108 protein-coding genes and 1 pseudogene (2 of these 109 only partly in view) are annotated in these 114,040 nt (G+C 59.2%); 46 read left to right on the forward strand and 63 right to left on the reverse strand.

Going from position 1 to position 114,040, the window contains the following annotated elements:
• The 3 genes from clpB to rluD all read right to left on the reverse strand — a co-directional run.
• Positions 1-600, reverse strand: the 5' end (the start) of a protein-coding gene (gene clpB / locus AB4N74_RS19445; RefSeq protein WP_016986222.1) for an ATP-dependent chaperone ClpB. It extends 1,965 nt beyond the left edge of the window; the window shows 600 of its 2,565 coding nt (coding positions 1-600); the start codon lies at positions 598-600; its stop codon lies beyond the left edge, outside the window.
• Positions 601-730: 130 nt separating this feature from the next.
• A complete protein-coding gene (gene pgeF, locus AB4N74_RS19450; protein ID WP_460096956.1) occupies positions 731-1,453 on the reverse strand; it encodes a peptidoglycan editing factor PgeF in 723 nt (240 codons plus the stop codon).
• Complete coding sequence (gene rluD, locus AB4N74_RS19455; RefSeq protein WP_034153865.1) at positions 1,450-2,412, reverse strand: 23S rRNA pseudouridine(1911/1915/1917) synthase RluD; 963 nt, start codon at positions 2,410-2,412, stop codon at positions 1,450-1,452. Before rluD ends, pgeF begins: the two co-directional genes overlap by 4 nt.
• 151 nt (positions 2,413-2,563) lie before the next feature.
• Between rluD and AB4N74_RS19460 the strand changes: the two genes are divergently transcribed.
• The 4 genes from AB4N74_RS19460 to AB4N74_RS19475 all read left to right on the forward strand — a co-directional run bounded on the left by AB4N74_RS19460 (position 2,564) and on the right by AB4N74_RS19475 (position 6,870).
• Positions 2,564-3,580: an outer membrane protein assembly factor BamD gene (locus AB4N74_RS19460; RefSeq protein ID WP_093434846.1), complete on the forward strand. Its 1,017-nt coding sequence runs from the start codon at positions 2,564-2,566 to the stop codon at positions 3,578-3,580.
• A 125-nt stretch (positions 3,581-3,705) separates the two neighbouring features.
• A complete protein-coding gene (locus tag AB4N74_RS19465) occupies positions 3,706-3,948 on the forward strand; it encodes a PP0621 family protein (RefSeq protein ID WP_093434843.1) in 243 nt (80 codons plus the stop codon).
• Complete coding sequence (locus tag AB4N74_RS19470) at positions 3,938-5,527, forward strand: sensor histidine kinase (protein WP_116255863.1); 1,590 nt, start codon at positions 3,938-3,940, stop codon at positions 5,525-5,527. Before AB4N74_RS19465 ends, AB4N74_RS19470 begins: the two co-directional genes overlap by 11 nt.
• Complete coding sequence (locus AB4N74_RS19475; protein WP_460096959.1) at positions 5,524-6,870, forward strand: sigma-54-dependent transcriptional regulator; 1,347 nt, start codon at positions 5,524-5,526, stop codon at positions 6,868-6,870. Before AB4N74_RS19470 ends, AB4N74_RS19475 begins: the two co-directional genes overlap by 4 nt.
• 131 nt (positions 6,871-7,001) lie before the next feature.
• Here AB4N74_RS19475 and thiO read toward each other — a convergent pair whose 3' ends face one another.
• Genes thiO through AB4N74_RS19510 form a run of 7 tightly spaced genes read right to left on the reverse strand, consistent with a single transcriptional unit; the run spans position 7,002 to position 13,772 of the window.
• Positions 7,002-8,102, reverse strand: a complete 1,101-nt coding sequence (gene thiO / locus AB4N74_RS19480; protein ID WP_460096961.1) for a glycine oxidase ThiO — start codon at positions 8,100-8,102, stop codon at positions 7,002-7,004.
• 57 nt (positions 8,103-8,159) lie between these two features.
• A complete protein-coding gene (locus tag AB4N74_RS19485; protein ID WP_093434831.1) occupies positions 8,160-8,561 on the reverse strand; it encodes a type IV pilin protein in 402 nt (133 codons plus the stop codon).
• Positions 8,562-8,576: 15 nt separating this feature from the next.
• Entirely contained in the window at positions 8,577-11,666 is a 3,090-nt protein-coding gene (locus tag AB4N74_RS19490) for a pilus assembly protein (RefSeq protein ID WP_460096963.1), read from the reverse strand.
• Positions 11,653-12,132, reverse strand: a complete 480-nt coding sequence (locus AB4N74_RS19495; RefSeq protein WP_093434826.1) for a pilus assembly PilX family protein — start codon at positions 12,130-12,132, stop codon at positions 11,653-11,655. Before AB4N74_RS19495 ends, AB4N74_RS19490 begins: the two co-directional genes overlap by 14 nt.
• A gap of 10 nt (positions 12,133-12,142) precedes the next feature.
• Entirely contained in the window at positions 12,143-12,856 is a 714-nt protein-coding gene (locus AB4N74_RS19500) for a PilW family protein (protein ID WP_093434824.1), read from the reverse strand.
• Positions 12,853-13,302: a type IV pilus modification protein PilV gene (gene pilV, locus AB4N74_RS19505; RefSeq protein ID WP_093434821.1), complete on the reverse strand. Its 450-nt coding sequence runs from the start codon at positions 13,300-13,302 to the stop codon at positions 12,853-12,855. Before pilV ends, AB4N74_RS19500 begins: the two co-directional genes overlap by 4 nt.
• Entirely contained in the window at positions 13,299-13,772 is a 474-nt protein-coding gene (locus AB4N74_RS19510; RefSeq protein ID WP_460096965.1) for a GspH/FimT family pseudopilin, read from the reverse strand. Before AB4N74_RS19510 ends, pilV begins: the two co-directional genes overlap by 4 nt.
• 130 nt (positions 13,773-13,902) lie before the next feature.
• Here AB4N74_RS19510 and AB4N74_RS19515 point away from each other — a divergent pair, with 130 nt between their 5' ends.
• Positions 13,903-14,457 (forward strand): GspH/FimT family pseudopilin, encoded by a 555-nt coding sequence (locus AB4N74_RS19515; RefSeq protein WP_093434817.1) that lies wholly within the window; start codon positions 13,903-13,905, stop codon positions 14,455-14,457.
• Here the strand turns inward: AB4N74_RS19515 and ispH are convergent.
• The 6 genes from ispH to murJ all read right to left on the reverse strand — a co-directional run bounded on the left by ispH (position 14,429) and on the right by murJ (position 21,926).
• The gene (ispH, locus tag AB4N74_RS19520; RefSeq protein ID WP_093434814.1) at positions 14,429-15,373 is read right to left on the reverse strand and encodes a 4-hydroxy-3-methylbut-2-enyl diphosphate reductase; all 945 of its coding nucleotides are present in this window, start codon (positions 15,371-15,373) and stop codon (positions 14,429-14,431) included. The two genes, AB4N74_RS19515 and ispH, sit on opposite strands and share 29 nt — an antisense overlap.
• A gap of 151 nt (positions 15,374-15,524) precedes the next feature.
• On the reverse strand, positions 15,525-15,962 hold the full coding sequence (fkpB, locus tag AB4N74_RS19525; RefSeq protein WP_175559621.1) for an FKBP-type peptidyl-prolyl cis-trans isomerase: 438 nt from the start codon (positions 15,960-15,962) through the stop codon (positions 15,525-15,527).
• A 7-nt stretch (positions 15,963-15,969) separates the two neighbouring features.
• Entirely contained in the window at positions 15,970-16,482 is a 513-nt protein-coding gene (gene lspA, locus AB4N74_RS19530; RefSeq protein WP_007909836.1) for a signal peptidase II, read from the reverse strand.
• On the reverse strand, positions 16,475-19,306 hold the full coding sequence (ileS, locus tag AB4N74_RS19535) for an isoleucine--tRNA ligase (protein WP_257356145.1): 2,832 nt from the start codon (positions 19,304-19,306) through the stop codon (positions 16,475-16,477). The genes lspA and ileS overlap by 8 nt, the downstream gene beginning before the upstream one ends.
• 13 nt (positions 19,307-19,319) lie before the next feature.
• Positions 19,320-20,258: a bifunctional riboflavin kinase/FAD synthetase gene (gene ribF, locus AB4N74_RS19540; RefSeq protein ID WP_174244482.1), complete on the reverse strand. Its 939-nt coding sequence runs from the start codon at positions 20,256-20,258 to the stop codon at positions 19,320-19,322.
• Positions 20,259-20,387: 129 nt separating this feature from the next.
• Positions 20,388-21,926 carry a murein biosynthesis integral membrane protein MurJ gene (gene murJ / locus AB4N74_RS19545; protein ID WP_093434803.1) on the reverse strand — a complete coding sequence of 513 codons (1,539 nt, stop codon included), beginning with the start codon at positions 21,924-21,926 and terminating at the stop codon, positions 20,388-20,390.
• A 253-nt stretch (positions 21,927-22,179) separates the two neighbouring features.
• Between murJ and rpsT the strand changes: the two genes are divergently transcribed.
• Positions 22,180-22,452, forward strand: a complete 273-nt coding sequence (rpsT, locus tag AB4N74_RS19550; protein ID WP_003228351.1) for a 30S ribosomal protein S20 — start codon at positions 22,180-22,182, stop codon at positions 22,450-22,452.
• Between the two features lie 208 nt (positions 22,453-22,660).
• On the opposite strand, the gene AB4N74_RS19555 is transcribed toward rpsT, so the two are convergent.
• The 5 genes from AB4N74_RS19555 to rplU form a co-directional block, all read right to left on the reverse strand.
• On the reverse strand, positions 22,661-23,128 hold the full coding sequence (locus AB4N74_RS19555) for a CreA family protein (protein ID WP_007909822.1): 468 nt from the start codon (positions 23,126-23,128) through the stop codon (positions 22,661-22,663).
• A gap of 10 nt (positions 23,129-23,138) precedes the next feature.
• Positions 23,139-24,257, reverse strand: coding sequence for a glutamate 5-kinase (proB, locus tag AB4N74_RS19560; protein ID WP_042704923.1), 1,119 nt, complete (start codon positions 24,255-24,257; stop codon positions 23,139-23,141).
• Between the two features lie 123 nt (positions 24,258-24,380).
• Positions 24,381-25,604, reverse strand: a complete 1,224-nt coding sequence (cgtA, locus tag AB4N74_RS19565) for an Obg family GTPase CgtA (protein ID WP_093434800.1) — start codon at positions 25,602-25,604, stop codon at positions 24,381-24,383.
• A 193-nt stretch (positions 25,605-25,797) separates the two neighbouring features.
• Entirely contained in the window at positions 25,798-26,055 is a 258-nt protein-coding gene (rpmA, locus tag AB4N74_RS19570) for a 50S ribosomal protein L27 (protein ID WP_003176049.1), read from the reverse strand.
• Positions 26,056-26,089: 34 nt separating this feature from the next.
• Entirely contained in the window at positions 26,090-26,404 is a 315-nt protein-coding gene (gene rplU / locus AB4N74_RS19575; RefSeq protein ID WP_003176051.1) for a 50S ribosomal protein L21, read from the reverse strand.
• Between the two features lie 239 nt (positions 26,405-26,643).
• Here rplU and AB4N74_RS19580 point away from each other — a divergent pair, with 239 nt between their 5' ends.
• The 3 genes from AB4N74_RS19580 (at position 26,644) to AB4N74_RS19590 (ending at position 28,598) form a co-directional block, all read left to right on the forward strand.
• Positions 26,644-27,612, forward strand: coding sequence for a polyprenyl synthetase family protein (locus AB4N74_RS19580; protein ID WP_093434797.1), 969 nt, complete (start codon positions 26,644-26,646; stop codon positions 27,610-27,612).
• A gap of 181 nt (positions 27,613-27,793) precedes the next feature.
• Positions 27,794-28,135 (forward strand): zinc ribbon domain-containing protein YjdM, encoded by a 342-nt coding sequence (locus AB4N74_RS19585; protein ID WP_016986200.1) that lies wholly within the window; start codon positions 27,794-27,796, stop codon positions 28,133-28,135.
• A 205-nt stretch (positions 28,136-28,340) separates the two neighbouring features.
• Positions 28,341-28,598: a PA4570 family protein gene (locus tag AB4N74_RS19590; protein ID WP_034153845.1), complete on the forward strand. Its 258-nt coding sequence runs from the start codon at positions 28,341-28,343 to the stop codon at positions 28,596-28,598.
• Positions 28,599-28,708: 110 nt separating this feature from the next.
• Here the strand turns inward: AB4N74_RS19590 and AB4N74_RS19595 are convergent, their stop codons facing one another.
• The 3 genes from AB4N74_RS19595 to AB4N74_RS19605 form a co-directional block, all read right to left on the reverse strand.
• Positions 28,709-29,326 (reverse strand): FKBP-type peptidyl-prolyl cis-trans isomerase, encoded by a 618-nt coding sequence (locus tag AB4N74_RS19595; RefSeq protein ID WP_008078561.1) that lies wholly within the window; start codon positions 29,324-29,326, stop codon positions 28,709-28,711.
• Positions 29,327-29,447: 121 nt separating this feature from the next.
• Positions 29,448-29,753: a DUF6482 family protein gene (locus AB4N74_RS19600; RefSeq protein WP_460096971.1), complete on the reverse strand. Its 306-nt coding sequence runs from the start codon at positions 29,751-29,753 to the stop codon at positions 29,448-29,450.
• 137 nt (positions 29,754-29,890) lie between these two features.
• Positions 29,891-30,379, reverse strand: coding sequence for a TIGR00645 family protein (locus AB4N74_RS19605; RefSeq protein WP_007909801.1), 489 nt, complete (start codon positions 30,377-30,379; stop codon positions 29,891-29,893).
• Between the two features lie 159 nt (positions 30,380-30,538).
• Between AB4N74_RS19605 and AB4N74_RS19610 the strand changes: the two genes are divergently transcribed.
• Positions 30,539-32,368 carry a hypothetical protein gene (locus AB4N74_RS19610; protein WP_460096972.1) on the forward strand — a complete coding sequence of 610 codons (1,830 nt, stop codon included), beginning with the start codon at positions 30,539-30,541 and terminating at the stop codon, positions 32,366-32,368.
• Positions 32,369-32,404: 36 nt separating this feature from the next.
• Here AB4N74_RS19610 and AB4N74_RS19615 read toward each other — a convergent pair whose 3' ends face one another.
• Both AB4N74_RS19615 and AB4N74_RS19620 read right to left on the reverse strand, forming a co-directional pair.
• Positions 32,405-32,719: a PA4575 family protein gene (locus AB4N74_RS19615; protein ID WP_007909799.1), complete on the reverse strand. Its 315-nt coding sequence runs from the start codon at positions 32,717-32,719 to the stop codon at positions 32,405-32,407.
• 325 nt (positions 32,720-33,044) lie between these two features.
• Positions 33,045-35,483: a Lon protease family protein gene (locus AB4N74_RS19620; RefSeq protein ID WP_016986197.1), complete on the reverse strand. Its 2,439-nt coding sequence runs from the start codon at positions 35,481-35,483 to the stop codon at positions 33,045-33,047.
• Between the two features lie 301 nt (positions 35,484-35,784).
• On the opposite strand from AB4N74_RS19620, the gene AB4N74_RS19625 reads away from it, so the two are divergent.
• The 4 genes from AB4N74_RS19625 (at position 35,785) to AB4N74_RS19640 (ending at position 39,362) form a co-directional block, all read left to right on the forward strand.
• Positions 35,785-36,273, forward strand: a complete 489-nt coding sequence (locus tag AB4N74_RS19625) for a DUF3015 domain-containing protein (protein WP_007909797.1) — start codon at positions 35,785-35,787, stop codon at positions 36,271-36,273.
• 94 nt (positions 36,274-36,367) lie between these two features.
• The gene (locus tag AB4N74_RS19630) at positions 36,368-38,221 is read left to right on the forward strand and encodes an Lnb N-terminal periplasmic domain-containing protein (RefSeq protein ID WP_099757227.1); all 1,854 of its coding nucleotides are present in this window, start codon (positions 36,368-36,370) and stop codon (positions 38,219-38,221) included.
• Between the two features lie 219 nt (positions 38,222-38,440).
• Entirely contained in the window at positions 38,441-38,797 is a 357-nt protein-coding gene (locus AB4N74_RS19635; RefSeq protein ID WP_093434789.1) for a hypothetical protein, read from the forward strand.
• 70 nt (positions 38,798-38,867) lie between these two features.
• Positions 38,868-39,362, forward strand: a complete 495-nt coding sequence (locus AB4N74_RS19640) for a GreA/GreB family elongation factor (protein WP_460096974.1) — start codon at positions 38,868-38,870, stop codon at positions 39,360-39,362.
• Here the strand turns inward: AB4N74_RS19640 and gdhA are convergent.
• Together gdhA and ettA are read right to left on the reverse strand one after the other, a co-directional pair.
• Entirely contained in the window at positions 39,359-40,705 is a 1,347-nt protein-coding gene (gene gdhA, locus AB4N74_RS19645) for an NADP-specific glutamate dehydrogenase (protein ID WP_460096976.1), read from the reverse strand. The two genes, AB4N74_RS19640 and gdhA, sit on opposite strands and share 4 nt — an antisense overlap.
• A 347-nt stretch (positions 40,706-41,052) precedes the next feature.
• Positions 41,053-42,717, reverse strand: coding sequence for an energy-dependent translational throttle protein EttA (gene ettA, locus AB4N74_RS19650; RefSeq protein WP_099757230.1), 1,665 nt, complete (start codon positions 42,715-42,717; stop codon positions 41,053-41,055).
• Between the two features lie 285 nt (positions 42,718-43,002).
• On the opposite strand from ettA, the gene morA reads away from it, so the two are divergent.
• The 5 genes from morA (at position 43,003) to AB4N74_RS19675 (ending at position 51,513) form a co-directional block, all read left to right on the forward strand.
• Positions 43,003-46,851, forward strand: a complete 3,849-nt coding sequence (morA, locus tag AB4N74_RS19655) for a cyclic di-GMP receptor MorA (RefSeq protein WP_093434777.1) — start codon at positions 43,003-43,005, stop codon at positions 46,849-46,851.
• A 240-nt stretch (positions 46,852-47,091) separates the two neighbouring features.
• A complete protein-coding gene (gene glyA, locus AB4N74_RS19660; protein WP_093434775.1) occupies positions 47,092-48,345 on the forward strand; it encodes a serine hydroxymethyltransferase in 1,254 nt (417 codons plus the stop codon).
• 337 nt (positions 48,346-48,682) lie between these two features.
• Complete coding sequence (locus AB4N74_RS19665; protein ID WP_460096979.1) at positions 48,683-49,996, forward strand: C4-dicarboxylate transporter DctA; 1,314 nt, start codon at positions 48,683-48,685, stop codon at positions 49,994-49,996.
• An 83-nt stretch (positions 49,997-50,079) separates the two neighbouring features.
• Positions 50,080-50,784, forward strand: coding sequence for a FadR/GntR family transcriptional regulator (locus AB4N74_RS19670; protein ID WP_034153832.1), 705 nt, complete (start codon positions 50,080-50,082; stop codon positions 50,782-50,784).
• 18 nt (positions 50,785-50,802) lie between these two features.
• Positions 50,803-51,513 (forward strand): GntR family transcriptional regulator, encoded by a 711-nt coding sequence (locus tag AB4N74_RS19675; RefSeq protein WP_460096981.1) that lies wholly within the window; start codon positions 50,803-50,805, stop codon positions 51,511-51,513.
• Between the two features lie 98 nt (positions 51,514-51,611).
• On the opposite strand, the gene yjiA is transcribed toward AB4N74_RS19675, so the two are convergent.
• The 3 genes from yjiA to AB4N74_RS19690 all read right to left on the reverse strand — a co-directional run bounded on the left by yjiA (position 51,612) and on the right by AB4N74_RS19690 (position 55,022).
• Positions 51,612-52,583 (reverse strand): GTPase, encoded by a 972-nt coding sequence (gene yjiA / locus AB4N74_RS19680; RefSeq protein WP_186623973.1) that lies wholly within the window; start codon positions 52,581-52,583, stop codon positions 51,612-51,614.
• Positions 52,584-52,742: 159 nt separating this feature from the next.
• Positions 52,743-52,940 carry a YbdD/YjiX family protein gene (locus AB4N74_RS19685; RefSeq protein WP_003228401.1) on the reverse strand — a complete coding sequence of 66 codons (198 nt, stop codon included), beginning with the start codon at positions 52,938-52,940 and terminating at the stop codon, positions 52,743-52,745.
• A 15-nt stretch (positions 52,941-52,955) separates the two neighbouring features.
• Positions 52,956-55,022, reverse strand: a complete 2,067-nt coding sequence (locus AB4N74_RS19690; protein ID WP_093434763.1) for a carbon starvation CstA family protein — start codon at positions 55,020-55,022, stop codon at positions 52,956-52,958.
• A 159-nt stretch (positions 55,023-55,181) separates the two neighbouring features.
• On the opposite strand from AB4N74_RS19690, the gene AB4N74_RS19695 reads away from it, so the two are divergent.
• Positions 55,182-55,550: a PilZ domain-containing protein gene (locus tag AB4N74_RS19695; protein WP_093434760.1), complete on the forward strand. Its 369-nt coding sequence runs from the start codon at positions 55,182-55,184 to the stop codon at positions 55,548-55,550.
• 118 nt (positions 55,551-55,668) lie between these two features.
• On the opposite strand, the gene radA is transcribed toward AB4N74_RS19695, so the two are convergent.
• The 3 genes from radA to katB are packed head-to-tail and all read right to left on the reverse strand — an operon-like array spanning position 55,669 to position 59,228.
• The gene (radA, locus tag AB4N74_RS19700; protein ID WP_007909773.1) at positions 55,669-57,036 is read right to left on the reverse strand and encodes a DNA repair protein RadA; all 1,368 of its coding nucleotides are present in this window, start codon (positions 57,034-57,036) and stop codon (positions 55,669-55,671) included.
• A 45-nt stretch (positions 57,037-57,081) separates the two neighbouring features.
• On the reverse strand, positions 57,082-57,627 hold the full coding sequence (locus tag AB4N74_RS19705) for an ankyrin repeat domain-containing protein (protein WP_093434757.1): 546 nt from the start codon (positions 57,625-57,627) through the stop codon (positions 57,082-57,084).
• Positions 57,628-57,686: 59 nt separating this feature from the next.
• Positions 57,687-59,228, reverse strand: a complete 1,542-nt coding sequence (gene katB / locus AB4N74_RS19710) for a catalase KatB (RefSeq protein ID WP_093434754.1) — start codon at positions 59,226-59,228, stop codon at positions 57,687-57,689.
• A gap of 286 nt (positions 59,229-59,514) precedes the next feature.
• Between katB and mscL the strand changes: the two genes are divergently transcribed.
• Entirely contained in the window at positions 59,515-59,928 is a 414-nt protein-coding gene (mscL, locus tag AB4N74_RS19715) for a large-conductance mechanosensitive channel protein MscL (RefSeq protein WP_093434751.1), read from the forward strand.
• 46 nt (positions 59,929-59,974) lie between these two features.
• Here the strand turns inward: mscL and AB4N74_RS19720 are convergent, their stop codons facing one another.
• Positions 59,975-60,751: a ferredoxin--NADP reductase gene (locus tag AB4N74_RS19720; RefSeq protein WP_093434748.1), complete on the reverse strand. Its 777-nt coding sequence runs from the start codon at positions 60,749-60,751 to the stop codon at positions 59,975-59,977.
• Between the two features lie 322 nt (positions 60,752-61,073).
• On the opposite strand from AB4N74_RS19720, the gene AB4N74_RS19725 reads away from it, so the two are divergent.
• Positions 61,074-61,787, forward strand: a complete 714-nt coding sequence (locus AB4N74_RS19725) for an autoinducer binding domain-containing protein (RefSeq protein WP_460096983.1) — start codon at positions 61,074-61,076, stop codon at positions 61,785-61,787.
• A gap of 177 nt (positions 61,788-61,964) precedes the next feature.
• Positions 61,965-63,089, forward strand: a complete 1,125-nt coding sequence (locus tag AB4N74_RS19730) for a methyltransferase (RefSeq protein WP_460096984.1) — start codon at positions 61,965-61,967, stop codon at positions 63,087-63,089.
• A 72-nt stretch (positions 63,090-63,161) separates the two neighbouring features.
• Here AB4N74_RS19730 and AB4N74_RS19735 read toward each other — a convergent pair whose 3' ends face one another.
• The 3 genes from AB4N74_RS19735 to AB4N74_RS19745 form a co-directional block, all read right to left on the reverse strand.
• A complete protein-coding gene (locus AB4N74_RS19735; RefSeq protein ID WP_095048725.1) occupies positions 63,162-63,329 on the reverse strand; it encodes a DUF2474 domain-containing protein in 168 nt (55 codons plus the stop codon).
• A gap of 79 nt (positions 63,330-63,408) precedes the next feature.
• Positions 63,409-64,416, reverse strand: coding sequence for a cytochrome d ubiquinol oxidase subunit II (gene cydB, locus AB4N74_RS19740; RefSeq protein WP_093434736.1), 1,008 nt, complete (start codon positions 64,414-64,416; stop codon positions 63,409-63,411).
• A gap of 3 nt (positions 64,417-64,419) precedes the next feature.
• Positions 64,420-65,862, reverse strand: a complete 1,443-nt coding sequence (locus AB4N74_RS19745; protein WP_093434734.1) for a cytochrome ubiquinol oxidase subunit I — start codon at positions 65,860-65,862, stop codon at positions 64,420-64,422.
• A 395-nt stretch (positions 65,863-66,257) separates the two neighbouring features.
• Between AB4N74_RS19745 and AB4N74_RS19750 the strand changes: the two genes are divergently transcribed.
• On the forward strand, positions 66,258-67,496 hold the full coding sequence (locus AB4N74_RS19750) for an MFS transporter (protein WP_007909739.1): 1,239 nt from the start codon (positions 66,258-66,260) through the stop codon (positions 67,494-67,496).
• A gap of 118 nt (positions 67,497-67,614) precedes the next feature.
• The gene (locus AB4N74_RS19755) at positions 67,615-67,902 is read left to right on the forward strand and encodes a HigA family addiction module antitoxin (RefSeq protein WP_460089024.1); all 288 of its coding nucleotides are present in this window, start codon (positions 67,615-67,617) and stop codon (positions 67,900-67,902) included.
• A gap of 12 nt (positions 67,903-67,914) precedes the next feature.
• On the opposite strand, the gene AB4N74_RS19760 is transcribed toward AB4N74_RS19755, so the two are convergent.
• Positions 67,915-68,460 carry a DJ-1 family glyoxalase III gene (locus tag AB4N74_RS19760; protein WP_460089025.1) on the reverse strand — a complete coding sequence of 182 codons (546 nt, stop codon included), beginning with the start codon at positions 68,458-68,460 and terminating at the stop codon, positions 67,915-67,917.
• Positions 68,461-68,527: 67 nt separating this feature from the next.
• The gene (locus tag AB4N74_RS19765) at positions 68,528-68,962 is read right to left on the reverse strand and encodes a DUF4879 domain-containing protein (protein ID WP_371748320.1); all 435 of its coding nucleotides are present in this window, start codon (positions 68,960-68,962) and stop codon (positions 68,528-68,530) included.
• Between the two features lie 237 nt (positions 68,963-69,199).
• On the opposite strand from AB4N74_RS19765, the gene AB4N74_RS19770 reads away from it, so the two are divergent.
• Complete coding sequence (locus tag AB4N74_RS19770; protein WP_099757237.1) at positions 69,200-70,495, forward strand: NCS2 family permease; 1,296 nt, start codon at positions 69,200-69,202, stop codon at positions 70,493-70,495.
• Positions 70,492-71,571, forward strand: coding sequence for a tRNA (uridine(54)-C5)-methyltransferase TrmA (gene trmA, locus AB4N74_RS19775; RefSeq protein ID WP_460096987.1), 1,080 nt, complete (start codon positions 70,492-70,494; stop codon positions 71,569-71,571). The genes AB4N74_RS19770 and trmA overlap by 4 nt, the downstream gene beginning before the upstream one ends.
• 58 nt (positions 71,572-71,629) lie before the next feature.
• On the opposite strand, the gene AB4N74_RS19780 is transcribed toward trmA, so the two are convergent.
• Together AB4N74_RS19780 and AB4N74_RS19785 are read right to left on the reverse strand one after the other, a co-directional pair.
• Positions 71,630-72,073: a DUF2442 domain-containing protein gene (locus tag AB4N74_RS19780; protein WP_460096989.1), complete on the reverse strand. Its 444-nt coding sequence runs from the start codon at positions 72,071-72,073 to the stop codon at positions 71,630-71,632.
• Positions 72,070-72,498, reverse strand: a complete 429-nt coding sequence (locus tag AB4N74_RS19785) for a DUF4160 domain-containing protein (protein WP_460096990.1) — start codon at positions 72,496-72,498, stop codon at positions 72,070-72,072. Before AB4N74_RS19785 ends, AB4N74_RS19780 begins: the two co-directional genes overlap by 4 nt.
• A 314-nt stretch (positions 72,499-72,812) precedes the next feature.
• Here AB4N74_RS19785 and aroQ point away from each other — a divergent pair, with 314 nt between their 5' ends.
• On the forward strand, positions 72,813-73,253 hold the full coding sequence (gene aroQ, locus AB4N74_RS19790; RefSeq protein WP_460096992.1) for a type II 3-dehydroquinate dehydratase: 441 nt from the start codon (positions 72,813-72,815) through the stop codon (positions 73,251-73,253).
• A 5-nt stretch (positions 73,254-73,258) separates the two neighbouring features.
• Positions 73,259-74,113: a shikimate dehydrogenase gene (locus AB4N74_RS19795; protein ID WP_460096994.1), complete on the forward strand. Its 855-nt coding sequence runs from the start codon at positions 73,259-73,261 to the stop codon at positions 74,111-74,113.
• 99 nt (positions 74,114-74,212) lie between these two features.
• On the opposite strand, the gene AB4N74_RS19800 is transcribed toward AB4N74_RS19795, so the two are convergent.
• Together AB4N74_RS19800 and quiC are read right to left on the reverse strand one after the other, a co-directional pair.
• Positions 74,213-74,890: a TetR family transcriptional regulator gene (locus AB4N74_RS19800; RefSeq protein WP_093434710.1), complete on the reverse strand. Its 678-nt coding sequence runs from the start codon at positions 74,888-74,890 to the stop codon at positions 74,213-74,215.
• A 101-nt stretch (positions 74,891-74,991) separates the two neighbouring features.
• A complete protein-coding gene (gene quiC, locus AB4N74_RS19805) occupies positions 74,992-76,893 on the reverse strand; it encodes a 3-dehydroshikimate dehydratase QuiC (RefSeq protein ID WP_099757239.1) in 1,902 nt (633 codons plus the stop codon).
• Positions 76,894-77,251: 358 nt separating this feature from the next.
• On the opposite strand from quiC, the gene AB4N74_RS19810 reads away from it, so the two are divergent.
• Positions 77,252-78,589, forward strand: a complete 1,338-nt coding sequence (locus AB4N74_RS19810; protein ID WP_099757240.1) for an MFS transporter — start codon at positions 77,252-77,254, stop codon at positions 78,587-78,589.
• A 128-nt stretch (positions 78,590-78,717) separates the two neighbouring features.
• Here AB4N74_RS19810 and AB4N74_RS19815 read toward each other — a convergent pair whose 3' ends face one another.
• From AB4N74_RS19815 to AB4N74_RS19830, 4 genes are all read right to left on the reverse strand, one after another.
• Positions 78,718-79,596 carry a DMT family transporter gene (locus AB4N74_RS19815; protein WP_034153813.1) on the reverse strand — a complete coding sequence of 293 codons (879 nt, stop codon included), beginning with the start codon at positions 79,594-79,596 and terminating at the stop codon, positions 78,718-78,720.
• 113 nt (positions 79,597-79,709) lie between these two features.
• On the reverse strand, positions 79,710-80,525 hold the full coding sequence (locus tag AB4N74_RS19820; RefSeq protein ID WP_460096997.1) for a sugar phosphate isomerase/epimerase family protein: 816 nt from the start codon (positions 80,523-80,525) through the stop codon (positions 79,710-79,712).
• Between the two features lie 2 nt (positions 80,526-80,527).
• A complete protein-coding gene (locus tag AB4N74_RS19825; RefSeq protein WP_460096999.1) occupies positions 80,528-81,589 on the reverse strand; it encodes a Gfo/Idh/MocA family protein in 1,062 nt (353 codons plus the stop codon).
• A gap of 243 nt (positions 81,590-81,832) precedes the next feature.
• Positions 81,833-82,609, reverse strand: a complete 777-nt coding sequence (locus AB4N74_RS19830) for an IclR family transcriptional regulator (RefSeq protein ID WP_093434699.1) — start codon at positions 82,607-82,609, stop codon at positions 81,833-81,835.
• A gap of 175 nt (positions 82,610-82,784) precedes the next feature.
• Here AB4N74_RS19830 and AB4N74_RS19835 point away from each other — a divergent pair, with 175 nt between their 5' ends.
• The 4 genes from AB4N74_RS19835 to AB4N74_RS19850 all read left to right on the forward strand — a co-directional run bounded on the left by AB4N74_RS19835 (position 82,785) and on the right by AB4N74_RS19850 (position 87,375).
• Positions 82,785-84,524 carry an FAD-dependent oxidoreductase gene (locus AB4N74_RS19835; RefSeq protein WP_460097001.1) on the forward strand — a complete coding sequence of 580 codons (1,740 nt, stop codon included), beginning with the start codon at positions 82,785-82,787 and terminating at the stop codon, positions 84,522-84,524.
• Positions 84,508-85,341 (forward strand): aldo/keto reductase, encoded by an 834-nt coding sequence (locus AB4N74_RS19840; RefSeq protein ID WP_460097002.1) that lies wholly within the window; start codon positions 84,508-84,510, stop codon positions 85,339-85,341. The genes AB4N74_RS19835 and AB4N74_RS19840 overlap by 17 nt, the downstream gene beginning before the upstream one ends.
• A gap of 192 nt (positions 85,342-85,533) precedes the next feature.
• Positions 85,534-86,421 carry a KPN_02809 family neutral zinc metallopeptidase gene (gene ypfJ / locus AB4N74_RS19845; RefSeq protein ID WP_093434690.1) on the forward strand — a complete coding sequence of 296 codons (888 nt, stop codon included), beginning with the start codon at positions 85,534-85,536 and terminating at the stop codon, positions 86,419-86,421.
• The gene (locus AB4N74_RS19850; RefSeq protein WP_460097003.1) at positions 86,422-87,375 is read left to right on the forward strand and encodes an alpha/beta hydrolase family protein; all 954 of its coding nucleotides are present in this window, start codon (positions 86,422-86,424) and stop codon (positions 87,373-87,375) included.
• Positions 87,376-87,490: 115 nt separating this feature from the next.
• On the opposite strand, the gene AB4N74_RS19855 is transcribed toward AB4N74_RS19850, so the two are convergent.
• The 3 genes from AB4N74_RS19855 to AB4N74_RS19865 form a co-directional block, all read right to left on the reverse strand.
• Positions 87,491-88,084 (reverse strand): HAD family hydrolase, encoded by a 594-nt coding sequence (locus AB4N74_RS19855; RefSeq protein WP_099757247.1) that lies wholly within the window; start codon positions 88,082-88,084, stop codon positions 87,491-87,493.
• The gene (gene tesB / locus AB4N74_RS19860) at positions 88,081-88,950 is read right to left on the reverse strand and encodes an acyl-CoA thioesterase II (RefSeq protein WP_003228466.1); all 870 of its coding nucleotides are present in this window, start codon (positions 88,948-88,950) and stop codon (positions 88,081-88,083) included. The genes AB4N74_RS19855 and tesB overlap by 4 nt, the downstream gene beginning before the upstream one ends.
• A 111-nt stretch (positions 88,951-89,061) precedes the next feature.
• Entirely contained in the window at positions 89,062-89,631 is a 570-nt protein-coding gene (locus tag AB4N74_RS19865; protein ID WP_093434681.1) for a GNAT family N-acetyltransferase, read from the reverse strand.
• An 82-nt stretch (positions 89,632-89,713) separates the two neighbouring features.
• Between AB4N74_RS19865 and AB4N74_RS19870 the strand changes: the two genes are divergently transcribed.
• Both AB4N74_RS19870 and AB4N74_RS19875 read left to right on the forward strand, forming a co-directional pair.
• The gene (locus AB4N74_RS19870; protein ID WP_460097006.1) at positions 89,714-90,634 is read left to right on the forward strand and encodes a histone deacetylase family protein; all 921 of its coding nucleotides are present in this window, start codon (positions 89,714-89,716) and stop codon (positions 90,632-90,634) included.
• A 281-nt stretch (positions 90,635-90,915) separates the two neighbouring features.
• Entirely contained in the window at positions 90,916-92,151 is a 1,236-nt protein-coding gene (locus AB4N74_RS19875) for a TIGR03862 family flavoprotein (protein ID WP_460097008.1), read from the forward strand.
• Positions 92,152-92,385: 234 nt separating this feature from the next.
• Here the strand turns inward: AB4N74_RS19875 and AB4N74_RS19880 are convergent, their stop codons facing one another.
• Both AB4N74_RS19880 and yedA read right to left on the reverse strand, forming a co-directional pair.
• Entirely contained in the window at positions 92,386-93,723 is a 1,338-nt protein-coding gene (locus tag AB4N74_RS19880) for a DEAD/DEAH box helicase (protein ID WP_093434676.1), read from the reverse strand.
• A gap of 52 nt (positions 93,724-93,775) precedes the next feature.
• Positions 93,776-94,711, reverse strand: a complete 936-nt coding sequence (gene yedA / locus AB4N74_RS19885; RefSeq protein ID WP_460097010.1) for a drug/metabolite exporter YedA — start codon at positions 94,709-94,711, stop codon at positions 93,776-93,778.
• A 163-nt stretch (positions 94,712-94,874) separates the two neighbouring features.
• Here yedA and AB4N74_RS19890 point away from each other — a divergent pair, with 163 nt between their 5' ends.
• Positions 94,875-95,330, forward strand: a complete 456-nt coding sequence (locus AB4N74_RS19890) for an Lrp/AsnC family transcriptional regulator (protein WP_099757250.1) — start codon at positions 94,875-94,877, stop codon at positions 95,328-95,330.
• A gap of 153 nt (positions 95,331-95,483) precedes the next feature.
• Here the strand turns inward: AB4N74_RS19890 and AB4N74_RS19895 are convergent, their stop codons facing one another.
• Positions 95,484-95,996, reverse strand: a complete 513-nt coding sequence (locus AB4N74_RS19895) for a BRO-N domain-containing protein (RefSeq protein ID WP_460097012.1) — start codon at positions 95,994-95,996, stop codon at positions 95,484-95,486.
• A gap of 450 nt (positions 95,997-96,446) precedes the next feature.
• Between AB4N74_RS19895 and AB4N74_RS19900 the strand changes: the two genes are divergently transcribed.
• Both AB4N74_RS19900 and AB4N74_RS19905 read left to right on the forward strand, forming a co-directional pair.
• Complete coding sequence (locus AB4N74_RS19900; protein WP_212620987.1) at positions 96,447-97,451, forward strand: hypothetical protein; 1,005 nt, start codon at positions 96,447-96,449, stop codon at positions 97,449-97,451.
• A 33-nt stretch (positions 97,452-97,484) separates the two neighbouring features.
• Positions 97,485-97,559, forward strand: a pseudogene (locus tag AB4N74_RS19905) (Lrp/AsnC family transcriptional regulator); the annotation flags it as partial.
• 129 nt (positions 97,560-97,688) lie between these two features.
• Here the strand turns inward: AB4N74_RS19905 and AB4N74_RS19910 are convergent.
• The 3 genes from AB4N74_RS19910 to AB4N74_RS19920 all read right to left on the reverse strand — a co-directional run bounded on the left by AB4N74_RS19910 (position 97,689) and on the right by AB4N74_RS19920 (position 99,709).
• Complete coding sequence (locus AB4N74_RS19910; RefSeq protein WP_077574644.1) at positions 97,689-98,294, reverse strand: 3'-5' exonuclease; 606 nt, start codon at positions 98,292-98,294, stop codon at positions 97,689-97,691.
• A gap of 41 nt (positions 98,295-98,335) precedes the next feature.
• A complete protein-coding gene (locus tag AB4N74_RS19915) occupies positions 98,336-98,815 on the reverse strand; it encodes a LabA-like NYN domain-containing protein (RefSeq protein WP_003228475.1) in 480 nt (159 codons plus the stop codon).
• A 138-nt stretch (positions 98,816-98,953) separates the two neighbouring features.
• Complete coding sequence (locus tag AB4N74_RS19920) at positions 98,954-99,709, reverse strand: DUF2076 domain-containing protein (RefSeq protein ID WP_460101196.1); 756 nt, start codon at positions 99,707-99,709, stop codon at positions 98,954-98,956.
• Positions 99,710-99,887: 178 nt separating this feature from the next.
• Between AB4N74_RS19920 and AB4N74_RS19925 the strand changes: the two genes are divergently transcribed.
• The 3 genes from AB4N74_RS19925 (at position 99,888) to AB4N74_RS19935 (ending at position 102,689) form a co-directional block, all read left to right on the forward strand.
• On the forward strand, positions 99,888-100,562 hold the full coding sequence (locus AB4N74_RS19925) for a YciC family protein (RefSeq protein ID WP_093434664.1): 675 nt from the start codon (positions 99,888-99,890) through the stop codon (positions 100,560-100,562).
• A 75-nt stretch (positions 100,563-100,637) separates the two neighbouring features.
• Complete coding sequence (locus AB4N74_RS19930) at positions 100,638-101,717, forward strand: endonuclease/exonuclease/phosphatase family protein (RefSeq protein WP_460097014.1); 1,080 nt, start codon at positions 100,638-100,640, stop codon at positions 101,715-101,717.
• Between the two features lie 51 nt (positions 101,718-101,768).
• Positions 101,769-102,689 (forward strand): hypothetical protein, encoded by a 921-nt coding sequence (locus tag AB4N74_RS19935; RefSeq protein ID WP_460097016.1) that lies wholly within the window; start codon positions 101,769-101,771, stop codon positions 102,687-102,689.
• Positions 102,690-102,756: 67 nt separating this feature from the next.
• On the opposite strand, the gene hrpB is transcribed toward AB4N74_RS19935, so the two are convergent.
• On the reverse strand, positions 102,757-105,276 hold the full coding sequence (hrpB, locus tag AB4N74_RS19940) for an ATP-dependent helicase HrpB (protein ID WP_460097017.1): 2,520 nt from the start codon (positions 105,274-105,276) through the stop codon (positions 102,757-102,759).
• A 364-nt stretch (positions 105,277-105,640) separates the two neighbouring features.
• Here hrpB and AB4N74_RS19945 point away from each other — a divergent pair, with 364 nt between their 5' ends.
• Together AB4N74_RS19945 and AB4N74_RS19950 are read left to right on the forward strand one after the other, a co-directional pair.
• Positions 105,641-106,060, forward strand: coding sequence for a hypothetical protein (locus AB4N74_RS19945; protein ID WP_016986146.1), 420 nt, complete (start codon positions 105,641-105,643; stop codon positions 106,058-106,060).
• Between the two features lie 12 nt (positions 106,061-106,072).
• A complete protein-coding gene (locus AB4N74_RS19950; protein ID WP_093434645.1) occupies positions 106,073-106,981 on the forward strand; it encodes a cation diffusion facilitator family transporter in 909 nt (302 codons plus the stop codon).
• On the opposite strand, the gene AB4N74_RS19955 is transcribed toward AB4N74_RS19950, so the two are convergent.
• Complete coding sequence (locus AB4N74_RS19955) at positions 106,975-108,036, reverse strand: DUF6515 family protein (RefSeq protein ID WP_460097019.1); 1,062 nt, start codon at positions 108,034-108,036, stop codon at positions 106,975-106,977. The genes AB4N74_RS19950 and AB4N74_RS19955 overlap by 7 nt on opposite strands.
• Before the next feature lie 451 nt (positions 108,037-108,487).
• On the opposite strand from AB4N74_RS19955, the gene AB4N74_RS19960 reads away from it, so the two are divergent.
• Both AB4N74_RS19960 and AB4N74_RS19965 read left to right on the forward strand, forming a co-directional pair.
• Positions 108,488-108,967, forward strand: a complete 480-nt coding sequence (locus AB4N74_RS19960) for an Lrp/AsnC family transcriptional regulator (protein WP_008081091.1) — start codon at positions 108,488-108,490, stop codon at positions 108,965-108,967.
• Between the two features lie 279 nt (positions 108,968-109,246).
• Positions 109,247-109,456 carry a DUF2788 domain-containing protein gene (locus AB4N74_RS19965; protein WP_129395647.1) on the forward strand — a complete coding sequence of 70 codons (210 nt, stop codon included), beginning with the start codon at positions 109,247-109,249 and terminating at the stop codon, positions 109,454-109,456.
• Here the strand turns inward: AB4N74_RS19965 and AB4N74_RS19970 are convergent.
• The 4 genes from AB4N74_RS19970 to AB4N74_RS19985 form a co-directional block, all read right to left on the reverse strand.
• Entirely contained in the window at positions 109,451-110,086 is a 636-nt protein-coding gene (locus tag AB4N74_RS19970) for a pseudouridine synthase (RefSeq protein ID WP_093434639.1), read from the reverse strand. The two genes, AB4N74_RS19965 and AB4N74_RS19970, sit on opposite strands and share 6 nt — an antisense overlap.
• A 72-nt stretch (positions 110,087-110,158) precedes the next feature.
• Positions 110,159-111,658: an AMP nucleosidase gene (gene amn, locus AB4N74_RS19975; protein ID WP_016986142.1), complete on the reverse strand. Its 1,500-nt coding sequence runs from the start codon at positions 111,656-111,658 to the stop codon at positions 110,159-110,161.
• A 183-nt stretch (positions 111,659-111,841) separates the two neighbouring features.
• Complete coding sequence (locus tag AB4N74_RS19980) at positions 111,842-113,491, reverse strand: acyl-CoA dehydrogenase family protein (protein ID WP_460097021.1); 1,650 nt, start codon at positions 113,489-113,491, stop codon at positions 111,842-111,844.
• Between the two features lie 96 nt (positions 113,492-113,587).
• Positions 113,588-114,040: the end of a 7TM diverse intracellular signaling domain-containing protein gene (locus AB4N74_RS19985; protein WP_460097022.1), read on the reverse strand. It continues 1,902 nt past the right edge of the window; the window shows 453 of its 2,355 coding nt (coding positions 1,903-2,355); its start codon lies beyond the right edge, outside the window; the stop codon is at positions 113,588-113,590.

Consider the following 114,040-nt stretch of genomic DNA (forward strand, 5'->3'; position numbering starts at 1 on the left):
GTTTTTGGTGCGGCGTTGCAGAACCTGAATGGTGCGGCGAATTTCGTCGTCACGACCGATCACCGGATCGAGCTTGCCATCTTCGGCGCGCTTGGTCAGGTCAACGGTGTATTTATCCAGCGCCTGCCGCGACTCTTCGTGGTTGGCGTCGTTTACCGCTTCGCCGCCACGCAGGTTGTTGATCGCGTTTTCCAGGGCTTTCTTGCTCACGCCCTGGCCGAGCAGCAACTTGCCGAGCTTGCTGTTCTCGTCCATCGCAGCGAGCAGCACCAGTTCGCTGGAAATGAACTGGTCGCCCTTCTGCTGGGCCAGACGGTCAGCCTGATTGAGCAGGCGCGCCAGATCCTGCGACATGTTGACGTCGCCGGTCGGGTTCTGGATTTTCGGTAATTGGTCGAGCTCTTTGGTCAGCTCTTTGCGCAAGCTGTTGACGTCGAAGCCCACCTGCATCAGCAGAGGTTTGATCGAACCACCCTGCTGTTCAAGCATGGCTTGCATCAAGTGCGCCGGCTCAATCGCCGGATGATCGTGGCCGACAGCCAACGACTGGGCGTCGGACAAGGCCAACTGTAACTTGCTGGTTAAACGGTCTATTCGCATAAGTCACCTTCCTTTTGAGCAGGCCGGACCTAAAAACCATCCTGAATAAAGAAACCTGCCAGATACCGCTATAGATGCGGTCGATTCTGCAAGATTCAAGCGTCAGAGCGTTGATTCAGGTCAGGCAAGTCTAGCGGGTGAGCCAGATAAGGGAGGCAAAGCGACCAGTGCGCGAAGCGCGACGGTAGGAGAAGAAGCGCGGATCAGTCACGGTGCAGAAACCGCCACCATAAACAGCGGTGACACCACGTTCAGCCAGACGCAGGCGCGCCAGCAAATAGATGTCAGCCATGAATTTGCCGGCATTGTCGCTCGGCACGAAGGCTTGTGCCGCTTCCGGCAATTGATTGATGAAGACTTCCCGCACTTCCGGGCCAACTTCAAAGGCTTTCGGGCCAATAGCAGGACCGAGCCAGACCAGCACCTCTTCAGCCGGAACATCGAGGCTGTCGAGAGTAGCTTCCAGCACGCCCGCCGCCAGACCGCGCCAACCGGCGTGAGCCGCCGCGACACGGGTGCCGGCGCGATCGCAGAACAATGCCGGCAGACAGTCCGCCGTCATCGCCGCGCAGGCGATGCCCGGCGTTGCTGTCCAGCTGGCGTCTGCGGTCGCAACAATGCCCGGATCCGCATGCGCCACGGCAATTCCGTGCACTTGCTGCAACCAGGCAGGCTTTATAGAGAAGTGATCGGTCAGGCGTCGACGGTTCTCGGCAACGGCCTCAGGACGATCATCAACATGATCGCCCAGATTGAGGCTGTCGAACGGCGCCTCGCTGACACCACCCTCGCGGGTGGTGACGCAGGCTTTGACGCTGGCCGGCGCAGGCCAGTCCGGCGTCAGCCAGTTCATCCGATGAAGGCCTCGCGATCCTGCTTGAGCAGGGTCAGCAGCCAGACGAAATCTTCCGGCAGCGGTGACTCCCAGCTCATGCGCTCACCGGTCGTCGGATGATCCAGCTCAAGGAAGCGCGCGTGCAGGGCCTGACGCGGGAAATGCTTGAGGGATTCAACCATCGTCGGGTTCGCGGCTGGCGGAATGCGGAAACGGCCGCCATACGCCGGATCGCCGACCAACGGGAAGTTGATGTGCGACATGTGTACGCGAATCTGGTGAGTACGACCGGTTTCCAGCTTCACCCGTACGTGGGTGTGCGAGCGGAAGCGCTCCAGCACGCGATAGTGGCTGACGGCAGGCTTGCCGCCTTCCATCACCGCCATGCGCTGGCGCTGCTGGCCGTGGCGACCGATCGGGGCGTTGATCTTGCCCCCGGCAGTGACCACACCGATCACGATGCACTCGTAGATGCGGCTGACGCTGCGACTCTGCAGTTGCGTCACCAGCTTGGTCTGCGCCTGAATGGTCTTGGCCACCACCATCAGACCGGTGGTGTCCTTGTCCAGACGATGCACGATACCGGCGCGCGGGACATTGATGATGTCCGGCACGTGGTGCAGCAAGGCGTTGAGCAAGGTGCCATCGGCGTGACCGGCAGCCGGGTGCACCACCAGGCCCGCAGGCTTGTTGATCACCAGAATGTCGTCGTCTTCATAGACGATGTCGAGTTCGATGTCCTGGGCGATCCATTCGCCCTGGGCTTCCTGCTCGGCAGTCAGCTCAAGGATGGCACCGCCGTGCACGATGTCGCGAGGGCGGATGACCGCCCCGTCCACAGTCAGGCGACCTTCTTTGATCCAGGCGGAAAGGCGCGAGCGAGAGTGCTCAGCGAAGAGTTGGGCAGCGACTTGATCGAGGCGTTGGCCGCCCAATTCGGACGGCACCTCTGCGCGAAGTTCAATTTTATCGGACATGCTCTGACTGTGCGTCGGCACAGCTTTTGGTTTCGGCTGCGCGCTTGTGGTTAAATACGGCGTCTTTTGCCCCGAGGCTTTTCAACGGGGCGCTCATCATAACAGGACGGCCCCGCCCAAGACAGCGGCCGTCATAGGGACGCAAGCCGCCATGCAAGTGAAACACCTGCTGCTGATCGCCATCCTCGCATTGACCGCTGCTTGCTCATCGAAGGAAGTCGTAGACGAAAACCTCAGCGAAGCCGAGCTGTATCAGCAGGCTCAGACTGACCTGGACAACAACAGCTACACCAGCGCCACAGCCAAGCTGAAGGCTCTGGAGTCGCGTTATCCGTTCGGTCGCTACGCCGATCAGGCACAGCTGGAGCTGATCTACGCCAACTATAAGAACGCCGAGCCGGAAGCTGCAAAATCCGCTGCCGAGCGTTTCATTCGTTTGCACCCGCAGCATCCGAACGTGGATTACGCGTACTACTTGAAAGGTCTGACCTCGTTCGACCAGGACGTCGGCCTGCTGGCGCGCTTCCTGCCGCTGGACATGACCAAGCGTGACCCGGGCGCCGCGCGCGACTCGTACAACGAGTTCGCCCAGCTGACCAGCCGCTACCCGAACAGCCGCTACGCGCCGGACGCCAAGCAGCGCATGATTTATCTGCGCAACCTGCTGGCCGCCTACGAAATCCACGTGGCCGACTACTACCTGACCCGTCAGGCTTACGTAGCCGCTGCCAACCGTGGTCGCTATGTCGTGGAAAACTTCCAGGAAACCCCATCGGTCGGCGACGGCCTGGCGGTGATGACTGAAGCCTACCAGCGTCTGCATCTGGACGACCTGGCAGCCACCAGTCTGGAAACCCTGAAGCTCAACTACCCGAATCACCCGAGCCTGCAAGACGGCCAGTTCGTGCCACGGGTTGCCGAAGCCGACAACCGTTCGTTCCTGAGCAAGGCGACTTTGGGTCTGATCGAGTCGCGTCCACCGCTGCCGCCGGGAGAAACCCGTGCCAACCAGGACGTGCAGAAGCAGTTCCAGGACGCGAAAGACGCAATTCCGAACGAGCTCAAGCCTAAAGACGAAAACGGCGACGTGATCGAAGAGCCAGAGCCTGAGTCGAGCAACACCGACCGCTCGTGGTTCAGCTACATGACTTTCGGCGTGTTCGACTGATCACACCGGATGTACAAAAAGGGAGATCTGCGGATCTCCCTTTTTCATTTCTGCGCTTTAATCCGCTGTGCGCTTGTCGGGAGCTTGGCTAAACTGCCGGATCATCAGTCGGAAAGCCGCTCATCATGCTTCGTTTATTGTTCTGGATCGTCGTGATTTTTGCCGCGATATGGTTGTGGCGTAAATTCAAGGCGCCTGCCGCGTCCAATCAATCCAACCGTGCCCCTCGCGAACAGGACGCCCCACCAATGGTGCGTTGCGCCCATTGCGGCGTGCATCTGCCGCGCGACCGCGCGCTGAGCGTGCAACAACAGTGGTATTGCAGCCAGGCTCACCTTGAGCAAGGCCCGGGTACCCGTGATCGCTGAGGCCACCCACGCCGACAGCAAACAGGCGCAGCGCCTGCTGCGCCTTTATCATCTCTACCGCTTGAGTATCGGCATCACGCTGGTGCTGCTGATCTCCAGCAACATGGACAACCGCCTGCTGACGTCGGCCAACGACGAATTGCTGCGCGGTGGCAGTTGGCTGTATCTGATCCTCAACATTCTGTTGGTGGTGTTCCTTGAGAACACCCGACGGCCAGCGCAGCTGTTCAGTCTGGCCCTCGTCGATGTCCTGCTTTTATGCGGTTTGTTCTTTGCTGCGGGCGGCGTCGGTAGTGCGCTGGGCAATTTGCTGATTGTCTCGGTGGCAATCAGCAACACCCTGCTACGGCGGCGCATCGGGCTATTGATCGCCGCCATCGGTGCGCTGGGCATCGTCGGCTCGAGCTTCCTGCTCGGCTTCAACCATGCCCTTAGCGCCAATGAATACTTGCAGGCCGGCACCCTTGGTGCGCTGTGCTTTGCCGCGTCGTTGCTGGTGCAGGGACTGATCCGCCGCCTCGAAGTCAGCGAAACCCTTGCCGAGCAGCGTGCCAGTGAAGTGGTCAGCCTCGAAGCCCTCAACGCGCTGATCCTGCAACGCATGCGCACCGGCATTCTGGTGCTCGACGAGGCGCGGCGAGTGCAACTGGCCAATCACAGCGCGCAAACCCTGCTCGCGCAGTCGCACCTTCAGGGGCATTTGATCGATGACTATTCCACGGCGCTGGTCGATCGCCTGCAACTGTGGCTGAACAACCCGACCTTGCGCCCGCAGAGCCTGAAAATCCCCGGCAACGGCCTGGAACTGCAACCGAGCTTCATTGCCCTCGAACAAAGCCCCCACCAACAAACCCTGGTATTTCTCGAAGACCTCGCGCAAATCGCCCAGCAAGCCCAGCAACTTAAGCTCGCCGCACTCGGGCGCTTGACCGCCGGCATCGCCCACGAGATCCGCAATCCGTTGGGCGCCATCAGTCACGCCGCGCAGCTATTGGCTGAGTCCGAGGAACTCGATAGCGCGGATCGGCGTCTGACGCAGATCATTCAAGACCACTCCCAGCGCATGAACCGAGTCATCGAAAACGTCCTGCAACTGTCCCGCCGCCAGCAAAGCGCGCCGCAACGCCTGGATCTCAAGCCATGGCTGGAAAACTTCGTTGTCGAGAGTCGTGAACAGGCCAGCGAACGCCAGCAGATTCACCTGCGGATCAATTCGGGAGACTTCACCACGCTGATGGACCCGAACCAGCTCACGCAAATTCTCGACAATCTGTTACGCAACGGCTGGCGCCACAGCGCCCTGCTGCATGATCAGGCCGAAGTCTGGCTGTCGTTGTTCAGTGATCCCGACAGCCAGTTGGCGGTCCTCGAAGTGCAGGACAACGGCCCCGGCGTCCCGCTCGATCAACAGACGCATCTGTTCGAACCGTTCTTCACCACCAGCAGCCAGGGCACCGGCCTTGGGCTTTATCTGTCCCGTGAGCTGTGCGAAAGCAACCAAGCGCGCCTAGACTTTCAATCACGCCAAGGCGGCGGCTGCTTTCGCATCACCTTTGCTCACGGACGGAAACAAAGTTGAATACGAGCCCACGGCAAAAAATCCTCATCGTCGACGATGAACCGGATATCCGCGAACTCCTGGAAATCACCTTGGGACGGATGAAACTCGACACCTACAGCGCGCGTAATCTGGCTGAAGCCCAAGCGCTGCTGGACCGCGAGAAATTCGATCTGTGCCTGACAGACATGCGCCTGCCCGATGGTACCGGGCTAGAGTTGGTGCAGCACATCCAGCAACGCTATTCACAACTGCCGGTGGCAATGATCACCGCCTATGGCAGCCTGGAAACGGCCATCAACGCTTTGAAAGCAGGTGCTTTCGACTTCCTCACCAAACCGGTGGACCTCACTCGCTTGCGCGAACTGGTCGGTACAGCCCTGCGCATGCCGGCGGCGGGAGGCAGCTTTACCTCCATCGATCGGCGCTTGCTCGGCGATTCGCCACCGATGCGCATTCTGCGCAAGCAAATCGACAAACTCGCTCGCAGTCAGGCGCCGGTGTACATCAGTGGCGAATCGGGCAGTGGCAAGGAACTGGTTGCGCGGCTGATCCATGAACAAGGGCCGCGCGCCGGCCAGCCGTTCGTGCCGGTGAACTGCGGGGCGATTCCGTCAGAGCTGATGGAAAGCGAGTTTTTTGGCCATCGCAAAGGCAGTTTTACCGGCGCCGTCGAGGACAAACCCGGACTGTTTCAAGCCGCCCATGGCGGCACGTTGTTTCTTGATGAGGTGGCGGACTTGCCGCTGTCGATGCAGGTAAAACTGCTGCGCGCGATCCAGGAAAAAGCCGTGCGCAGTGTCGGCGGCCAGCAGGAAAGCGTGGTCGATGTGCGGATTCTCTGCGCCACGCACAAGGATCTCGATGCAGAGGTCGCGGCCGAACGCTTTCGTCAGGACCTTTATTACCGCTTGAACGTGATCGAACTGCGCGTGCCGTCCCTGCGCGAAAGACGTGATGATATTGAAGTGCTGGCGGCCAGTATGCTCAAGCGTTTGGCCAAGGACACCGGCCAGCCGGCAGCACGCTTGCATCCACAGGCGTTGGCAGCGCTGAAGAATTACCGGTTTCCGGGGAATGTGCGGGAGTTGGAAAACGTGCTTGAGCGGGCACACACCTTGTGTGAAAACCGCACGATCGAGGCTGAAGATTTACGTCTGAGCGAAGGCAACTGCGCGGCGGACGGCGGGATTGCCGATCTGACGCAGATCGACAATCTGGAAGATTATCTGGAGAACGTCGAGAGGAAGCTGATCTTGCAGGCGCTGGAAGAAACACGCTGGAATCGCACGGCGGCGGCGCAGCGGTTGAGTCTTTCGTTTCGTTCGATGCGCTATCGGCTGAAGAAACTGGGCCTGGATTGAGGGCCCCTTCGCGAGCAGGCTCGCTCCCACAGGGATCTAGGGTGTTCACAAAATGTGAGTTAACCGGAGATCCATTGTAGGAGTGAGCCTGCTCGCGATGACGGCCATCCGATCGCTGAAGAAATATCAGACTAGATCCGGCCCTCGGGCGCATACGGCGCCGGATCAATAATCGGCGTCCTTCCCAGCATCACATCGGCAAACAACTGACACGACGCCGGCGCCAGCACCAGTCCATTGCGGTAATGCCCGCAGTTCAACCACAACCCGTCAAACCCCGGCACCCGACCAATGTAAGGAATGCCCTCCGGCGAGCCCGGACGCAGCCCTGCCCAGTGCCCGATCACTTCGGCATCGGCCAACGCTGGCAATAACTCCACTGCCGAAGCCTTGAGACTTTCCAGCGCCACATCGGTCGGCGTCTTGTCGTAGCCTTCGTGCTCCAGCGTGCTGCCAATCAGAATGTGGCCGTCGCGACGCGGGATCGCATAACGGCCCTTGGCCAAGACCATGCTCGGCAGAAAATCCGCCGCGCACTTGTAGAGAATCATCTGCCCTTTGACCGGTTCGACCGGCAGCGTCAGGTCCAGCGTCTTGAGCAAATCACCGCTCCACGCACCGGCCGTCAACACGATCTGATCACCTTTGATCACGCCGTTGGAGGTTTCGACGCCGACGACCTGCGCGCCCTCACGGACGAACCCGCTGACCTCGCACTGTTCGTGAATCGTCACGTTCGGCAGTGCCTGTAGGGCCGCCTTCAACGACTTCACCAGACGCGGATTGCGCACGTTGGCGACATCGGCCATGTAGATCGCCCGCGAGAAACCGCCACCGAGGACCGGCACCGCATCATGCGCCGCCGAGATATCCACAGCCCGCAGCGGACGGTTTTCCCGCTCGGCCCAAGCCAGTGCTTCGGCTTCGTCGTCCAGATCCAGCCAGTACAGGCCGGTGGTGTGCACTTCAGGATCAACGCCAGTGTCGGCAAACAAACGCTCGCCGAGCTGTGGATAAAAGTCCTGCGACCAGTGCGCTAGCGCCGTGACCGCCGGGCTGTAACGCCACGGATACAACGGCGAAACGATACCGCCGCCCGCCCAGGACGACTCCTGGCCGAGGTTGGAACGATCGAGCAGCACCACGCTGCTTACTTCGGAGGCGAGGTTGTAGGCGGTCAGCAGGCCAATCACCCCGCCACCGACAATCACCACTTGCTGTTGCCTGGTCATGTTTGTTCCAACCGTAAAAAAGACAGTGGGCGCAAAAGGCACCCGAAAGAAAGCGCCTCAGCGGCCCCAGCAATCCTTGGTGGTCAGCCCGGTAGTCGCGTTGTTCATGCTTCTGACCCCGGTGTTGGTCAGGGTGAAATCCCCGCACTTGTCGGTGGCCATGGACGTACCCGTTTTGCGGGTAGCGGTCAGCAGGAAGGTCTGGTCAGCGATGGTCGGGGTGATGGTGTAGAAATCATTGCCCGTGCTCAGACCAGTGATGCCGGTATAGACATTGTTCTTGGTGTAGAAACGCTCGAGGGTTTGCGCCTGCTCCGAGAGCAGTGACACCACTTCGGCGCGACGGCCTTTTTTCAGGTACTCGGTATAGCTCGGTGCGGCGATGGTGATGACGATACCGATGATCGCAATCACGATCATGATTTCGATCAGGGTGAAGCCTCGGTTGAATCTGCGCATGCCTCAAACTCTCACTTACTGTATTTGTCGCCACATGATACGACGGCTGCCACCGCCGCCCTTTTCATTGATTATCGTGAGCTTTCCACTGGTGTCATTCACTCCCTTTTTCGTAGCGTTCGGGTTTATAAACGCCACGTTGGGAATGCCGTCAGCGAAACTCACGCCGCTGGAGATTGAGTCATTGTTGTCGACCAAACTATCGCCACCAGTATCAATCACCGCATAGTTGAGCATCTTACCGCTGAACGCCTCGAGTTCGACCAACTTGCCCGTACCAAAACTCGCACAAGGATCGGTGGTATCGACAATGGCCGTGGTGAAGACGATACGGCCAAGCACGATATTCGCTTGATTGATCACCCGTTCGCCGGTCAACACGTTGTTGTACACCAATGGCAGGAACCAGCCCTTCTCCCCCGGATATGTCGTGTCATTTTGCGTCGTGGTCAGAAACTGCCCGGAGCTGCCAGTAAATGATCCGGTAATCGCCTGTGCCTGCAAACTGCTGACAGTGATGTTTCCGGAGCCGCCATCGGCATCCCATACCGAATAGAACGCCTGCAAATCCTTGTTGGTCTTGTCGGCCGTTTCATTGAATTTGCCAGTGCCGACAAAGATCTGTTTGCCGCCCAATGCGTTATCCGTCAGCAGCGGCTGCGCGGTAATCGGCTGTGTCGCCCCGCCCGCCGTGGTGAACAGTGGTTTACCGGAAAACGCCACGCCCCAGCTGTCCGTCGATGTCGCGCTCAGATCAAATTTCCACAGGCGCCCTTTCAAATCACCGCCATAAGCGGCCTGGACGACATTTGAAGAGTTGACCTTGAGTTTCACCGAAGACAAACCGTTAGTGGTTTCCGTGCTGTCGATGACGATTTTCTTGATCAGCGAACCATCGCGCACATCCAGCACATACATCGCGGCCACACCGGAGTTGCTGCCGTAACCATTCGAGATGAACGCCGCCCAACGACCATCGGCCAAGCGTGCCACTTCCGGGCGGGCATAAGCGTAACCCAGATCATTAAATACATTGGCGGTGTTGGCCGTGGTCGGCGCACTGACCTCCCACAACGCCTTGATCACATTGCCCGCAGAAGCATCAAACAGCTGCAGCCCGTAGAACGTTTTACCCCCGGCACCGACGCCACCAATGGCCAGGGTTTTCCAGGCCGTGCCGGACTGCGCGTCGAACACCCCGACCTGACCGTCGACGAGAAACTTGTGGCTGACACCGTTGATATAGGTCGGATCAGCAATCAGCCGTAGCGATGGCAACACACTGGATGGCATGTAGGCATAGCGTCGGGTGCCGTTGGCCGAGTTGATGACGTTGACGAAACCGTCGTTGGCATTCACCACCAGGCTGGAGTTCATGTTGGCAGCTTTGGTGGTCAGGTATGAGGTGTAAGTGGTGTCGCCGGACAAGTCAGCAGCGGTCTTGTCCGTGGGGGCCGCCAGCACCAACGGCGAGTTGATGATGTCACCGAGCAACACACTGCGAACCTTTAGCCCGGTTTTGTTGGTGCCTTTGCTCCACTCCACCAGGTCATTGCCGGTAATACCCGTGGGCAGACTCTGGCTGAGCGTCGCCTGCTGCGCAGGGGAAAAGTTGCCGTAAGCCAGCGTCACGGCGGCGCTGCTCGTGGTGTTCCATGATTGATACGTCGGCGCCGTCGCCCCCGGCACGATGGTTGTGTCAGTCGTCCAGAGTGCGGTCGAAGTATTCACAACCCCGGCCGACGTAAAACCGAAAGACTTGATGGTGCCTCGCCAATCCTTGGGATCATAAGTGGTTTGGTAAAAACTGCTGCCACTGGTGAGCGTGCCGACGCTGGCAACAGCTGCGCCGCCGGAACCGGCCTTGGAGGTGATATCACTCAGGGCCGACGACAACGCGGCGTTGAGGCCGGTGCTGTCAGTCGCCTGGTAATACCTGCCCTGTCCGTAACTGGCCGCGTCCGACAGCATGTCGTTATCGGCGGTGAAGCCCACAGTGTAGGTATTCATGTTCTGCTTGGGAAAATCCACCGCGTTCCAACTCTTGCCCGCCGCGTCGGTACCGGTCGAGCGCATGTCGATATCGAAGGCGAACTTGGCGATGTCATCCAGATACAGCGTGTCCCCTTCGTTGTCACCATTGAGATTGTTGCCGTCATTGTTGACGCCGTCCCAGTTCGGCAAACGGCTGCCGCCCAATGGGTCGTTAGTCGGGAAGGTTCGGTCGAAAGTGGGTAGACCGTCGGTAATCACGACGCCGTAGTTTTTCTGGCAGCGATACTGAATCGGGCTCGTGTAGGTAGTCGGCGTGCTGTTGTAGTACGGCGCCATACCGCGCATGTAGCGGGTGATTTCGTAATAGGCTTCCGCCAACGGCGTGTTGGCCACGGCGCTCAAGCCGTTTATGGAAGAGATCAGTGCGTTGTAATTGGTGTCGGCCTGGGCTTGAGTCACGCTGCCGGACACCGGCGACAAATCGGTGATCGATCGGGCGATGAAACCACCATTGCCCGAGTTGGTACTGGTGGCCGGGTTGAAGGTCGATAGGCCCATACGCAGGGTGCGGTTGCTGCTGACCAGTGCTGTGGAAACGCTTCGCGCAACGTTCATTCGATAATCGTTGGGGATCGCTCCTGTGGTGAAGTCACGGGTGCCATTGCTCGTGGCCAGGCCGACGATATAGGAAATGTAATCGGCGGAATATCGGGTGTTCTCATTGCCTACGGGGTCGGGCAGCTTCAGGCATAACGGCGCCACGCTGTTGTTGTAGAACGCATAGGCGCCGCCCGAGCACCCGGAGGTCGGCAGGCTCGATAGAAACACCGTGTCGCCGGTGATCTGCGGAGCATTGAGCGCAGAGCACAATCCCAGGAAGGCATTGCACTGCCGGGCGGGTGCACGGTTGATGTTCGGATCAAATCCGGCGGCGTAAATGATGCTGTTCATACTCCCCGAATCATCGATCAGCAGCATCACATTCGGTGGCACCGCTGCAGCACTCAACAGCGGCGAATCGGAGGGCGTGAATGCATAGACGGGCGTCGCCAGATACAAGCTCAGCAGCAGGCCGAGCAGCAGCGATGTGCAGCGTTCAATACTTCGCATAGACACTCTCCACCACACTGCGCGAGCTGCCGGCAATGCCGACAGCAGTGACGCGATACAACGTCGCCGAGGTGTTGCTCGGCACGTTGACGGCGGTCAGTGTGGTGCCAATGTTCTGCACACCATAGAAACCATTACCGGTCGCAATCCAGGTCACACCCGAGGTCGAGTTGAACCCCGCCGCACTGACCACCGACGACTCCGCCGGCGGTGCGCATTGGGTGGTGCCGCTGCACACGGCGAGCGAATAACTGTCCAGTTGCACAGCGCTCTCCCCAACACGCAGAGTCGCCTCGGCCGTTTGAAACGACTGATTACGCAGACTCACGCTGCCGGCCATTTTTTCCTGCAGGTTGGCGCTTTGCATCGACGACAAACCAATCAGGGTCAACAACAGCAGGAATACCAGACTGACCAGCAACACCATGCCGTGCTGAGTCTGACGGGTGTGAAGAGAAATCCTCATCAGCGCGCCCTCACTGCAAGCGGTTGCGCAAAGCGGCAACCACGTTGAAGGTTTGACTGCGCACCCGGTTGTTCGGGTCGGTTAGGGTCAGGCTCAGGCGCACACTGCGGATACGCGCCGGGTCGCTGGGGTTGGCGTTGTAAGTCGAGGCCGCCACATCCGTCGCGGAACTGGCCAGACCGAAGGTGACGTTGAATGCACTGACATTGTTCACCAACACCTGCTGGGTCGGCGTTCCGCTGCCGGTGCCCATGAGAATCTGATTGTTGCTGAAGCTGTAGATCAGACGCCGGATCGGGAACGCGATCTGCCCGCTCGCCGGTGACCGCAAGCCGGTATAGGCCGTTGCGCTATTGCGACAGTCGGAGAGCACTGTCCAGGTTGGCGTGCCCCCGCCGCTGCCGATATCGGCGGTGACCAGCGTCAGTTTAAGGTTCGCATTATCCCAACTGATCGGGAGGACCTGTGCGGCGTTGAAATCCCCCGCCGAACTGGAATCCGTGATGGTGCCGAGACAACCGAACATCCCCACCATACGAATTTCCTGAATCATTTTGCTCAACACAAAACGCGCGTCTTCCTGCATCGCTGCGGCACTGTTCTGGCTGACATAGGTATTTTTTGCTGCAATGAAAATCTGCACCACACCCAGCACCACGATGAGGCCCAGTGCCAGGGCGATGAGCAATTCGATCAGGCCGAAACCACGTTGATGGCGCCTCATGGTGTGGCCACCGGATCGACTGCGGCGCGACTGCTCAGGACAAAACTGCGTTGAGCGCTGGCGGTGTTGGCTGCCCGCGCATCGCTCCAGTTGATGGTGATGGTGTAAACGCGCTGATTGAGGCTGATGCTACCGGTGGCCGTCGGCCCGCCGAAATTGCTGATATTGGTGGAGAAGTCGTAGAGGTCTTGATCGCGGGCAACGCTCAGATTGCCCGAGGTCGGCGGTGTGACAGTGTAGTCAGCGCCGGAGTTGGCGCGGATGCGGTCCATCATGTCGTAGGCGATGAAACTGGCCTGACTGGTCATCCGTGAGCTGTCGGTGTACTTCAGCGCATTCAGTTGCACGGCCGCCGCGCCCAGCAACCCGACCGTCAGTATCAGCAACGCGACCAGCACCTCGATCAGCGTCATGCCCTGCTGTGCGTGTTGACTCCCTACCCTCATCCGCAAGTTCCACCCAATTGAATTCGTCCGTTCAAACACACGTTCAGCGTCCTGCTTTGCGTTCCCAACGTGTAACTGATGGTCACCGCCGTCGACGGCGCTGCCAGACCACCGAGGTTATTGAAATCCAGTGCGGTCACTCCTGAGGGTAGCGTCAGAGTTGCGCCACTGCTAATCGCGGGAACAACCCGCAACACATTGGCCGAAGTGCCAGTACTGTCGTAAACCGACAACTCACTGGTCCAGACGCTGCCACCGGCGGTCGGGCGCAGACGCAGGGTAGTGCCTCGGTCGATGGCTTCGAGCCTGGCGAAATTGATCGCCCGCTGCAGGTCGCCCATTTCGGTGTCGGCCTTGCTGCCCTGAACCGAACGGGTGAATGCCGGCACCGCCAGGGTGATCAGAATCACGAAGATCGCGATCGCAACCAACAACTCGATCAGCGTGAAACCTTTTGTACGAAGATCCATCGATGCCCTCCGTTGCCGTCGGCTATACCTGCTTCTACACGCTAGAACATTCAACCGGCCCGCGTCGGTTGATTTGCCATGCCCGGCGCACGGAGCGCGCCGTTCATCACACTCCACGGAGGGATTTTTCATGCCGCAACAGGGTTTCAGCCTGATAGAACTGCTTATGGGACTGGCGATTGGCGCAATTGTTCTGCTGCTGGTCAGTCCGGCGTTTGCCGCGCTCAAAGAATCGAACCATCGGGATCAAGCGGCGCAATCGCTGCTCGATGGCCTTCGCAACGCCCGCACACTGGCCATCACGCGCAATCAGGGCGTGGTGATTCATGGCATCAACGGCGACTGGAGTCAGGGCTGGCGGATCATTCTGGATATCAGCGGCAAGGGGCAGAAAGACAGCAACAATCCACTGCTACAAGAAAGTGTGAGCGACACGCAGGTGCCAATTGTCGGCAATTGGTCGGTGAGTCGTTACGTACGTTTCAGCAGTCTGGGGCAACCGCTGATGCCCGGGCGGGCATTTCAGGCAGGGACATTACATGTCTGCTCGGCTCGCGAGCCGGTCAGCCAGCGTCAGATAGTACTGGCGGCGACCGGCCGTGTACGCCTGAACAGCCAAGAGACTGAGCAGGCGCTGTGCCACAAAAACCAGCGTGTCAGATCGAACGCACGCGCAGCTCTTTAGGCATCGAGAACGTGATGTTCTCTTCGCGACCGGCCAGCTCATCGGCACCGGTGGCACCCCAAGCCTGCAGTTGCTGAATCACACCACGCACCAGTACTTCCGGCGCGGAGGCACCGGCGGTGATGCCGATACGCTCAACGCCATCGAACCAGCTCTTTTGCAGGTCTTCCGCGCCGTCAATCAGGTAGGCCGGTGTGGCCATGCGCTCAGCAAGCTCACGCAGACGGTTGGAGTTGGAGCTGTTCGGGCTGCCAACTACCAGCACCACGTCGCACTCGTCGGCCAGTTGCTTGACCGCGTCCTGACGGTTTTGCGTGGCGTAGCAGATGTCGTCCTTGCGCGGACCGCCGATGGCCGGGAAGCGCGTGCGCAATGCATCGATGACGCGACTGGTGTCGTCCATCGACAGCGTGGTCTGGGTCACGAAAGCCAGTTTATCCGGGTTCTGCACCTGCAACTCGGCGACGTCATTCTCGTCTTCGACGAGGTAAATCGCGCCGCCATTGCTGCCGTCGTACTGACCCATGGTGCCTTCGACTTCCGGGTGACCGGCGTGGCCGATCAGGATGCACTCGCGACCGTCGCGGCTGTATTTCGCCACTTCGATGTGCACCTTGGTCACCAGAGGGCAGGTGGCGTCGAACACTTTCAGGCCACGGCCGGCGGCTTCGGTGCGTACGGCCTGGGATACGCCGTGAGCACTGAAGATCACGATAACGTCGTCCGGCACCTGATCCAGCTCTTCGACGAAGATCGCCCCGCGGCTGCGCAGGTCTTCCACGACGAACTTGTTGTGCACTACTTCGTGACGCACGTAGATCGGCGGCCCGAAGACTTCCAGGGCGCGGTTGACGATTTCGATCGCCCGGTCCACGCCAGCGCAGAAGCCACGGGGGTTGGCGAGTTTGATTTGCATGCTGTGCCTCGTGTCTTGCGCGCGAAAACAATGAAAAACCACTGTAGGAGCGAGCTTACTCGCGAAGGGGGCGTCACCTTCAACATCTCTGTTAGCTGACACACCGGTTTCGCGAGCAAGCTCGCTCCCACATTTGACCTTATACAGTCAGTTACAGCGCTTTAACGTTGATGATTTCCACGTCAAAGGTCAGCGTCTTGCCCGACAGCGGGTGGTTGAAGTCGATGGTCACTTGCGTGTCGTCGAACTCTTTCACCACACCCGGCAGCTCAGTATTGGCCGCGTCATTGAAGATCACCAGCAAACCCGGTGACAACTCCATATCGACGAACTGCGAACGCGGAATGATCTGTACGTTCTGCGGGTTCGGCTGACCGAAGGCGTTTTCCGGCTCGACGGTCAGCGTGCGCTTGTCGCCGGCCTTGAAGCCGAACAGCGCCGCTTCGAAACCCGGCAGCAGGTTGCCGTCGCCGACCTTGAAGGTCGCCGGGGCTTTGTCGAACGTACTGTCGACGGTGTCGCCGTTTTCCAGGCGCAATGCAAAGTGCAAGGTGACTTCCGTGTTCTGGCCGATGCGTTGCTCAGCCAATACCTGTTCAGTCATGAACGGCTTCTCCGGTCTTTTTACTTTTGAACATATCCAGTGCCAGCATCACCGCACCAACAGTGATGGCGCTGTCGGCGAAGTTGAACGCCGGGAAGTACCAGCGGTTCTGCCAGTGCACCAGAATGAAATCGATCACATGGCCCAAGGCAATGCGGTCATACAGATTGCCCAGCGCGCCACCCAATACCAGCGCCAAAGCGACGGCCAGCCAGGTTTCGTTGCGGCCCAGGCGCTTGAGCCAGACCACCAGCACCGCACTGACCACAATCGCGATCAGGGCGAACAACCAGCGCTGCCAGCCGGAGCTGTCCGCCAGGAAGCTGAACGCCGCGCCGGTGTTGTAAGCCAGGGTCCAGCTGAAGTAATCAGGAATGATCACGATCTGCTGGAACATTTCGAGCTTGCCTTCGAAGTAGAACTTGCTGGCCTGGTCGATGACCAGAACCAGCAAACTCAACCACAGCCAGCTCAACCGTCCAAAACGGCCAACGGCATTAGGCATAGTGACGAACCTCGCCAGCGCCGCTGATGTTGTCGACGCAACGACCGCAGATTTCCGGATGCTCCGGGTTCACACCGACGTCTTCACGGCAGTGCCAGCAACGGGCGCATTTCGGGAAGGCCGATTTGACGATCTTCAGCTTCAGGCCGCTGACTTCAGTCACTACTGCATCGGCCGGAGCCTGTACGAACGGCGCAACGCTGGCTGTCGAAGTGATCAATACAAAGCGCAGTTCGTTGCTCAGCTTGGCCAGATCGGCGCTCAGGGCGTCTTCGGCGTACAGCGTCACTTCGGCTTGCAGGTTGCCACCGACAGCTTTCGCTGCGCGCTGGATTTCCATTTCTTTGTTGACCGCTACTTTGACCGCCATCACGCGTTCCCAGTAGTCGCGGCCCAGTTCAACGTCGGCCGGCAGTTCGGTCAGACCTTCGTACCAGGTGTTGAGCATGACCGATTCGTTACGCTCGCCCGGCAGGTATTCCCACAGTTCGTCGGCGGTGAAGGCGAGGATCGGCGCGATCCAGCGCACCAGCGCTTCGGAGATGTGGAACAGCGCGGTTTGCGCCGAGCGGCGGGCCTTGCTGTTGGCGCCAGTGGTGTACTGACGGTCCTTGATGATGTCGAGGTAGAAACCGCCCAGCTCCTGCACGCAGAAGTTGTGGATCTTCGAGTAAACGTTCCAGAAACGGTATTCGCCGTAGTGCTCTTGCAGCTCACGTTGCAGCAGCAAGGTGCGGTCGACCGCCCAACGATCCAGCGCGAGCATTTCTTCAGCCGGCAGGATGTCGGTAGCCGGGTTGAAACCGCTCAGGTTCGAAAGCAGGAAGCGCGCGGTGTTTCGGATACGACGATAAGCGTCCGCACTGCGTTGCAGGATCTGATCGGAAACCGCCATTTCACCGGAGTAGTCAGTCGAAGCAACCCACAGACGCATGATGTCGGCGCCCAGAGTGTCGTTGACTTTCTGCGGCGCGATCACGTTACCCAGCGACTTGGACATCTTGCGGCCGGCTTCGTCGACGGTGAAACCGTGGGTCAGCAATTCGCGGTACGGCGCGTGGTTGTCGATGGCGCAACCGGTCAGCAGCGACGAGTGGAACCAGCCACGGTGTTGGTCGGAACCTTCCAGGTACAGGTCGGCACGCGGGCCGGTTTCGTGACCCATCGGGTGCGAACCGCGCAGGACGTGCCAGTGCGTGGTGCCCGAATCGAACCAGACGTCGAGGGTGTCGCTGATCTTGTCGTACAGCGGCGCTTCGTCGCCGAGCAACTCGGCAGCGTCCATCTTGAACCAGGCTTCGATACCTTCGACTTCAACGCGCTTGGCCACTTCTTCCATCAGCTCGACGGTGCGTGGGTGCAGTTCGCCGCTTTCCTTGTTGAGGAAGAACGGGATCGGCACGCCCCAGTTGCGCTGACGCGAGATGCACCAGTCCGGACGGTTGGCGATCATCGAGTGCAGACGCGCCTGGCCCCAGGCCGGAACGAATTTGGTGTCTTCGATGGCTTTGAGCGAGCGCACACGCAGGGTGTCACCGCTGGTTGGCTCTTTGTCCATGCCGATGAACCACTGCGCGGTGGCGCGGTAGATCAGCGGGGTCTTGTGGCGCCAGCAGTGCATGTAGCTGTGTTCGATGACGGTGGTGTGCAGCAGCGCACCGACTTCGGTCAGTTTGTCGACGATGGCCGGGTTGGCCTTCCAGATGAACTGGCCGCCGAAGAATTCCAGCGACGGCACGTACACGCCGTTGCTCTGCACCGGGTTGAGGATGTCGTCGTTGACCATGCCATATTTCTTGCAAGTCACGAAGTCGTCCACGCCGTAGGCCGGAGCGGAGTGAACCACGCCGGTGCCAGCACCCAGTTCGACGTAGTCAGCCAGATACACCGGCGACAGACGGTCATAGAACGGATGACGGAAGTTGATCAGTTCCAGCTGTTTACCGGTGGTGGTGGCGATGACCGAGCCTTCGACGCCATAGCGCGTCAGGCAGGCTTCGACCAGCTCTTCAGCCAGTACCAGCAGCTTGTCGCCGATGTCGACCAACGCGTAGTTGAATTCCGGGTGAACGTTGAGCGCCTGGTTGGCCGGGATGGTCCACGGGGTGGTGGTCCAGATCACGATCGAGGCAGGTTTGCCCAGCGACGGCAGACCGAACGCGGCAGCCAGTTGGGCTTCGTCAGCGATCGGGAAGGCGACGTCGATGGTCGAGGACTTTTTGGTCTCGTACTCGACTTCCGCTTCAGCCAGGGCCGAACCGCAGTCGAAGCACCAGTTCACAGGCTTGAGGCCCTTGAACACGAAACCGCCCTTGACGATTTCAGCGAGGGCGCGGATTTCACCGGCCTCGTTCTTGAAATCCATGGTCTTGTACGGGTTGGCCCAATCGCCCAGCACGCCGAGACGGATGAATTCGGACTTCTGCCCTTCGATCTGCTCGGTGGCGTAGGCACGGCACAGTTCGCGAGTCTTGTCCGCGCCCAGATTCTTGCCGTGGGTCACTTCAACCTTGTGCTCGATCGGCAGGCCGTGGCAGTCCCAACCCGGAACGTACGGCGCGTCGAAGCCCGACAGGGTCTTCGAGCGGATGATCATGTCCTTGAGAATCTTGTTCAGTGCGTGACCGATGTGGATCGTGCCGTTGGCATACGGAGGACCGTCGTGCAGAACGAACTTCGGACGATCCTTGCCAATCTCGCGCAACTTTCCGTACAGGCCAATACTGTCCCAGCGCTGCAGGATCTGCGGTTCGCGCTGTGGCAGGCCGGCCTTCATTGGGAAGGCGGTGTCCGGAAGGTTAAGCGTGGCTTTATAGTCGGTCATTTAAGGCTCTTCATTAGCGATGGGCGCTAGGTGCGGCTAGTGCACGGGCGGTGGCGACATCCGCATTGATCGCCGTTTTCAATGCCTCCAGGGAGGCGAAGCGCTGCTCTTCACGCAGCTTTTGGTGGAAAACCACCGTCAAACGCCGGTCATACAGATCGCCGGCAAAATCTAGAAGATGGACTTCAAGGTGGGCCTTGCCATCACCTTGTACCGTGGGTCGTACGCCGATATTGGCGACACCGGGCCAGGTCTTGCCGTCGATATCGACATTCACCAGGTACACACCTGTGAACGGCACGCGACGACGTTTGAGTTGAATGTTGGCAGTGGGCGTACCCAGTTGCCGGGCCAGTTTCTGGCCATGCAGCACGCGACCGGCAATGCGGTACGGGCGACCGAGCAAACGTTCGGCCAGGGCAAAATCGGCGGCAGCCAATGCATTACGCACCTGCGTACTGCTGACGCGAATGCCGTCCAGCTCGACGGTTTGCGCGGCTTCGACGGTAAAACCGTGCATCTGCCCGGCCTGCAGCAGGAAGTCGAAATCGCCGAGGCGGTCGCAACCGAAGCGGAAGTCGTCACCGACTTCCAGATGCTGCACGCCGAGACCATCAACGAGGATGGTGTCGACGAACTCGCTGGCGCTGAGCTTGCTCAAGCGCTGGTTGAACGCCAGGCACAACACCCGGTCGACGCCTTCGGCAGCCAGCAATTGCAGCTTGTCGCGCAAGCGGGCCAGACGCGCCGGCGCGGTCTCGGGGGCAAAGAATTCCCGTGGCTGCGGCTCGAAAATCACCACGCAGCTGGGTACGCCCAACTCGAGCGCACGCTCACGCAGTCGGGCCAGGATAGCCTGGTGACCACGGTGAACACCGTCAAAGTTGCCAATAGTGGCGACGCAGCCCCGATGCTGGGGGCGCAAGTTGTGGAGGCCTCGAACCAGCTGCATAACGCGCTTCTTGCTCATAAAGTGGTCGATTATAACCACACCCGACGGTCGACGACAGGCAACACCGTAACGCAAAGTGAACGAGCCGACAAAACTGCCGGCCCGCGCCTGTTTATAAAGGGTAAAACCTTAACTCAAGGCCTTGCGATTGAAGTCGCGCAAACGGAAACCAAGCAGCAGCAACATACCGAAATAGGCGACCACGCCCGCCGCGACCAATGCGCCCAGACGCAGGAAGCGCTCAAGCATGTGCCCTTGGTCCCACGCCGGCATGAAATGCATGCCAACCAGTAACACCGCCGACATCACCGCCACCGCGACCACAAGCTTGAAGGCGAACTTGGCCCAACCCGGTTGCGGCTGATACATCTGCTGCTTGCGCAGTTGATAGAACAGCAACCCGGCATTCAGGCAGGCACCGGCGCTGATCGCCAAGGCCAGACCGGCATGAGCCAGCGGGCCGATCAACATCAAGTTGAACAACTGCGTGCACACCAGAGTGAATATTGCGATTTTCACCGGGGTACGGATGTTCTGCTGCGCATAGAAGCCCGGCGCCAACACTTTGATCACGATAATCCCGAGCAGACCGACAGAATAAGCAATCAGCGCACGCTGAGTCATTTCAGCGTCGAAACCACTGAACTGACCGTACTGGAACAGCGAAACGGTCAGCGGCTCAGCAAGAATCCCCAGCGCCAGCGAGCAAGGCAGCACCAACACGAAGCACAGACGCAGGCCCCAATCGAGAATCCGCGAATATTCGTGGCGATCCTTGCTCGCGTAGGTTTTTGCCAGCGTCGGCAGCAAAATTGTCCCCAATGCCACGCCAAGCACACCGGATGGCAATTCCATCAAGCGGTCGGCGTAATACATCCACGACACCGAACCCGCGACCAGAAATGAGGCGAAAATCGTGTTGATGATCAGCGAAATCTGGCTGACCGAGACACCGAGAATCGCCGGCAGCATCTGCTTCATCACGCGCCAGACACCGGTATCACGCAGATTCAGACGCGGCAGCACCAGCATGCCGATCTTTTTCAGGTGCGGCAGTTGATAGAGCAACTGCGCCAGACCGCCGACCAAGACCGCCCAACCCAATGCCATGACCGGCGGATCGAAGTACGGCGTGAGGAACAGCGAAAACACAATCATGCTGACGTTGAGCAACGTTGGCACAAAGGCCGGCACTGAGAAACGGTTCCAGGTATTGAGGATCGCCCCGGCCAGCGATGACAGGGATATCAGCAATATATACGGGAAGGTCACCCGCAACAGATCGGAGGTGAGCTGGAATTTTTCCGGCGTATCGGTAAAACCGGGCGCGGTGGCCCAGATCACCCAAGGCGCGGCGATCATGCCCAGCGCAGTGACAACCGCCAGCACCAACGTCAGCAAGCCCGATACGTAGGCAATGAACGTGCGCGTCGCCTCTTCGCCCTGCTGGCTTTTGTATTCGGCCAGAATCGGCACGAATGCCTGCGAGAAAGCGCCCTCGGCGAAGATCCGCCGCAGCAGATTGGGCAGTTTGAAGGCAATAAAGAAGGCATCCGTCGCCATCCCGGCGCCGAATGTACGGGCAATCAGCGTGTCACGAACAAAGCCCAGAATCCGGGAAAGCATCGTGATAGAGCTGACGGCGGCCAACGATTTGAGCAGATTCATTGAGGGAATTTGTGCCTGTCGATAAACAGCAGGCGAACAAAGCGCCTACTTGTGCGATACTCCGCGCCGCAGCAGCACAGAGCCAAAGCTCGCGAGTTTACAGGTCAAGCGCCGGAAATAAATATCCCGCCTCTTTATACCTACCACTTAGCGGAACGTTTCAAGTGCCCTTGACAAGACTTCAACTCATCGGCATGATTCGCGGCCTATTTTGTTTGCTATTTCCTAAAAAGTCTTTCGAGGAGCCTCGACGGTGGCCAACTCACCTTCCGCCAAAAAACGTGCAAAACAGGCTGAGAAGCGTCGCAGCCACAACGCCAGCCTGCGTTCCATGGTTCGCACCTACATCAAGAATGTAGTTAAAGCCATCGACGCAAAAGACGCTGAAAAAGCTCAAGCTGCATACGTTCTGGCTGTGCCAGTTATCGACCGTATGGCCGATAAAGGCATCATCCACAAGAACAAGGCTGCTCGCCATAAGAGCCGCCTGAATGGCCACGTCAAAGCGCTGAAAGAAGCTGCTTAATCCGACGTAGTCATTAAAAAACCGACCTTAGGGTCGGTTTTTTATTGCCTGTGATTTAGCAAATCCAGCGCAAAAAAAATGTAGGAGTGAGCCTGCTCCGGGCGGCGTTCCGACGATGGCGGTTAGTCAGATGTACATTTGCTGACTAACACAGCTATCGTCGGAACGCCGCCCGGAGCAGGCTCACTCCTACAGTGGTTTTGCGGTGTTATTGCTGGACGGGTACCCACGGCAGGATCGGGATCGCGGTCACGGCATTCTGCGGACTGCCTTCGATCAAGCGATCGCTGTAGACCAGATACACCAGCGTATTGCGCTTCTTGTCCAGGAATCGCACCACCTGCATGGTCTTGAATACCAGCGAAGTGCGCTCCTTGAACACCTCATCGCCATCCTTCAGATCACCTTTGAACTTGATCGGGCCGACCTGACGGCAAGCGATCGACGCTTCTGCGCGATCTTCAGCCAGACCCAGACCACCCTTCACACCGCCCGTCTTGGCGCGCGACAGGTAGCAGGTCACCCCCTCAACTTTCGGATCATCGAAAGCCTCGACCACAATGCGGTCGTTCGGACCGACAAACTTGAACACCGTCGACACCTGACCGATTTCCTCGGCCGAGGCCAGCAATGGCATAGCCATCAGCAAGCCCAACAATCCTTTCGCTAAACGCATCGAATTTTCCTTAGACCAGAATCAGGTTGTCACGGTGAACCAGTTCAGGCTCCGCCATGTAACCAAGCAAACCGACAATCGCATCCGACGACTGACCGATGATTTTTTGTGCTTCCAGCGCACTGTAGTTGGCCAGGCCACGAGCAATCTCACGACCATCGGGCGCCACGCAGACGACCATCTCGCCGCGACGGAAACTGCCCTGCACCAACTTCACACCTACCGGCAGCAAACTTTTATTGCCCTTGGACAACGCCGACACCGCCCCCTCGTCCAACACCAACGTGCCGCGAGTCTGCAGATGTCCGGCCAGCCATTGCTTGCGCGCCGCGAGCATGCCGCGCTCAGGCGACAGCAACGTACCGATGCGCTCACCCGCCTTCAGGCGATCAAGCACGCGCTCAAGACGCCCGCCAACGATAATAGTGTGCGCACCGGAACGCGCAGCCAGTCGCGCCGCTCGCAACTTGGTCTGCATACCGCCACGCCCCAGCGCACCGCCCGTACCACCCGCTACCGCATCGAGACTCGGATCATCGGCGCGCGCTTCGTAAATCAGCTGCGCCTCGGGATTATTGCGCGGATCGGCGTCAAACATGCCATCGCGGTCGGTCAGGATCACCAGCAGATCCGCCTCGACGAGGTTGGCCACCAGCGCCGCGAGCGTGTCGTTGTCGCCGAAACGGATTTCGTCGGTGACCACGGTGTCGTTTTCGTTGATCACCGGGATGACTTTCAGCTCGACCAATGCGCGCAAAGTGCTGCGGGCGTTGAGGTAGCGCTTGCGGTCGGACAAATCGTCGTGAGTCAGGAGAATCTGCGCAGTATGCCGGCCATGCTCGGCGAAGCTCGATTCCCACGCCTGCACCAAGCCCATCTGACCAATTGCCGCAGCCGCCTGGAGCTCATGCATCGCACTGGGTCGTGCGGTCCAGCCCAAACGGCTCATGCCGGCCGCTACCGCCCCAGAGGACACCAGCACCAACTCGACGCCAGCCTCATGCAAGGCCACCATCTGCTCCACCCAGACACTCATTGCCGCGCGATCCAGCCCTTTGCCATCAGCTGTCAGCAAAGCGCTGCCGATCTTCACGACCCAACGCTGCGCACCTGTCACCTTGCTCCGCATCATCTTCAACCTTAGCTTGAGGGCAACGCGACCCAGCGCCGCCCATGACGTTATTTGTGACTTGCGATTTCCAGATACTAAAACGCCGCTCGATTGAGCGGCGCTTAAGTTTACTGCAACGAATCAGTCACGCACGTAAATGATTTCCGGACCGTCTTCGTCATCCACATCTTCTTCGTCCCAATCATCGTCGCCGATGTCATGGACCGACTTCACGCCGCTGCGACGCAGGGCACGCTTGTCATCCAGCGCCTGCAGTTGCGCGCGCGCTTCGTCTTCGATGCGCTGATCGAGATCGGCCAGCTCTTCCTTGTAAGCCGGGTCATTGGCCAAGCGATCGGCACGATCTTCCATGTAACGCATGATGTCGTGACACAGACGCTCGGTACCGATCTTGGCGATCGCCGAGATCACATAGACCGGACCGGTCCACTCGAGGCGATCAACGATTTCCTTGACGCGCTCTTCGTGCTCTTCTTCAAGGATCTGGTCGCACTTGTTCAGCACCAGCCAGCGATCACGCTCGGCCAGGGACGGGCTGAACTTGATCAGTTCGTTGACGATCACTTCAGCGGCATCCGGTGCGCTGGAATCATCCAGCGGCGCCATATCGACGAGGTGCAGCAACAGACGCGTACGCGCCAAGTGCTTGAGGAAGCGAATGCCCAGACCAGCACCGTCGGAAGCGCCTTCGATCAGACCCGGAATATCGGCAATGACGAAACTCTTCCAGCGATCGACACTGACCACACCCAGGTTCGGCACCAGCGTAGTGAACGGGTAGTCGGCGACTTTCGGCTTGGCCGCAGAAACGGAACGGATAAAGGTACTTTTACCGGCGTTCGGCAAGCCCAGCAGACCGACGTCAGCCAGTACTTTCATTTCCAGTTTCAGGTCGCGCTGCTCACCCGGCTTACCCGGCGTGGTCTGACGCGGCGCCCGGTTGGTACTGGATTTGAAACGGGTGTTACCCAGACCGTGCCAACCACCCTGCACTACCATCAGTTTTTGGCCAGCCTTGGTCAGGTCGCCAATCACTTCCTGAGTAGCAGAGTCGATCACCGTGGTGCCGACCGGCACGCGCAGGATCAGGTCTTCGCCCTTCTTGCCGGTGCAGTCGGTGCTGCCGCCATTGGAGCCACGCTCGGCATCGAAGTGCCGGGTGTAACGGTAGTCGACCAGGGTGTTGAGGTTTTCGTCAGCCATCATGTAGATGGAACCGCCGTCACCGCCATCACCGCCGTTCGGGCCACCGTTTTCGATGAATTTTTCCCGACGGAAACTCATGGCGCCATTGCCGCCGTCACCAGCCTTTACGCGAATCGATACTTCATCAACAAACTTCATAACCAACGCCTCTCGCCGTACGGACGAGCCGAAAAACAATCAAGACATAAGACTCTTGCAAAAATGAGCGCAGCGACCCCAAAACACGACCTGCATCGCACGCCGACAGCCCATACAAACAGTTTTGCAAGAGACTCACCCCACAAACGAAAAAGCCCCGTCGCGAGACAGGGCTTTTCCAGCGATCGCGCAATTAAGCTGCGACAACGCTCACGTAACGGCGGTTGAACGCGCCTTTTACTTCAAACTTGATCACGCCTTCGATTTTCGCGAAGAGGGTGTGATCCTTACCCATGCCAACGCCGTAGCCAGCGTGGAATTGGGTGCCGCGCTGACGCACGATGATGTTGCCCGGAATGATTTTCTGGCCGCCATACATCTTAACGCCAAGGCGTTTGGCTTCTGAGTCGCGACCGTTACGGGTACTACCACCAGCTTTTTTGTGTGCCATGAGTCAATTCTCCTAGTGAGGAATTAGGCTGAAATTAAGCCTGAATACCGGTGATTTTGATCTCGGTGTACCACTGGCGGTGGCCCATACGCTTCATGTGGTGCTTACGGCGACGGAACTTGATGATGCGGACTTTATCGTGACGACCTTGGGAGATCACTTCAGCCACAACGGTAGCGCCAGCAACAACTGGAGCGCCGATATTCACGTCGTCGCCATTGGCAACCAACAGAACGCGATCAAAGGTAACGGATTCGCCGGTAGCGATTTCCAGTTTTTCGATCTTCAGGTATTCACCCGGGGCGACTTTGTACTGCTTGCCGCCAGTAACGATTACTGCATAAGACATGGTATTTCTCCGATAATCCTGCTCACCCAGCTCTTTATAAGAAGAGGTATTGGCTGGCATGGCTGCATAAGGCTGGAAGGCCCGTTGCAATTGCGTAAGGCAGGTGCTGCCCAGGAAGTTCAGGGTGCGCGATTGTACGCAAGGTGCCGCAGGCTTGCAAGTAGCCGTCTATCGCGCCTTGACAGGTCTGGATGGGGGTCCTAGCATGCCGCGCAACCCTTCTGGAGCGACTCTCGCTGATGCAACCCCAAGCTTTCTACCGCGCGGTGGCGGACGATTTTAGCGCCGTCGACGGCATCATCAAGAAGCAGCTGACTTCCCGAGTACCGCTGGTATCGAAAATCGGCGATTACATTACCTCGGCCGGCGGCAAACGTCTGCGTCCTTTATTAGTGTTGCTGTGTGGCAAGGCCCTGGGTCGCGAAGGCGACGACATGCGCCTTTTGGCCGCCACCATCGAATTCCTGCACACCGCCACCCTGCTGCATGACGACGTGGTCGACATGTCCGGCATGCGCCGTGGCCGTTCTACCGCCAACGCCATGTGGGGCAACGCCCCGAGCGTGCTGGTCGGCGATTTCCTGTACTCGCGCTCGTTCGAAATGATGGTCGAACTGGGCTCGATGCCGGTGATGAAGATCCTGTCCCAGGCCACGCGCATCATCGCTGAAGGCGAAGTACTACAACTGTCCAAGGTGCGCGACGCCAGCACCACTGAAGAAACCTATATGGAAGTCATCCGCGGCAAGACCGCGATGCTCTTCGAAGCTTCGACCCACAGCGCCGCTGCATTGGCCGGTGCTACCGCTGAGCAGAGCGAAGCCCTGCGCACCTTCGGTGATCACCTCGGCGTGGCGTTCCAACTGGTCGACGACCTGCTCGACTACAAGGGCGACGCCGAAACCCTGGGCAAGAACGTCGGTGACGATCTGGCCGAAGGCAAGCCGACCCTGCCGCTGATCTACACCATGCGTGAAGGTACGGCTGAACAGGCTGCACTGGTGCGTCAGGCGATCCAGAAAGGCGGGATCGAAGACCTGGAAAGCATCCGCATTGCCGTGGAAGCCTCCGGTTCGCTTGAGTACACCGCGCAACTGGCCCGCGATTACGTGGCCCGTGCGATCAAGTGCCTCGATGCCCTGCCGGCCAGCGAATACCGCGATGCGCTGGTTGAACTGAGCGAGTTTGCGGTCGCCCGTACGCACTGATACAGCCCACTGTGGGAGCGAGCCTGCTTGCGAAAGCAATCTGCCAATCGACATCAATGTTGACTGACACACCGCTTTCGCGAGCAGGCTCGCTCCCACAGTTGTTTCTGCGCTATGCCCTACCTCCCGTAAAACCCTATACAATGTGCGACTTTTAGCGATCCATACCCAAGGAGCCTTAGTGAGCACGTTGCCACCCTGCCCGAAATGCAATTCCGAATACACCTACGAAGACGGTACCCAGCTGGTGTGCCCGGAGTGCGCCCACGAGTGGTCCGCCAGCGGCGAAGCCGAAGTGGCGTCTGATGATGCCGTGAAGAAAGACTCGGTCGGCAACGTCCTGCAGGACGGCGACACCATCACCGTGATCAAGGATCTGAAGGTCAAGGGCACTTCGCTGGTGGTCAAGGTCGGCACCAAGGTCAAGAACATCCGTCTGTGCGATGGCGACCACGATATCGACTGCAAGATCGACGGTATCGGCCCGATGAAACTCAAATCCGAGTTCGTCAGAAAGGTCTGATTCCGTTGTCATCCATCCCGCGCCAGGCGTGGGATGGAGCTTCGCCCTCCCCGCTCTACCCCAGCAAAACCGCGCAATAGCCAAACGCCAGCCGTTTTGACCTTACGCAATCTTTACCCGGAAAATTTTAGAATCCGCCAATAGACGCTTGCTATTTGACGAATAAGAATTATTCTCATTGAAACCCTTCAAGGAGATGAGAACCATGACTTATTTGATCGACGCGTGGCTGGATCGCCCACACCCTTACCTCAGAATCCTCCATCGGGAGACCGGTGAAGTCTGTGCGGTGCTTGAGGAAGAAGCCCTGCATGAGTTGCAAGACCAAGGGGATCTGGACGTCAGCAGTCTCAATTCCAGCGAACCATTGGTGCTCAAGGAGCTGGTGCGCAATCTGTTTCTGTTCTGCTATGCCCGGGCGTTGCGCCCGACCAGTGAACTGCATCACAAGATAGAACTATGAGCAGTAATACAAAACCTGTGGGAGCGAGCCTGCTCGCGAAGGCTTCAACTCGAATCTCAGTTTAGATCCAGTCGCCTGCATTCGCGAGCAAGCTCGCTCCCACAAAGGTCTTACAGAACGTCCAGCAGCTCGACGTCGAATACCAGAACGCTGTGCGGCGGGATGCTGCCAACGCCTTGAGCGCCGTAAGCCAGTTCGCTCGGCACGTACAGACGCCATTTGCTGCCGGCATTCATCAGTTGCAGGGCTTCGGTCCAGCCAGCGATCACGCCGCCAACCGGGAATTCTGCAGGCTGGCCACGCTCGTAGGAGCTGTCGAACACAGTGCCGTCGATCAGTGTGCCGTGGTAGTGAGTACGGACCTGGTCTTCACGGGTAGGCTTGGCGCCTTCGCCCTGAGTCAGCACTTCGAATTGCAGGCCGGAAGCCAGGGTGGTGATGCCGTCACGCTTGGCGTTTTCAGCCAGGAAAGCCAGGCCTTCGCCAGCAGCGGCTTCAGCTTTGGCAGCGGCTTCGGCTTGCATGATTTCGCGGATAACCTTGAAGCTGGCGGACATTTCTTCCTGACCCACACGGCTTTCCTTGCCGGCGAAAGCGTCGGTCAGACCGGCCAGGATCGCGTCCAGGCTAACGCCCGGTGGCGGGTTGTCGCGCAGCTGGTCGCCCAGTTGACGGCCGATGCCGTAGCTGACGCGGGTTTCGTCGGTGGACAGATTTACTTCGGACATGACACTGCTCCGCTGTGCGGACGGCCACAAGACTTGCCGTGCGAGCACAGCGCGTCCCGGCGCGCCCGGAACCAAAAGGGCGAGCAGACTAGCACAGATGCCCGGCGATGGGGCGCAAGGCCTACAGGGCTGAACGCCAGGCGAGCGGCACCCTCAGGCATTCATCGATACTGCCGCCCAGGCCGCACATTTCGTCATGCACCGAGGTGTGTACAAGATTGAAGGGCAGCACCGGAAACGCATGCAGCAGATCCCGCGCATGCTCCACTGATCGCAGGGTCAGCATCTTGCCTTTGGGATCACTCAACGGATATGCCGTCCCGTGCATCCGCGCTTCGAGCAGATAAATCCCGCCCTCCATGGAGATCAGGTTCAACTCATCGACCTTCCTGGCGATGGCAAACGCATTCAGCTCTTGCAGGTTCATGAACGCACCTCACAAAGTGGCGAGTCAGGACCTCTACAGGGATATGCTTGCGCGCACCAAAGCACAAGCCACAAACGACACCGCCCGTCTGTTTCGCAACAGACGGGCGGTGTTTTTTTGCAGCGATCAACGGTTGATCAGTGCTTGGTGACTTTGTCCAGGTAACCCATGGCGAACGCCGAAACGACGAAGGTCATGTGGATGATCACGTACCACATCAAATGCTCGGGATCGACGTTCTTGGCGTCCATGAAGATGCGCAGCAAGTGGATCGATGAAATCGCCACGATCGAAGCCGCCACTTTCATCTTCAACGACGAAGAGTCCATGGTGCCGAGCCAGCTGAGTTTTTCCTTGCCTTCGTCGATGTTCAGTTCAGAGACGAAGTTCTCGTAGCCGGAAATCATCACCATCACCAGCAGGCCGCCGACCAGTGCCATGTCGATCAGCGACAGCAGCACCAGAATCAGTTCCGACTCGGCCATCGAAAAAACGTTGGGCAGGATGTGGAACACTTCCTGGAAAAACTTCAGTGCCAGCGCCAGCAACCCGAGCGAGAGCCCGATATAGATTGGCGCCAGCAGCCAGCGCGAGGCGTACATTGCATTTTCGATAAAGCGTTCCATTGAATCTCACACAAGGGGGTGGAAATGGCGGCGAGTATACCAGCCCCCTGTGACAGCCAGAAACTGCCCGAAAATCCGCCACCTGCGCGTGTGGATGAATTTTTTCTGCTAGTGTCGAAACCATTGACAGCCCAGTGACTGCAGACAGGACGTGTGGAAATGGATGTGCGATTACCGATAACGACGGCCGGAATTTGCCTTGCTCTGTTGATCAGCGGTTGCTCGCCCGGCGACGAAAAACACGCCACCAGCCTTGAAGAAAAAACCGCAAAGTTCGAACAATCGCTGGACGCCATCACCGACACCAAACTCAAGGACGCCATCACCGAACTCGGCGGCTCACTGCTGCTGCTCGAACGCGCGCAACTCAAGCTCAACGACAATCCGCCGCGCACCGAATACGGTGAAGACGCACTCGCCGTGCTCAAGCACTATCCTGCCCCGCAGGCGCTGGTCGATACGTTTATCAACGGCCTGTTCGTGCTGCACAAGGATGCCAGCTCCGATTACCTCACCGATCTGCAACCGGTGTTCCCGTTCAACCTGAACATTCCCGGCGGCTTCTTGTTTCCACACGGTGTGGAATGGCAGTCGGTGACGTTGAGCAACAAACGCGTGATCGCCTATCAGCCGGAATGGTCGGAAACCGATCCGGGCATTCAGCTCAGCCCCTCCAGCTCCAACGTCACCAACCCCGATGACCTGACCGTGACCTACCCGTTCATTGACGGACTGGACGTGGACAAGAAGTCCCTGCCGCAACCGGTCAGCCTGCAAGGCCAGATCGAAGTCATCGCACCGCGCCGCTTGTACAGCTTCGACCTGACGCAAAAAGACGTCGGCCAGACCCGCAGTAACGACAACCTCAGCGTCAAACTGCTGAAGCTCGAGAACAACTACGCCGAAGTGGAATTCAGCAACAATTTGCCACTGGCTGCGGAAGTCGCAGAGACGCAGCTCAATCCGCTGATCGTCCAGGCCCGCGACAAGACCGGGCAATACCTGATACGCGCCGGCTCGATCAACGAGAGCCCGGAGCAAGTCGCGTTCTACGAAAAACAACTGGCCTACCTGCAACAGCAGAAGGGCTGGAGCGATGCGCTGGAGAAGCAACTCACCGAAGAGCAGCAGGCATTCGAGGACAAGCACCCGCGTCGCTATAACAAGGTCTATTTCAATGGCCCGATCGACACTCTGGAAGTCAGCGTACTCGACTTCTCCTCGGCGACGGTGACGCGCAAATCGCTGGATCTGCCGATTCGCACGTTCAATCAACACACGACGCAGAAGGCCATTCAACCGCTGGATCTGCCAGTGACGGTCTACGACGATCTGGCAGCCAACTGGCTCAAGGGTGCGAGCCTGACCGAAGAGCAACTGAAGGCAGGCATTCGCATTCATCAATACGTTGAAGAACCGAGCGCTGCACGCATCGAGTTTTCCCATCGCCGTACGTTCAACGATGAACTGCTGGGCGATGACTTCAGCCCGGGGGTCAGCCCTGTCACGTTCTTTACCGAAAAACGCAGTGGCAAACTCGATGAACCGATCGAACTGCCGCCCGAGGCATACCAGGTCGATCCGCTGCGCGCGACGATCACTTACGACCTGAACCTGTTCCCGGAAACCCCAGCGATCGCCGTCGGTTCAATGCCGCTGTTTCTCGCGACTGTGGCCAAGCAGGCATACGACGCCAAGTCCTTGCCCAAAGGTCTGGAGATCAAGAACAACCTGCTGGTGGTGGACCTGAAATTGTTTCCGCCCAACGAATGGCGTTTCTTCGTCAAAGACGACAGCGGCAACTACCTCAAGCAGATTCTTTCTGTCAGCCACGATGCGAGCGCAGAAGGCCCGGCGCTGTTCGGCGTGCACTATTTTTATGGCCGCCCGACGCACGTAGAAACCTATCAGCGCACCGACCTCGCCACTGTGCAATACGGCTTTGAGGTCAAACTCGACCGGGCGCAGGTGCCTGAGGCTGCCCACTGAAGAGCCAGATCAAAAGATCGCAACCTGCGGCAGCGCCTACAGGGCGCGGCCACGGCCACCGTTGATCTGCCGCAACTGGGCTTGCAGGTGCAGGCTCCAGATCTGCGGATCATCGGCCAGTTCATAGCCGTGCAAGGTCAGGCTTTCAACGATGGTGTCGAGTATCGATTCGGCGGCGACCGGCCCATGAAACGGGCCCTGAGCTTTGATGGCGGAAGGTTGTTCACCGGCCATGCCGGCCGCGAAGAGCAGCGTCCACATGCCGTTATCGCCGGCCAACGGCTTGATGGCGCATTCGATACGGGTCACCAGACCCAGGCATTGACGGGTGAGACAGAGGTTGCGCGACATGGCGGCGACCCTCGGTGAAGCCGGTATTCAGCCCTCACGGGAGGACTGGCTCGATCCAGTGATACTGTCGATATCCTTGAGCTGAGAATAGAAGAAAAGTCCGCTGCGCAAGCCGAATGAGACCAGAAGGCGCCGAATGGTCATTGTGTGAATATTGGCGTCAGAGTTGTGGCATATCTCCCGAAGATCTCCACAAAAATCAATCTGGAAAAACAACTGTGGGAGCGAGCTTGCTCGCGAATACGGAGTGTCAGGCAACTGATTCGTCGACTGATACGCCGCTTTCGCGAGCAAGCTCGCTCCCACAGGGTTCGCTTTAAGACTGTTAAGCCGGTTTGGCCTCGGCCAGCGCTTCTTGGGCCAACTCCTTCTCGGCTTCCTTGAGGTCTTCTTCGCTGATCATTTCGGCGATGTCGCGCAAGCGCTCGACCACCCGTGCGTTGATGCTGCCTTCCGGGAATTCGCCGTCGGCATTCGGTTCACCGGCCGGTTCGCCCACCAACAGACTCAACGCCTCGTCGGCCTGACGCACCGCGTACACGTGGAACTGCCCGGCACGCACCGCCGCCAACACTTTCTCATCAAGCATCAGCGTGGCCACGTTGGCCTGTGGAATGATTGCGCCCTGCTCGCCAGTCAGCCCGCGCGCTTCGCAGAGTCGGAAGAAGCCTTCGATCTTCTCGTTGACCCCGCCCACCGCCTGCACTTCGCCGAACTGGTTGATCGAACCAGTGATCGCAAAGCACTGCTTGAGCGGGGTTTTCGACAGCGCCGAAATCAGCGTGCACGCCTCGCCCAGCGACGCACTGTCGCCATCGACGTAACCGTACGACTGCTCCAGCGCGATGCTCGCGGAAATCGCCAGCGGGAATTCCTGGGCGTAACGGCTGCCCAGATACCCGGTGAGGATCATCACACCTTTGGAGTGAATCGGCTGGCCGAGGTTGACCTCACGCTCGATGTCGACAATGCCGCTGCCACCCGGATACACCGTGGCAGAGATCCGCGCCGGCACACCGAACGCCGAGTCGCCGACTTCTAGCACGGTCAGACCGTTGCACTTGCCGACAGCGGCGCCATCGGTGTCGATCAGGATGATCCCGGCAAGCATGTCGTCGAGAATCCGCGCCGACACACGACCGGTGCGCGTGGCCTTGGCTTTCAAGGCACGTTCGATATGCCCGGCATCGGTCATTTCATCGCCGGCCAGGTGACGGATGAAATCCGCTTCGCTGACCAGTTGGAACAGATCGCCAATACGCGCCGACAAACGCCCTTGGTGCTCGGCCAAACGTGCGCTGTAAGTCGCCAGGCGCGCTACCGCATCGGCAGTCAGCGGCGCCATGCCTTCTTCCGAAGTCCGGGTTTTCAACAACTGGGCAAATTGCTCCAGGCTCTCGTCGACCATCGGGATGTCTTCGTCGAAATCCACGAGGACGCGGAACATCTCCTGGAAGTCCGGATCGAGGTCTTGCAGCGTGTAGTACAGCGACCGCGCACCGATGATGATGACTTTGACCTGCAACGGAATGTGCTGCGGGTTGAGCGTCACGGTGGCGAAACGGCCCATCTCGCCCAGCGGCGATTCCATTTTCAGCTTGCGCGATTGCAGGGCGCGTTTCAGCGCATCCCACACAAACGGCTCGCTGAGCATTTTTTCCGCTTCAAGAATCAGGAAACCGCCGTTGGCGCGGTGCAAGGCACCCGGACGCAACTGGCGATAAGTGGTGTAAAGCGCACCCTGATCGGTGGTGTATTCGATGCGACCGAAGAGGTTTTCGTACGTCGGGTGCGGCTCGAAAACGACTGGCGCACCGCCGCTGAGCGGATGACCGACCACCAGGCTCGGTGCGTATTGTTCTTCCAGCAGTTTGCGCGCGACGGCGTCGGTCTTGCTGTCGTCGACCAGTTGCTCGACCACGGTTTTCAGCAGATAGACCTGCATGGCTTGCAGGTAACCGCAGACCGCAGCGTTCTCGGCGTACTTCTCCGACAACGGCGACAGTAGCGGCTGCAAGGCCAAGGTGATGGTTTCTTCGTTGAGCGAGCGCAGTTGGTTGTTCGACTCACGCTTCCACTGCGGCAGACTGGCGAGCTCTTCGTTCAGGCGCTCTTCGAGGCCGGAAATGTCGTCGTGAAAACGCTCACGATCAGCTTCCGGCAACTGGGCAAATTCCGCTTCGTCCAGTGCTTTGCCGTCGAGCATCGGCGTGAAGGCGATGTTGCTGCTGTCGCGATACAGGGCAACGTCTTTTTCCAGGGCCAGGCGCTCGATGATGTCGAGGGCTTTGTCGTAGCGCTGGTTGAATGCACGGTCGATGGCACTTTTCTTTTGCTGATAGGACGGGTGCTCGAACACCGCTGGAAACGTCGCCAGCAAGTTGTCGATCAAACCGTTGATGTCACCGATAAACGCGCCGGCAGTGCCCGAAGGCAGTTCCAGCGCACGCGGCTCGCGCGGCTCATCGAAGTTATTGACGTAGACCCAGTCCGCCGGGGTCTGCAGGCGCTTGCCTTCGGCCTTCAGGTAGCGTTTGACGAACGAGAAACGACCAGTGCCGGGCTCGCCCATGACGAATACGTTGTAACCGGGGCGTGGCATGGCCACACCGAACTGCAAGGCTTCGACCGCGCGTTCCTGGCCGAGCACACCGCGAAAGGGCTCCAGATCATTGGTGGTAGTGAAGCTGAACTGTTCAGCGGAAAACGGACGGGTCAGCGCTTCGGGCGCGAGACGCAAGCTGGCAGCAACAGGATCAGGCATCGGGCTTCCTTAACAATCAGGCGGGGCAGATAGCGGCATTCTGGCGCTGCCCGTGCCCCACTGGCAAGGCGCGCCACACTACAAAGCATAGACAACCGGCCAAGCCTGCGGCCCGCCCCCTGAAACCGGGGTTTATTCCAAATATTTTGCAAAAAACCACGGAACCCCTGGAACGTGCCTAAACTCCAAACTGCGCGGCTGGAACTAATACCGGCCCACTGGCTTCGTTTGGCTCTGTCTCATACAGAGCTTGGGGGGCCAGAACCCTGTCCATTGGTATGCACACAAAGAGAAAAAAGCTATGAAACGGATTCTTCTCGGTACTCTCTTCACCGCTGTATCCATCAACGCAATGGCGCAAGCTCCAGGCGGCCCGGATTGCGGTTGGGGCAACATGCTGTTCGAAGGTCAGCGTGGCACCCCGGCGCACTTCCTCGCTTCCACCACCAACGGCACTTCCGGTAACGCCACCTTCGGTATGACTTCCGGCACCAACGGTTGCTCGACCAACGCATCGCTGACCTACGGCGGCAAATCCTGGTTTGCCATGAATGGCATGATGAACGAGCTGTCCGAAGACATGGCCAAAGGCAACGGCGAAGCGCTGACGACTTATGCCGTGGTACTGGGCGTGGCGCCGGAAGACCGTGCGCACTTCGCGGCTGTGACTCACGAGCACTTCCAGCAGATCTTCAGCAAGGCTGACGTGACCGCTGAAGACGTGCATACCAACACCCTGGCCGTACTGAAATCGGATCCTCGTCTGGCCAAGTACGCAACTCAGGCTTAAGCTCGACCTCGCCCGCTTCCTTCGGGAAGCGGGTTTTGTTTTTTCGGCCCGCCCTCCTTGGGTCTTTATTTCTTTCCTGTTCAAGTTGCCGACTATGCTCAAACGCCTTGCCTGGCTGGCGCTCTGTGTCTGCGCCCCGCTGTCCGCCGCGCCCCACATCGACCCTCAACGTTTGCAGCAACTGGCCAACGACCGCTTCTGGATTTCCCTCGGTCACTACGAAACCGCCAAGCTTGGCGGCTGGCGCAGCTATGTCAGCGACAAGAAATTCTTTCTCGCGCCCGATGGCAATGAGCATCCCGACCACGAACTGGCGGCCACCGTGCAAGCGCTGTACGCCCCGGCCAGTCTTGGCGAGCAACATGCGCAATGTGTTTATCCGGCGCGCACTCGCTGGCTGAAGGCGCAACTCAATCTCAGCGATCTGCCGACACCGGCATGCGCCGAATACAAAAAGTGGTTCAAGGACGTCTCGCCGCACAGCGCGGTGATGATCTTCCCGGCGGCTTATTTGAACAGTCCGTCATCGATGTTCGGCCACACCCTGCTGCGCATCGATCAAGCCGATGTGCAGGCCGACAAGACCTCGCTGCTCAGTTACGCGATCAACTTCGGTGCCTACATCGAAGGTTCGGACAACAGCATTCTGTATGCCTGGAAAGGTTTGATGGGCGGCTATCCCGGGTTGTTCGCGCTGGTGCCCTATCAGGAAAAACTCTCGGAATACCGCAGCCTGGAAAACCGCGATCTGTGGGAATACCGATTGAATCTGACCCAGGAAGAAACCGCGCGCATGGTCGAGCATGTGTGGGAGTTGAAGCAGATCCAGTTCGACTATTTCTTCTTCGACGAAAACTGCTCGTATCGTCTGCTTGAGTTGCTGCAGGTGGCGCGGCCGAGCCTGCGCCTGACCGAACAATTCCCGTTGACCGCAATTCCCACCGACACCGTCAAAGCGGTGAAGGAAGCCGGGCTGGTGGAAAGTATCGAATACCGCCCGTCCCGCGAGCGCGAATTGCTCAGCCGTGCCGAGCCTTTGAACAGTGACGAACAGCAATGGGTGCTGAACGTCAGCGCCGATCAACAGCAGTTGCAGGATCCGGCGTTCAAAGCCCTGCCCCGCGACCGTCAAGCGTTGATCATCGACGCGGCATATCGTCTGGAGCGCTACCGCGCCAACGGCCAGGAACGCGATCCACAACGGGCACAGCGCAGCTTTGAACTGCTGCGGGCGATCAACAAGAACCCCGCCCCCGAACTGGACATCCCACAACCGGGCTTGCCCGAAGACGGCCACGAATCGCGCACCTGGCAGGCCGGTCTCGGCACCCGTGGCGACCGTGCGTTCGGTGAGTACGGCTTGCGCATGGCGTATCACGATCTCAACGACAACGCCGAGAGCTTCCCGCTCGGCGCGCAGATCGAGATCCTGCAGATGAAACTGCGTCAGTACGAAGGCAATCACTGGCAGTTCCAGCAGCTGGATCTGGCGACCATTCGTTCGCTGACGCCACGTAATGAGCTGTTGCAACCGCTGTCGTGGCAAGTCACTGGTGGTCTTGAGCGCGTACCGGGCAAGCACGATGACGAGACGCTGGTCAGCCACGTGAATGGTGGCGGTGGCGGCACTTGGGCGTTGGGTGATGACGTATTGGGTTTTGCCCTCGGCACCGTGCGCGTCGAGCACAACAATGACTTCGCCGAATTCGTCTCCCCGGCCGGCGGTTTCAATACCGGCGTGCTGTGGAAAAACCCGCTGGGCAATCTCAGCCTCGAAGCCAAAGGTGATTACTTTTTCAATGGCGAAGTGCGCCGCAGCCTCAGCCTGAATCAGCAGTGGGAGTTGTCGCGCAACCTCGGTTTACGCCTGAGTGCGCAGCGTGAGTTCAGCCATCTCGCCACCCCGGAAACGGAAGTCATGCTTGAAGTGAAGTGGTATCACTACTGATCCCGAACACAGCACAAAACCAATGTGGGAGCGAGCTTGCTCGCGAAAGCGGTGGGTCAGTCGATATCAGAGTTGCCTGACACGAAGCCTTCGCGAGCAAGCTCGCTCCCACAGGGGATTTGTGGTGTTAATGGATTTTTCACGGCGCTTCGACAGCCGCCTCATGAATCAGCTTCTAGACTTTCCCCATAGGCCGGAGAACTGGCGCGGGAGAGTGCGATGTGGCGGTGTGCGGGTTTGCTGGGTGTTGTGCTGTTACTGGGCGGTTGCCAGACCACCCATGAAGATCTGATCGCCAAGGGTTATCCACCGGCCTTCGCCGACGGTTTCGATGATGGCTGTGTCAGCGGTCGTCAGGCGGCGGGTTCGATCAGCGGCGAGTTTCGCAAGAACGTGCCGCGCTATCTGAAGGACAAGCAATACGCCGAAGGCTGGACCGACGGCTTCCGCCAGTGTCAGGCAATGCTGGAAAACAAGGACCGCGAACAGTATCGCAATGAACATTGGGACGAACGCGAGCGCGCCTGGCAGCAACAGAAAGATCAGGACGCCGGGCGGGCCTATCGCTCGCAATAGGTCGTTTCCAGACATCCAGTGAAACGAAATGCCTGCGAGCATGGCCCAAACCTCATACGAGGAGGACACCATGAGTCGCGCATTCGTCAACGAAGACAACGCCGCCGCGCAAGCCGATCAGCCGGTCGAACGGCAGGTCAGCACGCAGCCCAACTACGTCACTGCTCAAGGGCTCGCGCAGCTGCAGGAGAAAGTCGCCGAACTGCAAACCTTGCATGCCGAACAATCGGCCAAAGGAGAGCAGGCTGACAAGCAGCGTCTGGCGGATCTGGAAAGGGATTTGCGGTATTTCAATCAACGCCTGAGCGGCGCACAAGTCGCGGTTGCCGCGACCTCCACCGACAAAGTGCAGATCGGCAGTTGGGTGACCTACGCCGACGAACACGACACCGAACGCCGGGTGCAACTGGTCGGCGAGGATCAGGCCGATGCCAGCAAAGGCCTGATCAATTGGGGCTCACCGCTGGGCCGGGCGCTGCTCGGCGCGCAGCTCAATGACGAGGTGCTGTGGCAGCGCCCCGCCGGCGATCAAGTGATTGAAGTGATCCGCATCGAACCGGCTTAAACCACGCCCTGCGCGAGCATTGCGTCGGCGACTTTGACGAAGCCGGCGATGTTCGCGCCTTTGACGTAGTTGATCCGCCCGCTCTCTTCGCCGTAATGCACGCAAGCGTGGTGGATCGACTGCATGATCGCGTGCAGCTTGCTGTCCACCTCACCTGCCGTCCACAGCAAGCGCATGGCGTTCTGTGACATCTCCAGGCCACTCACCGCCACACCGCCGGCGTTGGATGCCTTGCCCGGAGCGAAGAGAATGCCGGCCTCTATAAAGATATCCACAGCCTCGAGCGTGGTCGGCATGTTCGCGCCCTCAGCTACGCACACGCAGCCATTGCGCAGCAGTGTGCGCGCGGCTTCGGCGTCGAGTTCGTTCTGCGTAGCGCACGGCAGCGCGATATCGCACGGCAACGACCACGGCAACTGACCGGCGCGGAATTCCAGGCCGAACGCTGCCGCCAGTTCGCTGATGCGTCCGCGTTTGACATTTTTCAGTTCCAGCAGTGCCAGCCACTGCTCTTCGCTCAGCCCGGCTTCGCAATACAACGTGCCTTCGGAGTCGGACAGGGAAATCACCTTGCCGCCCAGGTCCATCACCTTGCGCGCCGCGTATTGCGCGACGTTGCCGGAACCGGAGATCGCCACACGCTTGCCTTCGACGGTCTGCCCGCGACGCTTGAGCATTTCTTCAGCGAAATATACGCAGCCGAAACCGGTGGCTTCCGGACGAATCAGGCTGCCGCCGTAGGTCATGCCTTTGCCGGTCAGCACACTGGTGAACTGGTTGCTCAGGCGCTTGTACTGGCCAAACAGGAAACCGATCTCGCGCGCACCGACGCCGATGTCACCGGCCGGCACGTCAACGTCGGCGCCGATGTGGCGGTACAACTCGCTCATGAACGCCTGGCAGAAACGCATGACTTCAGCGTCGCTCTTGCCCTTCGGATCGAAGTCGGAGCCGCCCTTGCCGCCGCCCATTGGCAGCGAGGTCAGGGAGTTTTTGAAGGTCTGTTCAAAGGCGAGGAATTTCAGCACGCCCATGTTCACCGACGGATGGAAACGCAGGCCACCCTTGTACGGGCCGATGGCGCTGTTCATCTGGATGCGGAACCCGCGATTGACCCGGACTTTGCCCTGATCGTCGACCCACGACACGCGAAACATCACCGCGCGCTCCGGCTCGCAGATGCGCTCCAGAATCCCCGCGGTCAGGTAATGCGGATTGGCTTCGAGAAACGGCCACAAACTGCGCAGGACTTCTTCGACGGCCTGGTGGAATTCGGGTTGATCCGGGTCGCGTTTTTTCAGGCGAGCGAGGAAGGATTCGACGGATTCGACGGATTCGATCATGGGAAAAGTCTCGGCAAATTTATTGTCGTTGGAGGAGATTGGGCCGGACTGTAACAAACGAAATGCGCACAGGAACAGAGCAAAATGTCGCAGTTATGAAATTAAATGGTGCACAGGATATAAATCAAGCCGGTTTTTTGACCTGCTTTGCACGCTAATGGTGAGATTAGATTCACGTCATGCACCAACAGTTACAGCCCCTTCGCGAGCAAGCTCGCTCCCACATTTGAAATGCGTTCCCCTGTGGGAGCGAGCTTGCTCGCGAAGGGTTCGACTCGGTTAAACCTGAAAAACACAAAAAAAAACGGAGCCCGAAGGCTCCGCTCTTTTATGCCACCAACCCGATATCAGGCCAGTTTCTTGTGACGTACCCGGTGTGGCTGAGCAGCCGCTTCGCCGAGACGCTTTTTACGATCCGCTTCGTACTCGGTGTAGTTGCCTTCGAAGAACACCGCTTGCGAGTCATCTTCGTACGCCAGGATGTGCGTCGCCACACGGTCCAGGAACCACCGATCGTGAGAGATCACAATGGCAGCGCCCGGGAAGTCCAGCAGGGCTTCTTCCAGGGAACGCAGGGTTTCCACGTCGAGGTCGTTGGACGGTTCGTCGAGCAGCAGGACGTTGCCGCCCTCCTTCAGAGTCAGCGCCAGGTGCAGACGACCGCGCTCACCACCGGACAGATCCTTGACGAACTTCTGCTGATCGCCGCCCTTGAAGTTGAAACGACCGACGTAGGTACGCGACGGGATCTCGTAGTTGCCGATGCGGATCTGGTCGGAACCGTCGGAGATTTGCTGGAATACAGTCTTGCTGCCATCCAGGTCATCACGGCTCTGGTCAACGCAGGCCAGTTGCACGGTTTCACCGACTTCGATGCTGCCCGAATCCGGTTGTTCCTTGCCCATCAGCATGCGGAACAGGGTCGACTTACCGGCACCGTTACCGCCGATCACGCCGACAATGGCGCCTTTCGGCATCGAGAACGACAGGTTGTCGATCAGCACGCGATCGCCGTAGCCCTTGGTGACGTTCTTGAATTCGATGACCTTGTCGCCCAGGCGCGGACCGGCCGGGATGTAGATCTCGTTGGTTTCGCTGCGTTTCTGGAATTCCTGCGATTGCATTTCTTCGAAGCGTTGCAGACGCGCCTTGGATTTCGACTGGCGGGCTTTCGCGCCTTTGCGCACCCACTCCAGTTCTTCTTTCATGGCTTTTTCGTGCGCCGACTGCTGCTTGGATTCAGCGGCCAGACGATCGGACTTGGCTTCAAGCCAACCGGAGTAGTTGCCTTCGTATGGAATGCCCGCGCCGCGGTCGAGTTCGAGAATCCAGCCAGCGACGTTATCGAGGAAGTAACGGTCGTGCGTGATCGCTACCACAGTGCCCGGGAAGTCGTGGAGGAAGTGCTCCAGCCACGCCACCGAGTCGGCGTCCAAGTGGTTGGTCGGTTCGTCGAGCAGCAGCATGTCCGGCGCGGACAGCAGCAGACGGCACAGGGCCACACGACGCTTTTCACCACCGGACAGGTGTTCTACTTTGGCGTCCCAGGCCGGCAGACGCAGCGCATCGGCGGCGACTTCCAGTTGACGCTCAAGGTTGTGACCATCGCTGGCCTGCAGGATCGCTTCGAGTTTGGCTTGCTCGGCGGCCAGCTTGTCGAAGTCGGCATCCGGATCGGCGTAAGCGGCGTAGACCTCGTCCAGACGCGCTTGCGCATCCTTGATCACGCTGACCGCTTCCTCGACCACTTCACGCACGGTCTTGGTCGGATCAAGTTGTGGCTCTTGCGGCAGATAACCGATGTTCAGGTCCGGCATCGGACGGGCTTCGCCCTCGAACTCGGTGTCGACGCCAGCCATGATTTTCAGCAGCGTGGACTTACCCGAACCGTTGAGGCCGAGTACACCGATCTTGGCGCCGGGGAAGAACGACAGCGAAATGTTTTTGAGAATTTCCCGCTTCGGCGGAACAACTTTGCCCAGCCGATGCATGGTGAAGACGTATTGAGCCATGGAGAACCTTGGGTCAGTGACAGATGAATGATTGCAGCGCAGGCGAAGCCCGGCCAGACCATGCGCGTCGTTCACTTGATGGTTATCAATGCGTGCGCGCTGAAAAAGTCTGAGTCTAGGAGCTGGAACGCTCCCGCGTAACCGGCAAAGCTACCTGAATGATGAAAGGCAGTCCAGCCGCGCGGGGCTGGCACTTCGCCACGACTCAAGGCATGCTAGCCGCCCTTTGGGCGTCCGGCTTATAGTGCACGTCGCGCCAGTCCAGCCAAATCGCAGGATCACAGCTTGTCCAATGTCACTCCGCCAGCTTCTGTGAGCAGCACCCCACCGGCGCCCGGCTCGTCCCTGCGCGGTACATTAAAGGGTGCGCTGGCGACGCTCGTGCTTTTATTGCTGGCGTTGCTGTTCTGGCAACTGCTCGATCAACTGCGCGAAACCCAGAAAAACCAGCGTCAGTACACCATCGATTACACCGCCGACCTCGCCGCGCAGGTCAGCCTGAACATGGCGCTGAACGCGCAAATCGCCCTCAATCTGCTACCGATCGTCGAACAACCGCAATCAGCCGACGAACAGCAGGTGCTATTGCGCAAGCTCCAGCAATCCTTGCCTGACCTGCGCAGCCTGGCCCTGCTCACCCCTTCCGGCAAAATCATCAGCGACAGTGACGACAACAGCCACGACGCCAGCTACCTCACCGAACTGGTACGCCGCAGCCGTGCACAGGCGCATTACTTCAGCAACGCCGACGACGGTTCTGTGGTGCATCTGTTATTGCATCAGGCCAGCGGCAGCACGCGCGGTTATTGGGCATTGCGCCTGACGCCGACGTTCTTCGACTCGCTGACCAAACAGGGCGAAACCGGCATCCGCCCATTGTGGCTGGTGGAAAACCGCCTCAATCATCAGATCATCAGCCGTGACGAAGCGCAGCCCTCGGCCAAGGCTGGCGTCTTGAGTCCGGACGACATGGCCAACACGGTGTTGACCGTGCCGCTGAGCAGCAGCGACTGGCAGTTGCGTGGTCTGTTTGACCGCCAGCGCGTGCTCGAAGAACTGCTGCCGGCGTTCATCGGCAAATGCCTGCTGGGCCTGGCGTTCTCGATGTTGCCGGTGATTGCCCTGCTCAACATGCGCCGGCGCCAGCGCCAGTTGCATGAGGGTCGCCGGCGTTATCAGGACATCTTCGAAGGCACTGGCGTGGCCCTCTGTGTGCTGGACCTGTCCGGTCTGAAGCAGGTCTTCGACAAGGCGCAGATCCAGACCAGCGACCAGCTCAAGGCCTGGCTCGACCAACCGGCGCAACGCCAGCAACTGTTGCAGGAACTGCGCGTCACCGAGGTCAACCAGGTCGCGCTGCAACTGCTTAACGTCAACTCCTGCGAGCACGCCTGGCAGCTGTTGATCGACGGCCATCCGCACCGCCAGTGCGCCATCGGCAATCAAGTGCTCGACGCCGTGTTGCAGCAACAAAAGCAGCTGGAACTGGAAATCAAACTGCCGGACATCAACGGCCGCGACCAGCACCTGTGGATGGTGTTGCGTCTGCCGACCGAGCAGCACGACTACAAAGCGGTGATCCTCAGCATCAACGACATCACCAGCCGCAAGCTGATCGAACTGTCGCTGCTCGAACGTGAAGGCTTCTGGTCAGACGTGGTGCGCACCGTGCCGGATCATCTGTATGTGCAGGACGTGATCAGCCAGCGGATGATTTTCAGCAACCACCACCTCGGTCAGACCCTCGGCTACAACCGCACCGAACTGCACCAGATGGGTGAGTATTTCTGGGAAATCCTGCTGCACCCGGAAGATGCGGACTACTACCATCGCTCGCGGCAGATGCAGCGCCACGCCGGTTACAGTCAGTTGCTCCAGTGCCAGTTGCGTTTCCGCCATCGCGACGGCAAATGGCGGCGTTTCGATATTCGCGAACAGGCACTGGCACGGGACAAACACGATCAGGTCACGCGGATCATCGGCGTGGCCAAGGACATCACCGAACAGATCGAAGCCAGCGAATCCCTGCGCGACAGCGAGCAGCGCTACCGCATGCTCGCCGAAAGCATCAGCGACGTGATTTTCTCCACCGACAGTAAGCTCTCGCTGAACTACGTCAGCCCGTCGGTGCAGGCCGTGCTGGGTTATGACGCCGAGTGGATTTTCCAGAACGGCTGGCAATCGACCATTGCCAACCCGCAGCAACTGAGCGGCATCTACACGCTGATGGATCGCGTCAGCAAGGCGTTGGACAAACCCGAGCAACTGGCGGTGTTGCGCAACCAGGTACAGACGCAATTGTTCCTGTTCGACTGCCTGCGCGCCGATGGCCGCAAGATCCCGATCGAGCTGCGTCTGGTGCTGGTGTGGGATGAACATGGCGCGTTCGAAGGCGTACTCGGTGTCGGTCGCGACATCAGTCAGCAGCGCCGCGCCGAGAAAGACCTGCGCATGGCCGCCACGGTTTTCGAACACTCGACCTCGGCGATCCTGATCACCGACCCGGCCGGTTACATCGTGCAAGCCAACGAAGCCTTTAGTCGCGTCAGCGGTTATGCCGTGAGCGAAGTGCTCGACCAATTGCCGAACATGCTCACCGTTGATGAGCAGCAGGACGCGCACCTGCGCTACGTGCTCAAACAATTGCATCAACACAGCACCTGGGAAGGTGAAGTCTGGCTCAAGCGCCGTAATGGCGAGCATTACCCGGCGTGGGTCGGCATCACCGCAGTGCTCGACGACGAAGGCGATCTGGCCAGTTACGTGTGCTTCTTCAGCGATATCAGCGAGCGCAAGGCCAGCGAGCAACGGATTCACCGCCTCGCCTACTACGACGCCCTGACCCACTTGCCGAACCGCACGCTGTTCCAGGATCGTCTGCACACCGCGCTGCAATCGGCCGAGCGGCAGAAGTCGTGGGTAGTGCTGATGTTCCTCGACCTCGACCGTTTCAAACCGATCAACGACTCCCTCGGTCACGCCGCTGGCGACCGCATGTTGAAAGACATGGCCACGCGCCTGCTGGCCTGCGTCGACGATGACGACACCGTGGCGCGCATGGGCGGCGACGAATTCACACTGCTGCTGCAACATCGCTCCAGCCGCGAACTGGCGCTGAACCGGGCGATTCATGTGGCCGAGCAGATCCTTGGCAGCCTGGTGCGGCCATTCGTGCTCGAAGGTCGCGAGTTCTTTGTCACGGCCAGTATCGGCATTGCCCTGAGTCCACAGGACGGCAATGAACTCAGCCAGTTGATGAAGAACGCCGACACCGCGATGTACCACGCCAAGGAGCGCGGCAAGAACAACTTCCAGTTCTATCAGGCCGACATGAACGCCAGTGCGCTGGAGCGTCTGGAACTGGAAAGCGATTTGCGCCACGCCTTGGAACAGAACGAATTCGTCCTGTATTACCAACCGCAATTCAGCGGTGACGGCAAACGCCTGACCGGCGCCGAAGCGCTGTTGCGCTGGCGCCATCCGCGCCGTGGCCTGGTGCCGCCGGGGGATTTCATTCCGGTGCTGGAGGAGCTGGGTCTGGTGGTGGACGTCGGCGACTGGGTGATCAGCGAGGCGTGCCGTCAGTTGAAGACCTGGCACCAGAATCGCGTGCGTGTGCCGAAGGTGTCGGTGAACATCTCGGCGCGGCAATTCTCCGATGGCCAGCTCGGCACGCGGATCGCCACAATCCTGCGTGAAACCGGCCTGCCACCGGCGTGTCTGGAGCTGGAGCTGACCGAAAGTATCCTGATGCGCGAAGTCAGCGAAGCGATGCAGATTCTCGCCGGGCTGAAAAACCTTGGCCTGAGCATTGCGGTCGACGACTTCGGCACCGGTTACTCATCGCTGAACTACCTAAAACAATTCCCGATCGACGTGTTGAAGATTGACCGCACCTTTGTCGATGGTTTGCCGTCCGGTGAGCAGGACGCGCAGATCGCCCGGGCGATCATCGCCATGGCGCATAGCCTGAATCTGGCGGTGATCGCCGAGGGCGTGGAAACCCATGAGCAACTGGACTTCTTGCGTGAGCATGGTTGCGATGAGGTTCAGGGGTATCTGTTCGGCCGACCGATGCCGGCGGGACGGTTTGAGGCGCAGTTCAGCAATGATGCACTGTTCATGTTCGACTGAAGATCTGCGGCGCGCCCTTCGCGAGCAGGCTCGCTCCCACAAGGGATTGATGTCGGTCAGGAAATCGCAAGAGCACCTCGGTTACTGTGGGAGCGAGCTTGCTCGCGAAGAGGCCTTCAAAAGCACCGCACATCTGTCATGAACGCCACTTGTCTGCGACATGATGTCGTTTCATATGCCATCCAAAACCCATTGGGTTAGAATGCCCCCCTTTTCTGCCCCCGATCCTTGAGGACCGCCATGTTCAGCCGTGATTTGACTATTGCCAAGTACGACGCCGACCTTTTTGCCGCCATGGAGCAAGAAGCTCAGCGCCAGGAAGAACACATTGAGCTGATCGCTTCGGAAAACTACACCAGCCCAGCGGTGATGGAAGCTCAAGGCTCGGTCCTGACCAACAAGTACGCTGAAGGCTACCCAGGCAAGCGTTACTACGGTGGTTGCGAGTACGTTGACGTTGTTGAGCAACTGGCCATCGACCGCGCCAAGGAACTGTTCGGCGCCGATTACGCCAACGTTCAGCCGCACGCCGGTTCGCAAGCCAACGCTGCCGTTTACCTGGCCCTGCTGCAAGGTGGCGACACCATTCTGGGCATGAGCCTGGCCCACGGTGGTCACCTGACCCACGGCGCCAGCGTTTCCTCCTCCGGCAAGCTGTACAACGCCGTACAGTACGGCATCGACGCCAACGGCCTGATCGACTACGACGAAGTCGAGCGTCTGGCGGTTGAGCACAAGCCGAAAATGATCGTGGCCGGTTTCTCTGCCTACTCGCAGATTCTCGACTTCCCACGCTTCCGCGCCATCGCCGACAAAGTCGGTGCTTACCTGTTCGTCGACATGGCTCACGTAGCCGGTCTGGTTGCCGCTGGCGTTTACCCGAACCCGGTGCCTTTCGCTGACGTCGTGACCACCACCACCCACAAGACCCTGCGCGGTCCACGTGGCGGCCTGATCCTGGCTCGCGCCAACGCCGAGATCGAGAAGAAGCTGAACTCCGCGGTATTCCCGGGCGCCCAGGGTGGCCCGCTGGAGCACGTGATCGCCGCTAAAGCGATCTGCTTCAAGGAAGCGCTGCAGCCTGAGTTCAAGGCCTACCAGGAACAAGTGGTGCTGAACGCCCAGGCCATGGCCGAAGTGTTCATCGAGCGCGGTTTCGACGTAGTGTCGGGCGGTACCAAGAACCACCTGTTCCTGCTGTCGCTGATCAAGCAGGACATCTCCGGTAAAGACGCCGACGCCGCGCTGGGCAAAGCGTTCATCACCGTGAACAAGAACTCCGTGCCAAACGATCCACGCTCGCCGTTCGTCACGTCCGGCCTGCGCTTCGGTACTCCGGCTGTGACCACTCGCGGCTTCAAGCAAGCCGAGTGCAAAGAGCTGGCTGGCTGGATCTGCGACATCCTGGCTGACCTGAACAACGAAGCGGTGATCGACGCCGTTCGTGAGAAAGTCAAAGCCATCTGCAAGAAACTGCCGGTATACGGCGCTTAATTGCGACGTTAAACCCGCAGCATGAAAAACCGGCCAAGTGATTGGCCGGTTTTTTTTCGCCCCTGATTTCCCGTGTAGGAGCTGCCGAAGGCTGCGATCCTTTGATCTGGGTCTTAAAAACGAGATCAAAAGATCGCAGCTTTCGGCAGCTCCTACACGTGGTTTTGGCCACTGGTCAGACCGGTCATGCCAATTTTGATATTTTCACTTGTCATCCCAAAAAAACCGAGCGTAGACTGCAACCGCACTGGACATACCGGTAAGACCACAATAATTAAGTCCTGAATCTGATGCGTTCAAGCGCACGGCAGCCAGGACACCGACCAGGATTCCTCCCATGCTCAGATGGTGCTCGCGTTCAATCTTCCTCCAAGTGGTTCTCGGACTGATGCTCGGCATCGTCTGCGGGCTGACCCTTCCTGAATACTCGGCCCAGCTCAAACCGCTCGGCGACGGTTTCATCAAACTGATCAAGATGCTCATCGGCCTCATCGTGTTCTGCGTGGTGGTCAGCGGCATCAGCGGTGCCGGCGATCTGAAGAAGGTCGGGCGCATCGGCCTCAAATCGGTGATCTACTTCGAAGTCCTGACCACCATCGCGCTGGTGATCGGCCTGGTCTTCGCCTTCAGCACCGGCATCGGCAGCGGCGCGAATATCCATCTCGAGCAATTGTCCGCCGCCGATATGGGCGATATCGCCGAACGCGGCCAGCACATGCACACCACCACGCAGTTCCTGATGGACCTGATCCCAACCTCGGTGATCGGCGCCTTCGCCGACAACAACATCCTGCAAGTTCTGCTGTTTTCGATGCTGTTCGGCAGCGCGTTGAATCTGGTCGGTGAAGCGGCCTCCGGGATTTCCCGACTGATCAACGAACTCAGCCATGTGATCTTCCGCATCATGGGCATGATCGTGCGTCTGGCACCGATCGGCGTGTTCGGCGCCATAGCCTTCACCACAAGCAAATACGGCCTCGATTCGCTGCAGCACCTGGGCAGTCTGGTCGGTTTGTTCTACCTGACCTGCATCGCATTCGTCAGCGTGATTCTCGGTCTGGTGATGCGTGCTTCCGGCCTGCGCATGTGGCCGCTGTTGAAGTATCTGCGTGAAGAACTGCTGATCGTCATGGGCACGGCATCGTCCGACGCCGTGCTGCCACAGATCATGCGCAAACTCGAACACCTCGGCATTGGCAGCTCGACCGTGGGTCTGGTGATTCCGACCGGCTACTCGTTCAACCTCGATGGTTTCTCGATCTACCTGACTTTGGCCATTGTGTTCATTGCCAACGCCACCGGCACGCCGCTGGCCATGACCGATTTGCTGACGATTCTGCTGGTGTCGCTGATCACCTCGAAAGGAGCCCACGGGATTCCCGGTTCGGCACTGGTGATTCTCGCAGCGACGCTGACCGCGATCCCGGCTATTCCGGTGGTCGGCCTGGTGTTGGTGTTGGCGGTGGACTGGTTCATGGGCATCGGCCGGGCACTCACCAATCTCATCGGCAACTGCGTCGCCACGGTGGCGATCGCCCGTTGGGAAAAAGACATTGATGTACAGCGAGCCAACAAAGTACTGAGCGGCCAGCAGGGCTACACCTTTCAGCCGCGTAAAACAGCAACTCCGGCGCACCAGCAGGAGTTCTGATTTCAACCCTGCAGGCGCTGCCGCAAGCGGCGATCTTTTGATCGAATTTGCGGCGGCCCTCGCAGGCACATGGAGCAAGACAAGTGATTACCACATCAACCGTCGTCAACTCAGTAGTAGAAAAACTCCGCGCCGCATTGGCCCGTGGCCAGTGGCGCTCCGGCGACATGCTGCCAGGCCAGCGTGAACTGGCCGAACAACTGGGTATCAGCCGCCCGAGCCTGCGTGAAGCGGTGATCGTCCTGGAAACCCTTGGCCTCGTACGCTCGATGCCAGGCAAAGGCGTAGTCGTACTCGACGCGCAACTCAGCGACAGCCAAAGCCATGACAGTGCAGTCGCCGGCGCCAGCCTCGAAGACGTGCTGCAACTGCGCTACACCCTTGAGCCGTTCATTGTCGGTCTGGTCGCACAATCGATCAGCAGCAAGGAAGTCGGCCAGTTGCGCCTGACCCTGATGGACATGCGCGAAGCCCTCGAAGCCGGCGACAGTGAGGCCGGGGTCAGCGCCTACATCGCCTTCCACGAAGAGCTGTTCACCCTGACCTCGAATCCGATCTTCCAGAGTGTGGTGCAGCAAACCAGCAACGCACTCAAGCAGAGTGCCGAGGTGCTGCGCAATTCCCCTGAACATCTGGCGGAACGCCTCGAAGAAAACGAAGCCGTAGTCCGCGCGATCCGCAGCAAGAACAGCGCCCAGGCCAGCGCCGAAATGCGTCGGCATATTCTGCGCGAAGGCCAGCGCATGGGCATTGAGCTGAATATTCCGGAAGACAACTTGAGTCGCTGATCCAATGGGAGACCGGTCATGAACAGTTTCGCCTCACCGTCGCCAACACGATCGACTACTGCCCCCCTGCCCTTCTCCCGCCTGCGCACACCGGCGGAGGATCTGTATCCGCGACTGTTCGATGCGATTCTGGAACAGCGCATCGATTCGGCCAGCCGTTTTACCGAGGACAGTTTGAAAGAGATGTTCGGCGCCAGTCGCGCCGATGTGCGCCGGGTGCTGACCCAACTGTCCCATGAGCACGTCATTGTCTTGCGCGCCAATCACCGGCCGCGGGTGGCGGCACCTGATCGGGAACAAACGCGGCAGGCCCTGCATGCGCGGCGGCTGACCGAGAGCACGCTGGTGCGTCTGGCCTGTCAGCGTCCGCAGGCAGACGATTTGAAGCACCTTCGCACGCTGATCGAGCGCGAACGTCAAGCGGTCGAGCAGGATCGGCGGGGTGCGGCGATTCGCTTGTCCGGGGAGTTTCATCTGCAATTGGCACAAATGGCGGGGAATGCACCACTGGCGCATTTTCTTGGCAGTCTGGTGCCGCTGACGTCACTGGCGATTGCGCGAAGTGAGGGCCAGACGCATAGCTGTTGCGCTTGGAAGGAGCATTTGGCGTTGGTGGAAGCAGTAGAGCGAGGCGATGCTTCCAAGGCCGGGATGCTGATGAATCGGCATTTGGATCTTCTTGAACAGGCACTGCTCGGTTCAGACCTTGAGCATTGTGCTGTCGGTTAGATAGCTATCGCGAGCAGGCTCACTCCTACATTTGAAATGCGTTCCCCTGTAGGAGTGAGCCTGCTCGCGATGGCGTCATTACGGGCACCGAAAGCCCATCAGGCAGAAGCCACTCTGGCAAACCCCGCCCGAATCTTCTCTTCCGGCAAATCATCGGCAATAAACACAATCACACTTTCCCGCGCCTCACCCTCGGCCCATTCGGTATCCCAGTCAAAACCATAAAGCTTCAACACCCCCTGAAACACCAGGCGCCGATCCTCACCCGCGATGTTCAGCACACCTTTGTAACGCAACAATTGCTTACCGTGCTCTTCGAGCAATTCATTCATGAACTCGCTGAGCTGATCGATATCCAGCGGCTGATCGGTGCGCAATACCAGACTCGAAATACGATCAATTGACGGCGCCTTGCTCACCGGACGCAGGCTCAATCCGCCGCCGAGATCGGCGTTGAGGTTGAAGCCGCGCACATCAAGAAGTTCTGCCAGATCAATGGTGCCGTGCTCGACTACACGAATCGGCGCCCGGCGGTTGATCCGTGTCAGCCGTTCGCTCAGCGCGTTGAACGTGGCTTCGTCGACCAGATCGGTCTTGCTCACCAACAAGCGGTCGGCAAAACCGATCTGCGCCTGGGCGATGGTCTGGGTCAGGTGTACGTCGGCGTGGGCGGCATCGACCAGGGTGATGATGCCGTCGAGCAGGTAGCGCTCGCGCAATTCCTCATCGATGAAAAAGGTCTGCGCCACGGGTGCCGGATCGGCCAGGCCGGTGCACTCGATGACCAGACGATCGAACGCGATCTCACCGCTGTCCAGCCGTTCAAGCAGCAGGTACAGCGCTTTGGTCAGGTCTGTGTGAATGGTGCAGCACACGCAGCCGTTGGCCAGGGTCATGACTTGCACCGGCTCATCACCGAGCAACTGAGTGTCGATGCCAGCGTCGCTGAATTCGTTTTCGATCACGGCGATTTTCAGGCCGTGCTCGGCTTTGAGGATATGGCGCAGCAAGGTGGTCTTGCCGGCGCCGAGGAAACCGCTGAGTACCGTGACCGGGATGGGAGAGGACAAAACTCGATCTCCTTCAAATGAATGAACAACACAAAAACAAATGTGGGAGCGAGCTTGCTCGCGAAAGCGGTGTGCCAGTCAAATTATTCATCAACTGACATTCCGTATTCGCGAGCAGGCTCGCTCCCACAGGGATTACCTCAACCTTGCGCTGTCAGCTCAACAGCACTTCGGCCCACCCTTGCCACCGTAACGCGCCTCCTGACGTTCGCGAAAGAACATCTCGTAGCTCATCACCGGTTTGTCCGGGTGCTTGGTTTGCATATGCTCGACGTAGGTGTCGTAGTCGGGCATGCCGACCATCAGACGCGCGGCCTGACCGAGGTATTTACCGAGGCGACTCAGGTCATTGAACATGGTGCAATCCTCTGGTTACGCATCCGGCAGGGCCTGGAATGGCGATTCTTTATCCGTACGCTCTTTCTTGCCCCAGGCGGCGATGCCGACCTTCAGCGCATAGAACAGGATGCTGAAGACCACGAACAGGAACAGCGCGGTAAGCGTTGCGTTGGTATAAGCGTTGAAGATCACGTGCTGCATCTGCTCGACGCTTTTTGCCGGTGCCAGCACCTGACCGTTAGCCAGCGCATCGCTGTATTTCTTGGCCAGCGACAGGAAACCGATCGCCGGGTTGGCATCGAACAGTTTGATGAAGCCAGCGGTCGTGGTGCAGATCAACAGCCAGGTGGCTGGCAGCAGGGTGACCCAGATGTAGCGCTGACGCTTCATCTTGATCAGCACCACGGTGCCGAGCATCAGCGCGATACCGGCCAGCATCTGGTTGGAGATACCGAACAATGGCCACAAGGTATTGATGCCGCCCAACGGATCGATCACGCCTTGGTACAGCAACCAGCCCCACATCGCCACACAACCGGCGGTGGCGATCAGGTTGGCAGTCCACGACTCGGTGCGTCTCAGCGCCGGCACGAAAGAACCGAGCAGATCCTGCAGCATGAAGCGCCCGGCACGGGTGCCGGCGTCCACAGCCGTCAGGATGAACAGCGCTTCGAACAGAATCGCGAAGTGGTACCAGAACGCCATGGTGTTTTCACCCGGCAGGACACTGTGCAGGATCTGCGCGATACCGACCGCCAGGGTCGGCGCACCGCCGGCACGGGCCAGAATGGTGGTTTCACCAATGTCATGCGCCACGGCTTGCAGCGCTTCCGGCGTGATCGCGAAGCCCCAGCTGGAAACCACTTGCGCAACCGATGCGACATCACTGCCGACCACAGCAGCCGGGCTGTTCATGGCGAAGTACACGCCAGGCTCGATCACCGACGCGGCAACCATGGCCATGATTGCCACGAACGATTCCATCAGCATGCCGCCGTAGCCGATATAACGGGCGTTGGTTTCGTTATCCAGCAGCTTCGGCGTGGTGCCCGAAGAAATCAGTGCGTGGAAACCCGATACCGCGCCGCAGGCGATGGTGATGAACAGGAACGGGAACAGACCGCCCTTCCACACCGGGCCAGTGCCGTCGACGAACTGGGTCAGCGCCGGCATTTTCAGCTCGGGCATGGTGATCAGAATACCGATCGCCAGGGCGACGATGGTGCCGATTTTCAGGAACGTCGACAGATAGTCGCGCGGTGCCAGAATCAGCCAAACCGGCAGCGATGCAGCGACGAAACCGTAACCGACCAGCATCCAGGTAATCTGCACGCCGGTGAAGGTGAAGGCCTTGGCCCACACCGGATCAGCGGCGATCTGACCACCGAGCCAGATCGACCCGAGCAGCAGCAACACGCCGACCACGGAGATTTCGCCGATGCGGCCCGGGCGGATGTAGCGCATGTAAATGCCCATGAACATCGCGATCGGGATCGTCGCCATTACGGTGAAGATGCCCCACGGGCTCTCGGCCAACGCTTTAACCACGATCAGCGCCAGCACCGCGAGGATGATGATCATGATCAGGAAGCAGCCGAACAGGGCGATGGTGCCGGGCACGCGGCCCATTTCTTCACGCACCATGTCGCCCAGGGAACGGCCGTTGCGCCGGGTCGACATGAACAACACCATGAAGTCCTGCACCGCGCCCGCCAGCACCACGCCGGCAATCAGCCAAAGCGTGCCGGGCAAGTAGCCCATCTGCGCGGCCAGCACCGGGCCGACCAGAGGTCCGGCGCCAGCGATGGCGGCAAAGTGGTGACCGAAAAGAATGTGTTTGTTGGTCGGCACATAGTCCAGACCATCATTGTTGAGCACGGCGGGGGTTGCCCGACGCGGGTCCAGTTGCATCACATTGTTGGCGATGAACAGACTGTAGTAACGGTACGCAACCAGATAAATGGCCACAGCGGCGACCACAATCCACAAGGCGTTGATTGCCTCGCCGCGGCGCAATGCCACTACGCCAAGGGCGCACGCTCCTACGATTGCCAGCACTAGCCAGGGTAAGTGGCGTAGCAGGCTATTATTATTTTTCATTTTATTATTCCAGCCAGGGTGGACAAGAAAGACAGCCACCCCGAGTTTAGCGCTTACGGCGCCAAAGGCCATACCCCGACGTTGGTCTAGACGCTTTAGCGATTGGCTGGCGCCCGCATTCGCGGTCTATAGTCAGCGAACCTTCATGAGGATTGCGCCATGAGCGAGCACCCAGCTGAGCGTCGCCGCTTCAAACGTATCGCGTTCGATGCCAAGACTGAATTGAGTCAGGGCGAGTACATCTGGCCGGTCAAATTGATTGATCTGTCGCTCAAGGGTCTGTTGATCGATAAACCCGAGCCGTGGCTAGGTGATCGGGAGCGGCATTTTCTGGTCGATATTCATCTCAACGATGAGGTCGGCATCAAGATGGAGGTGCAACTGACCCACGACGACCATGGCCAGCTCGGCTTCGTCTGCAAGCACATCAGCCTGGAGTCCATCGAACGCCTGCGGCGCTTGATTGAGTTCAACCTGGGTGACCCGCAGGAGCTGGAACGCGAACTGGGTGCCTTGATCGAAATCTAGCCATCACTGCAAATCCCCTGTGGGAGCGAGCGTGCTCGCGAAGACGGTGTGTCATTGAGCAATGCTGCCGACTGACACGACCCCTTCGCGAGCAGGCTCGCTCCCACAGGTTCGGAGTTCACTCAAACAATGCGTCGAGGGCCTGTTCGAGGCGGGTCACGGCGATGATCTGCAAACCCGGAGGCGATTCCTTCGGCGCATTGCCCTTCGGCACGATCGCCCGCTTGAAGCCATGCTTGGCCGCCTCCTTCAGACGCTCCTGCCCACTCGGCACCGGGCGCACTTCGCCGGAAAGACCCACTTCACCAAACACCAACAGGTCATGCGGCAATGGCCGGTTGCGCAGACTCGACATCACCGCCGCCATCAACGCCAGATCAGACGCCGTTTCCAGCACCTTCACGCCACCCACCACGTTGAGGAACACGTCCTGATCATGGGTCGGAATGCCGCCATGGCGATGCAAAACTGCGAGCAACATCGCCAAACGGTTTTGATCCAGCCCCAGCGTCACCCGACGCGGATTGGCCAGATGGCTGTCATCAACCAGCGCCTGCACTTCCACCAGCATCGGCCGCGTGCCTTCCCACGTGGCCATGACCACGCTGCCGGGGACTTCTTCCTGCGCACGAGTGAGAAAAATCGCCGAAGGGTTGGAGACTTCTTTCAACCCCTTGTCGGTCATGCCGAACACACCGAGTTCGTTGACCGCACCGAAACGGTTTTTCACCGCACGCAGCAAACGCAAACGCCCATCGGACTCGCCTTCGAAATACAGCACGGTGTCTACCATGTGCTCCAAGACGCGAGGACCGGCCAGCGCGCCCTCCTTGGTCACGTGGCCGACGAGAAAAATCGCCGTGCCGCTCTGTTTTGCATAACGCACCAGCAGCGCCGCGCTCTCACGTACCTGGGAAACACCGCCGGGGGCCGATTGCAGCTGTTCGGTGAAGATCGTCTGGATCGAGTCGATCACCATCACCTTGGGCTTTTCCTGACGGGCGGTGGCGATGATGGTTTCGATGCAGGTTTCGGTCATTACCCGCAGTTGATCCTGCGGTAAGCCGAGGCGCCGGGCACGCATGGCCACTTGCTGTTGGGATTCTTCGCCGGTGACGTAGAGAGCCGGCATGCTTTTGGCCAGGTTGCACAATGTCTGCAACAGAATGGTCGATTTGCCGATACCCGGATCACCGCCGATCAGCACCACAGAGCCGTCGACCAGACCGCCACCGAGGACCCGGTCCAGCTCACCGGACGCTGTGGAAAAGCGCGGAATTTCTTCGATGCTGACTTCGGCCAGGGTCTTGATCTGCGCCTGCTGCCCGGCCCAGCCGGTGCGGCCGGTCGGTGCCGTGGCGCCGCCGCTTTCGATCATGGTCTCGGTCAGGGTGTTCCAGGCGCCGCACTCGCCGCACTGGCCCGCCCACTTGGGAAAGGTTGCGCCGCACTCGGTGCAACCGTACATGCGCTTGGCCTTGGCCATCAGAACCCCCGACAAAAACCGCGATGATAACGCACGTACCGCCGATCAGCGCGGCGCCGCACTACGGATTTCGCCACTGGCCAGACGCGCGGCGCTATTACCCAACGGATCTTCGGCATTCAGGTCCGCGCCCTTGGCCTTCAGCGCATCGAGCAATTCCAGACGCTTGAACAATCCGGCGTACATGGCTGCCGTCTGCCCGGCGCCATTGCGCTGATCGGGGCTGCAATCGGTGGCCATCAAGCGTCGGGCGATCTGTACTTCACCTTTGAAAATCGCCCCCATCAGCGCGGTGTTGCCACGTTGATCCTGGGCACAGGCATCGGCGCCGGCTGCAAGTAAACGCTCCACGGCCGGAGCCTGACCGTGATAGGCCGCCAGAATCAGCGCGGTGTAACCCTTGCTGTCGCGGGTGTCGAGGGAATAGCCGGACTCGATGAACGTGTCGAGCATCGGCACATCACCGCGTCGGGCCGCATCGAAGTAATAGTCGCGCAGTTGGGCCTGGATTGCCTCGGGACTCTGCTCGACCGGTGCCGCCCATGCCGCGAACGACAGGCAACCGGCCAAGAATAAAAGACAGCTTCGCATCAGCATTCTCCTTTAACGGAACGGGGCCTGACTCAGGCCCCGCGTGCGCTGCATCGGTATCAGTCGACCAGTTTCGCTGCCAGCGCCTTGACCCGGCTCAGGTCGCCTTTGGCCACTTCAGTGACGCCAGTGCCATATTCCGGATCGGCCTTATAAAGGAAGGACAGGATGATGTGCTTGCTCTCATCATCGGTGGTTGCCAGCGAGCCGCCGAAGCTGTCGATCAAGTCCCGGCGTTCTTGCTTGCTGAACGAGCGATACAGATCGCCGGCCTGCTTGAAGTTCTGCTCACGCTGGATTTTCGCCTGCTGGGTGCTGCCCGATAGCGCCGATTGGCTGTAACGCGCGCTTGGTGTCTCGTCACGGGGTTGCAGTCGGCTTGGCTGGTAGTTCACACCGCTGTTGCTGGCACCGAAGTTCATTGCGCCATCCTGATTGCCATTGTTCACGGCAACTTTCGGCGCATTGATCGGCAATTGCAGGGCATTGGCACCCAGGCGATACATTTGCGTATCGGCATAGGAGAACACTCGACCTTGTAACAAACGGTCTTCGGAAGGTTCGATACCTGGAACTACATTGGCTGGCGCCATGGCCACTTGTTCGGTTTCCTGGAAGACATTCGCCGGATTACGGTTCAACACCATTTGTCCAACTTTTCGCTCAGGAATACCTGGCCAGATCTTGGTAGCGTCTAATGGATCAAATTCAAACTTGGACAAATCTTGTGGTTTCAGCACTTGAATGTACAAGTCCCATTTCGGGAAGTTACCTTTATTAATGTTGCTCACCAGGTCATTGGTCATATGACTGTAGTCTTGACCCTGGACGTTCGCGACTTGTTTTGGCGTGAGGTTATTAAGTCCCTGCAAGCTCTTCCAGTGAAACTTGACGTAGTGGACTTCACCCTTGGCGTTAATCAACTTGTAAGCATGAACACCATTACCGTCCATTTCTCGATAACTGGCCGGCGTTCCCGAGTTCGAATACAACTCGGTCAGGGTACGGGTGGCTTCCGGTACATGGGAGAAGAAGTCGAATCGGCGCGAATCGTCATCTAGGTTAGTCCGAGGGTCCGGTTTGAACGCATGCACCATGTCCGGAAACTTGATCGCGTCACGGATGAAAAAGGTCGGGAAATTGTTGCCGACCAGGTCCCAGTTGCCGTCGGCCGTGTAGAACTTGGTGGCGAAACCTCGTGGATCGCGCAGGGTTTCCGGCGAGTGATTACCGTGCACCACCGCAGAGAAGCGTACGAACACCGGTGTGCTCTGGCCAGCAGCAAACACTTTGGCCTTGCTCAGGTCGCTGAGATCGTTGGTGACCGTGAACGTGCCATGGGCGCCAGTGCCGCGGGCGTGAACCACGCGCTCGGGAATGCGCTCGCGATCGAAGCGCTGCAGCTTCTGAATCAACTGTACATCCTGCAGCAGCACCGGGCCGCTGGCACCGGCGGTCTGCGAGTTCTGATTGTCGCCGACGGCGGCACCGTTATCGCGGGTCAGGGGCGCGGCGTTAACCGAAAAGGTCAACAGGCTGGCGGTGAGTACACCGAGGGTGCGGCGACGGGGAAAAGCCCCCAGTCCAAGTGCGGAATTCATATCAGGATCCTCTGGTTGTTTTGGGGCGCATCCAGATGCGCCAACCCAAGGCTAGAGGCCTGCGGCGTTGAACATAAATAGAAAGAACGTAACACCATGATTGAGAAAATTGGCTTTCCGATCAGCGAGTTACCGTATATTTCGCGCGCGATTGATGGCACTTTGCAAACTAATCGCCAATTGATGTGTCGATAAAAACGGGCATTGTAAGAAGGTGTTTCGCGCAGGACGCGTTTTGCTGATTTACACTGCGTACACCAAACTCATCTGTAACAAGGAAATAACTATGGGCGTGCTTAGCGAGTTCAAGGCCTTCGCGGTCAAAGGCAATGTGGTCGACATGGCCGTTGGTATCATCATCGGTGCTGCCTTCGGCAAGATTGTTTCGTCATTTGTCGGTGACGTCATCATGCCGCCAATCGGCCTGTTGATCGGTGGGGTGGACTTCAGTGATCTGGCCGTCACGCTCAAGGCCGCCGAGGGCAATGCGCCTGCAGTGGTAATGGCCTACGGCAAATTCCTGCAGACCATTCTGGACTTCGTGATCGTCGCGTTCGCCATTTTCATGGGTGTCAAAGCGATCAACCGCCTCAAACGCGAAGAAGCCGTGGCCCCTACCCTGCCACCGGTTCCGACCAAGGAAGAAGAGTTGCTGGGCGAGATCCGCGACTTGCTCAAGGCCCAGAACACCCGGCCCTGAATGCTGTGCACGATAGAAACAACGGCGCCTTCGAGGCGCCGTTTGTTTACCAGTAATTTTCCACAGCCACCTGACCGGGCCGGCGGGTCAGGCTGAGGCTCATGTGGCGTTTTTTCAGCAGCGCGCGGGTGTCATCGATCATCTGTGGATTGCCGCACAGCATGACGCGCGAGTGCTCCGCCGACAGCTCCACACCCGCGACGCGCTCCAGTTCACCATTTTCAATCAGGGTAGTGATGCGCCCGTGCAATGCGTCAGGATGCGCTTCACGCGTCACCGTCGTGATGAACTGCAATTTGTGCGCATGTTCGCTGAGGTATTCACGCTGCGTGAGTCCGGCAATCAACGCCTGATAGGCCAACTCCCGCGCCTCGCGCACGCTGTACACCAGAATGATTCGCTCGAATTTTTCCCAGACTTCGAAGTCCTGCAAAATCGACAGAAACGGCGCTACCCCGGTGCCTGTGGATAACAGCCACAGATCGCGACCGTCGACGAAACGGTCCAGCGTCAGGTAGCCGAAAGCCTGGCGATCCACCAGCAAGGTGTCGCCGACCTGCAGCCGACTCAGCTCACTGGTGAACTCCCCGCCCGGCACGACAATGGAAAAGAACTCAAGAAACTCGTCAAAAGGCGACGACACCATCGAATAGGCACGCCACACAATGCTGCCATCGGCTTTGGCCACACCGAGCCTGGCAAACTGCCCGGCGCGGAAACGGAACCCTGCATCCCGACTGGTACGCAAGGTAAACAGGCTTGGGGTCAAGGGTTGAACATCAAGCAATGTCTGCGTGGTGTATTTCTCGGCACTGGCGGTCATGAGGCACTCCATTGAACGATTGCTGCCAGTGTCGCGCATATTGGTCGCCTTAAACACCGACGATGAGTAATGGCATTCAGCTATTCACCTACATGAATAGAAACTCAACTCATCAAGAAACCTTAAATGCAAAACTGAAAGTTAGGATGACGACCTGAATACTAAACGCCGTCATTCGCTAAGAACTTTTTATAAAAACATTCCCACCATCAATATCGAAAAAATTTAATACCCCTTGTATGAAACGTCCTACACTCCGTTGCGTGCCGGATCTTTTGGATCCATTTTGCGCCCCCCCAGCAATACCAATGGAGACTCTGTAATGGAAACGTGGAAGGAGTCGCAGTTAAAGCAACTGACTTTCGCCAGAGATATAGACGCTGCTTATACGATTCTGTTGAGATTCGCCGAAAACCTGGGCTTTAATTTTTGTGCCATTTCGGTTACTTCACCCAATCGGGAACTACGTCTTGATCCCTTGCAAATCAACAACTACCCCAAAGAATGGAACGCACAATATGATCAGAAACATTACAGTAAAATCGACCCACTAATAGCACACTGCAATCACTCAATGATGCCCATCGTCTGGAGCGAATCGGTATTCGCAGAAAAGCCTCAGCTTTGGCAGGGTTTGCAGCAATATGGACTGCAATATGGCTGGTCACAGTCGTTCCACCATGAGCAAAGCGGTTTGTGCAGCATTATCAGCCTGGCGCGCAAGCATTGCCCCATCAGTCCTCTGGAGTTGTATGAACATTTTGGTTATATGTTCTACGCCACCAGTCACCTGAGTGAACTGTTCGCCAGGACGCTGCCGCCCCAATCTCTCAAGCCCCGCCAACCGCACCTGTCGCCCCGCGAACTGGAGGTTCTGCAATTATCAGCCGGCGGCAAGACCGCTTATGAGATTTCGAAAATCCTCAGCCTGAGCGAACGCACCGTGAACTACCACGTGCAGAACGTCATCGAGAAACTCAACGTCTGCAACAAGATTTCCGCTGTCATCGCGGCCGCCAGAGCCGGCATCATCTAATCAAGCAGTCTTGCGTCCCCTATAAAACGTGCAGGTAATAACCAAGAAAAAAACGTACCATTCGCGACCCTCCTGAGTGATGACGTGAACATTCGGCGTTGCAGTACACTCGGTCGGTGCCGCAGCACAATGTCAGGGCTGTGGAACACCCCGTTGATTACCCTGAGTTCCCGCCCCATGCCTTTGCTTGATACGCCCTTTGCCCAACTCGACCTGATCCGCCAGCCCGAACAGCAGAACGAACCGCTGCAAGCCTTCGATGCCGCTGACGAATACCTGCTCAACCATCTGGCGGCCCAGCAACCGGCGGCGGACACGCACGTATTGGTGCTCAACGACAGCTTCGGGGCCTTGGCTGCCAGTTTGTCAGGCAAGGTCAGGGTCAGTAGCAGCGGTGACTCATTCCTCGGTTTCCAGGGGTTGGAAAAAAACCTGCTGCGCAATGGTCAGGCATTCGACGCTGTTCGCGGGATCCCCGCCAGCGAGCCATTGGTCGGACCGTTTGATCGGGTGCTGATCCGCGTGCCGAAAACCCTTGCACTGCTGGAAGAACAACTGATCCGTTTACAGGGGCAACTCGCGCCCGGCGCTGAAGTCGTCGCAGCGGCCATGGTCAAACACCTGCCACGCGCCGCCGGTGATCTGCTTGAACGCTACATTGGTCCGGTGCAAGCCTCGCTGGCGGTGAAAAAGGCTCGCTTGTTGATCGCCACGCCTGAAGCAAAAGCCCCGGCCGTCTCGCCCTACCCGTCACGCTATCGCCTCGACGAGCCACCGATCGAGTTACTCAACCACGCCAACGTGTTCTGTCGCGAAGGCCTGGACATCGGCACGCGTGCGTTCCTGCCGCATCTGCCGAAAAACCTGGGCAACGCCCGCGTCGCCGATCTGGGCTGTGGCAACGGTGTACTGGCAATCGCGAGTGCTCTGCAAAACCCTGATGCGCAGTACACGCTGGTCGACGAGTCGTACATGGCGGTGCAATCGGCTAGCGAAAACTGGCGCGCAGCGCTGGGCGACCGCGAAGTGATCGTGCGAGCCGGCGACGGCCTGGCCGGACAGGAAGCGCAGTCGCTGGACGTGGTGCTGTGCAATCCGCCGTTCCATCAGCAGCAAGTGGTGGGCGATTTCCTCGCCTGGCGCATGTTCCAGCAGGCGCGCGAAGCGCTGGTAGTGGGTGGCGCGCTGTACATCGTCGGCAACCGTCATCTGGGTTACCACAGCAAACTGGCGCGGCTGTTCCGCGGCGTCGAGCAAGTGGCCGCCACGCCAAAGTTCGTCATTCTCAAAGCGCGCAAGTAAACCTCAAGGCAAAAAAAACCCTCCGTGAGGAGGGTTGCAAAACCGTACCCGAAGGCGCCGGGACGGGATGATTCAGTGCGTGGTCAGGCCTGCCGCGTTCATGAACAGGCGCATCAGGCTGGCGGCGATAAACAGCACGCCGACGCTACCGACCCAGATCAAGGCCAACCAGCCGAGCCGCTGCCACAGCGGTTTTTTTTCGGCTTCTTCAATGTCGTGCAGGGAATGTTTGCCGGTCATTGTTTCGATCCTCATCAGTCAGATCGATGGCGCCGTTGCCGACGCCATCGCGAGCAAGCTCGCTGCCAAAGGGTTTCGCTTAGTGATAACCGTCCTCATGGGTGACCTTGCCGCGGAACACGTAGTAGCTCCAGAAGGTGTAACCCAGGATGAACGGAATGATGAACAGCGTACCCACCAGCATGAAGCCCTGACTTTGCGGCGGTGCGGCGGCGTCCCAGATCGAGATCGACGGCGGCACGATGTTCGGCCACAGGCTGATGCCCAGACCGCTGTAGCCGAGGAAGATCAGTACCAGGGTCAGCAGGAACGGCATGTAATTGGCATTGCGCGCCACGGCGCGGATCAGGCCGTACATTGTCACCAACACCAGAATCGGCACCGGCATGAACCAGAACAGGTTCGGCATGCTGAACCAGCGCGAAGCGATTTCCGGGTGTGCCAGCGGTGTCCACAGGCTGACGACACCGATCACCGCCAACAGCACGAATGCCAGTGGCCGCGCCAGATTGTGCATTTGCTCTTGCAACTTGCCTTCGGTTTTCATGATCAGCCAGGTGCAGCCGAGCAAGGCATACGCCACCACGAGTGCGGCGCCGCAGAACAGGGTGAACGGTGTCAGCCAATCCAGTGAGCCGCCGGCGAACTGCCGATTGACCACCGGCAAGCCGTCGATGAACGCGCCCAGCGCCACGCCCTGGAAGAACGTCGCCGCCACCGAGCCGCCGATAAAGGCTTTGTCCCACAAGTGGCGCTTGTCGTCCTTGGCCTTGAAGCGGAACTCGAACGCCACGCCGCGGAAGATCAACCCGATCAGCATGAATATCAGCGGCAGATACAGCGCCGACAACACCACCGAATAAGCCAGCGGGAAGGCGCCGAACAACGCCGCGCCGCCCAGTACCAGCCAGGTTTCGTTGCCGTCCCAGACCGGGGCGACCGTATTCATCATTACGTCACGGTCGACTTTGCCCGGGATGAACGGGAAAAGAATCCCGATGCCCAGATCGAAGCCGTCCATGACCACGTACATCATGATGCCGAAGATGATGATCACGGCCCAGATCAGCGGAAGATCAATACCCATGGCTCAAATCTCCTTGGTCAGGCTGGGGGTGTCGTGATCGGCATCGGCCGAATCGTCGGCGGCGGACAACGGACGCGCCGGCGTACGCTGCTTGCCTGGACCACCGTCCGGCGTCTCAGCGCCTTCGCTGATCTTCGGCCCTTTGCGCACCAAGCGCATCATGTAACCGAGACCTGCGCCGAACAGGGCGAAATACACCACCACAAACATGATCAGGGTGATGCTCATCTGCATGAAGCTGTGGTTTGAAGACGCATCCGCCGTGCGCATCAGTCCGTAGACCACCCACGGCTGACGACCGATTTCGGTGGTGAACCAGCCAGCGAGAATCGCGATCAGGCCGGAAGGCCCCATCCACAATGCCAGATAGAGGAACGGGCGCGAGGTGTAGAGCGTGTCGCGCTTACGCAGCCACAGGCTCCACAGACCGGTGAAGATCATCAGGAAACCGAGGCCGACCATGATCCGGAACGACCAGAACACAATGGTCGAATTCGGCCGGTCTTCCGGCGGGAATTCCTTGAGCGCCGGCACCTGTTTGTCCAGCGAGTGAGTGAGGATCAGGCTGCCGAGGTACGGGATCTCCACGGCGAATCTGGTTTTCTCTTCTTTCATGTCCGGCCAGCCGAACAGGATCAGCGGCGTCGCTTCGTCGCCCTTGTTTTCCCAGTGACCTTCGATCGCGGCGATTTTCGCCGGCTGATGTTCGAGCGTATTCAGGCCATGGAAGTCGCCGATGACAGCCTGGATCGGCGCGACGATCAGCGCCATCCACATCGCCATCGACAGCATCGTGCGGATCGCCGGATTGTCCTTGCCGCGCAGCAAGTGCCAGGCCGCCGAAGAGCCGACGAAGAACGCCGTGGCGACAAACGCAGCCGTTGCCATGTGCATCAGACGATAAGGGAACGAAGGGTTGAAAATGATTGCCAGCCAGTCGGTGGGGATTACCTGACCGTTGACGATCTCGAAGCCCTGCGGAGTCTGCATCCAGCTATTGGACGCGAGAATCCAGAACGTCGAAATCAGCGTGCCGATGGCCACCATGACGGTGGAAAAGAAGTGCAGCCCACGTCCGACCTTATTCCAGCCAAACAGCATCACCCCGAGGAAACCGGCCTCAAGGAAGAATGCCGTGAGCACTTCATAGGTCAGCAACGGCCCGGTGACGGCACCGGCGAAGTCCGAGAAGCGGCTCCAGTTGGTGCCGAACTGGTAGGCCATGACGAGCCCCGAGACCACGCCCATGCCGAAGTTGACGGCAAAGATCTTCGACCAGAAATGGTAAAGGTCACGGTAGGTGTCGTTATGGGTTTTCAGCCACAAGCCTTCGAGCACCGCGAGGTAACTCGCCAGGCCGATGGTGATGGCCGGGAACAGGATGTGGAACGAAATGGTGAACGCGAACTGAATTCGGGCGAGATCGAGTGCCTCTAAACCGAACATAAGTCTTCCTCTGTCAGGTAATACCGGCTTCGGGGCTTGTGGCCCCTGCGCCTACTGCCCCCACGGATATGGAGTGCGGCGAATTCTGATTCGTTCTTTTTTAACAACCATCGCAACGCAGGGAGTCTGGCCAACGGGCCACCAGAGCATGGCCCGGGAGGGTCTTGATCTGGATCAAGCAACGTTGAAAGAGTAGTCCCATTTCCGACGAACAACTGCGTGGTCGTTTGCCGCGTGACAAGTTGCCTCATCGGCGCGGCAATGCTCTGCAATGGATTTCTTGCGGCGAGCTGGAGGAAATCGATGTCTGGCTAACTAAATTTTTTGTCATAGCAACTTCCTGTTACAGACTGGTGATAACCTCGCGGTTCCCCTCGAGCCAGACCTGCCTTCAGATGCCCAGCCAAGAGCCCCTGCTGTTACGTCACCATCGTCCGTTTCTCGCTTTCTGGTTCGCGCGGATTTTCACCGCCAGTGGCTTTCAGATGCTCACTGTGGCAATTGGCTGGAACCTCTACCAATTGACCGGCAACGTCCTCGATCTGGGTCTGGTCGGGCTCGTCGAATTCGCCCCGCGTGTGCTGTTCATGCTGCACACCGGGCATGTCGCTGATCGTTACGACCGGCGCAAAGTCGCGGCGATCTGTCAGTCGTTGCAGGCATTGATCGCCCTGGCGCTGGCCATCGGCAGCGCCACCGATCACGTCACCCGCGAGATGATCTTCATCCTCGCCTTCCTGCTCGGCGCGGCGCGTTCGTTCGAGATGCCGACCACCCAGGCACTGCTGCCGAGTATTGTGCCCAGCGCACTGTTCCCACGGGCGGTGGCAGCGGCACAATCGGCGCAACAGTCGGCAACCATCGTCGCCCCGGCGCTGGGCGGCTTGCTCTATGCATTCGGCAGCGTCTGGGTCTATGGCCCGACTGTGCTGCTTTACGTCATTGCCTGCACCTTGATGCTCAACCTGCCCGCGCGACAGACGCCGTTGAACAAAGGCAAAGCCACGCTGGATTCGTTATTGGCCGGGATTCGCTTCATTCGCAGCCGCCCGGACATTCTCGGTGCTATTTCGCTGGATTTGTTTGCGGTACTGCTCGGCGGCGCCACGGCGTTGCTGCCGGTATTCGCCAAGGACATCCTGCTGACCGGGCCGTGGGGCCTCGGCCTGCTACGTTCGGCACCGGCGGTCGGCGCACTGGGGATGTCGCTGTTCCTCGCCCGATTTGCCGTAGAACGCAACGTTGGCCGAGTGATGTTCACGGCGGTCGGGGTATTCGGCGTTGCGACCATCGCCTTCGGCCTGTCGACCTCGTTCTGGTTCTCGCTGGCGGTGCTGGTGGTGCTCGGCGCGGCGGACATGATCAGCATGGTCATCCGCGCCTCTTTCGTACAATTGGAAACCCCCGACGAAATGCGCGGCCGGGTCAGCGCGGTGAACGGGTTGTTCATCGGTGCTTCCAATCAGTTGGGCGAATTCGAGTCCGGTGTCACCGCTCACTGGTTCGGTACTGTCCCAGCGGTGGTCATGGGCGGGATCGGCACGCTGGTGGTGACCGGGACGTGGATCAAGTTGTTTCCGACGCTGGCTAACCGGGACCGGATGCATGTGCCGGTGGAAGAGGTGAAGGTCTGACAACCTCCAAAACACAAAATAACTGAAAAGGTGCGGTACATAGTTACCGCACCGAGTGTAATGTATCGCCTTACACTCCAGCCCATGATCAAATCCTTCACTGACAGAAGGCAGGCTCATGCCCATGCACAACCCGCCACACCCCGGCGAAACCCTGCTGATGGATGTTTTGCCCGAGCTTGGCATCAGCGTGACCGAATTGGCCCGACACTTGGGCTTCGCGCGCCCACATCTTTCCCGTGTACTACACGGACATGCGCCAATCAGCCCGGATCTGGCTGTGCGTCTTGAGCGTGCTGGCATTGGCAAGGCGCGTGTGTGGCTAGGCGTACAAACCGACTACGATCTGTGGCAAGCGGAGCATCGGGAGCAACCGGTTATCGAACTGATCGCTGTCCACCCCTGACACCTCCAGCCACTACAACTCCCCCGCCACTTTTGCCCGCACGGCCTTGCCGCCGAGTTGCTCGACCAGCGTCAAGGCAAACTCCAGCGCAGCGCCTGAGCCTTGTGCGGTGACGCAGTTGCCGTCGACCACCACCGGTTGATCAACAAACGTACAGCCCGAGAGTTGATGGCTGGCGCTGGGCAGGCAGGTCATGCGCCGCTGGCGCAGCACGCCGAAGGATTGCAGGGCGATGGCCGGGGATTCGGCGATGGCGGCGAACAGGCGGCCGGCACTGGCCTGATCCTTGACCAGTTGTTGCAGCGGTTGATGCGCAGCCAGGTGTTGCGAACCGACGGCGCCGCCGGGCAGTACGATCAGGTCGAAGGTTTGCGCCAGCACGTCGACCAGCATGCCATCGGCGGTCAGGCGTGTGCCACGGGCGCAGGTGAGCATGCGTCGCCCTTCAATACTGGCGGCCACCACCTCGATGCCGGCCCTGCGCAGCACGTCGATCAGGGTCACGCTTTGCAGATCATCGATGCCCTCGGCGAGGGTAATCAGGGCTCTAAAGGTCATGGGCGTTATCCGCTGGGTGATCTTCCAAGCGTAGACAGCTTTGTCCGGCCCTGTTCGCAGACAGCCGTTACTTGATGTAAAGCTGGGTCGACATCGTATTGCGTGGCGCGTTGATCGAGGTGTTGCTGAAGGTGAAGGTGCCTTCCTGCTTGCCCGCCAGATCGAAGGTATAAAGAGAACCGACGGTTTTGTTGCCGGGAGTGCACTCGGTCAGGTTGCCGTTATCAAAGGCACAGACCGGCGCTCGGGTGCCGTTCACCTCGAAACCATCCAGGGTCGCATGCGGCTGGCTCTGGCCGTATCCGACTTCCAGTACATAGACCTTGATGCTCGGCCCACTATGATTGCATTGGGTCTGCGTCTGGCCATCGGCAATGTCCTCCAGGCCACAGGCCGGCGATTGCACCTTGATCACTTTCACTTGGGTCAACGGCTCCGCCGAGGCCGCCAGCACTATCGGAGCCACGGCCATCAGTGCGGCAATCAAACCCGAAACCTTCATCCAGCACCTGCTCATGCGCTTCCCGTCCCGAAAAAATCAGCGCGCAGTATGGCGCAGTTGGCTTCTAGGCAAAACTTCGCCGACGATCGACACCAACAACCGCCATATTCCTCACGCTGCTGGTATGATGCGCGGCTTTTTCCGGCCCACCACAATTTTCCAGGCGCTTGCGATGGTCTGTGCTTTGCTGTTGAGGTCGATACATTCACGGCGCCACGCGCGCCACGGGGAGCAGACATGCTGGAAAGGCTGTTTCAACTCAAGGCACACAACACCAACGTGCGCACCGAGATTCTGGCGGGCATCACGACTTTCTTGGCCATGGCCTACATTCTGTTCGTCAACCCGAGCATTCTCGGTGAGACCGGCATGGACAAGGGCGCAGTGTTCGTCGCTACCTGTCTGGCCGCCGCGATCGGTTCGACGATCATGGGCCTGATCGCCAACTACCCGATCGCCCTTGCGCCGGGCATGGGTCTGAACGCCTTCTTCACCTACACCGTTGTCCTGCACATGGGCCACACCTGGCAAGTGGCGCTGGGCGCGGTGTTCATCTCGGCGGTGTGCTTCTTCCTGCTGTCGATCTTCCGCATCCGTGAATGGATCATCAACAGCATCCCGCTGCCGCTGCGCTCGGCGATTGCTGCCGGTATCGGCCTGTTCCTGGCACTGATCGCCCTGCACAACGCAGGTATCGTCGTCAGCAACCCGGCGACCATGGTCGGCCTTGGTGACCTGAAACAACCTGCACCGATTCTCGCCACCCTCGGTTTCGCCCTGATCGTCGCCCTCGAAGCATTGAAAGTGCGCGGTGCAGTACTGATCGGCATTCTGGCAGTGACCATCATTTCCATCGCCATGGGCGTCACCCCGTTCAACGGCGTGACCTCGATGCCACCTTCGCTGGCGCCGACCTTCATGCAACTGGACATCAAAGGTGCGCTGGACATCGGTCTGGTCAGCGTGATCTTCGCGTTCCTGTTCGTTGATCTGTTCGACAACTCCGGCACCCTGATCGGCGTCGCCAAGCGCGCCGGTCTGATGGGCAAAGACGGCCACATGCCGAAAATGGGTCGCGCGCTGATCGCCGACAGCACCGCGGCCATGGCCGGTTCGTTGCTCGGCACGTCGACCACCACCAGCTACATCGAATCCGCGGCTGGCGTGAGTGCGGGCGGGCGTACCGGTCTGACGGCCATCGTCGTGGCGATTCTGTTCCTGCTGGCACTGTTCTTCTCGCCACTGGCGGCCAGCGTTCCGGCGTTCGCCACCGCGCCGGCACTGCTGTTCGTCGCCGTGTTGATGACTTCCGGCCTGGCGGAAATAGACTGGGACGACATCACCGTCGCCGCGCCGGTCGTGGTGACCGCGCTAGCCATGCCGTTCACTTATTCGATCGCCAACGGCATCGCGTTCGGTTTCATCGCCTGGACCGTGATCAAGTTGCTGTCCGGCCGCGCTCGTGAGCTGAACCCGGCGCTGGTGATTCTGTCGATTCTGTTTGTGATCAAGTTGGGTTGGTTCAACGCATGACATTCGATTCCCAGGCTTACGCCGAGCAACTTGAAGCCAAGGTCACGCGTTTGCGTGATCTGCTGGCGCCGTTCGATGCCCCCGAGCCGACCGTGTTCGACTCGCCGCTGCAGAACTTCCGTCTGCGCGCCGAATTCCGCCTGTGGCGCGAAGGTGGCGAGCGGCATTACGCGATGTTTTCTCAGGACGACAAACGCACGCCGATCCTCATCGAAGCGTTCCCGATTGCCAGCCTGCGCATCAACCAGTTGATGCCGCAATTGAAAGCGGCGTGGCAAGCCAGTTCGGCGCTGAGCCACAAGCTGTTTCAGGTGGAGTTCCTGACCACGCTGGCCGGCGATGCGATGATCACCCTGTGCTATCACCGTCCGCTGGACGAACACTGGCATACAGCGGCGACGAAGTTGGCGGCGGATCTCGGCGTCAGCATTATTGGTCGCTCGAAGGGCAAACGCGAAGTGCTTGGCCTCGATTACGTGGTCGAGAAACTCGATGTCGGCGGTCGCACCTTCAGCTATCGCCAGCCGGAAGGCGCGTTCACCCAGCCGAACGGCACGGTGAACCAGAAGATGCTCAACTGGGCGTACGAAGCACTCGGTGACCGCACTGACGACTTGCTGGAGCTGTATTGCGGTAACGGCAACTTCACCCTGCCGCTCGCGACTCGCGTGCGCAAAGTGCTGGCTACCGAAATCAGCAAAACCTCGGTCAACGCGGCATTGAGCAACCTCAGCGAAAACGCTGTGGATAACGTCACCCTGGTGCGTTTGTCCGCCGAAGAACTGACCGAAGCGCTCAACGACGTGCGCCCGTTCCGTCGCCTGCAAGGCATCGACCTGAAGAGCTACGAGTTCGGCAGCGTCTTCGTCGACCCGCCGCGCGCCGGCATGGACCCGGACACCTGCGAGCTGACCCGACGTTTCGACAACATCCTGTACATCTCCTGCAACCCGGAAACCCTGGCGGCCAACATCGCCCAGTTGCACGACACGCACCGTATTACCCAGTGCGCGTTGTTTGACCAGTTCCCGTGGACGCATCACATGGAATCGGGTGTGTTGCTGACCCGGCGTTGATTGCCGATGCCGGATACGAAAAAGCCGTCGTGATTGACGGCTTTTTTGTGGGCGCTCACTAAGCGGGATCGACCTTACGCGGACGCCCGCCCTTTTTGCCATTCGCCCGCGCGGCTGCAGACTTTGCCGCGCTGCTCTGACGGCCGTTGCGCGAAGCAACGGCAGAAGCGGCCATGGCCAATAGTGATGGGCTCGCCGAAATCATCCCAGAAATGGAAACGTCGAGGTCTTTACCCTCGTGACAAAGCGCAGTGCCCGCAAAGCCAACTGTCAGGTTTTCGTAATCCTCTGCATTGAATCCGTCGAACTCTGGATAACGATCCACCGGTAGCAACACACCGCTGCCGTCTTCAAAACGGATGATCAGGGATGGTTTCTCAAAGTTTACGGAGACAGCCTGCAAGCTATTCGTTCGGCGTGCTTGCCCTTGCTGGATGGCGACGTCGATCATCTCCTCCGTGAGGGGTCGACGTGCGGATGGCTTGGCTTTGATGACTTTCATAAATCGATTTCCACTCCTTCCAATGCGTCTATCAATGTCAGAAGAGTTTTGCCCTCTTCTGGCAGATAACGCGCCGATCCCACTCTGTATGTCTTGTCAGTGACGAGTTTCATCCCCAGCACTTCGTTTGAATGGCTGTCCCACAATTGATTGTCGAGACAGACAGTTTGCAATCTTGACCACCAGATCCCGCGTGCTCGTCGCAGATGAGCAGGCTGCTCAAGAGATCGACACAAGCCATCCAGCACGGTTAACGGTGGTCGACGAGAAAGCGGCATGACATCCCAAAGCTCAATATCGTTGTGCCAGAAACTGAACTGTAATCGGGCGCTCCAGCTACCTGAATTCACGTGAACGTGCGGGGGGCAATGCTCATCTCGCAACATGATGACAATCGACAATCCTTTGTAGCTGCACACCTTCATGCTAACCCATCCGTTAGGTTAATAAGTTTCAGGATTCAAGATTCCTTTCAAATCCGACGACTGGTGATCGGCACATGACGTTTCACCGCTTTTCAGGCTAGCGTCGCAACAGGTCATGAGCCGGGCAATCTCCAGTGAAAAACGTAAGCAAAGCTGTCGTCATATCTCGATCAATATTGCTTCTGTGCGATCACCGAACATAAAACGCCACGTCCATTTTTGTTCAATTGACCATGGTAACCATCTAGTACATTTTATCTCCACAGGCTGAAATCCTCGGCCAAAGCCAAAAACAATAAGTGGAGTTACCCCTCATGCCCCCTATCGTTCTGGTGCTCAATGGCCCGAACCTGAACCTGCTCGGCACCCGCGAGCCGGCGACTTACGGTCACGAAACCCTGGCGGACATCTCGGCGTTGTGCGGTCGCGCAGGCAAAGAATTCGGCCTGGCCGTAGAGTTTCGTCAGACCAATCACGAAGGCGAACTGCTCGACTGGATTCACGCTGCCCGCGGCCGTTGCGCCGGGATCGTGATCAATCCGGCCGCGTGGACGCATACTTCGGTGGCGATTCGCGACGCACTGGTGGCCAGTGAATTGCCGGTGATTGAGGTACACCTGTCCAACGTCCACGCCCGCGAGCCGTTTCGTCATCACTCGTTTGTCTCGGCGATTGCCACGGCGGTGATGGCCGGGTTTGGCAGTCATGGCTATCGCCTGGCGCTGGAACATTTCAGCCAGCGGCTGAAGGGGTAATGCGCATGTCTCGCTCTAACGTAATACTCGCCGGGCTGATCGGCGCCGGCATTCAGGCCTCGCGCACGCCGGCGCTGCATGAGCACGAAGGTGATGCCCAAGGTCTGCGCTACCTCTATCGATTGATTGATCTCGATCAGTTGAAAATGGACAGCACCGCCCTCTCCGAACTGCTGCTGGCGGCCGAGCGGATGAATTACACCGGGCTGAACATCACTTTCCCGTGCAAGCAGGCCATCATCCCGCTGCTCGATGAGCTGTCGCCGGAAGCCAAGGGCATCGGCGCGGTGAACACCGTGGTGTTGAAGGACGGTAAACGTGTCGGCCACAACACTGACTGCCTTGGATTCGCCGAGGGTTTTCGCCGGGGGCTGAAGGACGCTGCCCGCGAGCGCGTAGTCCAGATGGGCGCCGGTGGCGCAGGCGCAGCAGTGGCCCACGCATTGTTGAGCGAAGGCGTACAGCAACTGACTATTTTCGATGTCGATCGTGAACGCGCTGAGAGTCTGGCGAACAATCTCAATCAGCATTTCGGCTCGGGTCGCGCCGTGGCCGGGCAAGATCTACCGAGTACGCTGAATCAGGCCGACGGGCTGGTGAATACCACGCCAATGGGCATGGCCAAACTGCCGGGCATGCCGGTGCCGGTCGAGTTGCTGCGCAAGGAATTGTGGGTGGCGGAGATTGTGTATTTCCCGCTGGAAACCGAACTGCTGCGCAACGCCCGCGCGCTGGGTTGCCGGACGCTGGACGGCGGCAACATGGCGGTGTTTCAGGCAGTGAAAGCGTTTGAATTGTTCAGTGACGTGGTGCCGGACGCGCAGCGGATGCTCGCGCATTTTCAAAGCATGAATGGCTGAATTCTTTCCCCCTGCTCGCGAAGGCGTAAGGCCAGCCAATACATCTGTTGACTGACACACCGCTTGCGCGAGCAGGCTCGCTCCCACAGGGGGAATGTGTCAGGCCTGCAGGTAGCGCAGCACCGATTCGCAAATCATCTCGCGATGCCGCTGTTTGATGCTTTCATCCGGCAGATCGATCTGAAAGATCTCGCCAAATGTGTGCCGGTTCGACACGCGATAGAAGCAGAACGAACTGATCAGCAAATGCACATCCAGCGCATCCAGCCCCACACGGAAAACACCTTCAGCAGCACCACGACGCAGTATCTCGCCGAGTGAATCGAGGATGGTGTTGTTCATCGCTTTGATCGCGTCGGAACGCTTCACGTATTCGGCGTTGTGGATGTTTTCGATGCTGACGATGCGCACGAAATCGACATTGCGGTCGTGGTGATCGAAGGTAAATTCCACCAGACGCCGAATCGCCTCTACCGGCGCCAGCTCGGCCAGGTGCAGACGGTTTTCGGTGCTGCGGATGTCACCGTAAAGCTTTTCCAGCACCTCGACGTACAACTGCTCCTTACTGCCGAAGTAGTAATAGATCATGCGTTTGGAGGTGTGGATTCGCTCGGCGATCGCATCGACGCGAGCACCGGACAAGCCTTGCTGGACGAACTCGACGATCGCCTCCTGCAAGATGTTCTCGCGGGTCTTTTCCGGGTTGTTCTTGCGACTCTTGCGCGGCTCTACAGTGGAAACTTCAGAAGCTGCGGAAAGTTCTGTATTCATCGTCATTGCGGGCTCACGGCCATCACTGCACAGGCGGCGATTATGGGCTGCGCAGCACAGTGAAGGAAGCTGCGCGGCCCGTGTTTAATCCCGCGTTTACGAATTTCCTACAACTTCGCCTGGCGCACGGCACCACTGCGAGATTTGGCCATCGCCGCCAGGCGCACCGCGACGTTCGCCGCGCCATACCCGGCATAGCCATTCTTGCGCTGAATGATCTCGAAGAAGAAACGCCCTTCAAACGGTTCGGTGTAGACGTGGAACAGCTCACCGCCCTGGGCATCACGGTCGTACAGAACGTTGTAATACGCCAGTTCACTGAGAAACTCGTCGTCAAAATCGAAGCGCGCGGCAAGGTCGTCGTAATAGTTGAGCGGAATATCCAGTAGCGGCACGCCGGCTTCTTTGGCGCGACTGACTTCGGCGAAGATGTCGTCACAATCGAAGGCGATGTGGTGCACCCCGGAGCCGCGATAACTCGACAGCGCGTGGGAGATGGCGGTGTTGCGGTTCTCGGAGATGTTCAGCGGCAAGCGGATCGAACTGTCGCGGCTACGCAAGGCGCGGCTCTTCACCAGACCATACGGATCAGGCAGCACCACTTCATCGTCCGCTTCGAAATCCAGCAGGCTCTTGTAGAACAGCACCCAACTGTCGAGGCTGTCGGCCGGCAACGCCATGGCCATATGATCGATACGCTTGAGACCGCCACGGGCCGGCGCGTCTGCCAGCAGGTTGAAATCGGTGCCGTAGACGTCGGCCTGTTCATCCACCAGATAAATCAGGCTGCCGTCCGGCGCGCGCACCGCTGCCAGTTCCAGTTCGTTGGGGCCGACCAGTCCACGATAGGGCTGACCTTTGTAAGCGACAGCACGGGCCAAGGCACTGGCGCTGTCCTTGACCCGCACAGCCGTGGCACACAGCGACGGGCCGTGAGCCTCGAAGAAGCTGTGCGCAAAGGAATAAGGCTCGGAGTTGAGGATCAGGTTGATGTCACCCTGACGTAACAGACTCACGCTCTTGGAACGATGCTGCCCAGCCTTGACGAACCCCAAGCGTTCCAGCCAGTTCGACAGTTTGGCGCCGAGGCTTTCATCGACGGCAAACTCGAGAAACTCGATGCCGTTGTACTCGCTGGCCTTCGGTGTTTCGAAAAGGATTTCGCGATTGGCGACAGGTGTCGCTTCCTGCTCAAGACGCTGACGGGTTTTCTCTTCCAGATACAGCAGTGAACGTAAACCGTCGGCGGCATTGGCCCGTGGTGGCGCGGCGCGGAAGCCGTCATTAAAGATTTCCAGCGACAGTGGCCCGGTGTAACCGCTCTGGATGATCGGCGCGAGGAAACCCGGCAGATCGAATTCGCCCTGTCCCGGGAAGCAGCGAAAATGCCGGCTCCACTCCAGCACGTCCATCTGCAGAATCGGCGCGTCGGCCATTTGCACAAAGAAAATCTTGTCGCCGGGAATGTCGGCAATGGCGCGGGGATCGCCCTTCAGCGACAACGTATGGAAGCTGTCGAGCAACACACCGAGGCTCGGGTGATCGGCCTGACGCACGATGTCCCAGACCTGTTGATAAGTATTCACGTGACGGCCCCACGCCAGCGCTTCGTAACCAATGCGCAAGCCGCGCGCACCGGCATGCTCGGCCAGCAGGCGCAGGTCATCGACGAGAATTTGTTGATCACCGACGCTGTCGGCCGAGGCGTTACTGCAGACCAGCACCAGGTCGGTGCCCAGTTCCTGCATCAGGTCGAACTTGCGTTCGGCGCGCTCAAGGTTGCGCGCGAGGCGATCACGGCGGCAGCCTTCGAAATCGCGGAACGGTTGAAACAGAGTGATGGCGATGCCGAGATCGGCGCACATCTGTTTAATTTCCCGCGGGCTGCCGTCGTAGTACAGGAGGTCGTTTTCGAAAATCTCCACCCCGTCAAACCCGGCGGCGGCGATGGCTTCGAGTTTTTCCGGCAGGGTGCCGCTCAAGGAAACGGTGGCAATGGAACGCTGCATGTTTCAACTCCCGGACTGCGCCGCTTTATCTTTACTGTAGGAGCCGCCGAAGCCGGCAATCGTTTGATCTTTATTGCTGAAAAGCAAAATCAAAAGATCGCAGCCTTCGGCAGCTCCTACACAGGATGATTTTTATAGTGGGGGAAATTATTGGCTGCATCGATCGTGGCAGCAATTTAAAGTGTACTACCCGGTTAGTTTTGCGTGCGATTATCGAACACAATGGCGGTTTGGCGAATTGACGATTTTTCGTCCACTGCCCAACATCGACTGCACATTGAGTCCGGATCTGAACCACCGGTCGCAGCGTGCAAGTAACAAGCACACCAAATAACAAATCCAAAAACGGGTGGAACACATGATTCCTTCACAGACTTCCCGCATGGCTCCGGCCATGAGCACTGCCACGGGTGGCATCGGCGACAAGATCCGCGGCGCCATGGCTGTCGGCAAGACCCGTTGGGGCATGCTGGCGCTGGTGTTTTTCGCCACTACCCTGAACTACATCGACCGCGCCGCCCTCGGCGTCATGCAGCCCATCCTCGCCAAGGAAATGAGCTGGACGGCGATGGATTACGCCAACATCAACTTCTGGTTTCAGGTCGGCTACGCGATCGGTTTCGTCCTGCAAGGTCGCTTGATCGACCGGGTCGGCGTCAAGCGCGTGTTCTTCTGCGCCGTGCTGCTCTGGAGTCTGGCCACCGGTGCCCACGGTCTGGCAACGTCAGCCGTTGGTTTCATGGTCTGCCGGTTTATCCTCGGCCTGACTGAAGCGGCGAACTACCCGGCCTGCGTGAAAACCACACGCCTGTGGTTCCCGGCCGGCGAACGTGCGGTTGCCACCGGCATCTTCAACGCCGGCACCAACGTCGGTGCGATGTTCACGCCGATGCTGCTGCCACTGGTGCTGCACGTCTGGGGCTGGCAAGCGGCATTCCTGTGCATGTCGGCACTGGGCGGGATCTGGTTGCTGTTCTGGGGCTTGAAGTACTTCAACCCGGAAGATCATCCTAGCGTTAAGCAGTCCGAACTGGACTACATCCAGCAAGAAGTCGAACCGGAACAGGCCCGCGTGCCGTTCTCGAAAATCCTGCGGATGCGCGGCACCTGGGCCTTCGCCCTCGCCTACTCGCTGACCGCGCCGGTGTTCTGGTTCTACCTGTACTGGCTGCCGCCGTTCCTCAATCAGCAATACAACCTGGGCATCAACGTCACCCAGATGGGCATTCCGCTGATCATCATTTACGTCACGGCTGACTTCGGCAGCGTCGGTGGCGGCATTCTGTCTTCGTTCCTGATCGGTCGCGGGATGAACTCGATCAAGGCGCGGCTGCTGTCGATGTTCCTGTTTGCTTGCTGCATCATCGGCGTGATCATGGCCGCCGGCTCAGCCAACCTGTGGGTGGCAGTGGCAGCGATTTCCCTGGCCATCGGCGCACACCAGGCGTGGACAGCAAACATCTGGAGCCTGGTGATGGACTACACGCCCAAGCACATGATGAGCACCGTGTTCGGTTTCGGCGGCATGTGCGCAGCGATCGGCGGGATGTTCATGACCCAGATCGTCGGCCACATCCTCACCGTGACCAACAACAACTACACCGTGTTGTTCACCCTGATTCCGGCGATGTACTTCATTGCGCTGACGTGGATGTATTTCATGGCACCGCGCAAGATTCCTACCGTCACCGAGTAATCTGCCTACACAACCCTACCTGTAGGAGTGAGCCTGCTCGCGATGGCTTAGTGTCAGTCAATAACTTCATCGACTGACACACCGCCATCGCGAGCAGGCTCACTCCTACAAGGTTTTGCGTAACCTGCTCAACGGCGGCTCTGCTGCCACGCTGCCGCCAGTCCGCTGCAACAGATCACCGCGATACCAATGATCGTCAGCAGACTCGGCGTGTGATTGAACAGCAGCCAGCCCAACAACCCGGCAAACACAATCTGGCAATAACCGAACGGCGCCAGCAGTGCCGGAGCGGCATGGCGGAACGCCTGGGTCAGAAACAAATGCGCGGTCATCCCGCAACTGCCCAGCGCCAGCATCAATCCGGCATGGGTCAACGTCGGCACCTGCCAGAAGAACGGCACCAGTGCACTCATCACCAGCGTGTTGCATAACCCGGCAAAGAAGTTGCTGGTGGTCGGGCTGTCCACCTCGGCGAGCTTGCGGGTCAGCAGTTGATAGAAGCAGAAAAACAGCGCCGAGCAGAACGGCAGCAAGACCGCCGGAGTGAACAACTCACCGCCGGGATGGACGATGATCAGCACGCCGATAAAGCCGCAGATCACCGCGATCCATTGACCTCGGGTCACTCGCTCCTTGAGCAGCGGCACCGACAATGCGGTCACCAACACTGGCGCAAGAAAGTTGACCGCCGTGGCTTCCGCCAACGGGATGTACAACAACGCGGTGGTGAAGAACAGGCTGGTGCCGAGCAGGCACAGTGCCCGAACCAATTGCCATAGCGGCTTCTTGGTGCGCAGGACACGCAACCCGGATTGCGGCAGAAAAATCCCTGCCATCAGCAGTGTGTGCACCAGATAGCGCGCCCAGACCACCATCACGATCGGATAAAAACCGGACAGGTATTTCGACAATGCGTCGTGACTGGAGAACAGGAAGGTTGCCACGACAATCAGCAAGATCCCCTTGAAGGGTTGGTTGACACCGGAGAGCGGGGTGCTGACAGTCATTGGTTATCTCTGTTTGAACAACAATACGGTGGCGAAGGAGATCGCGCAGCGGTTACCGATTCGGGACGGCTACGCAGTCCACTGGGAGCAAGCTCCCTCGCCACAAAAAAGACTCACAGTCGCGCCAACAATTCCCGCGTCCTGTCGATCGCCATCTGCGCTCGCTCCAATCCGCTCACGCCCTGCTCCAGCAGTTTTACCGTGGGAATTTCCAGACTCAGTGGAATATTAGTCGGCAGCGCTCGCAGCAACCCGAGCAGATCACAATCACCCTCGCCGGGAAACCGCCGCTCGTTGCGCGCCTGACGCAAGATCTCGGCCATGTCTGACGGCCTCGGCCCCGCTACATCACATAATTGCGCATAACGCAGACGCGACACTGGCACTCCAGCCAGATCCTCCAAGCGTGACGCCGAACGATCAAAGTGGAACGCATCGACCAGCACCGCAGCGTTTTCCCGATCAGCGTTTTCGACCATTCGCAGCGCTTGTTCGAGGTTGCGCGCATCAGTCCAGGGCATGAACTCCAGATGCGGGTGCAGCCCGTAAGGCGCGGCCAGATCGCAAAGCGCCGCAAAGTTATCGGTGAGCCGCTGTTCGTCAGGATCGTTACCGGCGACCAGCAATTCGGTAGCGCCAAATTCCGCACCGACCGTAAGAAGTTTCTCGAAATCGGCGACGTCGGTTTTCGGCTTCAGACGCAGGATTTCCACGTCGAGCACGCGGATGCCGGTGTCGCGCAGCCGCTGCAAAGTCTGACGGCGCAATTCAGCATCGGCGACCAAAGGGAAATGATGCTCCTCGGGCGTCGCCGGTTCCAGGCGCAGGCCGACATGGCTGTAACCAGCACGTGCCGCCACTTCGACCATTTGCGGTGGCGACAACTCCAGCACGGTGAGGCTAGCCAGAGACAGGATTCGTTCGTTCATGTTCAAGCCTCTATCAGCGCAGGGGTGCAGGCACGGCCGGTGGCGGCGGCCTCGCGTATGGCTTCGATCAGCGCCAAAGTGCGCGCAGCGTCGGCCGCACTCACCAGCGGCTCGACTTCATGCCGCGCCACGCGTACGAAATGCAGTAACTGCAAGCGTAAAGCGTCGTCACCGCCGTAGGATTCTTCGACCATCAACAAGGGCTCATGCCAACCGGCGTCGAACTGCTCAGCGGCATAGTACCAACGCTTGAGCTGCGGAATGCTCAACGCTCCGGCGGTTCCGGCCAGCAGATAGCACGGCTGATCCGCATGACGTGGATACACCGGGTTCTCGCCGGAATCCAGCTCCCAACTCCACGGCGCGGCGACCGCGTCGGAACCGCTCAATGTGCCCAGTGTGCCGCCTTCGAATCGCAGCAACACCGCCGCACTGTCTTCGTTGGCGAAACCGCGCACGGCGTTGTCGGTGATCGCTTGCACCGAGCGTACTTCACCGCACAGATGCCGTAATAGATCGAGGTCGTGAATCAGGTTGGTCAGCAACATCCCGGCGCCCGGTTCACGGCGCCACGGGATCTCGAAATAACTGTCCGGTTTGCGCAACTGGAACAGTGCAGTCACCGTGATCAGCCGTCCAAGCGCCCCGCTCTGCACCAGCTCATGAGCGCGAACGATCAGCGGGTTGTGGCGCCGATGATGGCCGACCAGCAACGGAACGCCGCTGCTTTTGACCGCCGCAACCAGTTCGCGCACTTCATCCAGGTGCACGCCGACCGGCTTCTCCAGAAGCACCGGCACACCCACCGCCAGACAATCGAGCGCCGTGCTGACGTGTTGATTATTCGGATTGGCGACGATCACCGCGTCTGGCCGGATTTGCTCCAGCATCTGACGATGATCAGCGAAATGCCTTACACCCCATTCCGCCGCAAGCCCCGCTGCTTGCGACCCGGGATCCGCCACCGCGCACAGCGTTGCTTCGTTGAGGGTTTGCAGATGCCGATAATGTTGCTGGCCCATGTTGCCGGCGCCGATCAGGGCGATTCGAAGGGGCGAATTCAAGGTGCGGTCCTTTTGTGATTGTTGTTGGAATATCACTCCAGCAACAATTTAGAACCGAGTTCCAGAATCAAACACCCATCCATTCTAAAACCGTGCGAACACCGCACAACTTCGTGAACAACAAAAATCCCCTGTAGGAGTGAGCCTGCTCGCGATAGCGGAGTGTCAGTCGCCGTTAACGTTGGCTGACATACCGCTATCGCGAGCAGGCTCACTCCTACAGGGGGTCTGTGTGAACTCGGATTAGATAAACAGTTCTGAGGCCAGGCTTGCTGCTGATAATTCTTCGGTGAAGGTCAGCAACAGCGGTGCCAGCTCATGCAACCGCGCCCCCGGCATCCGCGCACTGGGACCGGCAATACTCAGTACACCGATCACCCGACCATCCGTTGGATGCCTCACCACCGCCGCAATCGCTGAAGTCCCCACTGCCGAACTTTCTTCGACACAGGCATAACCCTGCTCACGAGCCAGACGCAGCCGTTCCAGCAACTCGATATTTGAACGCGGCGCATTCGGCCCGATCCCCACCGGCACCTCCGCCGCCTGCCGCTCGACCAGTGACAACGCCTCGGCGTCGCTCATGCACGCCAGCCACGCATGCCCCGACGCGGTGTAGAACAGCGGCGCGTCGCGGCCCATGTCCGGGTCGTAACGCAGACCGGTGCGCGCGCCTTGTGCCTTGGCGATCCAGGTCTGGCGCTCGCCATCGATCACGCCCAGACGCACCAGTTCGCCGGTTTCCTGCGCCAGTCGGTCGAGTACCGGCTGGACGATATCGGCACCGCAGCTCGACAGGTATTGAAAGCCCATAGCGACCAGTTTGGTCGACAAGTGATAGCGCAACGTTTCCGCATTCTGCCGTACGTAGCCCAACCGAATCAGCTCGGCGAGCAAGCGGTGTGTTGCACTCTTGGGGATATCCAACTGCTCGGCGAGCGTCTGCATCGGCAGCCCGCGTGGATCACTAGTGAGGCTTTCCAGCACGCTGAAAACCCGTTCGATTTGACTGCCGGCCATGGAGACGTCCAAAGAAATTTTGCCGATTCTAGAAGACATTGGCGGCAAAGCGAAATCTGGAACCGGCTGTTCGATAACCGCCCATTTTATAGGCTCAAGGCTTGTAGAGTCGTCGCGACACTGGTTATTTTCTGGAATCAAATTCCAAAAAAACTTACTGCCGGAGCGTTGTTTGATGTCTGCCGAACACCCTGATATCGACTGCGACGTATTGGTCGTCGGTTCCGGTGCCGCCGGTTTATCGGCCGCCGTGACTGCCGCGTGGCATGGTTTGAAAGTCATCGTTGTCGAGAAAGATCCGGTTTTCGGTGGCGCCACTGCCTGGTCCGGTGGCTGGGCGTGGGTGCCGTGCAATCCACTAGCGCGTCGGGCCGGGATCATCGAAGACATCGAACAACCGCGCACCTATTTGCGCCATGAACTGGGCGAGCACTTCGACCCGGCGATGATCGACGCTTTCCTTGAAGCGGGACCGCGCATGGTCGCTTTTTTCGAGCAACACACTGTGCTGCAATTTGCCGATGGCAATGCCATTGCCGACATTCATGGCGACACGCCGGGCGCTGGCACTGGTGGCCGCTCGGTCATCGCCGCGCCTTACGATGGACGCAAGGTCGGACGCTTGCTCAAGCGCCTTCGTACAACGATGCGCGAAACGTCCTTCATGGGCATGCCGATCATGGCCGGCGCCGATCTGTCGGCGTTCCTCAATCTGACCCGTTCACTGAAAGCCGCATGGCATGTCACCCGACGCTTTACCCGACATTTGCTAGATCTCGCGATCCATGGCCGGGCCATGCAATTGGTCAATGGCGTGGCGTTGATTGCACGATTGGCAAAATCCGCCGAAGACATCGGCGTGTTGCTTTGGGAATCGGCACCCGTGACAGCGTTGCTGCGTGAAGGCGCTCGCGTCTCGGGCGCTGTGGTCAACACAGACAAAGGCCCGATCCGCATTCATGCACGCAAAGCCGTAGTGCTCGCCGCCGGTGGTTTTGCCAATGACATCGAGCGGCGCAAAGCCCTGTTCCCGCGCACGCCGACGGGTCACGAGCATTGGGCGCTGCCGCCGCTGGCCGTCGACGGCGATGGTTTGCGCCTGGGCGAAAGTGTCGGCGCACGGGTCAATGCCAATGTAGCTTCGCCCGTGGCGTGGGCGCCGGTGTCGCAAGTGCCACATTCCGACGGCAGTATCGGCCATTTCCCACACATCATTGAGCGCGGCAAACCCGGGATCATCGGTGTACTGAGTAACGGCCAACGGTTCGTCAACGAAGCCAACGGTTATTACGACTACGTCAGCGCCATGGTCGCTGCTGCGCCGGAAGGTGAAGAAGTCGCCTCATGGCTGATCTGTACGCGCGCCTTTCAACGGCGTTATGGACTGGGCATATCGCGGCCATTTCCGCTGCCAGTGTCAGATTTTATCCGCAGCGGCTATCTGAAAAGCGGCAACAGTATTGAAGAATTGGCCCGCGCCTGCGGCATCGATCCGAGCGGATTGCGCCACACCCTCGACGATTACAACCGCCATGCCCGTCACGGCGAAGACCCGTTGTTCGGTCGCGGCGCAACACCCTACAACCGCAAACAGGGTGATCCGGCGAACCTTCCCAACCCCTGCGTTGCCCCAATAGACACTGGCCCGTTCTACGCCGTGAAAGTCCAGCCGGGCTGCTTCGGCACCTTCGCCGGGCTCAAGGTCAACCCGCACGCGCAAGTACTGGATGCCCACGAACAGCCCATCGCCGGCCTCTACGCAGCCGGTGGCGACATGGCCAGCATCATGGGCGGCCACTACCCAGCGGGCGGTATCAACATCGGCCCGGCGCTGACTTTCGGTTACATCGCCGCCCGGCATATCGCCGGTATGACTGCTTTCGAACAGGAGATCGACCATGCAGCACATCGTTAATGCCCAAGGTTTGAACATGCCGAAACTCGGCCTCGGCACCTGGCCGCTGCTCGGCGACGAATGCACTCGCGCCGTGGAGCAAGCGCTGGAATTGGGATATCGACACATCGACACAGCGGCGGCCTACAACAACGAGGAAGCCGTCGGACAAGCACTGGCGAATACCCCGACACCGCGCGAGCAAATTCACGTCACCACCAAAGTCTGGTGGGATCAGCTGCAACCCGACGCGATGCGTCATTCCATGGACCGCAGCCTTACCGCGTTGCGCAGCGACTACGTCGACTTGTTCATGATCCACTGGCCGAGCACCGACTGGGACCTGCCACGCACCCTCGAGACATTGGCTTCGTTCAAAAAACAGGGGCTGGCACGCAACATCGGCGTGGCGAATTTTCCGCTGCCATTGCTGCGCAAAGTCGTCGAAGACTATGGGATTGATCTGTCAGCGATTCAGGTCGAATACCACGTCCTGCTCGGCCAAAACGCCCTGCTCGACTACGCCCGTCAACACGACATGGCACTAACGGCCTACACCCCGCTGGCGCGCAACAAGGTCTCAGACATCCCGCAGATTCAACAGATCGCCGAAAAGCACGGCGTGCTGCCGACTCAGGTCGCACTGAAATGGCTGCTGGATCAGCCCAACGTCGCGGCGATTCCCAAGGCCAGCAGCCGGGCCAATCAACTGGCCAACCTCGCATCGCTGAAAGTTGAACTGGATGATGAAGACCGCGCATTGATTGCAGCACTGCCGAAAAACCAACGTCAGGTCAGCCCGGATTTCGCCCCGGAGTGGGATGCCTTTGATCGCTGATTGATAATCCAGCGATAGAAATCCTGCGCGGGATTGAATTTGCCGCGCGCCAGACCGTCAATAACAGGCCCGACCTCGTCAGCACGAGGCCGGGCCTGTTTGCGTGTGGCCAATAGACGGACGACCGGACTGGCGCCACACTCACACAACAGCAACACTCATCACCACCCGATACACACAGAGGATTCCCACATGCTATGGAAAAAAGGCCGACGCAGTGACAACGTCGTCGATGCCCGTGGTGATGATGCCGGCGGTGGCGGCGGCATGCGCTTCGGTGGCGGCAAAGGCCTGAGCCTGGGGGCGATTCTGCTGATCGTCGGCATTGGCTGGATCACCGGGCAGGACCCAATGCAGATCCTCGGCCAGCTCGCCGGGCAATCCACACAACAATCTGCATCTACTTCGCAAACCCGCCAAGCGCCGCCGGCCAATGATGAACAGGCCGAATTCGTCCGCTCGATCCTTGGTGACACCGAAGACACCTGGGGCGCGATTTTCCAACAGGCCGGGCGCCAATATAAAGATCCGACCCTGGTGCTGTTCAGCAATCGGGTCAATTCCGCCTGCGGTCTGGCGACCTCGGCCACTGGCCCGTTCTATTGCCCGGCGGACCAGAAGGTCTACCTGGACATGGCGTTCTTCCAGGAAATGTCGCAACGCTTCAAAGCGGCCGGCGACTTCGCCCAGGCCTACGTGATCGCGCATGAAGTCGGACATCATGTGCAGACGCTTCTCGGCGTCTCGGCGAAAATTCAGACAGCTCGCCAACAAGGTCGGCAAATGGAAGGCGACGGCGGTTTGCTGGTGCGTCAGGAATTGCAGGCCGACTGCCTCGCCGGCGTCTGGGCCTACAGTGCGCAGAAGCGTTTGAACTGGCTGGAACCGGGCGATATCGAAGAGGCCTTGAATGCGGCCAACGCCATCGGTGATGATCGCCTGCAACAACAGGGTCAGGGCCGTGTGGTGCCGGACTCGTTTACCCACGGTACGTCGGCGCAAAGGGTGCGCTGGTTCAAAACCGGATTCGCGCAGGGCCAGGTCGGCCAGTGCGACACCTTCGCGGCGAAAAACCTGTAAATGCATAAATGGCTTTTGGCGTTACTGATCGTTGGCAGCACTGCGCAAGCCGCCGGTGTCGATGCGATCAGCCCCGGTCGTTTGCAACTCAAGGCCGGGGAAATGGCGGTCGGCATTGGTCCTGCGCCGGAGAAGATCGAACGGGTGCTGATCGTCATTCATGGCCGGTTGCGCAACTCGGAAACCTATCGCAAAAGCGCCGAGAGCGCCGCCGAGCTGGCGGGACAAAGTGCCCACACGCTGGTAATCGCGCCGCAGTTCCTCAATGAAAGCGATGTCGCGCTGTACTCGCTCCCCGCCACGTTGCTGCGCTGGCAAGGCAACGAGTGGATGGGCGGCGGCTTATCCACAGGGCCGAATCCTTTGAGCTCCTATGCCGCGCTCGATGAGATCGTTGGACGGATCAGCGACCGCAAACAGTTTCCCGACGTGAAGCAGATCGTGATCTTCGGTCATTCCGGCGGTGGCCAGGTGGTGCAGCGCTATGCCCTGCTGGCCAAGGATCAGCCTGCGTTGAAGGCCAACGGCATTCGCTTGCGCTACGTGGTGGCCAACCCGTCATCTTATGCCTACTTCAATGAACAACGGCCGGTGGCGTTCGATCACGCCAAATGCGCGGGTTTCAATCGCTGGAAGTACGGTATGTCAGACATGCCGGTGTACGCCGGTGGGCAAACGCCGTTGCAGCTTGAGAGCAGTTACATCAAACGCGAGGTGATTTATCTGCTTGGACAGCAGGACGTCGATCCCAAGCATCCAGCGTTGGACAAGCGCTGTGAAGCCGAGGCGCAAGGTGCGTATCGCCTGGAGCGTGGGAAGTTGTACTTCGGCTATTTGCTGCGTCGGCATCCGGAAGGGGTGAATCAACGATTGGTTGAAGTGCCCGGGGTCGGGCATAACGGCGATGGTATGCTGACCTCGCCGGAGGGGCAGAAGGCGTTGTTCGATCAGTAAACTGTTTGGCGGATTTTATGCCCTCTTCGCGAGCAAGCTCGCTCCCACATTTGGAATACATTTCCCTGTGGGAGCGAGCTTGCTCGCGAAGAGGCCAGTTCAGGCAGCAAGGATTTCAGGCCAGCAGCATCCGCCGCAACTCGACACAATCCTTCGCATGCCAATCGGCCAACTCGGGCCACGGGTTTTCCGGCAGATTAACCAACACCGTCCACGCCCCCGCCGCTCGTCCGCAATCCAGATCAAAGCGGTAATCACCGACCATGACCATATCGCTGGCCGGTACTTCCCAGGCGTCTGCCAGTTTCAGCAAGCCACCCGGATGCGGCTTCGGCGGCGCTTCATCGCGGCCCAACACATCGTCCACCGCAAAACAGTCGGCGAGGCCAATCGCTTGCAGCGTCACATGCGCCAGTTCCCGCGCGTTGCGGGTGAGGATGCCGAGGCGATAACCGCGTGCGTGCAGATCACGCACCAGCTCCACCGCGCCGGTGGCCGGGGTCGAACCCAGCGCCAGATCCCTTTCGTGTTCCAGCAGCCAGGCGTGTTTCGCCGCCGCTTCATCCGCCGGCAACGCGGCGAGATGAGTGAGGATGTCGTCCTCCGGCGGAATCGCCAGCGCCACGCGAATCGCCGCAAAATCATGCACAGCGACGGTCAACGTGCCGTCCATATCGAACACCCAGTGCTTGACCTCTTTCAGACTCATGCCCAGTCCTTGCGATGGCGGATCAGGCCTTCCTGCGTCACCGAAGCGACCAGTTGCCCGGCGCGGTTGTACACGCTGCCACGGGAGAATCCACGGGAATTGCCGGCCCACGGACTGTCCATCGCGTAGAGCAACCAGTCATCGGCGCGCAGATCGTTGTGGAACCACAGCGCGTGATCAAGGCTGGCGACCTGCATGTCTTTCTGCCAGACCGATTTGCCGTGGGGCAGCATTGAGGTGGTCAACAAACCGAAGTCCGAGGCGTACGCCAACAAGTATTTGTGCAGCGCCGGGATGTCGGCCAATGCGCCGTCGGCACGGAACCAAACATATTTGACCGGATCGGCCGGCTGCGGGTTGTACGGGTCCTTTTCGGTGACCGGGCGCACTTCGATCGGTTTCGGGCACAGCAGTTTTTCACGCATGTGTTCCGGAATCAGGTGCGCGCGTTGCTGGGTCAATTCCAGCTCCGACGGCAGATTTTCCGGGCCGACCACCACCGGCATCTGGCTCTGATGTTCGAAGCCTGCCTCGTCGTATTGAAACGAAGCGCTGCAGGTGAAAATCGGATGGCCCTTCTGGATTGCCGTGACGCGACGAGTGCTGAAACTGCCGCCATCGCGCACGCGATCAACCGAGTAGACCACTGGCAACTTGGCATCGCCCGGACGCAGGAAATAGCCGTGCATCGAGTGCACATGTCGCGCTTCTTCAACGGTCTGACTGGCCGCCGACAGCGACTGACCGAGCACCTGACCACCGAACAACTGACGGAAACCCAGATCCTGGCTACGGCCACGGAACAGGTTTTCTTCGATCGGTTCCAGGGTCAGCAAGTCGACCAGATCTTCCAACACTTGGCTCATTCAGACTCTCCTCACACAAAGCACTATGCCGCGCAGTCTTGGCTGCGGCGGCCGATTCAGATTCTGGCGCGGGCCAATGATATGGCGGCCATTGTAAACGTCCGTGTCGGCTTATCCATGCAAGGTTTGCAGCCATTGTTCCCGAGTAATGCGGTACAGCAGATGCCGTCTTAGCGGATGATCGACCGCAAGCTTGGGGTGATCAAAATCATCTTCCGGGGCGTGATGCATGCCGATCGCCTGCATGACTTTCTCTGAGGGCAAATTGGATTGCGCGGTGAAGGAAACGATTTCCTTCAATGCCAACCGATCAAAGCCGCAACGCAGAGCGGTCCACGCTGCTTCGCTGGCGTAACCCAGGCCCCAATGTTCCTTGGCCAGGCGCCAGCCGATTTCCACTGCCGGGGTGAACGGCGCATCGAAACCAACCACGCCGAGCCCGGTGAAACCAATAAATTCGCCACTGTCCTTGCGCTCCAGCGCCCACAAGCCGAAACCGTGCTCGGCGAAATGCCCGCGCACGCGACCAATCATCGAAGCGCTTTCCAGTCGGCTCAATGGTGTCGGGAAGTAGCGCATCACTTGAGGATCGGCGCACATCGCGGCAAATGCCGGCAAATCCTCGTCCTGCCACTGACGCATCAGCAAGCGCGCGCTTTCAAGTTCCAGTATCGGCTCCATCATGCCCCTCCGTTTCCATGCCGCAAGTCTACATCGCTGGTAGGATCCTTCACTCTTTCCTACGTTCCTACATGAAACCGCCATGCCACTGCCGCTGATCTACCACGAAGACTACAGCCCCGAGTTTCCGGCGGATCACCGCTTCCCGATGGACAAGTTTCGTCTGCTGCGCGATCACCTGGTCGACAGCGGTTTGACCCGCGACGCTGATCTGCTGCGCCCGGATATCTGCCCCAACGACATCCTCGCCCTCGCCCATGACCATGCGTATATCGAACGCTATATGAGCGGCGAGTTGTCCCGCGAAGACCAACGGCGTCTGGGTCTACCGTGGAACGAAGCCTTGGCACGGCGTACGGTACGGGCGGTCGGCGGTTCGATTCTGGCCGCGGAGAAAGCCTTGGAGCATGGGCTGGCCTGTCACTTGGCCGGCGGCACTCACCATGCGCATTACGACTACCCGGCGGGGTTCTGCATTTTCAATGACCTGGCGATCATCAGCCATTACCTGCTGCAAAGCGGCCGGGTGAATCGCGTGCTGATCTTCGATTGCGATGTGCATCAGGGTGACGGCACCGCGCGGATTCTGCATGACACGCCGGAGGCGATTACGGTTTCCCTGCACTGCGAGAAGAATTTTCCTGCACGCAAGGCGGAAAGTGACTGGGATATCCCGCTGCCCAAGGGCATGGGCGACGCTGATTATTTGAAAGTGGTCGACGACACACTCAATTACCTGCTGCCGCTGTATCAACCGGACCTGGTGCTGTACGACGCCGGAGTCGATGTGCACAAGGACGACGCCCTCGGTTATCTGCAACTGACCGACGCAGGCGTCGCTGCCCGCGACGAAAGCGTGATGCGCCATTGCCTGGGCCGCGACATTCCGGTGATGGGCGTGATTGGCGGCGGTTACAGCAAAGATCGCCACGCCCTCGCACGCCGCCACGGCATCCTCCATCACAGCGCCCAACGGGTCTGGCAGTCACACGGTTGTCATTGAGTTATGCTGCGTTACCCACAATCGCTGTGGAACGGCCTGTGGATAACCTGAGTGAAAGGGACTGCAGGCCATACCAGTTATGGCCTGCAGCGCACTGATCATTTTTCAACCAACATTTCAAGCCAATCCGAATCCCTTGTAGGAGTGAGCCTGCTCGCGATAGCGTCAGCACCTTCAACATTAACTTGGCTGATACACCGCTATCGCGAGCAGGCTCACTCCTACAAAAGATCTCGACTGTTAGAATGCGCGCCTTATCCCGCCATACCGCAGCGCTCACCATGACCCAGAACTCCGCCTCCTCCCCCGCTCACGTCGCCATCATTGGCGGTGGCCCCGCCGGCCTAATGGCCGCCGAAGTGCTGAGCCAGGCCGGAATCCGCGTCGATCTCTACGACGGCATGCCCTCGGTGGGCCGCAAGTTCCTGCTCGCTGGCGTCGGCGGCATGAACATCACCCACTCCGAAGCCTACCCGGCGTTCCTTTCACGCTACGCCGAGCGCGCCCCGCAAATCGCGCCGTTGTTACGCGGCTTCGACGCCGATGCGTTGTGTAAATGGATTCACGACCTGGGCATCGAAACCTTTGTCGGCAGCTCCGGCCGGGTTTTTCCTACGGACATGAAAGCCGCGCCACTGTTGCGCGCCTGGCTCAAGCGCCTGCGTGACAGCGGCGTAGTTATCCACACCCGCCATCGCTGGCTCGGTTGGGATGCACATGGCGCGCTGCGCATCGACAGCCCGGAAGGTGAAATCACCGTCAAACCCGATGCCACGCTGCTTGCCCTCGGCGGCGGCAGTTGGTCGCGCCTCGGTTCCGACGGTGCGTGGATGCTCGCCCTGGAGCAACGCGGTGTAGGACTGGCGCCGTTGCAACCGAGCAATTGCGGCTTCGAGGTGCAGGCCTGGAGCGATTTGATGGTGAGCAAATTCGCCGGCGCACCGCTGAAAAATATCGCCATCGGTTTGAACGACGATGTACCGCGTTTGGGCGAATGCGTGATCACCGCGACCGGCATTGAAGGCAGTCTGATTTATGCGCTGTCGGCGCCGATTCGTGAGGCGATCAACCAATATGGCGCGGCGTTTGTTCACATTGATCTCTTGCCCGGCCGACCTGTGGATAAATTGCAGGCAGCGTTGAGCAAACCACGCGGTTCGCGGTCGATGGCCAAGCATCTGCACAGTCAGGTCGGGATTGATGGGGTGAAAGCGGCGTTGTTGCGCGAGTTGACTGATGCGGCGACGTTTGCTGATCCGGCGCTGTTGGCTCGGGCGATCAAGGCGTTGCCGCTGACTCTGGTCAAAACGCGGCCATTGGACGAGGCGATCAGCAGTGCCGGGGGCGTGACGTTCGAGGCGATGGACGAACGCTTGATGATCAAGGCGTTGCCGGGGGTGTTCTGCGCGGGCGAGATGCTTGACTGGGAAGCGCCGACGGGCGGGTATTTGCTGACGGGGTGTTTTGCCAGTGGCCGGGCGGCGGGGTTGGGAATTGTGCAGTGGCTGAAAAGCTAAACCCTCACCCCAGCCCTCTCCCAGAGGGAGAGGGAGCCGACCGAGGTGTCTGGCGTCCAACATCGACCTGAAACACCGAGTCGATTATGGATTCGGCCAGCCAACCGAAGTGTCTGGCGAAACTCTGTCGATTATGGATTCACAACAGAAGAATCAGGTCGGCGTACTTCGGGAGCATCCCCCAATCAGTCCCCTCTCCCTCCGGGAGAGGGTTAGGGTGAGGGGCTTTTGACCTTAAGGCTTGCGCTTACGCGGTCCAGTGTTAAACACCGGCACCTTGCGCACAGGCTTGACCGAAGGCTCCGGCGCCTGCGTCTCGCCGCTGTCGACCCACTTGCCCAGATTGCGCTTGCCGCCACCACCGGAAGCCTTCGGCTTCTTCGGTTTTTTCGGCTTCTTGATCACCTGACCGCTGGCATCGGTGTCCGGCACGCGGTGCTCCGGTTCGAAATCTGGCTCGTTCTGACGTTTCAAGGTCTGGCGCGTCAGCATTTCAATCGCCGACAACATGTTCACTTCATCCGCGCACACCAGCGAGATCGCCTCGCCCGTCGCGCCAGCACGACCCGTGCGGCCGATACGGTGAATGTAGTCTTCAGCCACGATCGGCAGATCGAAGTTGATCACCAGCGGCAGATCTTCGATATCCAGGCCCCGCGCCGCAACGTCAGTTGCCACCAGAATCTGCACTTCACTGAGCTTGAAACGATCCAGCGCACGCTGACGGGTCGCCTGAGGTTTATCACCATGGATACCGTCGGCATTCACGCCCAGACCCTGAAGTTTTTCCACCAGCGCATCGACACCATTACGGGTCTTGGCGAACACCAGCACCTGCTTCCACTTGTTCTTGCGCATCAGGTGCACGAACAGTTCGGCCTTGCGCTTCTTGTCCACCGTGACGATCCACTGCTTGACCGTATTGGCCGCGACGTTGCGCGGGCTGACTTCGACGGTCAGCGGATCGTTGAGCATCTGCCCGGCGAGCAGGCGGATGTCATCGGAGAAGGTTGCGGAAAACAGCAGGGTCTGGCGCTTTTTCGGCAGCATGCGGTAAATGTTCGCCAGTTCTTCGGAGAAGCCCAGGTCGAGCATACGATCGGCTTCATCCAGCACCAGAGTCTGCAACTGATCGAGTTTCAGCGCGTTCTGGCGGAACAGGTCGATCAGGCGACCGGGCGTGGCGACCAGCACATCGACGCCGCCGCGCAGCTTCATCATCTGCGGATTGATGCTGACGCCGCCGTAAACCGCATAGGTACGCAGCGGCAGGTTTTCGGCGTACTGACGCACAGACTCATGAACCTGCTCGGCCAGCTCACGGGTCGGCACCAGAATCAGTGCACGCGCCGAGTTGGCAGCGACTTTCGGCCCTTCCATGGCCAGCAACTGCAGCAGTGGCAAGGCGAAACCGGCGGTTTTGCCAGTGCCGGTCTGAGCGGCTGCCATCAAGTCACGACCGGCCAGCACGGCCGGAATGGCTTGCGCCTGAACCGGCGTCGGGGTCTGGTAGCCGAGCGTCTCGAGGGAGCGCAGCAAGGGTTCGATCAGGCCAAGGGTGGCGAAAGTCATGGGAGTACCGTAGGAAAAAATAACGCAGGCATGCAATGCCGCGCAGTTTACCCTAATTCGTACGCGTTTCTGTGGGAACGGCTGTCGGCGCCACGACTGGCGGCTGTGCCGGACGGCGCCACTGTGGCAGTCCGATCAACACCACCGCGCTGATGATCACCAGCATCGCCAGCGCTTCTTCGATGCCGATGGTCTCGCCGACAAACACAATCCCCAGCAATACCGCGACCGCTGGGTTGACGTAGGCATAACTGGTCGCCGCCGCTGGACGCACGTGCTTGAGCAAATACATATAAGAGTTGAAGGCGATGATCGATCCAAAGAAGATCAGGTACGCCAGCGCCAGCCAGCCTTCAACTGGCGGCATTGCTTGCAGACGCTCGCCACTGACGGCGCTGCCGATCAGCAGCACCACACCGCCGACCAGCATTTCCACCGCGCTGGCCATCGCGCCCTGTGGCAACGGCAAATGTCTGCTCCACACCGAACCGAACGCCCAGGTTGCCGCCGCGAAAATCAGCAATGCTGCGCCCAGCGGACTCGATTGCAGGTTCGAGCCCATGTTGAGCATGGCAATACCAACAATCCCCAACGCCACCCCGGCCCACTCCAAGCGGGTATTGCGCGCTCCCCAGAAATAGCCACAGAGCAACGTGAACAACGGCACCGTCGCCACCGCCAATGCCGCCACACCCGAAGCCACGCCCGTGTGCTCGGCCACGCTCACCGCGCCATTACCGAAACTGAGCAGCAAAATCCCGATGATCCCCGCCGCCTTCCACTGCGCCCAGGTCGGCGCCGGTGCCCCGCGCCAGCGCAGGAAGGCGTACATCAGGCTGCCGGCGATCACGAAGCGCACCCCGCCGAGCATCAGCGGCGGCCAGTATTCGATGCCAATTCGGATCACCAGATAGGTCGATCCCCAAATCACGTACAACGCAAAAAACGCGGCGATCAGCGGCAAGGAAAAACGGCGCAAGGCAGGCATGGGCAGCTCGAATGTCAGGCTCTCGGGATTAGTTATTCTAGAAAGGCTTGCGGGCAAAAATAAGTTACAAAACCTGTTTATAGGGCCGGTACACTTTTGAAAGAACGGAGATCGTCGGAATAAACCGGGATTTCGAAAGTCTGGCATTTTCAGGAGTCCGGCCTTGGACAAATACGACCGCATGCTGCTCAGCGCCCTGCTGGAAAACGGCCGTGCGTCCTACGCCGACCTGGCGCGCAAAGTGAACCTCTCCGCCCCGGCGGTGGCCGAGCGCGTGGCCAAGCTTGAAGCTGCCGGGGTAATCACCGGGTATGAAGCGAAAATCGACCTGTCGAAAATCGGCCTGCCAATCCAGTGCATGATCGAATTGCGCCTGCACCAGAACGGCAGCCAGAAGGTCTACGACGAACTGGTGAAAATCCCGCAACTGACCGAGTGCTTTCGAGTCACGGGCGATCCGTGCGTGATGATGAAGGCCGCGGTGGGGTCGATGACGGAGCTGGAGGCGTTGATCAATCGGGTGGCGAAGTTTGGCTTCAGCAAGACCTCGATTGTGTTGTCGAGCGCGATCGAAAAGCGCGTGCCGTTAGGCCAGATCGAAGGCAACGGCAAATCCTGAGAACGATGATGCCCCCTGTGGGAGCGAGCCTGCTCGCGAAAGCGGTGTATCCGTCGATAAAAATTTTGGCTGACACACCGTCATCGCGAGCAGGTTCATAACTCATTCATCCGATCAAAAATCAACTTTCTATCCTGAAACAACTAGCGGCCTTCATCTGTAGCTGGCCCCTTCCTGAGTCAACATGTACGGCATGTCTCGCATGCGTATCCATGGCTCATTGCGCCAGTGCAGAAGTCTCAACGTTTCCCCGGCACACCTGATCAAGCGCAAATGTGGGTCTGGAACTGACTTCGAGTTCTGACGAAGCATTGGCACAATCTCGTGAGTCAGCCAACGACGCAGATGACGGTTCTCTGGGGAATAGTGATACACCAGCATTGCGTAAACCCCTGACTCGCTCAGCATCAAAAACTCTTGAGCGCCATCATTACCTGACAGATGCATCATCCGCCGCTGATCCTCATCCAGCTTGAGCACTTGCCGCGCATTGATTTCCAGCCCCATGAGACGACCGATGTCTCGGGCACAGAACCAAGCCTCCGCATGTTGCAGAGTAGCCCTCAGTTGAATGTGATGACGGATGAACAATTGGGGTTGTATGAGCGGCTCACCAGGGATTGCTGAACCGAAATTTTCTGAGTGCGCGGGAACAACCTTGACCATGACAAATCTCCTTGGAACATCGGAGCTGCCCGCATCACTTGCAGATGATGGGTGGCAGCTGTGCGCGGGTCTGCAAGACCGAGTAGGAGACCTCGGCAGACCCGAAGGTCTCCCGCACACAGCTACCATAAATCGATAGTCGCTAATTGAAGCGACGCGATTATAGGTTTGCCAGTGGTCTCCTAACAAACTATCGGCGGGCTTGCAGTCCCGATCGCTGAATTTGCAGCGACACACAGAGGTTATCGGCGGGGTTATCTGAGCTCAAGACGGATTCCCCCTAAACTTCAGTAGGATGCTTCGCCAACCCATACACGTAACTAAACAACCCGATTACACGAGACTTTTGGTCGATGGACGCCACCCAACGCAGCAGCTAATGTCCTGACTATGCCGCGAACCGGCCTTCTAAAAAAATAAAGCCCCGTTACAAATGAGAGGAACTCAGAAATGACTTGGAAGGGAACCCTACGCTCGATGCAGGCGTCAGCCAGGAGAGCTGAGCGCAACTCGAAGCGGCGCCAACGCGAATTGCAGGTACGTCAGAAAGAATTCGCAAAAATGGAGGCTCTTGAGCAGGCAGCGTACGAAGTTGAGGTCTATGAAAACCACATAGATTTGTTGCTTTCCGTGCATAAAGATTGTGGCGAGATAATCGACTGGAGTGAGTTCGCAAATCAACTGCCACCGATCAAACCCGAAGCGCTCAATACCCATGAAAACCAGGCAAGGGCAAAACAATCCAGTTACAAGCCTGGTTTCTTTGCGCGCACCTTGAAACTTGAGGCCAGGCAACGCAAAAAAATTGAATTAGCCATTCAAGCAGCGGTTGCCAAAGATACGCAGCAGTTAGCTCAAGAATTAAGCGAGTGGGAAGCGCAGTATCAGGATTGGAAAGTAGATCACGAGCTTGCGTTGGGAATACTCGCTGGTAATGCCCAATCGAAAATTGATGCAGTCCTGCGAGTGGATCCGTTCACGGATATTTCGCACTTGGGCACGTCAATTAATTTCTCGGTTGCCGAAACTGGCATTCTCGAATGCACGCTCTCGGTACACGGCATCAAAGTGATCCCTCAAGAAATCAAGTCACTACTACAGAGTGGAAAACTGTCAGTTAAAAAAATGCCGATCAGCAAATTCAATGAGCTGTTACAGGACTACGTATCCAGCTGTGTTTTGCGCGTAGGCCAGGAACTGCTGAGTATTCTTCCCGAACGACTCGTCATTGTTACGGCGGTTGACTCTCTTCTCAACTCCGCAACCGGCCATCTCGAAGATCAGCCGATCCTCAGCGTCGCGCTTGCACGCGAGACGCTATTCAAACTCAACATGCAAAGCATCGATCCATCCGATTCGATGAAGAACTTTGTACACACGATGAATTTCAAGAAAACAACCGGATTTATGCCGGTGGACAAGGTTGATAGTCAACAATTCGCCAGTCTGGCCTGACGCGAAAAGATCGCAGCCTTCGGCAATTCCTAGACGTTGATTGTGTTGTCGAGTGCGATCGAAAAACGCGTGCCACTCGGCCATATCGAAAGCAACGGCAAAGCCTGAGGACGATGATGCCCCCCTGTGGGAGCGAGCTTGCTCGCGAAAGCGGTAGATCAGTCACATTGAAGTTGAATGACACACCGCATTCGCGAGCAAGCTCGCTCCCACAGGGGTTCTGTGTTGGGCTTGGGATCAGCGGTAGCGCTGCAGGTGTTCGCTGACTTTCGCGGCCGGGACTTTTTGCAGTTTGCACAGCAGGTCATGCGATAACTCACTGACGCCGTGCTTGTGCCGTAACTCATCCGCCAGATGCGCCATCAGATTGGCCGCCATCTCGGCATCGGCCATGGCCCGGTGAGCCTGCCCCGTGTGCGGCAGGCGCGCAAACGTGGTCAGCGTACCCAACTTATGATTAGGCGCGGCCGGCATCAGCCGCCGTGCCAGCAGCAGCGAGCAGGCAAAGTTCTGCAACCGCGTGCGCTTGATCCGCCCCAGTTCAAAGTCCCAGAACTTCTGGTCGAACGAGGCATTGTGCGCGACCAGCGGCGTGCAACCGACAAACTCATTGACCTCGTTCATCACCTGCTCGGCCGAGGGCGCGGTGCGCAACATGGCGTTGCTGATGCCGGTCAGTTGCTCGATGAACGCAGGGACGCGTACGCCGGCGTTCATCAGGCTCTGGTAACGCTCGACGATGCGGCCGTTTTCCAGCATGACCACAGCGATTTCCGTGGCGCGGCAGTTGCTGTTCGGCGACAGGCCAGTGGTTTCAAAGTCGATGACTGCAATGCGTTCCAAACCGGGTTCAACTCCGTACAAATCAATTCTTCAGTAACAGCTCAATTCTTCAACAACAGTGCGCCTTCAATCGGCACATAACGGCTGGCGGCGCGGATCAGCGAGTTGGCGGTCAGGCCCGGCACGCCATAGGCGACCGCTTGCACGCCGTGCTTGTTGATGATGCGTTCGAGCAGCATGTCGAAATCGCCGTCACCGGAAGCCAGGACGATTTCGTCGACGTGGTCGGCGGCGTCCATGATGTCGAGGGTGATGCCCACGTCCCAGTCGCCCTTGGCCGAGCCGTCGCTGCGCTGGATGTAGGGCTTGAGCTTCACGGTGAAACCGAGGTTGCGCAGGATCTGCTGGAACTGTTGCTGTTTGCTGTCGCCACGGTCGATCGCATAGGCGTAGGCCTCGACGATCTGCCCGTCCTTGCTGATGTCGGCCCACAATGCGGCGTAGTTGAAGTGACAACCATAAGCCTGACGCACGGTGTAGTAGAGGTTCTGCACGTCGGCGAACACTGCGATTTTTTTCACCGGAGTTCCTGTGGGCGCGCAAGCGCACGAAGCGGGATCAGGCGCCAGGCCCGAAAAAGGCGCTCAGTATGCCAGCCATCAGGAGGGTTCCGCGAATAATCGGCCCGGAGCCCTCAGGGGCTCCGGACGAATGGTGAGTCAGACGAAGGAATCGTCGTCATCGAAGAACGATAAGTTGTCGTTGCCGTAGTCGGTGTCGGTGAAGCCGCCCTGGTCATTGCCAGAGAAGCCGTTATCGGCCACACGCGGGTCATCGCCCCAACCGTTGTTGCTCTGGTCGGCGACCTGCGCCGGCTCTTCCTTGATCACTTCAACGATTTCTTCCGGCTGCTGGTTGTGATGGAACAGGCTGCTGATGCCCTGCGCCAGCATCACGCCACCGGCCACACCGGCGGCGGTTTTCAAGGCACCGCCGAGAAAGCTGCTGCCGGCTGCCGGAGCGGCTTGTTGCGCATAGTTAGGCGGCGCTGCGCCGAAGTTCTGTTGTGGCGCGGGGGCCGCGTAATTCTGTTGCGCTGCCGGTTCGCGCCAGCCGCCAGTCGAGGCTGGGGCGCTCTGGGTCGGCGCCGGACGCGGGCTGCCACCAAAAATGCTCGACAGGAAACCACCGCCGCCGCTCGGCGCCGGTGCGGCACTCTGCGCCTTGGCCGCTTGCAACTCGGCCTGCAACTGCTGGACTTGCCGGGTCAGTTGCTTGTTCTGCTCGTCGAGGCTCTTGAGCGCTGCCTCTTGCACCAGAATCGCCTGGGTCATGAAATAACCTGCCGCCGGCTGGCGGGTCAGGTGTTCCTTGATCCGCGCCTCGGCCTGGGCGTCGCGCGGGGCTGCCTCCGTTTCGGCCTGTTGCAGCCGGGAAAACAGTCCATCGATCAGGGTTTGCTCTTCGCTGTTCATGGCGACCTCGTAGATTGCCGGGGATAACATTGCCCTCGTCCACGTTGGCCGAGGTGCTCTCCTGTAATGGAGACGGCGACAAAACGTTTCAATGACCTTTACCGAATGTTTACGTTTGTGTCGCGCCAGCCATCATCGGTTAAAGTGAGCCACTGTTTTCGACCTGCGATACCGACTGATGAATGCCCTCGAAGTGCTGCGCGACTCTCTGTATTTTTTCAAACGCCATTTGGGCAGCATCGTGCGGTTGTGCCTGCCGCTGGTGATTTTCGAAGCATTCCTGCAACAAGTGGTCGATCACGCCAGCGGGCCGGATAACATCTCGGCGATCAGCATCGTCGTTGGTCTGTTGGTGTATCCGCTGTACACCGCCGCACTGATCCTCTTTCTCGATGCGCGCAGCCGTGGCGAGGCGCCGCGCAACCGCGACCTGCTGGCGATGGCCGCCACCCTTTGGCCGCGCTTCGCGTTGCTCACGGCGCTCAATACCTTGCTGATTCTGCTGGGCCTGTCGCTGTACTTCCTGCCGGGCCTGATGCTGATGGTGATGCTCGCGTTCGGCGAATACCTGCTGGTGCTGCGTGGTATGGGGCCTTTGCAGGCGATGAAGGAAAGCCTGCGCCTGACCCGCGGGCATTTCTGGCGGATCCTGCTGTGCATTCTCTGCGTGATGACGCCGCTGTGGTTGCTCAAAGGCGCGACACTGGCGGTGTACCCCGAGCCGCAGAATCCTGTGATCGCCATTCTGATCGACAGCGCTCACAGCTTCCTGCAACTGTTCACCAGCGTGGTGCTGTTTCGCCTGTTCATGCTGATCAGCGAATTGCCTGACAAACGCGACAGAGCCATCTGAGCGCACTGCGCTTGGGCTTCGAGACGACCGTCAGGTATGCTCGGGGCCACTTTCTGTAACGCTATAAGCCGAGCCATGACCCGTCTACTGCGCTACACCCTGTTGCTTGTCGTGCTCGCCATCATCCTGATCGGCGGGCTGCTGTTCAGCCTGACCTGGCGCCCCGACGCCCGCGAAACCTTGCCGGTCAGTTGCACCGCCACAACGCCGACGCTGGTGCCCGGGCAGGCGCTGAAAGTCATGACCTGGAACGTGCAATACCTGGCCGGCAAACGCTACGTGTTCTGGAATGATCTGGCTCAGGGCGATGATGAAGCGCCGACGCTGGAAGACATGGCCTTCAGCCTCGACGAAGTGGCGCGAGTGATCCGCGACGAGCAGCCCGATCTGGTGCTGTTGCAGGAACTCGATGACGGCGCCAAGGCCAGTGATTATCAGGATCAGCTCAAACTGTTGCAGGAACGGGTCGCTGACCTGTATCCGTGCAGTGCCAGTGCGTTCGACTGGAAGGCCGAATTCGTCCCCGACCCGCACATTTACGGCAGCGTCGGCCGGCAACTGGCGACCCTGAGTCGCTACCGCATCGAACACGCAGAACGCCTGCAATTGCCGGTCGCTGCCGCCAACTTCATCAACCGCCAGTTCCAGCCGAAAGACGCCCTGCTCGCGACCAAACTACCCCTGAGTGACGGCGGGCAACTGACCGTATTCAACACCCACCTTGAACGCTCCAGCCAACCGGGTGACACCGCGCAGGCACAATTGACCGCCGTAGCCAAAGTGCTCGACAAGTACGAAAGCCAGGGCCTGCCGTGGCTGATCGGCGGCGATTTCAATCTGTTGCCGCTCGGCCAGTACCGCCGCCTGCCTGCCGAACAGCGCACGCCCTACTCCGCCGACAGCGAACTGCATCTGCTGTGGGACAAGTACCCGATGATCCCGACCAACAACGAAGCCAGCGGCATCGACCGTGCGCGTTGGCTGACCCACTACCCCAACGACCCCGGCCTGAATGGCCCGGATCGCACGGTCGACTATCTGTTTTACAGCCCGAAGATCAAGCGGGTCGAAGCAAGGGTGCGCCAGGACGACACGTTGCGCATCTCCGATCACCTGCCGGTGATTGCGCGCTTCCTGCTGCCGGCGGCGCCATAGGCTGGGCCGAGGATCATCGCCCCGTCGCCCGAATTGACGATATGGAATCCCATGAAAATCTTATTGGTGTGCAAGGACATTGGTGGTTACGCGCGCAAACTGGCGGACTATCTGATGATCGACAACGACGTGTGTTTCATCGATACGTCATCGATGCAGAACAGCTTTGATCAAGCGCCGAAAATCCTGCGCCGCCCACTGAGACGCTGGGCGCAGATACGCCTGTTCAACAAAGCCATCGCTGCGCATGGACGTTTCGATGTGGCACTCATCATCAACCCGGCCCAGATCGATGCAAACCAGTTGGCCGCCGGACTCAAGGTCTCCGACCACAAGATCGCCTACCTCTACGACAGCTTCAGTCGTTGGCCGATGACTCGCGAAGCCCTTACCGGTTATGACGAGGTGTTTTCCTTCGACCCGGAAAATGCCGAAAGCTACGGGCTGAAAAAACTCTACAACTTCATTTACGACGACTACATCGCGGACGGTGAGCCCGGTGAGTACTCGGCGTTTGTGGTGATGGCGGGCAAGGATCGGGTGCCGGCACTTGCCGGTCTGGCCGAGGAATTCGATCGCCTCGGGCTGACCGATTACAAGTTTCTGGTTCAGTCCAAACCGGTTCAGGGCGCGCATCCGGGCATCACCTTTTTCGAGCAAAGAATGTCGCTGGAGTCGGTAGGGGAGCTGGTCAAGCGCTCACGGATCATTCTCGACATTGCCAAGCCCGGTCAGGCGGGATTGAGTTTCCGGTTCTTCGAAGCCATGGCCTCACGGAAAAAAGTCATTACCACCAACCAGGGCGTGGTCGACTATGACTTTTACAACCCGGCGAACATTTTGGTCATTGATGAGGCTAATCCGGTGATTCCGGAACGGTTCATTACTGATCCGTATGTCGATGTGCCTGAGCACATCTACCAGAAGTACACCTTGCAGGGGTGGGTCAAAACGGTCTTTTCGCGTTCATGAAATGACATCGCAGGCAGCCCCACCACGAAACCCTGTGGGAGCTGCGCAGGCTGCGATTTTTTACTCTTCAGGTGCCGCGCGGTTTGGCCCGTGCAGTCGCCTCGGCCACCAGCGGATCATCCGGCCAATAATGCTTCGGATAGCGACCCTTCAAATCCTTTTTCACCTCGGCATAGGTGCTGCGCCAGAAGTTGGCCAGATCCTGCGTCACCTGCACCGGTCGCCTTGCTGGCGACAACAGATGCAACTTGACCACCTGCCGCCCGCCGGCAATGCGCGGGGTATCGGCTAGCCCGAACAACTCTTGCAAACGCACCGCGAGAATCGGCGGAAACTCGCTGTAGTCCAGACGAATCGACGACCCCGACGGCACACTCAGATGATGTGGCGCCAGCTCATCGAGCTTCTGCGGCAGCGGCCATGGCAGCAGATTGCGCACAATGCTCGACAGGTCGAGGTTGGCAAAATGACTGAGCCGCGAGACCTTGCCCAGATACGGCATCAGCCAGTCTTCGAGGGTGTTCAGTAATGTCGCATCGCTGACATCCGGCCACTGACTGTCGTCCTGATGGTTCAATTCCAACTGGCGCAACAACGCCACCCGCGCCTGCCACTGACGCAATTCCGGCGTCCACGGCAACAGCTCCAGCCCCTTGCGCCGCACCAGATTGACCAACGCCTGACTGCGCGCATTTTCATCAAGACCGGTCAACGGCTCACGGCTGAGAATCAACTCGCCGACCTTGCGCTGGCGCTCGGCGCGCAGCACGCCTTCGCGCTCGTCCCAGTCGAGTTGATCAACGTTGCGCACCTGTTCGGCGAGCACCGAATCGAACAGCGCCGGATCGAAATCCGCCGCCAGATAAATGCGTTCTTCGCGCTGGCCCTGACGGCTGCCGAGGTCGGCAATGACGATCCACGGCTCTTTCATCAGGCTGTCGGCTTCGGCGAACAGCGCCGCGCGACCGTTGGCCAGACGATATTCGGCGCCACCGGCACGCCGCTGTTGCGCGACGCGATCCGGGTAGGCCAGCGCCAGCAAGGCGCCGAGCCAGCGCGGATGATCGGGATCGCTGACCGGCTCGCTCGCCTTGCCGCGCAGATAACCGCGATATTGCCGCGCCAGTTGCCGGGCGCGCTGCACACCACCCTGCGCACCGCGAGCGGCGCGTTCTTCGCCGGATAGCAGGACCAATCGACTGTGCAAATCCGCCCCGGCACCGCGCAAGATATCGCGCTCGCCCAGCAGCGCGGCGACATCGCAGGCCATGGTCGCCAGCCCCAGCGCCTGACCGCGCAGGAGCAAATGCCCGATGCGCGGATGCGCCGGCAACTCAGCCATGGCCTGACCGTGAGTGGTCAGCGTTTCCCCTTCCAGCGCACCGAGCCGTTGCAGCAAATCCTGCGCCTGTGCATAAGCCGCCGCTGGCGGAACATCCAGCCAGACCAGTTCACCCGGCGTGACACCCCAGCGCCCCAATTGCAGAGCGAGGCTGGCGAGATCCGCCGAGAGAATTTCCGCACTGCCATAAGCGGCGAGTTGTTCGTGCTGATCCTGCGACCACAAGCGATAACAAACCCCCGGTTCCAGTCGCCCGGCGCGGCCCGCACGCTGAGTGGCGCTGGCCTTGGAAATCCGCTGGGTATCGAGGCGGGTCATGCCGCTGCCGGGGTCGAAACGCGGCACCCGCGCCAGCCCGGCATCAATGACTACGCGCACGCCGTTGATGGTCAAACTGGTTTCGGCAATATTGGTCGCCAGCACCACTTTGCGCTGGCCGGTCGGCGCCGGGTCGATGGCGGCACGCTGGGCGTTGAGGTCCAGTTCGCCGTGTAATGGGCACAGCAAAACATCGCTGCGCTCACCGATGGCGTCGGCCAGTTGTTGATGGACGCGACGGATTTCCGCCTGCCCCGGCAGGAACACCAACAGGCTGCCGGTTTCGTCATGCAGCGCTTCGAGCACGGTTTGCGTAACGCGCTGATCGATGTACTCGCCGGGCTGATACGGCCGGCCCCAGCGCATCGTCACCGGGTACATGCGGCCTTCGCTGCGCAGGATCGGCGCGTCATCCAGCAACCCGGCCAGACGCTCGCCTTCCAGCGTGGCCGACATCAGCAAAATCTTCAGCGGCTGTTCAGCCCGGAACAGCTCGCGACCGTTCAGACTTAAGGCCAGCGCCAGATCGGCGTCGAGGCTGCGTTCGTGAAATTCGTCAAAGATCAGCAGGCCCACGCCGTCCAGCGCCGGATCATCCTGTAAACGGCGGGTGAGAATGCCTTCGGTGACCACTTCGATACGCGTATTGGGGCCGACTTTGCTGTCGAGACGAATGCGATAACCGACGGTTTCACCGACCTTCTCACCCAGTTCACTGGCCAATCTTTCTGCAGCTGCACGCGCGGCGAGACGGCGCGGTTCAAGCATCAGAATGGTTTGCCCGGCCAGCCACGCTTCATTCAGCAAAGCTAACGGCACACGTGTAGTTTTACCGGCGCCGGGCGGTGCTTCGAGCACGGCTTCGTGGCGTGTCGCAAGGGCTTCACGCAGGGCGGGTAAAACATCATCGATTGGCAAAGAAATCATGCTGGCTCCCCAGGGCGTGCCCACAGTAAATTGCGAGTCGCGTTAAAGTTGTGAGCGTGCCAGGCAAGGCGCGGGACGCAGGTAAGGGTCGTTTCCTTGCCAAGTCCCGCAACGCAGCACGGCGCGCTCACAGCTTTAGCCCGTAGGGCCGAACCCCGATAGGATTCATTAGCCTTCACGCGGTGTCGATCTGGAGAAAACAACTTCAATCCTCAACGTATTTCGGTAGGGGTGAGACGAGGCCGCAATTTACTGTGGGCATGCCCTGCCAGGCCCGAGTATAACGGCGAACTGCTAGGCGTTCGTCAGGGTCTTAACTTCACACGACTACGCTTCGTTCTTAGATGAATCAGGAGATTTCCCCATGCGCTTACCTTTTCGCCTGATCGGCGGTGTACTGGTCGCCACCCTGCTCACGCAAATCACCGCGTGCGGTTCGATTTTCTACCCGGACCGGCGCGGTCAGATCGACGGCAAGATCGACCCGGCGATTGCCGTGCTCGACGCCGTGGGCCTGCTGTTCTACATCATCCCCGGGCTGATCGCGTTTGCCGTCGACTTCGCCACCGGTGCGATCTATTTCGAACCGGGCCACACTGCGCAGATCGACCCGGCCAAACTCAAGCAAGCCATCGGCCCGGACGGTCAGGTCGATAATCACAAGTTGCAGGCTATTCTCGAAAGCGAGTTGGGCCGAGATTTCCCACTGGATGATCCGCGCCTGATTCAACACAAGGGCAGCACTCAACAACTGGCGATGTTCGGCCTGCAACCCGCCGCTTAAAAAGGACGTTCAATGACATCCAGCCCCGAACACGCCCGCCTGCTCAGGCTGGCGACCCGCGCCTCGGTAGCGGTGGCGTGCACGCTGATCATCGCCAAAGCCATCGCCTGGTGGCTCAGCGGCTCGGTGAGCATGCTCGCCGGCCTTACCGACTCGGCGCTGGATGGCATCGCTTCGCTGCTCAATCTGCTGGCCGTGCATTACGCGCTGCGCCCGGCCGATGACGATCACCGTTATGGTCACGGCAAGGCGGAGTCGCTGGCAGGGATGGCGCAGGCGCTGTTCATTGGCGGCAGCGCGGTATTGATCGCGTTTCAAGCCTATGAACGCATCCAGCATCCGGAACCGCTCGGCGCACCGTGGATCAGCATTGGCGTGATCATTTTCTCATTGCTGCTGACGGTGGCCTTGCTGGTGCTGCAGCATCGAGTGATCAAGCAGACCGGTTCCAACGCCGTGCGTGCCGACTCACTGCATTACCGATCCGACCTGTTACTCAACGGCAGTATTCTGGTGGCGTTGGTGTTGGCCGGCTTCGGCTGGCATCAACTGGATGCCTGGTTCGGACTCGGCATTGCCGCCTATATCCTGTGGAGTGCGATCCAGATCGCCCGGGAAAGTTTTTCGGTGCTAATGGATGAAGAACTGCCAACCGACGTCAGTCAGCACATGCTCGAACTGGCCTGCAGCGTGCCGGGGGTGTTGGGCGCGCATGACTTGCGCACGCGGATCTCCGGCAACCACTGGTTCGTGCAGTTGCACCTGGAATTGCCGGGGGAATTGACCCTGTCAGTGGCCCACGGCATCAGCGATCAAGCCGCCGATGCGATTCACAAGGCCTACCCGCGAGCCGAAGTGCTGGTGCACGCCGACCCGCAGGAAGTGGTCAAGTCAGAACGGGCGCAAACCCGGCTTCAGTAACTGACCTGATAACCGCGACTGCTCAGGCAACTCCCTTGAGCCTGGCGGTAGGCCTGCACCACTTCGGGTGCCGGTTGATACGTCGCGGTGCGCGGGTCGAAACCGCTTTGCTGCACGGCGTACTGATAGCACTGGTATCCGTCCTGCTGCACCTGCTCCGGCGACTGGCCGTTGGCCGGATAGGCTTCGACGTCATAGCCTTGGGATTGCGGCTGCGGTTGCGGCTGAACCGGCGGCTCGACGACTACATAATCCTGGGTCGCCTCCTGATACGTGTAGTAGGCACCGGCGGCGAGAAACAATAGCGAACCGCCGATCCACACTTCACGGGCGTAATCGGGCAAATACTGAATGCGAATCCCGCGTGGCGGCTGCACGACGATGTAGCGCGGGCCTTGCGGGCGATACCAGTAGCCTGCGGAGTAGAAGTAATCCTGACCGCGATACGGCACGCGGTAGTCACGATCCGGGAAACGGTCGATCACATGCCCCGGTCGATATTGCGGACCAGCCCCCCAGCCATTGCCATGACCATCCGGACGGCCCGGCCAGCGATTGTCATTGGGCCGGTTACCGGTCTGCCATTGCTGATTGTGATAACCGTTTTGCGGGCGCTCGTCGCGGTAGTAACCCTGACGCGGTTCCTGGCTCTGGCGCACGGTGTCGGGCCGTGGCTGGATCGGCAGGCTATTGGCCGGCAGTTGTGGCGGTGGTGGCGGCTGGCGCACCGGGTTGGGGTTATACGCCGGACGGTTCTGGTCGTGGTTTTGCCACTGGCCATTGTTGTTGTGCTGCTGGCCGTTGTGCTCGAACTGGCGACTGTTGTCGCCACGAATGATCTCGTTGTTCTGCGGGCGCGGCTGATTCTGCTGTGGCTGATTATTCTGCGGACGCGGCTGATTGTTGCCGCCATGGCCCTGATTATTGCCCTGATGGTCCTGGCCATGGCCACCGCCCTCCGGCCCGCGATTCTGCGGTTCATCGGCAAGCGCTTGCGCACTGACACTCACACACAGCAAACCAACACCGGCCAGACGCCAGATGCGCGAATTCATGCTTTTTCTCACTGCGGGGCCTGTAAATGTAAGAGGGCTTGTCACTAAGACCGGGAATACACACACCGGGTTCTGCAACAGGTTATCAGTCACGCAACTTATTTACTGAGCGTCCGGCATGAAATCGCAGGCAAGAAAAAAGGGAGACCCGTCGGCCTCCCTTTAGAGAACTTCGTCCTGGCTCGACGCTTTTGACGTCGGCTCACCTCACGCCGTCTTCTGGACAGTGTGCAGCTCGGGGGCCGGCACAACCCCGGTGGGGGTGGCGGCCGCGGCGGGCCTGATAGGGCGGGCCGCTGTGGACTGTGTTACCGAGCAGTGATTCTGGTGATAAGAATAGGCCTGAGACGGCGACAGAGGATTGCGAAGATTGCTGAAATAAACACCACTTGCGCAATTTTTAACCCTGGATAGATAATCTGCCGCAATAGTTACAACCAAGGACAGATTGATGAGCAAACTCGACCGTTACGACCTGAGTATTTTGGCGGAATTGCAGCGCGACGCCCGCATCTCCAACCAGGAGTTGGCCGAGCGCATCGGTCTGTCGCCTTCCCCGTGCTCGCGCCGGGTCAAGCAGTTGGAAGACGACGGCTACATCTCGCGCCAGGTCGCATTGCTCGATCGCAAGATGCTCGGGCTGAGCCTGACGGCGTATGTGCTGATCGGCATGGACCGGCACACGCCGGAGCGTTTCGAGAATTTCGAAGCGGCGATCCGTACGTTGCCGCAGGTGCTGGAATGCAGCCTGGTGACGGGGGTGGATGCTGACTATCAGTTGAAGGTGGTGGTGCCGGATATGGATCACTATCAGAAGCTATTGCTGGGACACCTGACCCGGATTGAAGGCGTGACCAGTGTGCGCTCGAGTTTTGTGCTGAATCAGGTTTTGAACAGCACGGAACTGCCGCTGACCCACCTGCGCAACTGATCAAAGGCCCCCTCACCCCAGCCCTCTCCCCCAGGAGAGGGAGCCGACCGAGGTGTCTGCTGTCATACATCGACCTGAAAAATTGAGTCGATTATGGATTCACAACAGAACGTTCAGGTCGGCGTATTTTGCGAGCATCCCCGGTCAGTCCCCTCTCCCTCTGGGAGAGGGTTAGGGTGAGGGCAAAGGTTTCGGATCAGACCCAGATCAATGCCACCCCGCACACCTTGGCGTATACTCGCCGCGCCCTTTTAGCCGCGCCCATGCCGGAGAACCCCAATGGATCCAGCAGTACTCGAAGAGTGGATGATGACCGGTCTGGTCAGCATCCTGATCATTTTCATGGGTTTCATCGTCTGGGATCTGGCGAAGAAGTCCAAAGCCGGGCGCTTTGGCTCGTTCATTCTGTTCTTCGTACTGGGCCTGGGCGTGGCCGCGTTCATCATCAAGAGTGTGGTGATCGGCCTGATCGAGTCCGGCGCTTTATAAGCGCGCCGGCACTTCCTTCCACTGGCCCTGATCGAGTCCGTCGATCGTCCAGTCACCAATCTTCACCCGCACCAACCGCAATGTCGGCAGGCCTACCGCCGCCGTCATGCGCCGTACCTGACGGTTGCGCCCTTCGCGAATCACCAGTTCCAGCCATGACGTCGGTATGGTGGCGCGAAAACGCACCGGCGGATTGCGCGGCCACAATTCAGGCTCATCCAGTTGCCGCGCTTCGGCGGGCAAGGTCATGCCGTCATTCAGTTCAACGCCATCGCGCAAGCGCTGCAATTGCTCAGCCGTCGGCACACCTTCGACCTGCACCCAATAGGTCTTCGCCAGTTTGTGTTTCGGATCGGCGATACGCGCCTGCAACTGCCCGTCGTTGGTCAGCAGCAACAATCCTTCGCTGTCGCGATCCAGGCGTCCGGCCGGATAAATGCCGGGCACATCGATGAAATCCTTGAGCGTCGCCCGCCCTTCACCGTCGCTGAATTGCGTCAGCACATCGAACGGTTTGTTGAACAGGATCAGTTTCGGCTCGGCCGGCGGTGCCTTGGCAACACGGCGTGGCGCGGACGACTGAGGCTTCGCGCCGGGGCGGCGGGAAGGTGGACGCGGGGGACGAGACATAAGAGAACAGACATTTAGCGATCAGGGCTGACAATGCTAGTGCCCCGACCGCCAAATGACCACGACTAAGCGTTAACGGAACGGCGGCTCGTCGAAGCTGCGCAGTTTGCGCGAGTGCAACGAGTTGAGCTCGGTGCGCAGCAGGTCCACCGCTTCAATGCCGATCTTCAAGTGCTGGCTGACCGCGCGTTCATAGAAGGCGTTGGCCGAACCCGGCAGTTTGATTTCACTGTGCAGCGGTTTATCTGAAACGCAGAGCAACGTGCCGTACGGCACCCGCAGGCGATAACCCTGCGCTGCAATCGTGCCGCTTTCCATGTCCACGGCCACAGCGCGGGACAGGTTGATCAACGGTCGTTCCTGCGCCCAACGCAATTCCCAGTTACGGTCGTCGTAGGTCAGCACGGTGCCGGTGCGCAGGCGTTTCTTCAGGTCATCGCCCTTCTCGCCGGTGACGTTGGCCGCTGCTTGCTGCAGGGCCATTTGCACTTCCGCCAGGGCCGGGATCGGGATGTTTGGCGGCACCACACGGTCGAGAATGCCGTCGCGACGCATGTAAGCGTGGGCCAGCACATAGTCGCCGATGGTCTGCGACTGACGCAGACCGCCGCAGTGGCCGATCATCAGCCAGCAATGCGGACGCAGCACCGCCAAGTGGTCGGTGATGTTCTTGGCGTTGGACGGGCCGACGCCGATGTTGACCAGCGTCACGCCGTGGCCATCGCTGGCAATCAGGTGATAGGCCGGCATCTGGTATCGGTGCCAGACCACACCGGCCGCAATCGCCGATGCTTCGCCGTGATCCATGCCCTTCTCGATGATCACGTTGCCCGGCAAGACCATGCGCACGAATCGCGGGTCGCGGCGCAACTGTTCCAGACCATGGACGATGAACTGGTCGACATAGCGGTGATAGTTGGTCAGCAGAATCCACGGCTGTACATGGCGCCAATCGCTGCCGGTGTAGTGCACCAGACGGCGCAGGGAGAAATCCACGCGCGCAGCGTCAAACAAGGCCAGCGGCAGCGGATCGGTGTTTTCCCAGTCGTAGAGACCGTCGGCGATGCCATCGGTGGCGGCGGACAGGTCGGTACTCGGGAACACCCGCGCCAGCACGGCAGCAGTGACGCCGGAACCGGCGAGTTCATCGCCCTGCTCGACCACATACGGATACGGAATGTTTTGCTGGCTGACGCCGACTTCCACGGTCACGGTGAAGTCGTGCATCAACGGCACCAACTGTTCGAGCAGGTATTTGCGGAACGCCGCCGGGTGGGTGACGGTGACGCTGTAAGTGCCCGGCAGTTGCACCTTGGCGTAAGCGCGGGTGGTCTGCGGCACTTCGCCTTGACAGTGATAGGTCAGACGCAGTTCGGGATAACGAAACAGAGCACGCTGCGCAGCGTCGGGTTCGACGCGATCCTTGAGGTAACGCTTGAGCGCCGAGTTCAGCGCAGTGGTGGCCCGCTCATGCAGCTCGGCCAGACGGTCCACGGCTTGTTCGGCGGTTTGAACGACAATAAACGCTTCGGTCACGATCAGCTTCCTGTGTTCTGACTTGCAGAGCTTCATCTTGCCTGCATCGTGGCGTCACGGGAACAGTGGCGTTGTGGGTGTACCCACAATCTTTAAATCAATGAAGATCCCCTGTGGGAGCGAGCCTGCTCGCGAATGCGGTGGGTCATTCAATAAAGATGTCGACTGATACACCGCTTTCGCGAGCAGGCTCGCTCCCACAAAGGGATTTTTGCTTGATTAGAAACCTTGTGGAGTTGAGCGGGCGACGATGGCTTCGACGTCCAGCCCGCGCGGCAAGGCGCCGTAAACCCGGCCGCCACCGCTCAGGCGGCTGGCGATGAAGGCATCGCTGACCGTTGAATTTCCGGCCTCCAACAGAAGCTTGGCCTGTAAACCCAGCGCGATGTCTTCGGTCAGTTGCCGCGCGCGATACTGAATATCACTGGTGTCTTTGAACTGCGCCTGCAACTGCTGAATATGCGCCGCCAGACGCTTCTCGCCATGCCCGTCACCGAGTTCGCTGAACAACACATCCAGCACCCCCGGCTCTTTCGACAACGCGCGCAGCACGTCGAGGCATTGCACATTCCCCGAGCCTTCCCACGTAGAGTTCACCGGTGCCTCACGGTACAGACGCGGCAGGATACTGTCCTCGACATACCCGGCGCCGCCCATGCACTCGGCCGCTTCGTTGATCATCCCCGGTGCACGCTTGCAGATCCAATACTTGCCCACCGCCGTCACCAGCCGCGCGAATTGCGCTTCGTGGCGATCATCCAGATGATCCAGCGCCTTGCCCATGCGCAAACTCAGGGCCAGCGCGGCTTCGCTTTCCAGGGCCAGATCAGCCAGGACGTTTTGCATCAACGGCTGTTCGCTGAGCAGTTTGCCGCCGACCTTGCGGTGTGCGCAGTGGTGGCTGGCTTGGGTCAGCGCCTGGCGCATCAAAGCGCTGGAACCGACCATGCAATCGAACCGAGTCATGGCGACCATCTCGATAATAGTCGGCACGCCGCGCCCTTCCTCACCGACCATCCACGCCAGCGCGCCACGGAACTCCACTTCGCTGGAGGCGTTGGACTGGTTGCCGAGTTTGTTTTTCAGGCGCTGGATGTAGAACTGATTGCGCGTGTCGTCCGGGCGATGACGCGGCAACAGGAAGCAGCTCAAACCCTTGTCGGTCTGCGCCAGCGTGAGGAAGGCATCGCACATCGGCGCCGAGCAGAACCACTTGTGCCCGACCAGTTCATAGGCCTGACCCGGGCCACTGGCGCCGACCGGGTAAGCCTTTGTGGTATTGGCGCGCACGTCGGTGCCGCCCTGTTTCTCGGTCATGGCCATGCCGATGGTCACGCCGGCCTTGTGCGCCATGCCGACGTTGCGCGGGTCGTATGCGGTGGCGAGGACTTTCGGTAGCCATTGCTCGGCCAGATTCGGCTGCAAACGCAGGGCCGGCACGCTGGCGAAAGTCATGGTCAACGGGCAACCGCTGCCGGCTTCTGCCTGGCTGTGCAGATAGGTCATCGAGGCGCGCGCGACATGCGCGCCGTCCTGTGGATGGGTCCATGGCAGCGACGTCAGGCCATGCTCGATCGCCGTGCGCATCAGTTCGTGATAGGCCGGATGAAATTCCACCAGATCGATGCGATGACCGTAGCGGTCATGGCTGGCGAACGTTGGTTTATTCTGGTTGGCGAGGAACCCGGCTTCCATCAACGGCCCTCCAGCGAGTGCACCGTAGGCATCGATCCGCGACTCCGCCCACCCGGCACCAAAGCGCCGCGACCACTCCTGCAACGGCAGGTCGATGCGGTACAGGTTAGTGCCGTCCAGCGACGGTGGCTGGTTGGTGACTTCGTGGGTTTCGGCGAACTGATGCAGGTTCATGACGGGCTCCTTCGGGCAACCAAGGAACCCAGTTAAGCACCGCTCCGCAACCGGTCAAAGTGTCATATCCGCCGAATTTGCGGCGCTTTTACCCTGCTAGCAGCACAGCACCCGCCGCTCCAGCGCAGATTGCAGATCTTCGAATTTTACGGGTTTGTTCAGGTAATCGACCGGCGCCCCCGTTGCGCAAAGCTCTCGGTCGGCAGTTAGCGCCAGCATGAATACCGGCAAGTTCGCGCAGCCCGGCAACGCATGAATCTGGCAGCACAATAACGCGCCGTCGTAAGCCGGCAACTGGCAATCGATCAGCACTGCGTCGAAAGTCTCTCGTTGCAAGCAATCCAATGCCGCCGCGCCGTTGTCGGCGGTACGCACGCGAAAGCCGAGCTTGAGCAACATGCCGCGCATCACCAGTTGGTTGACACTGTTGTCATCCACCAGCAACACCGTGCAGTCCTGCGGCGCACGCACACAATCGTGCGAAGGCGCGATGATCGGCGCAGCTTCAACCGCCGGCAGTTCAAACTCAACGTCCAGTTGAAAACGGCT

This window comes from Pseudomonas sp. H3_C08 (assembly GCF_054669455.1).

Coding starts and splice junctions, on each gene's coding strand:
- pgeF (WP_460096956.1), bottom strand. CDS start 1,453: ATGAACTGGCTGACGCCGGACTGGCCTGCGCCGGCCAGCGTCAAAGCC.
- rluD (WP_034153865.1), bottom strand. CDS start 2,412: ATGTCCGATAAAATTGAACTTCGCGCAGAGGTGCCGTCCGAATTGGGC.
- AB4N74_RS19460 (WP_093434846.1), top strand. CDS start 2,564: ATGCAAGTGAAACACCTGCTGCTGATCGCCATCCTCGCATTGACCGCT.
- AB4N74_RS19465 (WP_093434843.1), top strand. CDS start 3,706: ATGCTTCGTTTATTGTTCTGGATCGTCGTGATTTTTGCCGCGATATGG.
- thiO (WP_460096961.1), bottom strand. CDS start 8,102: ATGACCAGGCAACAGCAAGTGGTGATTGTCGGTGGCGGGGTGATTGGC.
- AB4N74_RS19485 (WP_093434831.1), bottom strand. CDS start 8,561: ATGCGCAGATTCAACCGAGGCTTCACCCTGATCGAAATCATGATCGTG.
- AB4N74_RS19490 (WP_460096963.1), bottom strand. CDS start 11,666: ATGCGAAGTATTGAACGCTGCACATCGCTGCTGCTCGGCCTGCTGCTG.
- AB4N74_RS19495 (WP_093434826.1), bottom strand. CDS start 12,132: ATGAGGATTTCTCTTCACACCCGTCAGACTCAGCACGGCATGGTGTTG.
- AB4N74_RS19500 (WP_093434824.1), bottom strand. CDS start 12,856: ATGAGGCGCCATCAACGTGGTTTCGGCCTGATCGAATTGCTCATCGCC.
- pilV (WP_093434821.1), bottom strand. CDS start 13,302: ATGAGGGTAGGGAGTCAACACGCACAGCAGGGCATGACGCTGATCGAG.
- AB4N74_RS19510 (WP_460096965.1), bottom strand. CDS start 13,772: ATGGATCTTCGTACAAAAGGTTTCACGCTGATCGAGTTGTTGGTTGCG.
- AB4N74_RS19515 (WP_093434817.1), top strand. CDS start 13,903: ATGCCGCAACAGGGTTTCAGCCTGATAGAACTGCTTATGGGACTGGCG.
- ispH (WP_093434814.1), bottom strand. CDS start 15,373: ATGCAAATCAAACTCGCCAACCCCCGTGGCTTCTGCGCTGGCGTGGAC.
- lspA (WP_007909836.1), bottom strand. CDS start 16,482: ATGCCTAATGCCGTTGGCCGTTTTGGACGGTTGAGCTGGCTGTGGTTG.
- ileS (WP_257356145.1), bottom strand. CDS start 19,306: ATGACCGACTATAAAGCCACGCTTAACCTTCCGGACACCGCCTTCCCA.
- ribF (WP_174244482.1), bottom strand. CDS start 20,258: ATGCAGCTGGTTCGAGGCCTCCACAACTTGCGCCCCCAGCATCGGGGC.
- murJ (WP_093434803.1), bottom strand. CDS start 21,926: ATGAATCTGCTCAAATCGTTGGCCGCCGTCAGCTCTATCACGATGCTT.
- AB4N74_RS19555 (WP_007909822.1), bottom strand. CDS start 23,128: ATGCGTTTAGCGAAAGGATTGTTGGGCTTGCTGATGGCTATGCCATTG.
- proB (WP_042704923.1), bottom strand. CDS start 24,257: ATGCGGAGCAAGGTGACAGGTGCGCAGCGTTGGGTCGTGAAGATCGGC.
- cgtA (WP_093434800.1), bottom strand. CDS start 25,604: ATGAAGTTTGTTGATGAAGTATCGATTCGCGTAAAGGCTGGTGACGGC.
- rpmA (WP_003176049.1), bottom strand. CDS start 26,055: ATGGCACACAAAAAAGCTGGTGGTAGTACCCGTAACGGTCGCGACTCA.
- rplU (WP_003176051.1), bottom strand. CDS start 26,404: ATGTCTTATGCAGTAATCGTTACTGGCGGCAAGCAGTACAAAGTCGCC.
- AB4N74_RS19580 (WP_093434797.1), top strand. CDS start 26,644: ATGCAACCCCAAGCTTTCTACCGCGCGGTGGCGGACGATTTTAGCGCC.
- AB4N74_RS19590 (WP_034153845.1), top strand. CDS start 28,341: ATGACTTATTTGATCGACGCGTGGCTGGATCGCCCACACCCTTACCTC.
- AB4N74_RS19595 (WP_008078561.1), bottom strand. CDS start 29,326: ATGTCCGAAGTAAATCTGTCCACCGACGAAACCCGCGTCAGCTACGGC.
- AB4N74_RS19600 (WP_460096971.1), bottom strand. CDS start 29,753: ATGAACCTGCAAGAGCTGAATGCGTTTGCCATCGCCAGGAAGGTCGAT.
- AB4N74_RS19605 (WP_007909801.1), bottom strand. CDS start 30,379: ATGGAACGCTTTATCGAAAATGCAATGTACGCCTCGCGCTGGCTGCTG.
- AB4N74_RS19610 (WP_460096972.1), top strand. CDS start 30,539: ATGGATGTGCGATTACCGATAACGACGGCCGGAATTTGCCTTGCTCTG.
- AB4N74_RS19615 (WP_007909799.1), bottom strand. CDS start 32,719: ATGTCGCGCAACCTCTGTCTCACCCGTCAATGCCTGGGTCTGGTGACC.
- AB4N74_RS19620 (WP_016986197.1), bottom strand. CDS start 35,483: ATGCCTGATCCTGTTGCTGCCAGCTTGCGTCTCGCGCCCGAAGCGCTG.
- AB4N74_RS19625 (WP_007909797.1), top strand. CDS start 35,785: ATGAAACGGATTCTTCTCGGTACTCTCTTCACCGCTGTATCCATCAAC.
- AB4N74_RS19630 (WP_099757227.1), top strand. CDS start 36,368: ATGCTCAAACGCCTTGCCTGGCTGGCGCTCTGTGTCTGCGCCCCGCTG.
- AB4N74_RS19635 (WP_093434789.1), top strand. CDS start 38,441: ATGTGGCGGTGTGCGGGTTTGCTGGGTGTTGTGCTGTTACTGGGCGGT.
- AB4N74_RS19640 (WP_460096974.1), top strand. CDS start 38,868: ATGAGTCGCGCATTCGTCAACGAAGACAACGCCGCCGCGCAAGCCGAT.
- gdhA (WP_460096976.1), bottom strand. CDS start 40,705: ATGATCGAATCCGTCGAATCCGTCGAATCCTTCCTCGCTCGCCTGAAA.
- ettA (WP_099757230.1), bottom strand. CDS start 42,717: ATGGCTCAATACGTCTTCACCATGCATCGGCTGGGCAAAGTTGTTCCG.
- glyA (WP_093434775.1), top strand. CDS start 47,092: ATGTTCAGCCGTGATTTGACTATTGCCAAGTACGACGCCGACCTTTTT.
- AB4N74_RS19665 (WP_460096979.1), top strand. CDS start 48,683: ATGCTCAGATGGTGCTCGCGTTCAATCTTCCTCCAAGTGGTTCTCGGA.
- AB4N74_RS19675 (WP_460096981.1), top strand. CDS start 50,803: ATGAACAGTTTCGCCTCACCGTCGCCAACACGATCGACTACTGCCCCC.
- AB4N74_RS19685 (WP_003228401.1), bottom strand. CDS start 52,940: ATGTTCAATGACCTGAGTCGCCTCGGTAAATACCTCGGTCAGGCCGCG.
- AB4N74_RS19690 (WP_093434763.1), bottom strand. CDS start 55,022: ATGAAAAATAATAATAGCCTGCTACGCCACTTACCCTGGCTAGTGCTG.
- AB4N74_RS19695 (WP_093434760.1), top strand. CDS start 55,182: ATGAGCGAGCACCCAGCTGAGCGTCGCCGCTTCAAACGTATCGCGTTC.
- radA (WP_007909773.1), bottom strand. CDS start 57,036: ATGGCCAAGGCCAAGCGCATGTACGGTTGCACCGAGTGCGGCGCAACC.
- AB4N74_RS19705 (WP_093434757.1), bottom strand. CDS start 57,627: ATGCGAAGCTGTCTTTTATTCTTGGCCGGTTGCCTGTCGTTCGCGGCA.
- katB (WP_093434754.1), bottom strand. CDS start 59,228: ATGAATTCCGCACTTGGACTGGGGGCTTTTCCCCGTCGCCGCACCCTC.
- mscL (WP_093434751.1), top strand. CDS start 59,515: ATGGGCGTGCTTAGCGAGTTCAAGGCCTTCGCGGTCAAAGGCAATGTG.
- AB4N74_RS19720 (WP_093434748.1), bottom strand. CDS start 60,751: ATGACCGCCAGTGCCGAGAAATACACCACGCAGACATTGCTTGATGTT.
- AB4N74_RS19725 (WP_460096983.1), top strand. CDS start 61,074: ATGGAAACGTGGAAGGAGTCGCAGTTAAAGCAACTGACTTTCGCCAGA.
- AB4N74_RS19730 (WP_460096984.1), top strand. CDS start 61,965: ATGCCTTTGCTTGATACGCCCTTTGCCCAACTCGACCTGATCCGCCAG.
- AB4N74_RS19735 (WP_095048725.1), bottom strand. CDS start 63,329: ATGACCGGCAAACATTCCCTGCACGACATTGAAGAAGCCGAAAAAAAA.
- cydB (WP_093434736.1), bottom strand. CDS start 64,416: ATGGGTATTGATCTTCCGCTGATCTGGGCCGTGATCATCATCTTCGGC.
- AB4N74_RS19745 (WP_093434734.1), bottom strand. CDS start 65,862: ATGTTCGGTTTAGAGGCACTCGATCTCGCCCGAATTCAGTTCGCGTTC.
- AB4N74_RS19750 (WP_007909739.1), top strand. CDS start 66,258: ATGCCCAGCCAAGAGCCCCTGCTGTTACGTCACCATCGTCCGTTTCTC.
- AB4N74_RS19755 (WP_460089024.1), top strand. CDS start 67,615: ATGCCCATGCACAACCCGCCACACCCCGGCGAAACCCTGCTGATGGAT.
- AB4N74_RS19760 (WP_460089025.1), bottom strand. CDS start 68,460: ATGACCTTTAGAGCCCTGATTACCCTCGCCGAGGGCATCGATGATCTG.
- AB4N74_RS19765 (WP_371748320.1), bottom strand. CDS start 68,962: ATGAAGGTTTCGGGTTTGATTGCCGCACTGATGGCCGTGGCTCCGATA.
- AB4N74_RS19770 (WP_099757237.1), top strand. CDS start 69,200: ATGCTGGAAAGGCTGTTTCAACTCAAGGCACACAACACCAACGTGCGC.
- trmA (WP_460096987.1), top strand. CDS start 70,492: ATGACATTCGATTCCCAGGCTTACGCCGAGCAACTTGAAGCCAAGGTC.
- AB4N74_RS19780 (WP_460096989.1), bottom strand. CDS start 72,073: ATGAAAGTCATCAAAGCCAAGCCATCCGCACGTCGACCCCTCACGGAG.
- AB4N74_RS19785 (WP_460096990.1), bottom strand. CDS start 72,498: ATGAAGGTGTGCAGCTACAAAGGATTGTCGATTGTCATCATGTTGCGA.
- aroQ (WP_460096992.1), top strand. CDS start 72,813: ATGCCCCCTATCGTTCTGGTGCTCAATGGCCCGAACCTGAACCTGCTC.
- AB4N74_RS19795 (WP_460096994.1), top strand. CDS start 73,259: ATGTCTCGCTCTAACGTAATACTCGCCGGGCTGATCGGCGCCGGCATT.
- AB4N74_RS19800 (WP_093434710.1), bottom strand. CDS start 74,890: ATGACGATGAATACAGAACTTTCCGCAGCTTCTGAAGTTTCCACTGTA.
- quiC (WP_099757239.1), bottom strand. CDS start 76,893: ATGCAGCGTTCCATTGCCACCGTTTCCTTGAGCGGCACCCTGCCGGAA.
- AB4N74_RS19810 (WP_099757240.1), top strand. CDS start 77,252: ATGATTCCTTCACAGACTTCCCGCATGGCTCCGGCCATGAGCACTGCC.
- AB4N74_RS19815 (WP_034153813.1), bottom strand. CDS start 79,596: ATGACTGTCAGCACCCCGCTCTCCGGTGTCAACCAACCCTTCAAGGGG.
- AB4N74_RS19820 (WP_460096997.1), bottom strand. CDS start 80,525: ATGAACGAACGAATCCTGTCTCTGGCTAGCCTCACCGTGCTGGAGTTG.
- AB4N74_RS19830 (WP_093434699.1), bottom strand. CDS start 82,609: ATGGCCGGCAGTCAAATCGAACGGGTTTTCAGCGTGCTGGAAAGCCTC.
- AB4N74_RS19835 (WP_460097001.1), top strand. CDS start 82,785: ATGTCTGCCGAACACCCTGATATCGACTGCGACGTATTGGTCGTCGGT.
- AB4N74_RS19840 (WP_460097002.1), top strand. CDS start 84,508: ATGCAGCACATCGTTAATGCCCAAGGTTTGAACATGCCGAAACTCGGC.
- ypfJ (WP_093434690.1), top strand. CDS start 85,534: ATGCTATGGAAAAAAGGCCGACGCAGTGACAACGTCGTCGATGCCCGT.
- AB4N74_RS19850 (WP_460097003.1), top strand. CDS start 86,422: ATGCATAAATGGCTTTTGGCGTTACTGATCGTTGGCAGCACTGCGCAA.
- AB4N74_RS19855 (WP_099757247.1), bottom strand. CDS start 88,084: ATGAGTCTGAAAGAGGTCAAGCACTGGGTGTTCGATATGGACGGCACG.
- tesB (WP_003228466.1), bottom strand. CDS start 88,950: ATGAGCCAAGTGTTGGAAGATCTGGTCGACTTGCTGACCCTGGAACCG.
- AB4N74_RS19865 (WP_093434681.1), bottom strand. CDS start 89,631: ATGGAGCCGATACTGGAACTTGAAAGCGCGCGCTTGCTGATGCGTCAG.
- AB4N74_RS19870 (WP_460097006.1), top strand. CDS start 89,714: ATGCCACTGCCGCTGATCTACCACGAAGACTACAGCCCCGAGTTTCCG.
- AB4N74_RS19875 (WP_460097008.1), top strand. CDS start 90,916: ATGACCCAGAACTCCGCCTCCTCCCCCGCTCACGTCGCCATCATTGGC.
- AB4N74_RS19880 (WP_093434676.1), bottom strand. CDS start 93,723: ATGACTTTCGCCACCCTTGGCCTGATCGAACCCTTGCTGCGCTCCCTC.
- yedA (WP_460097010.1), bottom strand. CDS start 94,711: ATGCCTGCCTTGCGCCGTTTTTCCTTGCCGCTGATCGCCGCGTTTTTT.
- AB4N74_RS19895 (WP_460097012.1), bottom strand. CDS start 95,996: ATGGTCAAGGTTGTTCCCGCGCACTCAGAAAATTTCGGTTCAGCAATC.
- AB4N74_RS19900 (WP_212620987.1), top strand. CDS start 96,447: ATGACTTGGAAGGGAACCCTACGCTCGATGCAGGCGTCAGCCAGGAGA.
- AB4N74_RS19920 (WP_460101196.1), bottom strand. CDS start 99,709: ATGAACAGCGAAGAGCAAACCCTGATCGATGGACTGTTTTCCCGGCTG.
- AB4N74_RS19925 (WP_093434664.1), top strand. CDS start 99,888: ATGAATGCCCTCGAAGTGCTGCGCGACTCTCTGTATTTTTTCAAACGC.
- AB4N74_RS19930 (WP_460097014.1), top strand. CDS start 100,638: ATGACCCGTCTACTGCGCTACACCCTGTTGCTTGTCGTGCTCGCCATC.
- AB4N74_RS19935 (WP_460097016.1), top strand. CDS start 101,769: ATGAAAATCTTATTGGTGTGCAAGGACATTGGTGGTTACGCGCGCAAA.
- hrpB (WP_460097017.1), bottom strand. CDS start 105,276: ATGATTTCTTTGCCAATCGATGATGTTTTACCCGCCCTGCGTGAAGCC.
- AB4N74_RS19945 (WP_016986146.1), top strand. CDS start 105,641: ATGCGCTTACCTTTTCGCCTGATCGGCGGTGTACTGGTCGCCACCCTG.
- AB4N74_RS19950 (WP_093434645.1), top strand. CDS start 106,073: ATGACATCCAGCCCCGAACACGCCCGCCTGCTCAGGCTGGCGACCCGC.
- AB4N74_RS19955 (WP_460097019.1), bottom strand. CDS start 108,036: ATGAATTCGCGCATCTGGCGTCTGGCCGGTGTTGGTTTGCTGTGTGTG.
- AB4N74_RS19960 (WP_008081091.1), top strand. CDS start 108,488: ATGAGCAAACTCGACCGTTACGACCTGAGTATTTTGGCGGAATTGCAG.
- AB4N74_RS19965 (WP_129395647.1), top strand. CDS start 109,247: ATGGATCCAGCAGTACTCGAAGAGTGGATGATGACCGGTCTGGTCAGC.
- AB4N74_RS19970 (WP_093434639.1), bottom strand. CDS start 110,086: ATGTCTCGTCCCCCGCGTCCACCTTCCCGCCGCCCCGGCGCGAAGCCT.
- amn (WP_016986142.1), bottom strand. CDS start 111,658: ATGAAGCTCTGCAAGTCAGAACACAGGAAGCTGATCGTGACCGAAGCG.
- AB4N74_RS19980 (WP_460097021.1), bottom strand. CDS start 113,491: ATGAACCTGCATCAGTTCGCCGAAACCCACGAAGTCACCAACCAGCCA.